The 115,343-nt window shown below is 41.0% G+C and carries 103 protein-coding genes, 1 tRNA gene, 3 pseudogenes and 1 riboswitch (1 of these 108 cut by a window edge); of the genes and pseudogenes, 44 read left to right on the top strand and 63 right to left on the bottom strand.

Annotated elements, in window-relative coordinates; all coding sequences use genetic code 11:
* The 8 genes from CKY02_RS03220 to fbaB form a co-directional block, all read left to right on the top strand.
* Nucleotides 1–238: the final stretch of an MdtA/MuxA family multidrug efflux RND transporter periplasmic adaptor subunit gene (locus CKY02_RS03220; protein ID WP_112894198.1), read on the top strand. The gene continues 968 nt to the left of window position 1, outside the view; the window shows 238 of its 1,206 coding nt (coding positions 969–1,206); its start codon lies beyond the left edge, outside the window; its stop codon occupies nucleotides 236–238.
* Nucleotides 238–3,384 (top strand): MdtB/MuxB family multidrug efflux RND transporter permease subunit, encoded by a 3,147-nt coding sequence (locus CKY02_RS03215; protein ID WP_112894197.1) that lies wholly within the window; start codon nucleotides 238–240, stop codon nucleotides 3,382–3,384. The genes CKY02_RS03220 and CKY02_RS03215 overlap by 1 nt, the downstream gene beginning before the upstream one ends.
* Nucleotides 3,381–6,467, top strand: coding sequence for a multidrug efflux RND transporter permease subunit MdtC (mdtC, locus tag CKY02_RS03210; RefSeq protein ID WP_112894196.1), 3,087 nt, complete (start codon nucleotides 3,381–3,383; stop codon nucleotides 6,465–6,467). Before CKY02_RS03215 ends, mdtC begins: the two co-directional genes overlap by 4 nt.
* Nucleotides 6,464–7,852 carry an envelope stress sensor histidine kinase BaeS gene (baeS, locus tag CKY02_RS03205; RefSeq protein WP_112894195.1) on the top strand — a complete coding sequence of 463 codons (1,389 nt, stop codon included), beginning with the start codon at nucleotides 6,464–6,466 and terminating at the stop codon, nucleotides 7,850–7,852. Before mdtC ends, baeS begins: the two co-directional genes overlap by 4 nt.
* Nucleotides 7,849–8,553, top strand: a complete 705-nt coding sequence (gene baeR, locus CKY02_RS03200; RefSeq protein ID WP_112877743.1) for an envelope stress response regulator BaeR — start codon at nucleotides 7,849–7,851, stop codon at nucleotides 8,551–8,553. Before baeS ends, baeR begins: the two co-directional genes overlap by 4 nt.
* A gap of 97 nt (nucleotides 8,554–8,650) precedes the next feature.
* The gene (locus CKY02_RS03195) at nucleotides 8,651–8,995 is read left to right on the top strand and encodes a YegP family protein (RefSeq protein WP_011146999.1); all 345 of its coding nucleotides are present in this window, start codon (nucleotides 8,651–8,653) and stop codon (nucleotides 8,993–8,995) included.
* A 193-nt stretch (nucleotides 8,996–9,188) separates the two neighbouring features.
* On the top strand, nucleotides 9,189–10,565 hold the full coding sequence (trhP, locus tag CKY02_RS03190; protein WP_112894194.1) for a prephenate-dependent tRNA uridine(34) hydroxylase TrhP: 1,377 nt from the start codon (nucleotides 9,189–9,191) through the stop codon (nucleotides 10,563–10,565).
* Nucleotides 10,566–12,280: 1,715 nt separating this feature from the next.
* Nucleotides 12,281–13,330, top strand: coding sequence for a class I fructose-bisphosphate aldolase (gene fbaB / locus CKY02_RS03180; RefSeq protein WP_112894193.1), 1,050 nt, complete (start codon nucleotides 12,281–12,283; stop codon nucleotides 13,328–13,330).
* Between the two features lie 133 nt (nucleotides 13,331–13,463).
* On the opposite strand, the gene thiD is transcribed toward fbaB, so the two are convergent.
* A complete protein-coding gene (gene thiD, locus CKY02_RS03175) occupies nucleotides 13,464–14,264 on the bottom strand; it encodes a bifunctional hydroxymethylpyrimidine kinase/phosphomethylpyrimidine kinase (protein WP_167405256.1) in 801 nt (266 codons plus the stop codon).
* Between the two features lie 165 nt (nucleotides 14,265–14,429).
* Nucleotides 14,430–14,522, bottom strand: a riboswitch (TPP riboswitch).
* Nucleotides 14,523–14,636: 114 nt separating this feature from the next.
* Nucleotides 14,637–14,846, bottom strand: coding sequence for a transcription antiterminator/RNA stability regulator CspE (gene cspE / locus CKY02_RS03170; protein WP_036781809.1), 210 nt, complete (start codon nucleotides 14,844–14,846; stop codon nucleotides 14,637–14,639).
* A gap of 600 nt (nucleotides 14,847–15,446) precedes the next feature.
* Between cspE and pagP the strand changes: the two genes are divergently transcribed.
* Entirely contained in the window at nucleotides 15,447–16,070 is a 624-nt protein-coding gene (gene pagP / locus CKY02_RS03165) for a lipid IV(A) palmitoyltransferase PagP (RefSeq protein WP_112894192.1), read from the top strand.
* 148 nt (nucleotides 16,071–16,218) lie between these two features.
* Here the strand turns inward: pagP and CKY02_RS03160 are convergent, their stop codons facing one another.
* Entirely contained in the window at nucleotides 16,219–17,598 is a 1,380-nt protein-coding gene (locus tag CKY02_RS03160; RefSeq protein WP_112894191.1) for an amino acid permease, read from the bottom strand.
* 169 nt (nucleotides 17,599–17,767) lie between these two features.
* Nucleotides 17,768–17,911, bottom strand: coding sequence for a PhoP/PhoQ regulatory lipoprotein MgrB (mgrB, locus tag CKY02_RS26860; RefSeq protein ID WP_112877748.1), 144 nt, complete (start codon nucleotides 17,909–17,911; stop codon nucleotides 17,768–17,770).
* Nucleotides 17,912–18,227: 316 nt separating this feature from the next.
* On the opposite strand from mgrB, the gene CKY02_RS03150 reads away from it, so the two are divergent.
* The gene (locus CKY02_RS03150) at nucleotides 18,228–18,611 is read left to right on the top strand and encodes a helix-turn-helix domain-containing protein (RefSeq protein ID WP_112877749.1); all 384 of its coding nucleotides are present in this window, start codon (nucleotides 18,228–18,230) and stop codon (nucleotides 18,609–18,611) included.
* 217 nt (nucleotides 18,612–18,828) lie between these two features.
* Here the strand turns inward: CKY02_RS03150 and CKY02_RS03145 are convergent.
* The 3 genes and pseudogenes from CKY02_RS03145 to CKY02_RS24280 form a co-directional block, all read right to left on the bottom strand.
* Nucleotides 18,829–19,161, bottom strand: a pseudogene (locus tag CKY02_RS03145) (EamA family transporter); the annotation flags it as partial.
* Nucleotides 19,162–19,169: 8 nt separating this feature from the next.
* Complete coding sequence (locus CKY02_RS03140) at nucleotides 19,170–19,664, bottom strand: DUF2165 family protein (protein ID WP_112894190.1); 495 nt, start codon at nucleotides 19,662–19,664, stop codon at nucleotides 19,170–19,172.
* 71 nt (nucleotides 19,665–19,735) lie between these two features.
* Nucleotides 19,736–19,876 carry a hypothetical protein gene (locus tag CKY02_RS24280; RefSeq protein ID WP_167405255.1) on the bottom strand — a complete coding sequence of 47 codons (141 nt, stop codon included), beginning with the start codon at nucleotides 19,874–19,876 and terminating at the stop codon, nucleotides 19,736–19,738.
* A 136-nt stretch (nucleotides 19,877–20,012) separates the two neighbouring features.
* On the opposite strand from CKY02_RS24280, the gene CKY02_RS03135 reads away from it, so the two are divergent.
* The gene (locus CKY02_RS03135) at nucleotides 20,013–20,441 is read left to right on the top strand and encodes a DUF805 domain-containing protein (protein ID WP_112894189.1); all 429 of its coding nucleotides are present in this window, start codon (nucleotides 20,013–20,015) and stop codon (nucleotides 20,439–20,441) included.
* 367 nt (nucleotides 20,442–20,808) lie between these two features.
* Here the strand turns inward: CKY02_RS03135 and CKY02_RS03130 are convergent, their stop codons facing one another.
* From CKY02_RS03130 to icd, 4 genes are all read right to left on the bottom strand, one after another.
* On the bottom strand, nucleotides 20,809–21,627 hold the full coding sequence (locus tag CKY02_RS03130; protein ID WP_112894229.1) for an N-acetylmuramoyl-L-alanine amidase: 819 nt from the start codon (nucleotides 21,625–21,627) through the stop codon (nucleotides 20,809–20,811).
* Nucleotides 21,628–21,878: 251 nt separating this feature from the next.
* On the bottom strand, nucleotides 21,879–23,342 hold the full coding sequence (locus tag CKY02_RS03125; RefSeq protein ID WP_112877753.1) for an alanine/glycine:cation symporter family protein: 1,464 nt from the start codon (nucleotides 23,340–23,342) through the stop codon (nucleotides 21,879–21,881).
* 2,664 nt (nucleotides 23,343–26,006) lie between these two features.
* Complete coding sequence (locus CKY02_RS03120; RefSeq protein WP_112877754.1) at nucleotides 26,007–26,402, bottom strand: hypothetical protein; 396 nt, start codon at nucleotides 26,400–26,402, stop codon at nucleotides 26,007–26,009.
* A 340-nt stretch (nucleotides 26,403–26,742) separates the two neighbouring features.
* Nucleotides 26,743–27,996: an NADP-dependent isocitrate dehydrogenase gene (icd, locus tag CKY02_RS03115; RefSeq protein ID WP_112877755.1), complete on the bottom strand. Its 1,254-nt coding sequence runs from the start codon at nucleotides 27,994–27,996 to the stop codon at nucleotides 26,743–26,745.
* A gap of 139 nt (nucleotides 27,997–28,135) precedes the next feature.
* Here icd and rluE point away from each other — a divergent pair, with 139 nt between their 5' ends.
* The 8 genes from rluE to CKY02_RS03075 all read left to right on the top strand — a co-directional run bounded on the left by rluE (nucleotide 28,136) and on the right by CKY02_RS03075 (nucleotide 36,018).
* Entirely contained in the window at nucleotides 28,136–28,765 is a 630-nt protein-coding gene (gene rluE / locus CKY02_RS03110; protein WP_112894188.1) for a 23S rRNA pseudouridine(2457) synthase RluE, read from the top strand.
* Nucleotides 28,758–29,207 carry an NUDIX hydrolase gene (locus CKY02_RS03105; protein ID WP_112894187.1) on the top strand — a complete coding sequence of 150 codons (450 nt, stop codon included), beginning with the start codon at nucleotides 28,758–28,760 and terminating at the stop codon, nucleotides 29,205–29,207. The genes rluE and CKY02_RS03105 overlap by 8 nt, the downstream gene beginning before the upstream one ends.
* Before the next feature lie 84 nt (nucleotides 29,208–29,291).
* Nucleotides 29,292–30,395 carry a tRNA 2-thiouridine(34) synthase MnmA gene (mnmA, locus tag CKY02_RS03100; RefSeq protein WP_112894186.1) on the top strand — a complete coding sequence of 368 codons (1,104 nt, stop codon included), beginning with the start codon at nucleotides 29,292–29,294 and terminating at the stop codon, nucleotides 30,393–30,395.
* 2 nt (nucleotides 30,396–30,397) lie between these two features.
* On the top strand, nucleotides 30,398–31,024 hold the full coding sequence (gene hflD / locus CKY02_RS03095; protein ID WP_112894185.1) for a high frequency lysogenization protein HflD: 627 nt from the start codon (nucleotides 30,398–30,400) through the stop codon (nucleotides 31,022–31,024).
* Nucleotides 31,025–31,047: 23 nt separating this feature from the next.
* Nucleotides 31,048–32,418: an adenylosuccinate lyase gene (gene purB, locus CKY02_RS03090; RefSeq protein WP_112894184.1), complete on the top strand. Its 1,371-nt coding sequence runs from the start codon at nucleotides 31,048–31,050 to the stop codon at nucleotides 32,416–32,418.
* 243 nt (nucleotides 32,419–32,661) lie between these two features.
* Complete coding sequence (gene phoP / locus CKY02_RS03085) at nucleotides 32,662–33,330, top strand: two-component system response regulator PhoP (protein WP_011147027.1); 669 nt, start codon at nucleotides 32,662–32,664, stop codon at nucleotides 33,328–33,330.
* Nucleotides 33,331–33,349: 19 nt separating this feature from the next.
* Entirely contained in the window at nucleotides 33,350–34,813 is a 1,464-nt protein-coding gene (gene phoQ, locus CKY02_RS03080) for a two-component system sensor histidine kinase PhoQ (RefSeq protein WP_112894228.1), read from the top strand.
* A gap of 83 nt (nucleotides 34,814–34,896) precedes the next feature.
* Entirely contained in the window at nucleotides 34,897–36,018 is a 1,122-nt protein-coding gene (locus CKY02_RS03075; protein ID WP_112894183.1) for a ribosomal protein uL16 3-hydroxylase, read from the top strand.
* A gap of 251 nt (nucleotides 36,019–36,269) precedes the next feature.
* On the opposite strand, the gene pepT is transcribed toward CKY02_RS03075, so the two are convergent.
* From pepT to lolC, 5 genes are all read right to left on the bottom strand, one after another.
* Nucleotides 36,270–37,535: a peptidase T gene (gene pepT, locus CKY02_RS03070; protein WP_112894182.1), complete on the bottom strand. Its 1,266-nt coding sequence runs from the start codon at nucleotides 37,533–37,535 to the stop codon at nucleotides 36,270–36,272.
* A 55-nt stretch (nucleotides 37,536–37,590) separates the two neighbouring features.
* A complete protein-coding gene (gene cobB, locus CKY02_RS03065; RefSeq protein WP_112894181.1) occupies nucleotides 37,591–38,442 on the bottom strand; it encodes a Sir2 family NAD+-dependent deacetylase in 852 nt (283 codons plus the stop codon).
* A 92-nt stretch (nucleotides 38,443–38,534) separates the two neighbouring features.
* Nucleotides 38,535–39,782 carry a lipoprotein-releasing ABC transporter permease subunit LolE gene (gene lolE / locus CKY02_RS03060; protein ID WP_112894180.1) on the bottom strand — a complete coding sequence of 416 codons (1,248 nt, stop codon included), beginning with the start codon at nucleotides 39,780–39,782 and terminating at the stop codon, nucleotides 38,535–38,537.
* Complete coding sequence (gene lolD / locus CKY02_RS03055; RefSeq protein WP_112894179.1) at nucleotides 39,782–40,486, bottom strand: lipoprotein-releasing ABC transporter ATP-binding protein LolD; 705 nt, start codon at nucleotides 40,484–40,486, stop codon at nucleotides 39,782–39,784. The genes lolE and lolD overlap by 1 nt, the downstream gene beginning before the upstream one ends.
* Nucleotides 40,479–41,681, bottom strand: coding sequence for a lipoprotein-releasing ABC transporter permease subunit LolC (lolC, locus tag CKY02_RS03050; RefSeq protein ID WP_112894178.1), 1,203 nt, complete (start codon nucleotides 41,679–41,681; stop codon nucleotides 40,479–40,481). Before lolC ends, lolD begins: the two co-directional genes overlap by 8 nt.
* A 197-nt stretch (nucleotides 41,682–41,878) precedes the next feature.
* Between lolC and mfd the strand changes: the two genes are divergently transcribed.
* The 4 genes from mfd to CKY02_RS03030 all read left to right on the top strand — a co-directional run bounded on the left by mfd (nucleotide 41,879) and on the right by CKY02_RS03030 (nucleotide 49,960).
* Complete coding sequence (mfd, locus tag CKY02_RS03045; protein ID WP_112894177.1) at nucleotides 41,879–45,325, top strand: transcription-repair coupling factor; 3,447 nt, start codon at nucleotides 41,879–41,881, stop codon at nucleotides 45,323–45,325.
* Between the two features lie 771 nt (nucleotides 45,326–46,096).
* Entirely contained in the window at nucleotides 46,097–47,074 is a 978-nt protein-coding gene (gene pvcA, locus CKY02_RS03040; RefSeq protein ID WP_112894176.1) for an L-tyrosine isonitrile synthase, read from the top strand.
* 12 nt (nucleotides 47,075–47,086) lie between these two features.
* Nucleotides 47,087–47,932 carry a TauD/TfdA family dioxygenase gene (locus tag CKY02_RS03035; RefSeq protein ID WP_112894175.1) on the top strand — a complete coding sequence of 282 codons (846 nt, stop codon included), beginning with the start codon at nucleotides 47,087–47,089 and terminating at the stop codon, nucleotides 47,930–47,932.
* Nucleotides 47,933–48,283: 351 nt separating this feature from the next.
* On the top strand, nucleotides 48,284–49,960 hold the full coding sequence (locus CKY02_RS03030) for a S8 family peptidase (protein ID WP_112894174.1): 1,677 nt from the start codon (nucleotides 48,284–48,286) through the stop codon (nucleotides 49,958–49,960).
* A 211-nt stretch (nucleotides 49,961–50,171) separates the two neighbouring features.
* Here the strand turns inward: CKY02_RS03030 and CKY02_RS03025 are convergent, their stop codons facing one another.
* The 18 genes from CKY02_RS03025 to yceD form a co-directional block, all read right to left on the bottom strand.
* Nucleotides 50,172–51,476, bottom strand: coding sequence for an NAD(P)/FAD-dependent oxidoreductase (locus CKY02_RS03025; protein WP_112878482.1), 1,305 nt, complete (start codon nucleotides 51,474–51,476; stop codon nucleotides 50,172–50,174).
* A gap of 414 nt (nucleotides 51,477–51,890) precedes the next feature.
* Nucleotides 51,891–52,913: a beta-N-acetylhexosaminidase gene (gene nagZ / locus CKY02_RS03020; RefSeq protein WP_112894173.1), complete on the bottom strand. Its 1,023-nt coding sequence runs from the start codon at nucleotides 52,911–52,913 to the stop codon at nucleotides 51,891–51,893.
* Between the two features lie 167 nt (nucleotides 52,914–53,080).
* A complete protein-coding gene (gene thiK / locus CKY02_RS03015) occupies nucleotides 53,081–53,944 on the bottom strand; it encodes a thiamine kinase (protein WP_112894172.1) in 864 nt (287 codons plus the stop codon).
* On the bottom strand, nucleotides 53,931–54,500 hold the full coding sequence (gene lpoB, locus CKY02_RS03010) for a penicillin-binding protein activator LpoB (RefSeq protein WP_112894171.1): 570 nt from the start codon (nucleotides 54,498–54,500) through the stop codon (nucleotides 53,931–53,933). Before lpoB ends, thiK begins: the two co-directional genes overlap by 14 nt.
* Nucleotides 54,501–54,684: 184 nt before the next feature.
* Nucleotides 54,685–55,041, bottom strand: coding sequence for a purine nucleoside phosphoramidase (gene hinT, locus CKY02_RS03005; RefSeq protein WP_112878486.1), 357 nt, complete (start codon nucleotides 55,039–55,041; stop codon nucleotides 54,685–54,687).
* A 68-nt stretch (nucleotides 55,042–55,109) separates the two neighbouring features.
* Nucleotides 55,110–55,895 (bottom strand): metal-dependent hydrolase, encoded by a 786-nt coding sequence (locus CKY02_RS03000; protein ID WP_112894170.1) that lies wholly within the window; start codon nucleotides 55,893–55,895, stop codon nucleotides 55,110–55,112.
* Between the two features lie 31 nt (nucleotides 55,896–55,926).
* Nucleotides 55,927–56,910 (bottom strand): DNA polymerase III subunit delta', encoded by a 984-nt coding sequence (holB, locus tag CKY02_RS02995; protein WP_112894169.1) that lies wholly within the window; start codon nucleotides 56,908–56,910, stop codon nucleotides 55,927–55,929.
* Nucleotides 56,911–57,549, bottom strand: coding sequence for a dTMP kinase (tmk, locus tag CKY02_RS02990; RefSeq protein WP_112894168.1), 639 nt, complete (start codon nucleotides 57,547–57,549; stop codon nucleotides 56,911–56,913).
* Nucleotides 57,546–58,571, bottom strand: coding sequence for an endolytic transglycosylase MltG (gene mltG / locus CKY02_RS02985; protein ID WP_112894167.1), 1,026 nt, complete (start codon nucleotides 58,569–58,571; stop codon nucleotides 57,546–57,548). The genes tmk and mltG overlap by 4 nt, the downstream gene beginning before the upstream one ends.
* A gap of 66 nt (nucleotides 58,572–58,637) precedes the next feature.
* Complete coding sequence (gene pabC, locus CKY02_RS02980) at nucleotides 58,638–59,462, bottom strand: aminodeoxychorismate lyase (protein ID WP_112894166.1); 825 nt, start codon at nucleotides 59,460–59,462, stop codon at nucleotides 58,638–58,640.
* 228 nt (nucleotides 59,463–59,690) lie between these two features.
* Nucleotides 59,691–60,941: a beta-ketoacyl-ACP synthase II gene (fabF, locus tag CKY02_RS02975; protein ID WP_112878492.1), complete on the bottom strand. Its 1,251-nt coding sequence runs from the start codon at nucleotides 60,939–60,941 to the stop codon at nucleotides 59,691–59,693.
* 73 nt (nucleotides 60,942–61,014) lie between these two features.
* Complete coding sequence (gene acpP, locus CKY02_RS02970) at nucleotides 61,015–61,251, bottom strand: acyl carrier protein (RefSeq protein ID WP_112894165.1); 237 nt, start codon at nucleotides 61,249–61,251, stop codon at nucleotides 61,015–61,017.
* 154 nt (nucleotides 61,252–61,405) lie between these two features.
* The gene (gene fabG / locus CKY02_RS02965; protein WP_112894164.1) at nucleotides 61,406–62,140 is read right to left on the bottom strand and encodes a 3-oxoacyl-ACP reductase FabG; all 735 of its coding nucleotides are present in this window, start codon (nucleotides 62,138–62,140) and stop codon (nucleotides 61,406–61,408) included.
* A gap of 7 nt (nucleotides 62,141–62,147) precedes the next feature.
* Nucleotides 62,148–63,080: an ACP S-malonyltransferase gene (fabD, locus tag CKY02_RS02960; protein WP_112894227.1), complete on the bottom strand. Its 933-nt coding sequence runs from the start codon at nucleotides 63,078–63,080 to the stop codon at nucleotides 62,148–62,150.
* A gap of 24 nt (nucleotides 63,081–63,104) precedes the next feature.
* Entirely contained in the window at nucleotides 63,105–64,058 is a 954-nt protein-coding gene (locus tag CKY02_RS02955; RefSeq protein ID WP_112878494.1) for a beta-ketoacyl-ACP synthase III, read from the bottom strand.
* Between the two features lie 6 nt (nucleotides 64,059–64,064).
* Entirely contained in the window at nucleotides 64,065–65,102 is a 1,038-nt protein-coding gene (gene plsX / locus CKY02_RS02950) for a phosphate acyltransferase PlsX (protein WP_112894163.1), read from the bottom strand.
* Between the two features lie 29 nt (nucleotides 65,103–65,131).
* The gene (gene rpmF, locus CKY02_RS02945) at nucleotides 65,132–65,302 is read right to left on the bottom strand and encodes a 50S ribosomal protein L32 (RefSeq protein WP_011147057.1); all 171 of its coding nucleotides are present in this window, start codon (nucleotides 65,300–65,302) and stop codon (nucleotides 65,132–65,134) included.
* Between the two features lie 12 nt (nucleotides 65,303–65,314).
* Nucleotides 65,315–65,839: a 23S rRNA accumulation protein YceD gene (yceD, locus tag CKY02_RS02940; RefSeq protein WP_036782159.1), complete on the bottom strand. Its 525-nt coding sequence runs from the start codon at nucleotides 65,837–65,839 to the stop codon at nucleotides 65,315–65,317.
* Between the two features lie 142 nt (nucleotides 65,840–65,981).
* Between yceD and CKY02_RS02935 the strand changes: the two genes are divergently transcribed.
* Nucleotides 65,982–66,572 carry a Maf family protein gene (locus tag CKY02_RS02935; RefSeq protein WP_112894162.1) on the top strand — a complete coding sequence of 197 codons (591 nt, stop codon included), beginning with the start codon at nucleotides 65,982–65,984 and terminating at the stop codon, nucleotides 66,570–66,572.
* Here CKY02_RS02935 and rluC read toward each other — a convergent pair.
* Complete coding sequence (gene rluC / locus CKY02_RS02930) at nucleotides 66,569–67,528, bottom strand: 23S rRNA pseudouridine(955/2504/2580) synthase RluC (RefSeq protein WP_112894226.1); 960 nt, start codon at nucleotides 67,526–67,528, stop codon at nucleotides 66,569–66,571. The two genes, CKY02_RS02935 and rluC, sit on opposite strands and share 4 nt — an antisense overlap.
* 559 nt (nucleotides 67,529–68,087) lie before the next feature.
* Here rluC and rne point away from each other — a divergent pair.
* Entirely contained in the window at nucleotides 68,088–71,162 is a 3,075-nt protein-coding gene (gene rne, locus CKY02_RS02925) for a ribonuclease E (RefSeq protein ID WP_112894161.1), read from the top strand.
* A gap of 182 nt (nucleotides 71,163–71,344) precedes the next feature.
* Nucleotides 71,345–71,977, top strand: a complete 633-nt coding sequence (locus CKY02_RS02920) for an SDR family oxidoreductase (RefSeq protein ID WP_112894160.1) — start codon at nucleotides 71,345–71,347, stop codon at nucleotides 71,975–71,977.
* A 44-nt stretch (nucleotides 71,978–72,021) separates the two neighbouring features.
* Here the strand turns inward: CKY02_RS02920 and tmaR are convergent, their stop codons facing one another.
* Nucleotides 72,022–72,339 (bottom strand): PTS system regulator TmaR, encoded by a 318-nt coding sequence (gene tmaR, locus CKY02_RS02915; protein ID WP_112878499.1) that lies wholly within the window; start codon nucleotides 72,337–72,339, stop codon nucleotides 72,022–72,024.
* An 806-nt stretch (nucleotides 72,340–73,145) separates the two neighbouring features.
* Here tmaR and CKY02_RS02910 point away from each other — a divergent pair.
* A complete protein-coding gene (locus CKY02_RS02910) occupies nucleotides 73,146–73,376 on the top strand; it encodes a hypothetical protein (RefSeq protein WP_040153134.1) in 231 nt (76 codons plus the stop codon).
* 933 nt (nucleotides 73,377–74,309) lie between these two features.
* Here the strand turns inward: CKY02_RS02910 and CKY02_RS02900 are convergent.
* A complete protein-coding gene (locus CKY02_RS02900; protein WP_112894158.1) occupies nucleotides 74,310–74,957 on the bottom strand; it encodes a hypothetical protein in 648 nt (215 codons plus the stop codon).
* A complete protein-coding gene (locus tag CKY02_RS02895) occupies nucleotides 74,957–75,436 on the bottom strand; it encodes an Hcp family type VI secretion system effector (RefSeq protein WP_112894157.1) in 480 nt (159 codons plus the stop codon). Before CKY02_RS02895 ends, CKY02_RS02900 begins: the two co-directional genes overlap by 1 nt.
* Nucleotides 75,437–75,666: 230 nt before the next feature.
* Between CKY02_RS02895 and CKY02_RS24275 the strand changes: the two genes are divergently transcribed.
* Both CKY02_RS24275 and sbcB read left to right on the top strand, forming a co-directional pair.
* Nucleotides 75,667–75,810, top strand: a complete 144-nt coding sequence (locus tag CKY02_RS24275) for a hypothetical protein (RefSeq protein ID WP_162119863.1) — start codon at nucleotides 75,667–75,669, stop codon at nucleotides 75,808–75,810.
* Between the two features lie 38 nt (nucleotides 75,811–75,848).
* On the top strand, nucleotides 75,849–77,279 hold the full coding sequence (sbcB, locus tag CKY02_RS02890) for an exodeoxyribonuclease I (protein ID WP_112894156.1): 1,431 nt from the start codon (nucleotides 75,849–75,851) through the stop codon (nucleotides 77,277–77,279).
* A gap of 138 nt (nucleotides 77,280–77,417) precedes the next feature.
* Here sbcB and dld read toward each other — a convergent pair whose 3' ends face one another.
* The 8 genes from dld to yieE all read right to left on the bottom strand — a co-directional run bounded on the left by dld (nucleotide 77,418) and on the right by yieE (nucleotide 89,537).
* Entirely contained in the window at nucleotides 77,418–79,133 is a 1,716-nt protein-coding gene (gene dld, locus CKY02_RS02885; protein ID WP_112894155.1) for a D-lactate dehydrogenase, read from the bottom strand.
* 195 nt (nucleotides 79,134–79,328) lie between these two features.
* Nucleotides 79,329–80,711: an APC family permease gene (locus CKY02_RS02880; protein ID WP_112894154.1), complete on the bottom strand. Its 1,383-nt coding sequence runs from the start codon at nucleotides 80,709–80,711 to the stop codon at nucleotides 79,329–79,331.
* Nucleotides 80,712–81,303: 592 nt separating this feature from the next.
* Nucleotides 81,304–83,283 (bottom strand): ligand-gated channel protein, encoded by a 1,980-nt coding sequence (locus CKY02_RS02870; protein WP_112878507.1) that lies wholly within the window; start codon nucleotides 83,281–83,283, stop codon nucleotides 81,304–81,306.
* A gap of 385 nt (nucleotides 83,284–83,668) precedes the next feature.
* A complete protein-coding gene (locus tag CKY02_RS02865) occupies nucleotides 83,669–84,469 on the bottom strand; it encodes an ABC transporter ATP-binding protein (RefSeq protein WP_112894153.1) in 801 nt (266 codons plus the stop codon).
* Nucleotides 84,466–85,551 (bottom strand): FecCD family ABC transporter permease, encoded by a 1,086-nt coding sequence (locus CKY02_RS02860; protein ID WP_112894152.1) that lies wholly within the window; start codon nucleotides 85,549–85,551, stop codon nucleotides 84,466–84,468. The genes CKY02_RS02865 and CKY02_RS02860 overlap by 4 nt, the downstream gene beginning before the upstream one ends.
* Nucleotides 85,552–85,575: 24 nt before the next feature.
* A complete protein-coding gene (locus tag CKY02_RS02855) occupies nucleotides 85,576–86,709 on the bottom strand; it encodes an ABC transporter substrate-binding protein (RefSeq protein ID WP_112894151.1) in 1,134 nt (377 codons plus the stop codon).
* A 328-nt stretch (nucleotides 86,710–87,037) separates the two neighbouring features.
* Nucleotides 87,038–88,519: an amino acid permease gene (locus CKY02_RS02850; RefSeq protein WP_112894150.1), complete on the bottom strand. Its 1,482-nt coding sequence runs from the start codon at nucleotides 88,517–88,519 to the stop codon at nucleotides 87,038–87,040.
* 154 nt (nucleotides 88,520–88,673) lie between these two features.
* Nucleotides 88,674–89,537, bottom strand: a complete 864-nt coding sequence (gene yieE / locus CKY02_RS02845; protein WP_112878512.1) for a DNA-binding transcriptional regulator YeiE — start codon at nucleotides 89,535–89,537, stop codon at nucleotides 88,674–88,676.
* 190 nt (nucleotides 89,538–89,727) lie between these two features.
* Between yieE and CKY02_RS02840 the strand changes: the two genes are divergently transcribed.
* From CKY02_RS02840 to nfo, 3 genes are read left to right on the top strand one after another with little or no spacing between them, the layout of a single operon-like run.
* Entirely contained in the window at nucleotides 89,728–90,810 is a 1,083-nt protein-coding gene (locus tag CKY02_RS02840; RefSeq protein WP_112894149.1) for a YeiH family protein, read from the top strand.
* 56 nt (nucleotides 90,811–90,866) lie between these two features.
* Nucleotides 90,867–91,001 carry a hypothetical protein gene (locus CKY02_RS26175; RefSeq protein ID WP_274382134.1) on the top strand — a complete coding sequence of 45 codons (135 nt, stop codon included), beginning with the start codon at nucleotides 90,867–90,869 and terminating at the stop codon, nucleotides 90,999–91,001.
* A 42-nt stretch (nucleotides 91,002–91,043) separates the two neighbouring features.
* Nucleotides 91,044–91,886 (top strand): deoxyribonuclease IV, encoded by an 843-nt coding sequence (nfo, locus tag CKY02_RS02835; protein ID WP_112894148.1) that lies wholly within the window; start codon nucleotides 91,044–91,046, stop codon nucleotides 91,884–91,886.
* Nucleotides 91,887–91,905: 19 nt separating this feature from the next.
* Here the strand turns inward: nfo and fruK are convergent, their stop codons facing one another.
* Both fruK and CKY02_RS24270 read right to left on the bottom strand, forming a co-directional pair.
* The gene (fruK, locus tag CKY02_RS02830; protein WP_112894147.1) at nucleotides 91,906–92,844 is read right to left on the bottom strand and encodes a 1-phosphofructokinase; all 939 of its coding nucleotides are present in this window, start codon (nucleotides 92,842–92,844) and stop codon (nucleotides 91,906–91,908) included.
* Between the two features lie 181 nt (nucleotides 92,845–93,025).
* Nucleotides 93,026–93,163, bottom strand: coding sequence for a hypothetical protein (locus CKY02_RS24270; protein WP_162119862.1), 138 nt, complete (start codon nucleotides 93,161–93,163; stop codon nucleotides 93,026–93,028).
* Between the two features lie 157 nt (nucleotides 93,164–93,320).
* On the opposite strand from CKY02_RS24270, the gene CKY02_RS02825 reads away from it, so the two are divergent.
* From CKY02_RS02825 to yeiP, 3 genes are all read left to right on the top strand, one after another.
* Complete coding sequence (locus CKY02_RS02825; RefSeq protein WP_112878516.1) at nucleotides 93,321–93,740, top strand: nucleotide triphosphate diphosphatase NUDT15; 420 nt, start codon at nucleotides 93,321–93,323, stop codon at nucleotides 93,738–93,740.
* A 115-nt stretch (nucleotides 93,741–93,855) separates the two neighbouring features.
* A complete protein-coding gene (mtr, locus tag CKY02_RS02820; RefSeq protein ID WP_112894146.1) occupies nucleotides 93,856–95,115 on the top strand; it encodes a tryptophan permease in 1,260 nt (419 codons plus the stop codon).
* A 132-nt stretch (nucleotides 95,116–95,247) separates the two neighbouring features.
* Nucleotides 95,248–95,820 (top strand): elongation factor P-like protein YeiP, encoded by a 573-nt coding sequence (gene yeiP, locus CKY02_RS02815; RefSeq protein ID WP_112878518.1) that lies wholly within the window; start codon nucleotides 95,248–95,250, stop codon nucleotides 95,818–95,820.
* A 231-nt stretch (nucleotides 95,821–96,051) separates the two neighbouring features.
* Here yeiP and CKY02_RS02810 read toward each other — a convergent pair whose 3' ends face one another.
* Nucleotides 96,052–96,396, bottom strand: a complete 345-nt coding sequence (locus CKY02_RS02810) for a hypothetical protein (protein WP_238399031.1) — start codon at nucleotides 96,394–96,396, stop codon at nucleotides 96,052–96,054.
* Nucleotides 96,397–96,796: 400 nt separating this feature from the next.
* On the opposite strand from CKY02_RS02810, the gene CKY02_RS02805 reads away from it, so the two are divergent.
* On the top strand, nucleotides 96,797–97,501 hold the full coding sequence (locus CKY02_RS02805; protein WP_112894145.1) for a phosphatase PAP2 family protein: 705 nt from the start codon (nucleotides 96,797–96,799) through the stop codon (nucleotides 97,499–97,501).
* A 348-nt stretch (nucleotides 97,502–97,849) separates the two neighbouring features.
* Nucleotides 97,850–98,440 carry a bifunctional murein DD-endopeptidase/murein LD-carboxypeptidase gene (mepS, locus tag CKY02_RS02800; protein WP_112894144.1) on the top strand — a complete coding sequence of 197 codons (591 nt, stop codon included), beginning with the start codon at nucleotides 97,850–97,852 and terminating at the stop codon, nucleotides 98,438–98,440.
* A 69-nt stretch (nucleotides 98,441–98,509) separates the two neighbouring features.
* Here the strand turns inward: mepS and CKY02_RS02795 are convergent, their stop codons facing one another.
* The 3 genes from CKY02_RS02795 to rsuA form a co-directional block, all read right to left on the bottom strand.
* On the bottom strand, nucleotides 98,510–98,854 hold the full coding sequence (locus CKY02_RS02795; RefSeq protein ID WP_112894143.1) for a YejG family protein: 345 nt from the start codon (nucleotides 98,852–98,854) through the stop codon (nucleotides 98,510–98,512).
* Between the two features lie 1,001 nt (nucleotides 98,855–99,855).
* On the bottom strand, nucleotides 99,856–101,040 hold the full coding sequence (locus tag CKY02_RS02790) for a Bcr/CflA family multidrug efflux MFS transporter (RefSeq protein WP_112894142.1): 1,185 nt from the start codon (nucleotides 101,038–101,040) through the stop codon (nucleotides 99,856–99,858).
* A 43-nt stretch (nucleotides 101,041–101,083) separates the two neighbouring features.
* Complete coding sequence (rsuA, locus tag CKY02_RS02785; protein WP_112878522.1) at nucleotides 101,084–101,785, bottom strand: 16S rRNA pseudouridine(516) synthase RsuA; 702 nt, start codon at nucleotides 101,783–101,785, stop codon at nucleotides 101,084–101,086.
* Between the two features lie 289 nt (nucleotides 101,786–102,074).
* Between rsuA and radD the strand changes: the two genes are divergently transcribed.
* The gene (radD, locus tag CKY02_RS02780; RefSeq protein WP_112894141.1) at nucleotides 102,075–103,832 is read left to right on the top strand and encodes a DNA repair helicase RadD; all 1,758 of its coding nucleotides are present in this window, start codon (nucleotides 102,075–102,077) and stop codon (nucleotides 103,830–103,832) included.
* A 202-nt stretch (nucleotides 103,833–104,034) separates the two neighbouring features.
* Nucleotides 104,035–104,319 (top strand): 50S ribosomal protein L25, encoded by a 285-nt coding sequence (gene rplY, locus CKY02_RS02775; RefSeq protein ID WP_112894140.1) that lies wholly within the window; start codon nucleotides 104,035–104,037, stop codon nucleotides 104,317–104,319.
* A gap of 72 nt (nucleotides 104,320–104,391) precedes the next feature.
* On the opposite strand, the gene yejK is transcribed toward rplY, so the two are convergent.
* Nucleotides 104,392–105,396, bottom strand: coding sequence for a nucleoid-associated protein YejK (gene yejK / locus CKY02_RS02770; protein ID WP_112894139.1), 1,005 nt, complete (start codon nucleotides 105,394–105,396; stop codon nucleotides 104,392–104,394).
* Between the two features lie 270 nt (nucleotides 105,397–105,666).
* On the opposite strand from yejK, the gene CKY02_RS02765 reads away from it, so the two are divergent.
* The 3 genes from CKY02_RS02765 (at nucleotide 105,667) to CKY02_RS02755 (ending at nucleotide 107,818) form a co-directional block, all read left to right on the top strand.
* Nucleotides 105,667–105,894, top strand: coding sequence for a YejL family protein (locus CKY02_RS02765; RefSeq protein WP_112894138.1), 228 nt, complete (start codon nucleotides 105,667–105,669; stop codon nucleotides 105,892–105,894).
* Nucleotides 105,895–105,926: 32 nt separating this feature from the next.
* Nucleotides 105,927–107,666 (top strand): LPS biosynthesis-modulating metalloenzyme YejM, encoded by a 1,740-nt coding sequence (gene yejM / locus CKY02_RS02760; RefSeq protein ID WP_112894137.1) that lies wholly within the window; start codon nucleotides 105,927–105,929, stop codon nucleotides 107,664–107,666.
* Between the two features lie 75 nt (nucleotides 107,667–107,741).
* A tRNA-Pro gene (locus CKY02_RS02755) sits at nucleotides 107,742–107,818 on the top strand.
* A gap of 139 nt (nucleotides 107,819–107,957) precedes the next feature.
* Here the strand turns inward: CKY02_RS02755 and CKY02_RS25475 are convergent.
* From CKY02_RS25475 to CKY02_RS02740, 3 genes are all read right to left on the bottom strand, one after another.
* A complete protein-coding gene (locus tag CKY02_RS25475) occupies nucleotides 107,958–108,125 on the bottom strand; it encodes a hypothetical protein (protein ID WP_240001981.1) in 168 nt (55 codons plus the stop codon).
* Nucleotides 108,126–108,139: 14 nt separating this feature from the next.
* The gene (locus CKY02_RS02745; protein ID WP_240001980.1) at nucleotides 108,140–108,421 is read right to left on the bottom strand and encodes a DUF1902 domain-containing protein; all 282 of its coding nucleotides are present in this window, start codon (nucleotides 108,419–108,421) and stop codon (nucleotides 108,140–108,142) included.
* Nucleotides 108,422–108,635: 214 nt separating this feature from the next.
* A complete protein-coding gene (locus CKY02_RS02740) occupies nucleotides 108,636–109,295 on the bottom strand; it encodes a DUF4431 domain-containing protein (RefSeq protein ID WP_112894132.1) in 660 nt (219 codons plus the stop codon).
* A gap of 100 nt (nucleotides 109,296–109,395) precedes the next feature.
* On the opposite strand from CKY02_RS02740, the pseudogene CKY02_RS02735 reads away from it, so the two are divergent.
* Nucleotides 109,396–109,746: pseudogene (locus tag CKY02_RS02735) on the top strand (DUF4277 domain-containing protein); the annotation flags it as partial.
* 366 nt (nucleotides 109,747–110,112) lie between these two features.
* Here CKY02_RS02735 and CKY02_RS02730 read toward each other — a convergent pair.
* The 6 genes and pseudogenes from CKY02_RS02730 to CKY02_RS02705 form a co-directional block, all read right to left on the bottom strand.
* On the bottom strand, nucleotides 110,113–110,394 hold the full coding sequence (locus CKY02_RS02730; protein ID WP_112894135.1) for a type II toxin-antitoxin system YafQ family toxin: 282 nt from the start codon (nucleotides 110,392–110,394) through the stop codon (nucleotides 110,113–110,115).
* Complete coding sequence (locus tag CKY02_RS02725; RefSeq protein ID WP_112894134.1) at nucleotides 110,381–110,644, bottom strand: type II toxin-antitoxin system RelB/DinJ family antitoxin; 264 nt, start codon at nucleotides 110,642–110,644, stop codon at nucleotides 110,381–110,383. The genes CKY02_RS02730 and CKY02_RS02725 overlap by 14 nt, the downstream gene beginning before the upstream one ends.
* A 402-nt stretch (nucleotides 110,645–111,046) precedes the next feature.
* A pseudogene (locus tag CKY02_RS25470) lies at nucleotides 111,047–111,391 on the bottom strand (BRO-N domain-containing protein); the annotation flags it as partial.
* 216 nt (nucleotides 111,392–111,607) lie between these two features.
* A complete protein-coding gene (locus CKY02_RS02715) occupies nucleotides 111,608–112,267 on the bottom strand; it encodes a DUF4431 domain-containing protein (protein WP_112894132.1) in 660 nt (219 codons plus the stop codon).
* A 540-nt stretch (nucleotides 112,268–112,807) separates the two neighbouring features.
* Complete coding sequence (locus tag CKY02_RS02710; protein ID WP_112878661.1) at nucleotides 112,808–113,230, bottom strand: tail fiber assembly protein; 423 nt, start codon at nucleotides 113,228–113,230, stop codon at nucleotides 112,808–112,810.
* Nucleotides 113,231–113,232: 2 nt separating this feature from the next.
* Entirely contained in the window at nucleotides 113,233–113,820 is a 588-nt protein-coding gene (locus CKY02_RS02705) for a gp53-like domain-containing protein (protein ID WP_112894131.1), read from the bottom strand.
* A 467-nt stretch (nucleotides 113,821–114,287) separates the two neighbouring features.
* Between CKY02_RS02705 and CKY02_RS24255 the strand changes: the two genes are divergently transcribed.
* Nucleotides 114,288–114,443 carry a hypothetical protein gene (locus tag CKY02_RS24255; RefSeq protein WP_162119853.1) on the top strand — a complete coding sequence of 52 codons (156 nt, stop codon included), beginning with the start codon at nucleotides 114,288–114,290 and terminating at the stop codon, nucleotides 114,441–114,443.
* A 34-nt stretch (nucleotides 114,444–114,477) separates the two neighbouring features.
* Here the strand turns inward: CKY02_RS24255 and CKY02_RS02700 are convergent, their stop codons facing one another.
* The gene (locus CKY02_RS02700) at nucleotides 114,478–115,242 is read right to left on the bottom strand and encodes a phage tail protein (protein WP_112894130.1); all 765 of its coding nucleotides are present in this window, start codon (nucleotides 115,240–115,242) and stop codon (nucleotides 114,478–114,480) included.
* Nucleotides 115,243–115,343 lie beyond the last annotated feature (101 nt).

The following is a 115,343-nucleotide window of genomic DNA, read 5'->3' as shown; positions in this document are numbered from 1 at the left end:
GGGTAATGAAGGGAATTTTGTCTGGATGTTAGGTAAAGAGAATAAAGTCAGCAAACATCTGGTCACGGTCAAATTGCAGGATACAAAACGCGTTGTTATCAGTACCGGCTTAGCAGCAGGTGATAAAGTGGTCACTGATGGTATCGATCGCCTGACAGATGGCGCTAAGGTGGATATTGTCACACCGATGGCAAATATGCCTCAGCCACAAAAACACGATAAAACGGAGAATTCCTGATGCAGGTAAGCTCCCCAATCCCAGGAGGCGGACCATCACGCCTGTTCATCTTGCGACCTGTTGCCACCACGCTGTTTATGGCAGCAATCCTACTGGCAGGTATTATCGGCTATCGCATGTTGCCCGTGTCTGCATTACCAGAAGTGGACTATCCCACCATTCAGGTGGTCACACTCTACCCCGGCGCAAGCCCCGATGTGATGACTTCGGCAGTCACCGCACCACTGGAGCGCCAACTCGGGCAGATGTCTGGCCTTAAACAGATGGCATCTCAAAGTTCCGGCGGGGCTTCCGTTATCACATTACAATTCCAGCTAACGTTGCCGTTAGATGTCGCCGAGCAGGAAGTGCAGGCGGCTATCAACGCAGCCAGTAATTTATTGCCGACTGACCTGCCTTATCCCCCTATCTACAGCAAAGTTAATCCCGCTGATCCACCGATTCTAATGCTAGCTGTCACCTCCGATGCAATGCCGATGACACAGATTCAGGATATGGTGGAAACCCGTATCGCACAGAAAATTTCACAGGTCAACGGTGTAGGATTGGTGACACTCGCCGGCGGCCAGCGACCAGCCGTCAGAGTGAAGCTAAACGCCCAAGCGATCGCTGCACAGGGATTGGATAGCGAAACGATCCGCACCGCTATCAACAATGCTAACGTTAACTCCGCCAAAGGTAGCCTTGATGGCCCGACTCGCTCTGTCACGCTTTCGGCCAACGATCAGATGAAGTCAGTAAATGATTACCGCAACTTGATCATTGCCTATAAAAACGGCTCACCGGTACGGTTACAAGATGTCGCAACCATTGAACAAGGCGCTGAAAACACCAAACTAGGTGCATGGTCAAATAACAAACAAGCCATTGTGATTAATGTTCAGCGCCAGCCAGGTGCCAATGTGATTGAAACTACAGATAACATTCGTCAGATGTTGCCGGAACTTATCAGCAGCTTGCCAAAGTTCGTCGATATGAAAATCCTGACTGACCGCACGACAACCATTCGTGCCTCAGTGAAAGATGTTCAGTTTGAGCTGTTACTGGCAATTGCACTGGTTGTTATGGTGATTTATCTGTTTTTACGTAACGGTATCGCAACACTTATCCCCAGTATCGCCGTTCCTCTTTCACTGATCGGTACATTCGCAGTGATGTATTTCTGCGGTTTCTCCGTCAATAATCTGACGCTAATGGCGCTCACCATTGCCACCGGTTTTGTCGTGGACGATGCCATTGTGGTCATTGAAAATATCTCCCGTTACATAGAACAAGGCGAGAAACCGATGACAGCAGCATTAAAAGGCGCGGGTGAAATCGGTTTTACCATTATCTCCCTGACTTTCTCTTTGATTGCGGTACTGATCCCGCTGCTTTTTATGGGCGATATCGTTGGCCGCCTGTTTCGTGAGTTTGCAATTACCTTGGCCGTGGCAATTCTGATTTCAGCCATTGTCTCACTGACATTAACCCCCATGATGTGCGCTCGAATATTGAAACCGGAATCACAGATAAAACACAATCGTTTTGAACAAGCCAGTGAACGCTTTTTTGAACAAATGATTGCCGGTTATGCTGTATGGCTAAAAAGAGCACTGAACCATCCGTGGATCACCTTTAGCATCGCCCTAAGCACATTGGTGCTAACTGCCCTGCTCTATCTGATGATTCCAAAAGGATTTTTTCCATCACAGGATAATGGGCTGATTCAGGGAACACTGGAAGCGCCGCAATCCATTTCCTTTGCTGCAATGGTGAATAAACAACAGCAGGTTTCATCCTTATTACTGCAAGACCCGACAGTAGAAAATGTCACCACTTTTGTAGGCGTTGATGGCAGTAACCCAACATTGAATAACGGGCGATTGCAAATCACGCTAAAACCACTCAATCAGCGTGATGACAGAATCGTTGACATTATTCCGCGTTTGCAGGAAAAAGTTGCCGCTATACCCGGCATAAAGCTCTATCTGCAACCGATGCAGGATTTGACGATTGACACTCAGGTTACCCGTACCCAATACCAATTCACTTTGCAGGCAACCTCTCTGGATGAACTGAGTATCTGGGTGCCAAAATTGCTGGCTGAACTAAAGCAGAGAGCAGAGCTAGTTGATATCAGCAGTGACTGGCAAGATCAGGGGCTGATCGCCTACGTTAAAGTAGACCGAGACATTGCCAGCCGATTGGGCATCTCAATGGCCGCTATAGATAACGCACTCTATAACGCATTTGGCCAGCGGCTAATTTCAACCATTTATACGCAGGCTAATCAGTATCGGATCATCTTGGAACATGATGTGACATCGACTCCAGGGCTGGCAGCATTTGATAACATCCGCCTTAACGGAACTGACGGCCATGTCGTACCTCTCAGAACTATTGCAACTATTGAACAAAGATTTGGCCCACTGGCAATCAATCATCTGGCTCAATTTCCCTCAGCAACATTTTCTTTCAACGTTGCCGAGGATGCTTCTCTCGAACAGGCGGTCAATGCTGTTCGTGATGCCGCACAATTGATCAAAATGCCCAAAGACATTTCCACACAATTCCAGGGAACAACACTGGCATTTGAAAGCGCACTGGGCAATACATTGTGGCTAATCGCGGCGGCCATTATCGCCATGTATATCGTGCTAGGCATACTGTATGAAAGCTTCATCCATCCGGTGACAATCCTCTCCACATTACCGACAGCGGGAGTGGGTGCACTATTAGCGCTGATGATGGCAGGTCATGAACTGGATGTCATTGCGATCATCGGCATTATCTTGTTGATAGGTATTGTGAAGAAAAACGCCATCATGATGATCGATTTTGCGCTGTCAGCGGAGCGTGAACAGGGATTATCGCCTTACGAAGCCATTTATCAAGCGTGCTTATTGCGCTTCCGTCCGATTCTGATGACCACAATGGCCGCATTACTTGGAGCACTCCCCTTGATGCTTAGCTCCGGTGTAGGCGCTGAATTACGCCGTCCTCTGGGTATCTGTATGGTAGGTGGATTGATTATGAGCCAGATCCTGACACTGTTTACTACGCCAGTGATCTATTTACTGTTTGACCGTCTGGCCCACTATCGCCGCAATCGCCAGCTCTCAGTTTCAAACACCTCATCTATTGATCATCAGGAGCCGCGGTGAAATTTTTTGCCTTATTTATCCAACGCCCTGTGGCCACCACGCTATTGAGTTTAGCCATAACCCTATGTGGGGTATTGGGATTTACCCTGTTGCCGGTTTCTCCTTTACCACAAGTGGATTTTCCGGTGATCTCCGTTTACGCCTCATTACCGGGCGCTTCACCGGAAACAATGGCCTCATCTGTCGCGACTCCACTGGAGCACGCCTTAGGACGAATTGCCGGAGTCAATGAAATGACGTCCAGTAGCTCCCTTGGCAATACCAATATCACGCTTGAATTTGATCTCAATCGTGATATTAACAGTGCAGCACGGGATGTACAGGCAGCGCTGAATGCCGCTCAAAGTCTGTTGCCTTCCGGTATGCCGAGCAGGCCGCATTATTACAAAGTCAACCCGTCTGATGCCCCAATCATGATCCTCACATTGACTTCCGATACCTATAATCAGGGGCAGCTTTATGATTTTGCGTCTACTCAACTGGCTCAGAAAATCGCCCAAGTTGAAGGTGTCAGTGAAGTCTCTGTTGGCGGAAGTTCATTACCCGCAGTCAGAGTTGAATTGAATCCTGGCGCCCTGTTTCATCAGGGGGTTTCGCTGGATGCGGTACGCAAAGCTATCAGCAATGCCAATGTTCGCCGCCCACAAGGATATGTGGATTCCGATCAGCAACATTGGCAAATTCAAACGAATGATGAGTTAAAAACAGCCGAAAACTATCGCCCGATCATCGTTCACTACAACAACAATTCACCAGTGCGATTGCAGGATGTAGCAAATGTAAAAGATTCTGTTCAGAATGTCAGGGCTGCCGGAATGTCTGGCGGTAAACCGGCTATTTTGTTGATTATTCGCCGTGAGGCTGGCGCGAATATTATCGCCACAGTAAACCGTATCCGTGAACAATTACCTGCATTACGTGAATCTATTCCTGCCAGTATTCAACTTAAAGTTGCTCAAGACCGCACACCAACTATTCGTGCTTCAATAGTGGAAGTAGAACGAGCATTGGTGATTGCTATCGGGCTGGTCATTCTGGTGGTATTCCTGTTCTTGCGTTCTGGTCGCGCGACATTGATCCCTGCCATTGCGGTACCTGTTTCACTCATTGGCACATTTACCGCTATGTATCTGTGCGGTTTCAGTTTGAACAATCTTTCCTTAATGGCGCTAACGGTTGCCACAGGATTTGTGGTAGATGATGCGATTGTGGTACTGGAGAATATTTCCCGCCACCTTGAAGCAGGCATAAAACCCATGCAAGCGGCCCTACAGGGTGTCCGGGAAGTGGGTTTTACGGTCCTCTCGATGAGTATTTCGCTGGTAGCAGTCTTTATCCCGCTTCTGCTCATGGATGGATTGGTTGGTCGGCTGTTCCGTGAATTTGCCATTACCCTAACCACATCAATCAGCATCTCACTATTAGTTTCTCTAACACTAACGCCAATGATGTGCGCTCATTTACTAAAATCTCAGCGCCCCAAAGCACAGAAGAAAATACGAGGATTCGGTAAAGTTCTACTGAAAATTCAGCAAGTTTACGGACGCTCCCTGATGTGGGTTCTTAATCATAGCCGTTGGGTATTGTTAATTTTGGCCGGCATCATTGCCCTAAATGTTTGGCTCTATATCAATATCCCCAAAACTTTCTTCCCAGAGCAGGATACCGGTCGGTTGCTAGGGTTTGTTCGGGCAGATCAAAGTATCTCTTTCCAATCCATGCGTGAAAAAATGAAAAATTTCATGCAGACAATCAATGCAGATCCTACGGTAGACAGCGTTATCGGTTTTACCGGTGGTGGGCGGGTAAATAATGGCTTTATGTTTATCTCTCTAAAGCCATTGAAAGAGCGTTCAGAAAACGCTGAACAGGTTATCTCACGCCTGAGAATTAAACTTGCCAATGAACCGGGAGCAAATCTATTTCTCATTCCGGTACAAGATATCAGGGCTGGCGGTCGCCAAGCTAATGCCAGCTATCAATTCACATTGCTGGCAGATGATCTGAATGATCTTCGCAAATGGGAGCCTGTTATACGTAAAGCATTAGGGCAATTGCCGCAACTGACTGACGTGAATTCAGATAAAGAGGATAAAGGGGCTGAAATGGCAATAATCTATGACCGCGATACCATGTCTCGTCTGGGCATTAATGTCAGTGAAGCCAATAATTTGCTGAATAATGCTTTTGGTCAGCGACAAATATCCACTATTTATCAACCACTTAATCAGTACAAGGTGGTAATGGAAGTTGCACCAGAATATACACAGGATGTCAGCGCACTGGAAAAAATGTTTGTGATTAACAATCAAGGAAAAGCCATTCCTCTCTCCTATTTTGCTCACTGGCAACCGGCTAACGCGCCACTCAGTGTAAATCATCAGGGGCTTTCCGCTGCTTCAACCATTGCTTTCAATATATCCGAAGGCTATACCCTCTCTGATGCTATCAATACGATTGAAAGAACCATAACCGAACTTGGTGTACCTTCAACGGTTCGTGGCACTTTTGCAGGCACCGCCCAGATTTTCCAGGAAACCCTGAAATCACAATTATTCTTGATTCTGGCTGCCATTATTACCGTCTATCTGGTGCTAGGGATCCTGTATGAAAGTTATATCCATCCATTGACTATTCTCTCTACCCTGCCTTCCGCCGGTATTGGTGCCCTGCTGGCATTGGAACTGTTTGACACACCATTCAGCCTGATAGCATTAATAGGCATCATGTTATTGATTGGTATCGTGAAAAAGAACGCCATTATTATGGTGGACTTTGCTATTGAAGCCCAACGTAACGATAATATTCGCGCCCGTGATGCGATATTCCAAGCCAGCCTGTTACGTTTCCGTCCGATTCTGATGACCACACTGGCCGCCTTGTTTGGTGCCCTGCCACTGGTTTTGAGTAGTGGCGACGGTACGGAATTACGCCAACCCTTAGGAATAACCATTGTGGGTGGTTTGGTTATGAGCCAGCTTTTAACACTGTATACCACACCGGTTGTTTATCTCTGTTTTGATCGACTAAGGGAAAAATGGCAACAACGGCGTACCACCAGACAAATTATGGAGCAATCATGAAACTCAGCATCAGTGGTAAACTGTTTATGGCCATTTTCGCCACTTGCATGCTAGTACTCATCACCATGCACTGGGGCGTAAGAAGCAGCTTCCAGTATGGTTTTATTGGTTATATAAAACAAAATATCCAGTTACGTACTGCCATGTTAGCCGAAGCACTGGCCGAACAATATCAACAATATGGCAGTTGGAAATTCTTAAAAAGGAATGACCGGGTAATTTTTCAAATCATCCGCTCCATTGAACAAACCAGTGAAAGCCATCAAGGTCCACCACCCCGCGGTTGGCGAACTCAATTTTGGGTGGTGGACAGTGACATGAAACCGCTGGTCGGTCACGAAGGTAAAATCCCGTCAGAGACTTATCGCAAACCGATCATCTATCATCATCAAGTCGTTGGCTGGGTCATTGTTAGCACATCAGATAAAATTACCCGTCAAGCGGATATCAGTTTTGATCGCCAACAACAACTGACAAGCTGGGTAATTGCCGGTTTATCTACCTTGCTAGCAATGATAGCCACGCTATTATTATCCCGCGGTATGTTAAAACCCGTTAAACGTTTGGTTGAAGGGACGCATAAACTGGCGGCCGGTGATTTCAGTGCCCGAGTCACACCATCAAGTAAAGATGAAATTGGTCAGCTTGCCCACAATTTTAACCAGCTCGCCAGTACCTTGGAAAAAAACGAGCAGATGCGTCGCGAGTATATGGCGGATATTTCTCATGAACTGCGCACTCCCCTTTCTATATTGCGTGGTGAATTGGAAGCGTTACAGGATGGTGTTCACAAACCAACGCCAGAAACACTCAATTCGTTATTGGCTGAAATTACCACATTGACCAAACTGGTTGATGATCTACACCAGCTATCTCTATCCGATCGCGGGGCGCTGGCATACCGGAAAGAATTTATCAACATCAGTGAGTTAATTCAGGTTGCTATCGCATCTTATCATGGACGTTTCCTTGATAAACAAATCCAAGTGGATGTTAAACTTCCTGAAATTATTATGGTGTTTGCTGACCCAAGCAGATTGACTCAGCTATTTCATAATTTACTGGAAAATAGTCTTCGCTATACCGCTGATAATGGAAAATTGATCATCAAAGGTTGTTCTGACGATAACCACTTCATTCTGAATTGGGAGGACAGCAAGCCCGGCTTGTCACCAGAGCAATGCCAACAGGTTTTTGAACGATTCTACCGCAGTGAATCCTCACGAAACCGTGCCAGTGGTGGATCAGGACTTGGGTTAGCCATTTGCAATAACATCGTTGAAGCACATAACGGTACGATCCATGCCGAACCCTCACCTTTAGGCGGCCTGAGAATTATCGTAGAATTGCCGCTAACTGAATCCCTCGACGACGAAACGTTATGAGTACAGAATTTGGGCATTATACTGTTTTGATTGTTGAAGATGAGCCAAAGCTTGGGCAATTGCTGGTTGATTACTTGCGGGCGGCTGATTACGAAACCCAATGGCTACTGCGAGGTGATGAAGCGGTCTCCCATGTACAGCAACACAATCCAGATATTATTTTGCTGGATTTAATGCTTCCAGGTTGTGATGGCATCTCTATTTGTCGGGAAATTCGCCGCTTCTCTGACGTACCAATTATTATGGTCACCGCCAAGACGGAAGAAATTGACCGTTTACTTGGATTGGAAATCGGGGCAGATGATTATATTTGTAAACCTTACAGCCCGCGTGAAATTGTCGCGCGAGTTAAAACAATTCTTCGTCGTTGTTACCGACCACAAGATATTGTCAAGCAAAGCGATCTACAAATTGACGAAGCCTGTTTCCAAGCACGTTACCGCGATAAAATACTGGATTTGACCCCGGTTGAATTCCGGTTATTAAAAACGATGGCAAGTCGCCCTGGGCAAGTATTTTCCCGCGATAAACTATTGAATAATCTATATGACGATCACCGAATCGTGACAGACCGTACCATTGATAGCCACATTAAAAATTTACGCCGTAAACTGGAACAATTGGATAACAGTAAAACATTCATTCGTTCTATTTATGGACTTGGTTACCGATGGGAAGCGGATATATGCCGTTTGTTATAACTGTCACACTTTAACTGAATTAAATTTCTTTCAACCTTTCACCGGTCAGAAATTCAGCTATATTAAAAATACTTACCTTTAATTGGAGGAATTTCTTATGGCTGTAGGTCATTATGATCTTAAGAGAACAAAAAACAAGCAGTATTACTTCAATTTAAAAGCATCAAACGGTGAAGTTATCCTTACCAGTGAAATGTATACTACCAAGGCAGCAGCGAATAAAGGAATTCGTTCTGTCCAAGCAAATTCACCAGCAGAAAAAAACTTCGAAATCAGAGAAAACAAATCTGGCAAGTCCTATTTCGTGCTGAAAGCGAGAAACTATCAAGTTATCGGCATCAGCGAATCTTACGATAACGAAGTGGCAGTCAAAAAAGGCATTCAATCTGCAATTAAACATGGCTCTAGCGTCAATGTTCGAGATCTGACAAAGTCAGAATAATATTTTTTCATGATAAACCGCACCTTATCAGTTGAAAGCTATCGTCAATTGATAAGGCGCTATTCATCGATCAACAGAACGTTTCGTGCTAATAAATTTGTATCCCCAACAAATTAAGCGTTAGAATCCCCAGCCTTATCCTTACTTTTTATAGTGAAAACTCATCTCAACTCAAACCGAGAATTTTTTAACCATGTTTACTCCAGAATTACTTTCCCCTGCCGGTTCGCTGAAAAATATGCGCTATGCTTTTGCCTATGGCGCAGATGCCGTATATGCTGGTCAACCACGTTACAGCCTGCGTGTCCGCAATAATGAATTTAATCACGAAAATCTGGCACTCGGCATTAAAGAAGCTCATGAACTTGGTAAGCGCTTTTACGTTGTGGTCAATATTGCTCCTCACAATGCCAAATTGAAAACTTTTATCCGTGATCTAAAGCCTGTCATTGATATGGGACCTGATGCTCTCATTATGTCTGATCCCGGACTGATTATGATGGTTCGTGAAGCTTTTCCTGAAATGGAAATTCATCTTTCCGTTCAAGCTAACGCGGTTAACTGGGCGACAGTAAAATTCTGGCAACAAATGGGACTAACACGGGTCATTCTTTCCCGTGAACTTTCACTGGATGAAATTAACGAGATTCGCCAGCAGGTTCCCGATATGGAACTGGAAGTTTTCGTACATGGCGCGTTGTGTATGGCTTATTCCGGTCGTTGCCTATTATCCGGCTATATTAATAAACGAGATCCCAATCAGGGAACCTGCACTAATGCCTGCCGTTGGGAATATCATGTCCAAGAAGGCAAAGAAGATGATATCGGTAATATTGTGCATATGCATGAACCGATACCGACAAAAAGTATCGAGCCAACATTGGGAAAAGGCACTCCAACAGATAAAGTATTTACGTTCGAAGAAGCAAAACGCCCTGGTGAATATATGTCAGCTTTCGAAGATGAACATGGTACTTACATCATGAATTCCAAAGATTTACGTGCAGTTGAACATGTTGAGCGATTAACTAAAATGGGTGTTCACTCTCTGAAAATCGAAGGACGAACAAAATCCTTCTATTACTGCGCTCGCACAGCACAAGTTTACCGCCGAGCCATTGATGATGCCGTTGCAGGGAAACCTTTTGATCCAACGCTGCTAACAACGTTAGAAGGACTTGCTCATCGCGGCTATACCGAAGGATTTTTGCGCCGTCATACCCATGATGCCTATCAGACTTATGAATACGGTTACTCGATATCCGATACCCAACAATTTGTTGGTGAATTTACAGGTGAGCGAGTCAACGGATTGGCTGAAGTTGCTGTCAAGAATAAATTCATGATCGGAGACCGTCTCGAATTAATGACACCATCAGGCAATATCCAGTTTACACTGGAAGCAATGCAGGATAAAAAAGGCCAACCAATGGAAGTTGCGCTTGGGGATGGGTATATTGCCTATTTACCAATTCCTAAACAAATTGATATTAATTACGCCTTATTAATACGTAATCTAAATGGTATTAATTCTCAATATCCTCAAACGAACCGAGACTCAGACAAATAATCATCAATATCCCCTCTTCACGATGATATATTTCTTTTTTTAGAAACAGATCACATCAATACTATTTTATTTACCGTAGTATTGTTGGTGAAAAATAAAAAATTAAAAAAGTTTTACAGTAAGACTAGGAACCACCTCCTTGGCCGGCTCAATCTCCCTTGAGCTGGCCTTTTCTTTTTCGCTCCGGGAAATAAAATCAACAAGTTACAGAATTCATTCACACGATTAATTAAATAGATAAATTTAACTATTAAATCGATGAATGTTTATATTCATGTGTTTCTGATACCCTGAATATTAATAAGAAAATATTTCTACTTATTGAAATATCACACTATCTAAAGAAATGTAATTAAAATTTTCCACTGTTTAATAATTCAGGAAATCCATCATATTTAGACCAAATATTATACAATTTGATAGAATTAATCAGGTAAAGATTATGAAAACAGATAATTACAATTTACTTATTGTTAAAACTATTAGTTCAACATTTACCTGACTATATCGACTTAATAACCCAAAACGGCTTTTGTTTCATATATCCACAACATAAATAAGGGTAAAATAGCCAAATCACCCCAAAGCTGATAAACGACAGCGCAGTACCTGTTACCCCCTCATAGAAATGAAGTTTAATCCCACAATAGGAGCTGCTTAGTAAACCAAAAGACAATAGAAACGCATTTTTACACCGGATCAGCATGAAAAATATCATCTAACAATAACATCAAGAAAAATCAGCTTACATCAACAGGTCCAATGACTTTATAAAAAATCGTTTGCAAGCAAGTTACTAAAGAGAAAACGTAATAATAAATTACTTTTGGTAAATGGAAGAAAACCAAAATATCACCATTCGCAATAGAAACATGAGAAATTTTTCATCCGTGAAAAAATCAAACTATATTGATGTATTTCTCAATCAGCTAATTGATTGATGAATACAATCAAAACTAAAAATTTAGTATAATTATTATTTTGTATTATTATCACTTTTACGAAAGAATAAATAACTATATTGACTGTTGCTTACAGGATTATATAGATTTAAAAATATTGACGTCAAAAATGGCTATTTACCATATAATGGTGCAACATAGTTATAAATAAATTGACAAAATAAAAAATTATTCACACAAATAATTAAAATCAATAAAATTTATATCTAATAGCGTTCAAAAAATATGAATACTCAACCTTATAAAACTTATTTAAATGATATAAAAACATATTAAATCTTTACAAAAAACTCATATAATAAAATAATCAGTTTAACGATAGAAAGAGAAAGCTATAAATAACACTCTTATTTATCGGTTAATTAAGTTATAGAAATAATATTATAACTCAATATTAATCAATAGGTTATTTATTACAAATAATAACCGTTACGTATATGAATTTAAAGTAATTCAGACAATCTGATCATAATTGAAAGAAAAATATCCATATATATACCCTATGGATTTCAAGATGCATCACGACGGCAAGGGAGTGAATCCCCGGGAGCATAGCTAATTATTTCACACCCATATCAATCATCTAAAGAATGGTCATGTCACTCTTACACTAAATAGCCACTTTCCTGGTAATAAAATTCTCTTTAAAATCCTACCTGAAGCGATCCACTACCACTTCCCTCCCAATATAACTTGTTATCCTAAAAAGGATAAATGACAATCGATAGCATCTTTTCATAACTGGAGTAAGACATGACTGATATCGCTAAGTTGTTAGGCAAAGATGCGGACAGTTTATTGCAACATCGTTGCAATACCATTCCGAGTGAAAATCTTTATCTGCCAGGCGCCGATTTTGTTGACCGCGTAATGATCGACAATAACCGACCCAATACGGTTCTGCGCTCCATGCAAACATTGTTAAATCATGGTCGCCTTGCAGGTACGGGTTATTTGTCTATTTTGCCGGTGGATCAAGGTGTAGAACATTCTGCTGCCGCTTCTTTTTCAGCAAACCCGCTCTATTTCGATCCAAAAAATATCGTTGAACTGGCTATTGAAGCCGGCTGTAACTGTGTTGCCTCTACTTATGGCGTGTTATCCGCTGTTTCTCGTCGTTATGCTCATAAGATCCCATTTCTGGTTAAACTGAACCACAATGAAACACTGAGCTATCCCGCTCAATATGATCAAACTTTATATGCTAGTGTTGAACAAGCATTCGATATGGGTGCTGTTGCCGTTGGAGCAACAATTTACTTTGGCTCTATTGAATCACGGCGTCAAATTGAGGAAATTTCAGCCGCCTTTAAACGGGCTCATGAATTGGGCATGGTAACGGTATTGTGGGCCTACCTACGTAATTCCGCCTTCAAAAAAGAGGGGGTAGATTATCACTCCAGTGCAGACCTCACAGGTCAGGCTAACCATTTAGCAGCCACGATCGGTGCCGATATCGTTAAACAAAAAATGGCCGAAAATAACGGCGGCTATACGGCGATTGGCTTTGGTCATACCGATAAACGTGTTTACACTAATTTGACTACCGATCATCCTATCGATCTGGTCCGTTATCAGATAGCTAACTGCTACATGGGTCGCGCCGGTATGATTAACTCGGGTGGTGCATCCGGTAATAATGATTTAAGTGACTCCGTTCGTACCGCCGTCATTAATAAACGCGCAGGCGGCATGGGGTTAATCCTCGGCCGTAAAGCTTTCAAAAAATCCATGAAAGAGGGTATTGAGCTGATTAATGCGGTTCAAGATGTCTATCTGGATAAGCAAGTGACTATCGCGTAAATAAAGCTTGTCGCCGGTGATAATGAATAGATCGTAAGTCGCTACCAACGTTGAGTTATCCTGTTCTCACAGCATAAACACCTAATTCATTATCACTTTCTCACCAAATCCCGAAAACACCAATCAGCTACTCTCACCACCACTGATGAAAATGGTGCACAGGCCCGATTCCTTTTCCTACATCTAACGAGTCCGCCTGTTCTAACGCCGCCTGGAGGTATGCTTTGGCAACAGGCAGTGTTGTCTGCCAATTCGAATAACGCGGACGCAAAGCAGCCAGTGCAGCGGAGAGCGTACATCCTGTTCCATGAGTATGACGAGTATTGATTCTGGGCGCAGTAAAACGCCATTCTCCCTCAACAGTAAATAGCCAATCAGGGCTTTCATGTTCTGTAAGGTGCCCGCCTTTCAGTAAAACGGCTTCGCATCCTAGCGATAATAGTTCACGCCCTTGTTTTTGCATGTCCATTTCGGTTTTTGCTACAGAGCATTTCAATATCGCTGCGGCTTCCGGCAAATTTGGGGTAATCAACGAAACCTTCGGTAATAATCGTTCAACAACCTCGGAAACCGCTTCCGGCGCCAACAACGGATCGCCACTTTTCGCAATCATTACCGTATCCAATACAACATAAGGAACGGCATAACGGCTTATTGTGTCGGCAACGACGGCAACATTGGCCGCATTGGATAACATGCCTATCTTAGCGCTATCAATTCTGATATCTGACAACACAGATTCAAGCTGTGCCGCAACAAAAGTAGGATCGATATCATAAACAGATTGCACACCACAGGTGTTTTGCGCAACAAGCGCGGTCATTACTGTTGTGCCATAAGCACCAAGTGCGGAGAAAGTTTTTAAGTCGGCTTGAATGCCAGCACCGCCACTAGGATCAGTGCCGGCAATTGTCAGTGAATTGATTCTCATCATAGGTACCCCTTCCAACCAGCAAAAGAAAAGCAAGTATATCCGTTATCTTTCAAGTTGCCTCTTTGTTGGCTGCACTCGCTCACCCCGGTCACATAGTTCGCTATGCTCCCGGGGATTCGCTCCCTTGCCGTCGCGATCCATCTTGAAATCCATAGGGTATATCAGGAAAAGACACCTCGACTTCCCTACGCTGGCATTATCCAGATCAGGTATTACGGGTTCATCTCAGCTCTGTGAAGAGCACCCCGAGTCAAAACAAAAACACCCTATCAGATAACTAACAGGGTGATATCGGTATATCATTGTTGCCAATAAAAAATCAAACAGACAACAAATTTACTTCGTCAATCCAAAATGATTGACAAAAAGAAGTTATGCTGTAGTAACGTTTGCCGCAGAAGGACCTTTCTGACCGTCCTGAATTTCAAACTCAACTTTTTGACCTTCGGCTAGAGTCTTGAAACCCTCGCTCTGAATAGCGCTAAAATGTACAAACACATCTTTGCTACCATCAGCCGGAGTAATAAAACCAAAACCTTTAGATTCGTTGAACCACTTTACAGTACCAGTGATTTTTGCCATTTTAAGAATTTCCTTCGGATCACTTAATTCTAATTCGCCGTTCGGCGCAACATAAAAACTAGAGCAAGTTGCTGCTATTAACAGAGCTGTATAACAGAACCATACCTCGTTTACCCGAACGATTTATCACATATTCTTAATATGATGGCAAGCCATTTTTTATCAGCTATGGAGCTAACGCACATATTTAAAATTCTTAACAACAATTATTGTTTAACATAGCTGCAAAAATTTGAAAAACCAAGGTTATCCTAATTAGCTTACAGTTTATCCACTCAACAAAACCCCAGATAACATAAATAATCCTAATTTATTTTGCCTGTCTTATTATTAGATTTTTTATATCTATAGTACGGTCATAGAGACCAATCTCTACTGTTTGAGTGAAAGAAAAAATCAACACATTCCCAATATTAGTTAACTAAAACATTAGTATTAAATATACCCAGTTAATACCTATTACATCTTAATATTAATTTTTCGTTTAACTTTTATTGAAAATAGCAAGAGTAGAATTCCTGAATTTAGACGTTTGTCATATTTTACGTGATACAAAGGATCTTCCCAATTTATGTTGTCGGGAAATTGGAGCAATAAATAATGAAATTTGATTTAACCGCAGCCTTTACCCTATCAGCCACTCTTTTAGTCTCATCAGGGACAGTGTTTGCAACAACGGCAGATACTGCTAACAAATCATTAGCAACCACTGAATCTCACACTCCGATCAGTTATGGCAACAATTCGAGCAGTTTATGGGAAAAATTCAACAATAATGTCGCTCTCACCTGGGATGCACCCAACAATGAACTTTATCTGCCGGTAATTACTTGGCATAACAGACATACCTACGATAAAGAGAAAACCGATAAATATAATGAGCGGCCCTGGGGTTTCGGCTATGGTAAATATCGTTACGACGAAGACAACGATTGGCATTCCCTTTATGCAATGGCTTTTATGGATTCTCATAACCGTTTGGAACCCATCGTTGGCTATGGATTTCAGAAGATGTGGATACCCGGTGATTTAGATGGTTTCCGAATGGGAATTGGTTTCACTCTGAGCGTTACAGCTCGTCATGATTATTATTATGTCCCTATTCCACTCCCATTACCGTTATTCTCCATAGAATATGATCGGTTATCGTTTCAAGGAACGTATATTCCCGGCACATATAACAACGGTAATGTACTCTTCGCCTGGTTACGTTGGCAGTGGTAACCGGATAAAAAATACCAGGCTGCGTGACATCACGCCTGGTATTTTTATAGTGATAATCCAAGTATACCCGTTATCTTTCAAGTTGCCTCTTTGTTGGCTGCACTCCCTTGCCGTCGCGATGCATCTTGAAATCCATAGGGTATGGATATTATCCCTGAGCTTCTGTTTTCATTTTATTACGGCGAGAATGGGACATTAAAAACCCGATCCATAACACCCCCACCCAGAATGGCATCAGGATAACTGAAATACGGATGCTATCCATCATCAAAATAATGACAAGTATAAAAGCAAGGAAAACCAGACACAGATAATTGCCGAATGGATACCAAAACGCCTTAAATGACGGCTCTATCCCCTGTTTAACTTTTTCTGCCCGGAATTTTAAATGCGCCATACAGATCATGACCCAATTAATCACCAACGTTGTTACCACTAACGCCATTAATAACTCAAATGCTTTGCCCGGCATCACATAATTAATCAATACGCCAATGGACGTTGCCAAAGCAGACATGACAATGGCTCTGATAGGAACACCACTTTCATTAACTTTTGTCAACATTCCAGGAGCATTGCCTTGTTTTGCTAAACCGTACAGCATCCGACTGTTGCAATACACACCGCTGTTATAAACAGACAATGCGGCTGTTAGGACAACAATATTCAGAATGTTAGCCACCCAGAAACTATCCAGGTTATGAAAAATCATAACAAACGGGCTTTCACCTTCAACGACATTGCCCCACGGGTAAAGCGACAATAACACAGTCAGAGAACCAATATAGAAAATCAATATTCTGTATACCACCTGATTGGTGGCCTTAGGAATGCTGATACGTGGATTTTCCGCTTCTGCTGCGGTAATACCCACCAGTTCCAATCCACCAAAAGAGAACATGATGACAGCCATTGCCATAATAAGGCTGAAGATCCCATTAGGCATAAAGCCACCATGCTGCCAAAGGTTAGTAATGCTGGCCTGAGGCCCACCATTTCCGCTGACTAACAGGTAAGAACCAAAAACAATCATACAGATAATTGCGGTCACTTTAATGATGGAAAACCAAAATTCTGTTTCACCATATAACCGGACATTAATTAAATTTACCGTATTGATTAAAACAAAGAAGACGGTTGCAGAAACCCAGGTTGGAATATCAGGCCACCAATAGTGGATGTACATTCCCACAGCCGTTAATTCAGCCATTCCGACCAGAGTAAACATCGCCCAATAATTCCAGCCTGATAAAAACCCGGGAAAATCGCCCCAATATTTATACGCAAAATGACTAAACGACCCCGCTACTGGCTCCTCGACTACCATCTCTCCTAGCTGACGCATAATCAGAAATGCAATAAAGCCTGCGATAGCGTATCCTAAAATTACGGAGGGGCCAGCCATTTTTATAGTTTGTGCAATACCGAGAAACAACCCAGTCCCGACAGACCCCCCCAAAGCAATAAGTTGAATATGCCGGTTTTTTAAACCGCGTTTAAGTGTTGACCGCTGCGATTGTCCTGCCATCTTGTCCTCTTGATACAACTTCTATCTTGTTATTAGTGGGAAAACAACCGCTTCCCCTTATCTGCTTTATTCAAAGCAAACAAAACACTAGCTTTAAAGGGTGGATATCGAAGATATATGTTAGCACAGATATATGATGGGAAAATGGCTGATGAGTATCAGCAACTAATCAGAAAGGCAGATATCGAGTCACAGAACAAATACCTGAATCAAACTGTTCCCCCTGATCACAATAGCTATCCAAAGCTAACAGGTACAAGAACAGACATATTCCAAGTAATACTAAGATTGCAATGGTTTTTTTTATGTCCAATTCTATTTCCTTCAAGTTCGGTCAGAACGCAATACGTTAAGAATAAAGTTGAAAAATGATATTTTACAACAATGAAACAAGAAAAATATTCATCCTGTGCTTTCATTGTGAAAAAATCGAACCGGCAACAGTATGCATGCTAACAATGTAATCAGAACGCATTTAAACAAATACTAACCATGTGGATTCTATTCACTATAACAAAAAAATCAATTGTCACATTCAGTTACAATTTAAATCGTTATGTCAAGGCTTTGTCATCTTTAGAAAAAGTTGTGTATACTTCCTTTCACTTTCAACCAGAACAAAATTGTTAATGCCACAGGATAATCACTTAGCACTTGTATGTGCTCTCAGCAAATGGATTGAGAATCACCTTGGCCGGGTAATCCACCTGGAAGAACTGGCAACTTACTCCGGTTACTCGCTTTGGCACATGCAGAAAATATTCAAGGAAGTCACCGGAATTTCTCTTGGTAAATATATCCGCCAGCGACGCCTGGCCGGCGCTGTTCATCTTTTAAGAAACAGCGCTTTGCCTATTTTTGATATCGCCTTAGATTTCGGCTTTGGCTCTCAGTCTCATTTCACTTATATGTTCCGCAAAGAGTATGGCATAACTCCCTATGATTTCCGGCAGAATCCAGAGATTGAGCTCGAAGTTAAATTACCTCTGCATTTCACGACTAACTGTTCGTGACACGGTAACCAGAGAACAACATTGAAACGGGCAATTACCCAACAAATGCAACTGTGCTTTCCGGCGAAAGACAAAGAGCTTCAACCTTTGTGTTCTGACCTTTTATTTGATGCCAGACACAATTTATTTGATGCCAGACACAATACTTCCCTTAACAAGGCTCTCTGAGTTTCATGGTTAGATGGACAGAGAGCTCTGTCGAATTTTTTAACGGCCCCGGCCATAGGTAGTTAACCATACCCAACTCAATTGCTTGAGCACGATTATTGGCAAAGCCTAATGTAAGTGATAAACAGATTTCATAACTGACAAATAACAGACTACCAAGCCACAAATAGACTCTGGGAAAAGCGCTGATTTTTGGGAAGCCTATTAGCAGAATCAGAAAAATTGACCCAACAGTATAAATCAGTGCCGCGCCACCTACAGGCCCAAAATCCTCACTCACATTTCTTATCAACCCAACGATTGTACTCCACAATACAATCGCCAATATTCCGTACAGGGTCGCTTTGTGTTGTTCTATCCTTGTTTTCACATCTATCCCCATATTTATTCTTATTCTTGTTCTTTGTCATACTGAATTAAATAAATCAGTACCAGAATGATAGTGATAAAAAAATGGAAAGCACTAGATACACCGTCCCATTGTTTGGACATCCACATCCCAAACCATTCGCCACCAATTGTCATAAATGCCACCTGCCAAGTCAAGAATCCCAAGGTCAGACCAGCTATCGCAATAGATTTCTTTTTATTAAAGACAGCAGCGTTAGATTTTAAATTCGCCAGTAAATGAATACCGCCAATCCAACATAACACTGCCGTTAAAGTTTCTAAAGAAATAATGACAATATAACCAATGTGGTGTAGCAACGGTGAATGAATTGCACGATAGGTAATAGTTGTATCTGGGAAAATAGTATCCATCATTAATACATGCTGTACAAATGCGAAATTAGTCGCATAGTCTGTAATATTGCCAAAAGCCGCTAATGTCGCAAACAAAGCTATTGCAAAAATCATCAAAGTCTTAGATAAGCGAATAATCATTTGTCAAGTCCTCAAAGAATGGTTTTAGCGCCGAAAAGATCATAAAGAACACAAACTATACCCTATGGATTTCAAGGTGCATCGCGACGGCAAGGGAGCGAATTCCCGGGAGCATAGATAACTATGTGACCAGAGTGACCGGGATAAGTGAGTGCAGCCAACAAAGAGGCAACTTGAAAGATAACGGGTATATCATATAATCTAACAATCATCACCCTATTTCCACATATTTAATCATAGAATTACGTTTAAAATATTTTCATCTAAAATCTGACTGATATTTTTCTGTTCATACTATCATTAGATCAGTTATTATCTGATCCATTATTATTTACCTGACTATTATTTATGAACGATTCTCTAGCTGGTTCAATAAAAAGCTATTTCAGCCAAAAATTGAGTAGAAAAGATTATATTATTAGTTTTATTAAAATAGCGATTATTTTCGGAATATTAATCTTTCTCTCTGGTTACCTAGCAGAAAACAATTATGCCGCCCACATGAAATATGAGTTATCAGTGTGGTTGTATATGATCTCTATTGGCCTATGGGCAATGTGCTCCTTCGCTACGGTTTACTATTTAATCATGAAAACAGCTTACAGATTCAATGACGTGGGGTTATATGGCTGGCTAATCTCTATTTTTATTTACCTGTGCAGTGTGTTACCAAACTATTTTCCCGACAAAATAATAATGTATTCACCCTTTATCAGCCTAATTGGGATTATTCTTGCATTTATTCTGCCAGGAGGAAAAAATCATAATAAAGAGTAATATTTTCTCCATATCGCAAAAATTTAATTTAATCTGACTATTACTTAAAATAGTAATAGTCATTATAAAATAAATCGACGATTATTTATATACATTGGATATTTTATTACTTAGCCATCACCTTACTTCTATTGCTATTTCTCACCACAATCTACTATATCGAAAGCAATCGTGCGTTAAAATAGCGACAGTTGGAAAGATGTGATCAACAACTGCCGAGGTAAGGCTGTTACTACAGTTAAAACAAAGTGAAGAAAAGTTCGAAGAATAGATCATGAAAATTTATAGAGTTTATGAGAAAAACCATGCCATAAAAGTCACTCCAATAAAGTTCTTTCCATGGCACGATCTCACAAGATAGTGAAAACTATTTTTTATATTTCTCAACCAGAGCCAGAGCTATTGATTCAGTTTGTGCATCAGGATTACCACTGATGTCATCTGGCCTGAAATGCATCTGGAATGCACTGATGGTCTTACGGGTATCTTCATCAAGCACACCCGTTTGTGGAATGGTGTAGCCATATTTAGCCAATGTCTTCTGGATTAACTCAACAGAAGCACCATCATGCCATTTTCTACCAGCCATATATTTTTCAACGGTTGCATCTTCAGGCCAAGCACCAATACCCTGCTCCGCCAAATTCTTCCAAGGGAAAAGTTTGCCTGGATCATACTTTCTCAAAGGCGCAATATCACTGTGACCAACGACATTAATAGGTTCAATGCCATAACGCTGAATAATATCTTTCGCCAAACGCGTTAATAGATCGATCTGTTGCTCATTAAAAGGATACCACTCTTTCTCAAGTAACATTTCCGTAAATCCCTTATTAACAATTTCAATGCCAATCGAAGTGTCATTCAAGTCTTTCCGACCATTCCATCCACTAACACCAGCATGCCACGCCCTCTTATTTTCAGGAACCAGTTGTAGAATAACAGGCTTTCCTCTCACATAATTCGGTAACGATGGGATCAAATAATGAGCACTAACACCACCCTGAGTGAGTATACGTAAAGAATCTTTATCATCAACAGCGGTATAGTGGAACACCAAAAACCTTACTCTGTCATTTTGACCTTGCGAAGGAAAAGAGCTATCAACTTTATAAGCGCCCCGATCTTCCAGGTTGGAACACCCCGCCAATAGCATAAATAAGCCAACCAATATGATTTTCTTCATCATTTCCCTGTCCCACCTATTAATTGAAAGCAAGATAATAACACAAAGAAATCAAATGAATACAAAATAAAATTTATGTTTTACATGATTTTTTCATAAAACTATAGGTTTTGTTCTTGACATAAAGCACAAATGAAGATGCCTTATTCCCATAACTTAGATGGAAATAAGGCAAAAATAACAAATGAAACGTGAAAGGCTGTCAGCCGCTAGGTTGTTAAATCGTACTAACCATACTTTGTTCTAGCATTTTACTTGTGACCAGCCGCTTGGTTCGATTTAGCAAGATTTGCCGTTTCTTCCCAAATACCGACTTCGACCTTTTTCTGAATTTCAGGATACTGATTAATATCAAATGTCGGTAACTTACCGACACGTCTCTGTTGGTTGTAATCTTTCGCGAGTTTAAATGCGACGCCAGAAAGCAACAAGATAGCGGTCAGATTGGTAATTGCCATCAATGCCATAGACAAATCAGCCATTTTCCAAACTAAAGGCAATTCAGCCAACGCACCAAACATCACCATACCCAACGCCGCCAGACGTAAGATCATCAAGCCCGCAGTATGATTACGTTCAAGGAATACGATATTGCTTTCAGCATAAGCATAATTCGCAATGATTGATGTGAATGCGAAAAAGAAGATAGCCAGTGCAATAAATTCAGATCCCCAATCACCGACAGCGGAAGACAATGCCCGCTGAGTCAATTCTATTCCACTTATTCCTGAAATATTGCCATCAAGCACACCCGATGACAGGATGATAACAGCAGTAGCGCTACAGATAACCAGAGTATCCATAAAAACACCTAGCATTTGCACATAACCCTGAGATGCTGGATGAGGAGGATATGGAGAAGCAGAAGCAGCAGCATTGGGTGCTGACCCCATCCCGGCTTCATTTGAAAACAACCCGCGTTGAACACCTTGTGTCATCGCCTGAGCAACACCATAACCAACGGTTCCTGCAACTGCTTCCTGCAAACCGAATGCGCTTTTGAAAATCAATGCAAACACTTCCGGCATTCGTTCAAAGTTATGCCCGACGACCCAGAACGCCAAAATCAGATAAGCTATCGCCATAAAAGGGACAACTAATTCTGCAACCCGAGCAATAGAACGCAAGCCACCAAAAATAATGGCCCCGCTAAGAATCACCAAACCGATGCCGACATACAAAGGATCAAAATTAAATGCAAAAGCAGCAGCCTGAACAATGGAATTTGCCTGAACAGCATTAAATACCAGACCAAAAGCAATAATAAGAAATATGGAGAACATAACGCCCATCCAGCGTACTCCAAGCCCCTTTTCCATATAGTAGGCCGGACCACCGCGGTAATTCCCCTTATCGTCTTTTGTCTTGTACAGCTGGGCAAGTGTACTCTCAATAAAAGAGGTTGCCATTCCAATCAGAGCAACCATCCACATCCAAAAAATGGCGCCAGGCCCACCAGCCGTTAAGGCGATTGCCACACCAGTAAGGTTACCGGTACCAACCCGTGCAGCCAAGCTGGTACACAGAGCCTGGAATGATGAAATACCCGCACTGTCAGATTTTTTACTGTTTTTCAATACTGAAAACATGTGCCCAAAATGACGAATCTGTATAAAACCTGTGCGTATAGTGAAGTAAATACCAGCCCCAAGAAGAAGATAAATCAATACGGAGCCCCAAAGGATACTGTTAAAAAAGCTAATTAGTTCCGTCAAGATATTTTTCCCCTTAAATTAGTAAACCCAGTCTGACCATAAAATCGTATCCGGCAGAATTCATTGCGCTTAATATGCCTTTATAATTAACAAGTAACACAATGCTGTATAAAAAAACACAGAGATACTGGTCAGAAAAACGCTATGAATGTAACACAAGTTTGAAATTAATGTGTAATGTTTACTGACCTTTTTACATTATCCATCAGATTAAATGAATGTTTGGTGTACTGTTTTTGACTGATAGTTAATAGATATGTCATTCAATCGACTATTGCCCGTCAGTCACTTCATACACTTTTGGCTATGCCTCCTATCAGTGATTCACAACAAGCTGTGACTCACAACAACTGCATATATGAAATCCGTTACTCTAAATAAGATTCCAAAATAGTGCTACATCTTATACTACCCATAATTCTATGTATAACAATGAGTTGAAAACGGCCATGTGTAGCAGAATTATGAAACGTTATTTAGCCCTCATACAAGTAAAAGAAGTTCTACCAATGAACCGTTTGTTAATTAAGTCAACAACCCATTAATATCAAGAAAAAAAATTCAAAAATCAGATATTGTGATTAATTTTGTGAGCAGATTATCAGCTTTAACAAAAAAACCCTCATTAATTTAGAAAATTTCGCATAGTGACATTTATCACATAAAACATTAAAAATCAAAAAGATAAAAAAACTCTCTTATCGGATCACAATGAAATACCAACACGTATACTCAATGTAGAAAATATCATCCCAATAAATAACATAACATGCAAAAAACGAATAAACATCTCAACCTATATCTGACATTTATCTGCAGGCTTCCTCAGTCACAAGAACAAATGATATTTTTCTCTTAGCTATTTGTGTTAAGTTATCATTAACATTAAAAAGTTTTTAACGAATGTTCACTACTTCTTTATTTGATTATAACGAATACATTTCTGCTTATTTATCTATTCTCTGAATATATTCAAATATATATCTAATGGTTCTCATTATTTTATTCTCTATAAGATGATTGTCTAATATTTCCACAAACGGATTAAAATAAAACAACAATAAAACCGAGATAATAAGATCCTTTTTTATAAAAGATCGAGCAGTACTTTGATTACCTGCCAGATAGGCCAAACCTTTAACAAAATTTGTAGAAAATTTGCTGAATGAGCAACAGAATTCTAAGTAAAATCGGGTACACTGCAAACCAAAATCATTACAATGATATTACCACTTTAAATTTCCCTAAGACCGGATACTACAAGCACAGATGTCTTGGATAAATCACAAAAACGCAAGGCTTAACTTTGACAATTTACCGTGATGGTCAGTTAGAGACAGTTTAACCCAAATCACGCCTATCATTTTGTTACAATAACTCGTTGAATACCTATATACCCCATGGATTTCAAGATGCATCGCGACGGCAAGGGAGTAAATCCCCGGGAGCATAGCGAACTATGTGACCGGAGTGAGCGAGTGCAACCAACAAAGAGGCAACTTGAAAGATAACGGGTATAAACATCAAAATCCTCTCAACACAGTTACATGATCAATCGCCATCTCATTAGACTATAAAAACAACAGGCTTAACCCAACTATACATAGTTAAAACCAACTTTTACTTTACATTATATTAACATTATGTTTTAATTCCATTAAAATATTATTTCATATTAAAACTATATTGCGAAAAATATGAAAAAACTTCTCTCATATGCAACATAAAACTGGATCTTTTATTATCTACTGCTAATATTTTCATTTGTTATCTTTTACAAAAAAAATATGTTTATGAAGTTAATATTGTATAAATATCTCACTTTTATTCTAAATGCATAATTTAAACAATATACGTTGAGGTTATGAATGATGTTAAGAAGAAAAAGGAAGAATCCCACTGATAACAATTTACCTATAAGAGTCTATCGTGGGAGATCTAAATATGAATATCACCCTCCATCAGGAGGTTCAATATCCATTTGTTGTTTAAGTTCACCATTATCTGTCGTTTGGGAGGAATATGAAAAAATTCTTAATAAGGAAAAACAATAACTAAATAATAATATTTCAAATATTATACAGTAAGTACTTTATTTACAGTTATAAAACCAGCGGGAGAACAAACTCCCGTTAGCGGTTTTGCCTAAATACACCAATAATAAAGATTTTTACACGCTATTAAATTAACTATCCAGTTTTAACTTCTCATATCTACTTATCGTTCATCAAACCAAGCTAATCATCCAACTCCTTCTCAAGATAGAAATTTTAAGTCTCCTACTTTGGTTGGCATGAAAACTCTCATCGGATTATTGGAAAAAAATGGCCAAATATTTGCCATAAGTTCGCAATTCTCTACAAATTTAGAAGATTGCGAATTGCACTCGATGAGAACTAGCACGAGCAGCATTTAGCCAATGAGAAGTAGGATTCAATACGGATCCATGATATGCCTCCACGCTGCCTTATATTCAAGCTTTAAACGAGCTTTCGCGCGGTTCTGCACTGCCCCAAAAGTTGATCATCCGAGCAAAGAAATTCAACACAGCTCAGACCATTTCAGTATGAGCTGGAAAACACCGTAGCAAAAGGCAATGAAAAAGGGAGGAAATAATGGATAGAAGAATGAGTTAGCAGTAACTTGCTTGCAAGAGGTTGCAAGTTACTGGATAACAGCCACCGCCTTAAAAATATATTCTTTGAATAGCAACGCCAGCGCCGCAGCAACAATAAACCATTGAAGTCGATCAAATTTACCTTCAAGTTTATCAAAACGCTTATCTATGGATTCAAAACGCTTATCCATAACATCAAAACGTTTATCAATAGATTCGAAGCGTCTATCTATTAATTCGAATCGCTTATCAATAGATTCAAAACGTTTATCAATAGATTCAAAGCGTTTATCAAGTGATGCAAAGTTAACCTCGGTCTCACGGCGCAGATTATCCACACTTTCCTGAGTTGCAAGATGTTGCATATTCTGCCCGCGATGTAAGAGAGCATTCAGTACATCACTCGTACTAAACTCTATTTTTTTATCATCTGAGCTACTCATCTTTTACCCCCTCTCCCTATCAGACAGAACGAATATTAACCTCAGTATACACTCTGCCATACATGACTTGCAAAATTTTACGCTTAATAAAACAACAATATATACCTTTAAGTACTTGAGATTTTCCAATTAAGGCTATAAAGCATAAAAAGGTAAAAACGACAGATAACCACCTGAAAACAGAATAAAAAACCAGCTAAAGCTTTATTTAGGAAGAAAATACATAAAATTGCCTTTATGGCAGTTATCCAAAAAGCTCCGTCAGTGAAGTGATCCTCTATAGCAGTTAGAAAACCTCACGGAAGCATTAACTACCGTGAAGTTTTCGCAAGATGGCAGATTACATATGCTGAATAATCGCGTCACCAAATTCACTGCATTTCAGCAGCTTAGCACCTTCCATCAGACGTTCGAAATCATAAGTCACGGTCTTCGCAGCAATCGCGCCTTCCATACCTTTAACGATCAGATCCGCGGCTTCTGTCCACCCCATGTGACGCAGCATCATTTCAGCGGAAAGAATCACAGAACCTGGATTCACCTTATCCTGACCGGCATATTTAGGTGCTGTACCATGAGTCGCTTCAAACAGAGCACATTCATCACCGATGTTTGCTCCCGGAGCGATACCAATACCACCAACCTGAGCAGCTAGTGCATCAGAAATATAGTCACCATTCAGGTTCATACAGGCGATAACATCATACTCGGCAGGGCGCAACAGAATCTGTTGTAGAAACGCATCTGCGATGACATCTTTGACAATGATCTCTTTACCGTTTTTCGGATTTTTAATTTTCACCCAAGGACCGCCATCCAACAGTTCACCGCCGAACTCTTCACGAGCAAGCTGATAACCCCAGTCTTTGAAAGCACCTTCGGTGAACTTCATAATGTTGCCTTTGTGAACCAGAGTGACAGATTCACGGTCATTATCAATTGCGTATTCGATGGCAGCACGAACTAAGCGTTTAGTGCCCTCTTCAGAACAGGGTTTCACACCGATACCACATTGCTGTGGGAAACGGATTTTATTGACGCCCATCTCTTCTTGCAGGAATTTAATCACTTTATCCGCTTCGGCAGACCCCGCTTTCCATTCAATACCGGCGTAAATATCTTCCGCGTTTTCACGGAAAATAACCATATCGGTCAATTCAGGTTGTTTGACCGGGCTTGGCGTTCCCTGGTAATAACGAATAGGACGAAGGCAAACATACAGATCTAATTGCTGGCGCAATGCTACGTTCAGAGAACGAATACCGCCACCAACCGGCGTCGTCAGAGGACCTTTAATGGCGACGCGATATTCACGGATCAGATCCAACGTTTCATCCGGCAACCAAACATCTTTACCGTATACATGAGTCGATTTTTCACCGGTGTAGATTTCCATCCAGGAAATTTTACGCTCACCCTGATAAGCTTTCTGAACCGCTGCATCAACAACTTTCAACATTGCAGGGGTAACATCGACACCAATCCCATCCCCTTCGATATAAGGGATGACCGGGTTATTCGGAACAATCAGTTTACCTTTAGCGTCGACTGTTATTTTTTTACCTTCCGCCGGAATAACTACTTTGCTTTCCATTAACCTCTCCTTTCAAGTAAGCGTAATACCTTGTTAATTTTTTGTAAGGGACGTGTCAATACTACTTGAATATTCTGCGAACGCCAATTGATAGCAGACTAATGTATAATACCCCTTCCATTTTATTCAGTGATCTATGATGACAAATTTCGCTATTAAAAAACACAAACTTAACCGATTCAGCCAAAGAAAAATATCGCATTCTGTCAAAAAACCAACAGTACCTCGTCGAGTGTTGATATTTAACAAACCCTATGATGTTTTACCCCAATTCACTGATGAAATGGGCAGAACAACGTTAAAAGATTTTATCCCGTTCCCTAATGTGTATGCTGCCGGGCGTTTAGATCGTGACAGTGAAGGATTATTAATTCTGACGAATGACGGTAAACTTCAAGCACAGCTAACCCAACCGAATAAAAAAACAGCCAAAGTTTATTATGTGCAAGTTGAAGGCGTTCCAGATGAAATCTCTCTCAATAAGTTACGCAATGGCATCATATTAAAAGATGGGCCTACCCTACCCGCAGGTGTCGAGTTAGTTCATGAACCGACATGGCTCTGGAATCGCCATCCACCGATTCGTGAACGTAAAAATATTCCGGTAAGCTGGTTAAAAATAACACTTTATGAAGGCCGAAATCGTCAAGTGCGCAGAATGACAGCACATATCGGTTTTCCTACACTTCGGCTGATTCGTTTTAGTATGGGAAACTTACAATTAGGCAAGATGGAACCCGGTGAATGGAAGGAGATCAATTTTGTTTAGCCCCCACATCACAGTTGCCTGTGTTGTCCATGCCCAGAATAAATTCCTGGTAGTTGAAGAGACAATTAATGGCAAAGCAGTATGGAATCAACCCGCTGGTCATCTTGAGGCTGGTGAAACATTGTTACAAGCGGCGGAACGCGAATTATGGGAAGAAACCGGTATTCAGGCTAAGCCGCAAGCACTGCTGAAAGTTCATCAGTGGGTTGCACCAGACGGCACCCCCTTTATCCGTTTTCTGTTTCTGGTTGAAATGGAACAACAAACAGTAACCCATCCACAAGACCATGATATTGACTGTTGCCATTGGGTTACAGCAGAGCAAATATTCAGTAGCCATTATCTTCGTTCTCCACTCGTCGCAGAAAGTATTCGCTGTTACCTTCAAAACAAAAAGCATCCTCTCACCCTACTGGATAGTTATGTTTCTCCGTTTATTTAATAACAAAACAGTGATACGTTTGATGCACCCCGATTTGCAACGTGTTAAAGTACGGCGCTTGTTTTTTTCTCCAGTGAGATTCCCATGTCAGATAACAGCCAGAAAAAAGTCATTGTCGGCATGTCCGGCGGTGTAGATTCTTCCGTTTCCGCCTATTTGCTACAACAGCAAGGTTATCAAGTGGCTGGCTTGTTCATGAAGAATTGGGAAGAAGATGATGATGAAGAGTACTGTTCAGCCGCGACTGATCTGGCTGATGCCCAATCCGTTTGTGATAAGTTAGGCATCGAACTTCATACCGTCAATTTTGCCGCCGAATATTGGGATAATGTTTTCGAACATTTTCTCTCTGAATATAGAGCAGGCAGAACACCTAACCCAGATATTCTATGCAACAAAGAAATTAAGTTTAAAGCATTTCTGGAATTTGCTGCTGAGGATTTAGGCGCGGATTACATCGCAACAGGTCATTATGTTCGCCGCAGAGATATTAACGGTAAAAGCCAATTATTACGGGGGCTGGATAATAATAAAGACCAAAGCTACTTCTTATACACGTTGAGCCACCAGCAAATTGCTCAAAGCCTATTTCCGGTCGGTGAACTGGAAAAACCGGAGGTCCGTCGTATCGCTGAAAAAATTGGTCTGGTGACGGCAAAGAAAAAAGATTCCACCGGTATCTGTTTTATTGGCGAGCGCAAATTCCGTGACTTCCTTGGCCGTTATTTACCAGCCAAACCTGGCCCGATTATGACAGTAGATGGAGAATCCCTTGGTGAACATCAGGGGCTGATGTACCACACACTGGGTCAACGTAAAGGTCTGGGAATCGGTGGAACGAAAGAAGGCAGCGAAGAGCCGTGGTATGTCATAGATAAAGACGTTCAGAACAATATCCTGATCGTGGCACAAGGGCATGAACACCCTCGTTTAATGTCTACCGGCCTTATTGCTCAGCAACTTCACTGGGTTGACAGACAGACATTAACTGAAGAAATCCATTGCGTCGTCAAAACACGTTATCGTCAGCAAGATATTCCTTGCACTGTCACCCCCATAAACGAAGATAAAATAGAAGTCCGTTTTGCTAACCCTGTCGCCGCAGTCACCCCCGGCCAATCAGCCGTCTTTTATCAGGGTGAAGTTTGTCTTGGCGGTGGAGTGATCGAACAACGTTTGCAGGAGTAATTGTGGCAAAGAATTATTACAACATTACACTAGCGCTGGCGGGAATTTGCCAGTCAGGTCGCTTGGTACAACAACTTTCTCATGAAAACCAGTGTGATACTGATGCTGTCGCCACTATGGTTAATAGCATTTTAAACACCAACCCGGCATCTGTTTTAGATGTGTTCGGCAATCATGAACGCAATCTGAAAATTGGGCTGAACGCAATGCTAGGGATGTTTAATAGTTCTAACAATGGTATTTCTGCCGATCTTACCCGCTATATCTTGAGTCTGATAGCATTGGAGCGCCGGCTAATTAAAAATCAGGCAGCTTCCGATGCATTGGGTAACCGTATCAGTTTACTAGAACGTCAACAGGCATATTTCGAACCCATGTCAGAAGGGATGTTCAACGCGTTGGCCGGTATTTATGTCGATGTTATCAGCCCATTAGGTCCACGTATCCAAGTGACTGGTTCCCCTGATATTCTGCGCAATCCACTTGTACAAGCGAAAGTCCGGGCTATTCTACTGGCTGGCGTCCGTTGCGCGGTCTTATGGCAACAAGTTGGCGGTGGTCGCTTGCAATTAATGTTTTCTCGTCAACGCCTGATCCAACAGGCGAAAGATATTCTTTCTCATTGTTAAATAAAATCCGGGAGTTGCTACCAATGGAATTATCCTCACTGACTGCTGTTTCTCCAATCGATGGCCGTTACGGCGATAAAGTCAGCGCATTACGTACCATTTTTAGTGAGTTTGGCTTACTGAAATTCCGCGTGCAGGTTGAAGTACGTTGGCTGCAAAAACTGGCAGAATGTGCTGAAATTAAAGAAGTTCCCGCTTTTGATACAGACGCAAACGCTTACCTGAATGAAATCATCGCAAATTTCAATGAACAGGATGCAATGCGTATTAAAACTATCGAACGCGCCACTAACCACGATGTCAAAGCAGTGGAATATTTTCTGAAAGAGAAAGTTGCGCATATTCCTGCACTACATCAAGTTTCTGAGTTTATTCACTTTGCCTGTACTTCTGAAGATATTAACAATCTAGCTTATGCGCTGATGCTACAAACAGCCCGTGAAGAAGTACTTTTACCTCAATGGCGCCAGATGATTGATACCATCAAAAAAATGGCGAGTGAATATCGAGACTTACCCCTGTTATCTCGCACTCACGGCCAACCAGCCACACCTTCCACGGTTGGTAAAGAGTTTGCCAATGTTGCTCACCGAATGGAACGCCAGTATCGTCAACTGGAACAAGCCGAAATACTCGGCAAAATTAATGGCGCCGTGGGTAACTATAATGCCCATATAGCCGCTTACCCACAGGTTGATTGGCATCAGTTTAGTGAAACTTTTGTGACTTCACTCGGCATCACATGGAATCCATACACGACCCAAATCGAACCCCATGATTATATTGCTGAATTGTTCGATACCATCGCCCGTTTCAACACGATTCTGATCGATTTCGACCGTGACATTTGGGGTTACATCGCACTTAACCATTTCAAACAGAAAACAGTTGCCGGTGAAATCGGTTCTTCCACTATGCCACACAAAGTCAATCCAATTGATTTTGAAAACTCTGAAGGCAATTTGGGGCTGGCAAATGCGGTATTTGGTCATCTGGCAAGCAAGTTACCGATTTCCCGTTGGCAACGAGATCTGACTGATTCAACCGTATTACGTAACCTTGGTGTTGGCCTGGGATATGCTCTGATCGCTTATCAAGCTACGATGAAAGGCTTAAATAAGTTGGAAGTCAATGAGCAGCACTTACTGGATGAGCTAGATCAAAACTGGGAAGTGCTTGCTGAACCTATCCAGACAGTAATGCGTCGCTATGGTATCGAAAAGCCTTATGAAAAACTCAAAGAACTTACCCGTGGCAAACGCGTCAATAGTGAAGGAATGAAAACCTTTATCGATGGGCTGGATTTACCGGAAGAAGAGAAAATACGACTGAAAACCATGACGCCGGCAAATTATATTGGCCGTGCAATTACACTGGTTGATGAATTGAAGTAGTTGATATTCAACAGACGGATAAAACATCCGTCTGTTGCTACTCTTATATAAACCAATCCCAAACATACTTTAAAGTTATATTCTCTATTTCCACTTAACGTCTTGCTGTTACAGATCCATGTATCTAACATATTCAGCCAGAACCATGACATTGAATTTTTTACCGGCAGTTTTGTCTATATAACAGTCCGAATGAATTGATTATTACAATAACTGCCTGCTGGAGTTGAGAAGGATTATTCCATGCGGATATTGATCGTTGAAGACAACATGTTACTGCGTCACCATTTAACGGTACAGCTTCGCGACACCGGTCATCTAGTTGATGCCGCTGCAAACGCCAAAGAAGCCGATTACTATCTGGTCGAGAGCGAACCCGATATTGCCATTGTTGATCTTGGTTTGCCCGGAGAAGATGGTTTGAGTTTGATTCGTCGCTGGCGCCAAAAAGATGAAAAACTCCCCATTCTTGTTTTGACCGCCCGCGAAAGCTGGCAAGAAAAAGTCACGGTTCTTGATGCAGGAGCAGATGATTATGTTACCAAACCCTTTCATCTTGAGGAAATTATTGCCCGTATGCAGGCACTCCTACGCCGTAATAATGGGCTGGTTTCTCAGATTATTGAATTTCCACCTTTCAAAATTGATCTGTCACGCAAGGAATTTACAGTTTACGGGGAGAGCGTCAAACTAACGGCGTTTGAATACCGAATCATTGAAATACTGATGTGTAATAGTGACAAAGTTGTCACTAAAGAGTCATTAATGCGCCAATTATATCCCGATGCTGAATTACGCGAAGGTCACTCCATCGATGTCTTAATTGGCCGACTAAGAAAAAAAATATTAGATATTTGGCCTTATGAAGCTATCGTGACTGTCCGGGGCCAAGGCTATCGCTTTGATGTGTAAAACTTTCATGGGTAAAAAAGTGCTTAAGCACAAAAAGCAGCCTTTCTCACTCCGTACCCGGTTTTTAATGGCAACGGCTGCTGTTATTCTTGCTCTTACCATGTCTTACGGTATTGTTGCCATTGTCGGTTACCTGGTCAGTTTTGATAAAACCGCTTATACACTGCTACGCAGTCAGAGTAATCTATTTTTCAGCCTTGCTCAGTGGAATAACAATCAGCTGGATATTTCAGTACCCCCCAATTTCACATTGAATAACCCATCATTGGTTCTGATTTATAACAACAAAGGTACCATCCTCTGGCGTCAACACCATATCCCAAAAGTCGAAAACTCTATTCCTAGTGAATGGTTAAAAGAAGACGGTTTATATGAACTGGATACTGATCTAAAAAGCAGCCGGGATTTGCTAAAAAACTCGGCTAACACACAAGGACAATTAGGTAAACTTAATTCACTTGACGAAAATGAAGATAATGAGCTAACTCACTCCGTTTCTGTCAACAGATATAGTGCGACAGCTCATTTGCCAGCGTTAACGATTGTAGTCATCGATACCATTCCACAGGATTTACAAAAATCGGTTCTGGTGTGGGAATGGTTCGGTTATGTATTAATTGCCAATCTTATTCTGGTTATCCCATTAATCTGGCTGGCAGCACACTGGAGTTTACGGCCAATTAAATCGCTTATTCATCAGATCAGTTCATTAGAAAAAGGTGAACGGGAAAAACTGGATGAAAACCCACCGACAGAGCTGCGGGGGCTAGTTCGTAACCTTAATGTGTTGCTCAATAATGAACGCAATCGCTATACAAAATACCGAACAACACTGGCTGATCTGACACACAGCTTGAAAACGCCACTGGCTGTTTTACAATCAACTCTCCGTTCTTTGCGTGACAGCAAACAAATGACTATTCAACAGGCAGAACCCATCATGCTTGAGCAAATTGGCCGTATTTCTCAGCAGATAGGCTATTATCTGCATCGTGCCAGTATGCGCAGTGAACACAGCACTATTATGCGGAAAATCTCTTCTGTCCCTGCTTTACTAGATAGCCTGTGCAGCGCTTTAACAAAAGTCTATCAGCGTAAAGGTGTCAGTCTCACGTTAGATGTCTCACCGGAGATCACTTGGCTTGGTGAGAAAAATGATTTTATGGAAGTCATGGGTAATGTGTTGGAAAACGCCTGTAAGTACTGCCTTAAATTTGTTGAGATCTCTGTGACGATTGATCACGATTCGGTAATGATTATTGTCGATGACGATGGTCCAGGGGTGCCAATTGAAAAATGGGACATGATTTTCCAGCGAGGTCAACGTGTTGATACTTTGAAGCCTGGTCAAGGGCTTGGATTGTCAATTGCTTCTGAAATTATCGAACAATATAAAGGCGATATCAGTATCAGTGACAGTCCACTTGGTGGTGCCAGAATTTGCGTTATGTTCCGATGCCAGCAAATTAATGACGATGATTAGTTAAATATGCCAGTGTAGTCTGATACTGAGTTTAACTATTCGTTATAATACCTTGAAATTCACTTCACACTCAGGATGTCACTATGGACTATCAGTTGAATCTGGACTGGCAGGCATTTTTGCATAATCATTGGCAAAAACGGCCTTTACTGATTAAACAAGGCTTCCGTCAATTCATTGATCCCCTCACTCCCGATGAACTCGCGGGGCTGGCTATGGAAAATGAAGTTGACTGCCGTCTGGTCAGCCAGAAAAATGGCCGTTGGGATGTCTCTCATGGTCCATTCGAAAGTTACGATCATTTAGGTGAAAAAGAGTGGTCACTGCTGGTACAAGCGGTTAATCACTGGCACCATCCTTCCGCCGCATTAATGCAACCATTCCGCGTATTATCTGACTGGCGGATAGATGATCTGATGGTCTCCTTCTCCGTTCCCGGTGGTGGTGTTGGTCCGCATCTAGATCAATACGATGTGTTTATCATTCAAGGAATGGGCCGCCGTCGCTGGCGCGTTGGGGAAAAGCTACCAATGGAACAACGCTGCCCTCACCCCGATCTATTACAGGTCGATCCCTTTAATGCCGTTATTGACGAAGAGATGGAACCAGGTGATATTCTCTATATCCCACCAGGATTTCCTCATGAAGGTTATTCCATCGAAGATTCACTAAATTATTCAGTTGGTTTCCGCGCCCCCAATTCCCGTGAACTGTTCAGTAGCTTCGCCGATTATGTGCTGGCTAGTGATTTAGGCAGCTATCGTTATAGCGATCCCGATCTGACTTTCCGCGAAAATCCGGCGCTGGTCCAACCGCATGAACTATCAGCGCTACACACCATGATGAACGAGTTATTAGCACAGCCTGACACTTTCCAGCAATGGTTTGGTGAATTCATCTCTCAGTCACGGCATGAACTTGATATTGCTCCACCAGAGCCACCTTATGAAAGTGATGAAATTTATGAATTAATGAAACAAGGTGAAAATCTCCACCGCCTTAACGGATTACGGGTTATCCGGGTTGGTGATCAGTGCTTTGTTAACGGTGAATTAATAGATACACCTCATATTAAAGCGGCTGATGTTCTTTGCCGCCATTATGAAATTAATGCAGAAATGCTTGGTGAAGCGATAGATGATGTTCGTTTTATCAGACTGCTCACCGCATTGGTCAATAGTGGTTACTGGTACTTTAATGATTGATACCTCACCTCAAGAGGTTAATTTCAATAAGGTTGATTTCAATATAGTTATCAAAGGCCATTAATTTGTTCAACGTCTAAACTCGTTATTAACTCACGGCCTGGTGACTAACTCTCCCCACTAAATCACAAGTGATTATAGTGGGGGCTTCTTAAGTTCGCTTCGCTCTCAATTAGCATTCAGGAAGGAGAATTCCGCACAGTTTGTTAAGAACTTGTAGTGCCCGGATTTGCCGTTAATATCCGATCAAATTAACTAGTGCTGCAAAACGCCTGACTCATTTCCGACTTTTTAGACAACAGTGCGGTTAATTCAGCAATACGTATGACAACACTTACAGCCTGCTCCATTCCTTCCAACGAAACAAATTCATGTTTGCCATGATAATTATACCCCCCCATGAATATATTCGGGCAAGGTAAACCACGAAACGACAATTGTGCGCCATTAGTACCACCACGAATCGGTTTAATAACGGGTTCAATATTACAATCCAGCATTGCTTGTTTGGCAATCTCAATAACATGCGGATATTTGATAACTTCATCATGCATATTGTAATAATTGTCATCGATAGTCAGTTCGATATAACAACCCGGATGCAGCCCCTCACCGGCTTTTTCAGCAATTTTAATCATCTTCTTTTTACGTTTTTCGAAGTTATTCCGATCAAAATCACGAATGATATAGTGCATTTCAGCACACTCAACCGTGCCTTTAATACGTTGCAAATGATAGAAACCTTCATATCCATCGGTATGTTCCGGTGTCTCTTCCGATGGCAATGCTTGATGGATATGGATCGCCAGTGATAAAGCATTGATCATCACATTTTTAGCACTACCAGAGTGAACATTATTACCAACAATCTTAACGGTTACTACCGCTGCATTGAAATTTTCAAATGCCAGTTCACCTACACCACCACCATCTACGGTGTATGCCCACTCAGCATCAAATGAATTAATATCAAAATAGCGTGCTCCCTTACCTATCTCCTCATCAGGTGTAAACGCAATTCGAATATCACCATGTAAGATATTGCTATTTTTCAGACGAACCATTGCAGTAATGATTTCTGCAATACCCGCTTTATCATCGGCACCAAGCAGCGTTTTACCATCGGTGGTAATCAAGGTTTTCCCCAACATATTATGCAAGATAGGAAACATAACCGGCGATAACACTTCATTACCCGCACCCAGAGCAATTTCACCACCTCGATAATTTTCCAACATTTGTGGACTTATATTTTTCCCAGAAAAATCAGGTGAAGTATCAAGGTGAGCAATAAAACCGATAGCAGGTACAGGCCAAGATGTATTGGCAGGTAATGTTGCCATAACACAGCCATGAGCATCCTGTACCACATTAGAAAAACCTAATTCGATCAACTCCTGTTTCAGCGCTTTGGCGAGTTCGAGCTGCCCATGACTACTGGGAATCGTCTTTGCTGACGGCTTTGACTGAGTATCAAAAGATATGTATTTAAAAAAACGTTCTAGTAATCTGTCCATTATTCTCTTCCCCCAGGGATTTAGCTACCCATTATGAGGAAGAGAAACACAATAATTATTGCGTTAAATCAGCTTTAAATTCTTTAATACTCTCAATTAACCTTCGAGCATACTCATCTACTATCTTACTGGCTGGTCCATAATGCTTTTCATCAAATAAACTTTCTACTTGACTCGGTTCCAGGTTCAGCTCTACCGTGTGTGCCCCTGCCAGTTTAGCTTCATGTACAAATCCAGCCGCAGGATAAACATGACCAGAGGTGCCGATAGCGATAAAAATATCTGCCTGAGCCAGTGCAGAATAGATCCGTTCCATCTCCAAAGGCATTTCACCAAACCAAACAACATGTGGACGCAATGGCGAGGGGAACTGACAACAATGGCAACGTTCATCTGTCGTCAAATCGTCTGTCCACTCAAACACTTGCCCAGATTGGCAACAACGAATTTTGAACAACTCACCATGCATATGCACCGTGCGATAGCTGCCTGCCCGCTCATGAAGATTATCGATATTCTGAGTAATCAACAAAAAATTATCGCCAAGCTCATGCTCCAGCGCGGCTAAAGCATAATGCGCTGCGTTCGGTTTTATTTCTGATTGCTGAAGTTGATGACGCCGGGCATTATAAAATGCCTGCACCAATTCAGGATCCTTCTGAAATCCCTCAGGTGTAGCAACATCTTCCACCCGATGTTCTTCCCACAACCCATCAGAGGAGCGGAAAGTCCGAATACCCGATTCGGCCGAAATACCGGCTCCTGTCAATACCACAATGTAAGGTTTTTTCATATTAATCGCCAAACGATTATCCCTATAAAAAATCCGGCTACGAAATCTCTGCTGTCTCAAACGCTTAACCTTACGAAGCCGACCAAGCCGACTAAGCCGACGACAAACTCGCATACTGATTTCCTTCAAGATTTCTTAAATATTGCTTAGGTTTGTATTTTTTATACCATAACGTTTTTGATTAGCCCATGCCAATAATAGATTAATTATTTTCCACTTAAAATTCGTGCCGGATCAAGTCTACTTGCTCGTCTCGCCGGATACCAACTGGCTAATAAACTCAGAATCAGAGCCGTCGCCAGAACATACAGAACATCCATGCCATGTAACTCAGATGGCAGGAAATCAATGAAGTAAACATCACCGGAAAGAAATTGATGCCCGATCAGCTTTTCCAGCCCATGAATAAGCGCCGTCAGATTCAGTGATGCCAACACGCCAGCTATAGCACCGGCAATACTGCCCGTCATCCCCGTCAGTAACCCATACCAGAGAAAAACCGCTCTAATTTGCCTATCCTTAGCGCCGAGGGTTCGCAGGATAGCAATATCACCGCTTTTATCTTTTACCGCCATAATCAGGGTAGAAACGATATTAAAACACGCCACGCCAATCACCAGAATCATCGCCAGATACATAATGCTACGTACCATCTGAATATCATGATACATATAGCCATAATTTCTTATCCAACTGCTGATATAGACATATTCCTGTGATGCTTCCCCGGCAAGCCTTACTCGTTGATCAGCGGCAAACACATCATCAACCTTGATCGCAATGCCAGTGATCCCTTGCCCATAATCCAAATATTGTTGAGCATCGGCCAAAGGGACCAAAGCCAAACTATGATCAAGCAAACCACTCAATCGAAAAATTCCGCTAACTTGTAAACGAATCCGTTTTGGTTGCAACAATTTCATTTCGGGATCATTGTTCGGGATCATAACAGTCAGCCAGTCACCCTGTTTAACCTTCAAGGCATTAGCGACTCCCTGCCCCAGAATGACCTGTTGATGACCCGCCTGAAAATTTTGCCAAGCATTATCTTGTACAAATTGTGGTAATGAGCTGACCTGAGCCTCAGTGGTTAAATCAACCCCTTTCACCTGAACCGCATGCAAGCTGGCACCTTTTTCCATCAATCCAGTGAAAGTAATATAAGGTGAAGCAGCAACCACACCGATAGTGTTTTTTACCCGTTCCAATGCAGGCTGCCACTGTTCAAAAGGCTGATGAACCGTATAAATTTCACCATGAGGAACAACAGAAAGGATGCGGTTTCTCAATTCTCGTTCAAAACCATTCATGGCACTTAGACCAATAATGAGAACAGCGACACCAAGCATAATCCCTAGCGTAGAAATCACAGAAATCAGAGAGACCATACCGCCCCGGCGGCGCCCGCGACTAAATCGCAAGGCAGTGACCAAAGAGAGAGGCAAATTCGCCATTACAACACTCCCGTCACGGTCAATTCATCCTGTAAATAACCATCACGCATCTCCACCTGACGATTTAATCTGCCAGCGAGATTCAAATCATGGGTGACAACCAGAAATGCCGTGCCTTGCTGCCGGTTAAGCTCACCCAGTAATGCAAAGATGCTATCTGCATTACGTAAATCGAGGTTACCGGTAGGTTCATCCGCTAAAACTAAAGAAGGTTCATTAACCAACGCTCTGGCAATTGCCACACGCTGGCGTTCTCCCCCTGACAATTCTGATGGACGGTGATGAGCGCGCTTCTCCAAACCAACAGCCGCCAGCATTTCGAATGCTTTCTTCCGTGCCTGACCGCGATTTTTACCGCCGATCAACAGTGGCATAGCGACATTCTCGATCGCATTAAAATCTGGCAACAGATGGTGAAACTGATAAATAAAGCCCAATTCATGATTTCGCAGTTCTGCTCTGGCTCCAGAGGACATTTTATTCAAAGAGTGCCCTTTAAAAAGGACTTCACCAGAAGTCGGTGTATCCAACCCACCAAGCAAATGCAGAAGCGTACTCTTACCTGAGCCGGAACTTCCCACAATCGCCATCATTTCACTCTGATTGATAGCAAAAGTGACATTTTTCAGCACTTCGGTCAGTACTTGACCTTCCTGGTATTTTTTACACAGATTATTACACAACAATAGTGGTTGATTATTCATAACGCAAAGCCTCAGCAGGTTGGATGGCAGCAGCACGCCAGGAAGGATATAACGTAGACAATAGGGCAATCGCCATCGCTGAAATTGCGATTGTAGCAACCTGTAGCGGCTCAATGGCAACAGGCAGCTCAACACCTGAGGTCAATAAGCCAATAAGTGGCATTAAGTTATTAAGCTGACTGGAAAGCAGAACACCAAGCCCAGTTCCCAGTAAAGTGCCGATGATCCCGGCTCCCGCTCCCTGGATCATAAAAATCGCCATAACCTGACGACGTACCAGTCCCTGTGTCTGCAAAATCGCCACTTCTCCCTGTTTTTCCATTACCAGTAAACCAAGCGAAGTGATGATATTGAATGCAGCCACGGCAATAATCAGGCTTAACAATAAGCCCATCATATTTTTTTCCATCCTGACCGCTTGGAAAAATTCACCTTTACGTTCGCGCCAATCCTTCCATAACAACCCTTCTGGTAGGGTTTGTAAGCTCAAACTATCTACAGCCAATGGTTCTGAGAGATAGAGACGCCAGCCAGTAATGTGACCTGGCGGATAGCGCATCAGACGAGCAGCATCTTGCTGATTAACCAGAATCTGTGTGCCATCGACTTCGCTATTAGACGCAAAAGTGCCAATAACAGTAAATAGACGCTGACTGGGAATACGCCCCATTGGTGTCAACTGACTTGCACCAGGTACCATCAGGCGAATGCGATCACCGCGTTTTACTCCAAGCTCCCCGGCCACTCTTTCGCCCAAAATAGCATTGTAGCTACCGGGTGCAAGTTGATGACGATAAGCGCCGGTTAAATATTCAGTCAGCGGTTCATATTCATCAAAAGCGATACCCAACATTACACCAACACCGACATTCCGGGCGCTTTGCAATACCACATCACCCATCACCAATGGCGTAATCCTGTTAACCTGCTTTAGATCCGCAAGTTCACTGGCAGGATGCGCTTTTGGGTCTAGCGAGCCATTTACCGACGTCACAACCGCCTGTGGCATAAAACCAAGAATACTGGTTTCCAATGAACGCTCAAAACCATTCATCACGGACAATACTGTAATTAATGCGGCAACACCGAGAGTAATGCCAATTGCTGACAGCCAAGAAACAAACCGACCAAATTTATCAGCCGCCCGACCACGCATATACCGCAAACCTATAAATAATGAGACAGATTGAAACATGAAATCTGTTACGCCCCTGTTGCCAAAGCAAAGTGTTCGGGGATAATAAAGGGTAGTTATATTTTATGGAACCACCAACATCCAGATTCTGTGGTTTTTTTATTTTCTCTCAACCAGCCAGCGTGTTTACTCGAAGACCACTATGTGTCGAAAGCCTGTTGGGAATGGACTGAATCATAGAGAACACATTTACGCCTATGTCCTCAAAATATCGTTATAAACTTCCCGAACGTCGCGGTGATAACCGTCAATTAGGCCAACTTACTGGCGCAGCTTGCGCTGTAGAGTGTGCTGAAATTGTCGAACGCCATCCAGGCCCTGTCGTACTGATAACCAAGGATATGCAAAACGCCTTACGTCTGCATGATGAAATCCATCAGTTTACCGACTGCTCTGTTGATCTCCTTTCCGATTGGGAAACACTGCCCTATGACAGCTTCTCTCCTCATCAGGAAATCATTTCCAACCGTCTGTCTACACTTTACCGTCTGCCGACGATGACCAAAGGTGTTTTAATCCTGCCGATAAATACCTTAATGCAACGGGTTTGCCCTCATGAGTACCTTAACGGGCATGCACTAGTTATGCATAAAGATCAGAGGCTCTCACGAGATAAACTCCGTACTGAATTAGAACAAGCTGGCTATCGTAGTGTCGAACAAGTTCTTGAACACGGCGAATTCGCTACTCGTGGCGCACTACTTGATATTTTCCCAATGGGAAGTGAGCATCCCTATCGTATTGATTTTTTCGATGATGAAATCGATAGCTTACGCATTTTCGATGTTGACAGCCAACGCACGCTGACTGAGGTTAAACAAATCAACCTACTGCCTGCTCATGAATTCCCAACAGATAAAGAGACTATTGAACTGTTTCGCAGCCAGTGGCGGGAACGTTTTGAAGTCCGTCGTGACAATGAGCATATTTATCAGCAAGTCAGTAAAGGTACGTTACCGGCCGGGATAGAATACTGGCAACCGTTGTTTTTTAGCCAACCCTTGCCTTCATTGTTTGATTATCTACCCGACAACACCTTGCTTATCAGTCAAGAGATAAACCATTCCGCTGAACGTTTTTGGCAAGACATTCAACAACGCTTTGAGAGCCGTAAAATTGACCCAATGCGCCCTCTCTTACCCCCAGAAGAGCTTTGGCTTCCGGTTGATAATTTATTCTCAGCGCTAAAAAACTGGCCCCGCATTCAACTTAAAGCAGAAGAATTGAGCAAAAAAGCGAGTCACGTAAATCTTGATTATCAACTGCTGCCCGATCTCTCCGTTGTTGCGCAAAATAAGGCACCTCTGGATAAGCTTCGCCGTTTCCTTGAACAATTCAGTGGCCGCGTTATTTTCTCTGTTGAGAGTGAAGGACGGAAAGAAACGTTACAGGAATTATTGTCACGAATAAAGATTAAACCCATTAAAATCAGCAAATTGTATCAAGCACAACAGCCAGGTCACTTTTTGATGATTGGTGCCGCTGAACATGGTTTTATCGATACAAAGAATGAACTGGTTCTAATCTGTGAAAGCGACATGCTTGGTGAACGTGTTGTTCGCCGCCGTCAAGATACCCGACGCACGATTAACACCGATACCCTGATCCGTAACCTTGCAGAATTACGCCCCAGCCAGCCAGTGGTCCATTTGGAACATGGCGTTGGCCGTTACCAAGGGCTAACTACGCTAGAAGCAGGTGGTATCAAAGCTGAATATCTGATCTTAAGCTATGCTGGTAACGACAAACTTTATGTTCCGGTCTCTTCCCTGCATTTGATCAGTCGCTACGCAGGTGGTGCTGATGAAAATGCCCCATTACATAAATTGGGCGGAGAGGCATGGAACAAAGCCCGCCAGAAAGCTGCCGAAAAAGTACGCGATGTGGCTGCGGAGTTGCTTGACATTTATGCTCACCGCGCCGTAAAACCAGGATTTGCGTTTAAACATGATTGGGAACAATACCAATTATTCTGTCAAAGCTTTCCATTTGAAACAACTCCAGATCAGGAACAGGCAATTAACGCAGTTCTGAATGATATGTGTCAGCCAGTCGCTATGGATCGCTTAATTTGCGGTGATGTAGGCTTTGGCAAAACCGAAGTTGCAATGCGCTCCGCATTTCTGGCAGTCCATAATGACAAGCAGGTGGCGGTCCTGGTTCCGACAACCCTGCTGGCTCAGCAACATTTTGATAATTTCCGCGACCGTTTTGCTAATTGGCCTGTACGTATTGAGATGATATCCCGTTTCCGCAGCGCCAAGGAACAGCAACAAGTCGTTGAAATGGCAGCCGAAGGTAAAGTCGATATTATTATTGGCACACATAAACTGCTACAAAGCGACTTGCGTTGGAAAGACCTTGGTTTGCTAATTGTCGATGAAGAGCACCGGTTTGGTGTTCGCCACAAAGAGCGGATCAAAGCCATGCGTGCCGATGTCGATATTCTGACCCTCACCGCAACCCCAATTCCACGAACGCTCAATATGGCAATGAGTAGTATGCGGGATCTCTCAATTATTTCGACCCCCCCCGCTCGCCGTCTGGCCGTCAAAACTTTCGTGCGCGAGTATGACAGTTTGGTGGTACGAGAAGCCATACTGCGTGAAGTTTTGCGCGGTGGTCAAGTCTACTACCTCTATAATGATGTTGAAAATATTGAGAAAGCGAAGCTGCGTCTTGAAGAATTAGTACCAGAAGCACGGATCGCCATTGGTCATGGGCAGATGCGTGAACGGGATTTGGAACGGGTGATGACCGATTTCCATCATCAACGATTTAATGTTCTGATTTGTACCACCATTATTGAGACAGGCATCGATATTCCAAGCGCCAATACCATCATTATTGAACGTGCTGACCATTTTGGCCTAGCCCAACTACATCAATTGCGGGGGCGTGTCGGACGTTCTCACCATCAGGCTTATGCTTACCTGCTGACACCACATCCGAAAGCAATGACAGCCGATGCACACAAACGTCTGGAAGCTATCGCCTCCCTTGAAGATTTAGGTGCGGGTTTTGCACTGGCAACTCACGATCTTGAAATCCGTGGAGCCGGCGAACTCCTAGGTGAAGAACAAAGTGGTCAGATGACAACAATTGGCTTCACTCTCTACATGGAGCTGTTAGAAAGCGCTATCGATGCATTAAAAGCAGGCCGAAAACCTTCACTTGAAGACTTAACCAATAGTCAAACTGACGTTGAATTGCGGATGCCTATTTTGTTACCTGATGATTATATTCCTGATGTCAATATGCGTTTGTCTTTTTATAAACGTATTGCCAGCGCCAAAAACGCATCAGAATTAGCAGAATTGAAGGTTGAATTGATAGACCGGTTCGGCACATTACCTGATCCGGGGCGCCACTTATTACAATCAGCAGCCATTCGCCTGTTAGCTCGGAAATTAGGTATTAAACGAATAGAAGCCCATGAAAAAGGAGGGTTCATTGAGTTTAGTGAGGAAAATAAAGTTGATCCAACTTATCTTATCGGCCTGTTACAAAAACAACCTGAAATTTATCGCTTGGACGGCCCCGCTAAACTGAAATTCATCACTGATCTGAACGAAAGAATGACACGTCTGGAATTTATTCAGCAATTACTTGATACGTTTGAACATCATCAAATCCATTCTTAAACCACTGTTAACTTCCCCTATGATTGATTACCAGTCTGTGGGGAAGTACTGCAATTTAACTCACATTGCATAACTGCTTTTTTCTACGTCACCCCGCCAAAATCGAGACCAATATTCATTTGTACTATTGAATAATTATGCTGTGATTTATTCATCAATATTTATTCTAAGATAACATTCATATGATATGAATATGAAATGAAGATTACTAATTTGATTGGATTATAGGACAATTTTATTTACGAAAGATAATAACTAGATATAGTCATAATAATGGTCTTTATGATCAACCTCATGCAGTAATTTACTGCAATGATATCTTCCCCCATTAAATTCATAATTTTTACTTATACAAAAATCACATCATATAATTATTAACAATATATTAATAGAGAAAAAATGCCTTATTTACCTTATTCAGAATCAATTTCAGAAAAAAATGACCAATATAAAATTAACCTCAATCTCATTTCACATCGCTCATTTAACTTTAACTAGTGCCTAATTGCAGTGATCGTACCAGTTAACGAATGTTTTAATAACCCTATTAAACGGTGCCTTAATGTAACAATCAATCAAATATATTGACTAATTATATAAATCATATTCAAACATATTGTTTATTATTAAATAAATTATTAGATATTCTTAAATATTATATTATCTTTTAATTGCATTATCTTACACTTCGCCTATACCAATTAGTTGAACCGCTATTTATCTATTTTGAAAATAGATATACTTGCAACAAATATATGAGAAATCGTAATTATGCAAATTACCACCGCTAATAATATTACTTCCGGGAATGTTTCCACTAATAATATTTCTATGCAGATTCTGCGTGAGTTGTTGCAATATCGCAGACGCCTTACTGACTCAGGGAGGGATTCGGCTAAAGAAGAAGAGATTGTTAAAACTGTACAATTGCCCAGAATTGAACAATTTATCAAGAACAAAAAACCTATAGAATTTATTTTACCAGCATTCCCAACAAAATCACCAAACAGAAATAAAGTGCTTGGTACTGCTCCAGATATGGCAGAACGTCTATCTTTAATTTTTCTTAATTCTCTTTGCCAGCGTATCCAGCTTTATTATCCGCCTGGTGCCCGCATTATTATTTGCTCTGATGGGCACGTTTTCGGTGATCTGATTCACGTCAGTGATACAGTTATCAGCCAATATCATGAAGATATTAAGCAATTACTTCATGAAGTCGGTGCTATCAATTTAAGTACATTCAACCTTAATGACGATAAGGAACTTTGCGAACATAGTGATGATTTCAATTTACAGAGACATCTGTTAGTCAAACATTATGCCCGTTCAGAAGAATCTATCAAAGATGAACTATTGCAAAATAGTGATGGATTACAATTATATCGTGCGGTCACCCGCTTCTTATATGAAGACAGCTTATTACCCGGCTATACCGGATCAAACAATGCCCTACAAAAAGATGCCAAACAAAGAGCCATCGGTGTTATTCAACGAAGTTGGGCGTGGGGAAGTTTATTAGATACTCATTTTCCAAAAGCCATACGTCTGTCTATTCATCCTCAGCCAGCAGACAGTATTAAATTTGGTATTCATATGATGCCAACCCGGGATGATTGGTTAACCCCTTGGCATGGTGTCGCAGCCAATGTAAATGGGCAATTTATACTTATGAAACACAAAGAAGTTCAGATGATGGGCGGAAAATTAGTAAATATTCATGGAAAACCCAGTCACTATGTAATTTGAAGGAAAATAGCGATGACAGAATTAAATAGCTTTCAGACAGAAGAAATAACCCCTTTTGGTTTAAAAATTACGCCTCAATCTTCCGATCAACATATTGATACGTTATCAGTGGAACAACTGAAAGAACTGGCTAGAAAACACCATCTGCTTATATTACGTGGTTTTAAATCTGATTTATCTGATCACGAAAAATATGAAGAATATGCCCGTAATTGGGGAGAAATAATGATGTGGCCGTTTGGTGCTATTTTAGATGTTCGTGAATATCAAGATGCTACCGATCACGTTTTTGATAACAGCTATATGCCGTTGCACTGGGATGGCATGTATAAACCAACAATTCCCGAGTTTATTATGTTCCATTGCGCCCACGCACCTGAAAGCGACCAAGGGGGCAGGACAACCTTTGTCAATACTCGTCGTGTTGTTGCTAATGCTACTCAACAGCAATTAGAACAGTGGAAGAATATATCGATTACTTACCGCATTAATAAAGTCACTCATTATGGTGGGGAAGTTCACTCTCCTTTAGTGGAAGAACATCCGGACAGAAACGGATTCGTTATCAGATATAACGAACCGGCAGTAGATGGAGAAAAATTCCTAAATAAACATGCTATTGAATATCATAATATCAGCCCTGATCAAGTAGCAGAATTTCAACAAGATTTTATCAATATATTATATGATAAGCGCCATTTATATGCTCATGCATGGAAAAAAGGTGATCTGGTGATTGTGGATAATTTCTCTCTGCTACATGGACGTGAAGGATTTACTTCCAAATCAGAACGGCATTTACAGAGAATCCATATTCAATCTAATCCGGTATTTAATAATCAGGCGTTAAGATCATAGTATTCTTATATAAACGAAAAATTGGAAAGATTATTTGACTCTCACTGTACTTTATTGGGAGTCAAATGTTCTACTCTTATGAAAAATTTCACTTATTATGTAAATCTATCCTACACTATTAATGAGGTCATTCAGACTTAGCCATCTTAACAAAAACCTACTTTTTATTTTAAGAAAAATAACTTCCTCACCAAAGAAATTATAAATTAATTTTAAAATCACACTCAGTAATAATTAGTATAGATAATCCAGTTACTCTCTAACAGAACAATGGACTAAGAAATAATAATAATTTAAAATACTCAACTATAGTTATACTGAGGAGGAAATTAACTAAAGAGGAGAATGAAAATGTCCATATCCCTTGAGTATTTTCAATCTGCAAAATTTGACGGTAATTTATATCTTAAATGTCACGGTGAAATTAGTAACGATACAGAAATAAAATACACCGTAACCAATTCAAACACAAAAGAGATATATGAACGTTATAGTGAAGATAACCAACTCATCTGTTTGACTTCACTTAAACCCGCAAATTATACAATAGAAACCACCATTAAAAAAGATGGTAAAACAATTGCTGCGCTTACACCAGAAAATATAGAAATAAAAGAATCAGACTTTCTGTTTGATATCGATAAAAAAATCGATGAGATAAATAAAGACAAAACTGATAATATCAACATTAACCATATACCATCGAAACAGATACCTTCCAAAGGAAATACTGTTTCTTTAAAAGGAAATAATGATATCCCAAATAAGAATTTGAAATATAACCTTGAGATTATGTTTTCCCCTGATGGATTAAAAAAATTTGAAATAGAAAAAGATAATTTATTACCTGCTTTTAATTCATCTCAACATTCAATAGAGATAAAACCTGCTTTTAATCAAGAAGATTTAGATAAGAAAACCTGGAAAACACCAGAATTCAGTAAATTAATTCATCTTTACAAGATAGATGCTGATATTAATCATGCTGATTTAGTCAAGTTAGCCAATGAACTGGAGAAACTGGATTATGTCGAATTTTGCTCTCTTACGCCAATTTTGAAAGAGCTGCCGCCACCGCCTTTGCTTCTATCCGAAGAGGAAACGATAATTCCTGAATTTGATACTACTCATATCGTTACACCTGATTTTTCACATCTACAAGGATATTTAGACGAACACAGCGGTATGAATATCAGAAAAGCCTGGGATGAAGGTTATAAAGGCAAAGGTGTCACTGTACACCATCTTGATTTTGGCGTTTATAGAAACCATGAAGATTTAGTTGGTAATATTACGGTTATCAACAGCCGCCCAGAAACACAAGATTGTAATCACGGCACAGCCGCCACCGGCTGTATTGCTGCAAAAGATAATACATTCGGTGTGACGGGTATTGCTCACGAATGTCAATTCCGTTTTTATGACGTCGATGACTTTGATAGAATAATATATAGCTTTTTACCAGGAGATATTATTAGTTTAAATATTCAAACTGTAGCCAATAATAGATATTATCCTTTTACCTATCTCAAATCTAATTGGCAAAGAATAAAAAGTTGTGCTGATGCAGGGGCAATAATTATTTTCGCTTCTGGTAATAGCGGTATTAATTTAGCCTATGACTTCACTTTCCCTAATTATGGCGATCCTGGCGGTATTATGATTGGTGCCTGTACATCAATTAATGGACACAGGTTAGGCTTTTCCAATCATAATCTTCACACCAGTTTAAATTCCTGGGGTGAGAACGTCACAACTACTGGGTATACAAACTTACAGTACCTACCAGGAAATAATAGAAATTATACTCGTAGTTATAATGGAACATCCAGTGCGACACCTTTAGTCGCAGGTGCATTAGCGCTTATTCAGTCCTATATAAAATTAAAATATCATAAATATCTTAATTGCACTCAAATAGCAACACTGGTTAGAAGTAGCGGTTTTATAATAGGAGAACCACAAGGAATCGGCACGAGACCAAATGTCGCAAATGCTTTCAAATTAGTTGATCGTCTGTTTTCTTAATTAAAGTAAATGATTTAAGATTAAAGTCGTAATGCTTTATCAGGGCCACCCGTTATTCTACGGGTGGCCTTATATCAATTAAATATACCCTATGGATTTCAAGATGCATCGCGACGGCAAGGGAGTGAATCCCCGGGAGCATAGGTAACTATGTGACCGGGGTGAGCGAGTGCAGCCAACAAAGAGGCAACTTGAAAGATAACGGGTATAATTAATGCAGTTTTAATCGTGGACGGATAACACGGTTAATGCCGCCAACAAGCATCATCAAGCCAGTTTTAATATAACCATGTAAAGCCACCTGATGCATACGATATAAAGAGATATAGACAGCACGAGCTATACGCCCTTCGATCATCATTGAACCACGCATCAAATTGCCCATCAAACTACCCACCGTACTAAATTTAGACAATGATACCAATGAGCCATAATCTTTGTAGGTATACTCTTTTAACGGTTTATCATGCAACAAGGCAATAATATTACTGTAACAGCGGCTAGCCATTTGATGAGCCGCCTGTGCCCTTGGTGGAACAAAACCACCTTCCTTCTTCGAGCATGATGCACAATCACCAATGGCAAAAATATGATCATCAAGTGTCGTTTGCAGCGTTGGCTTTACCACTAGCTGATTAATTCGGTTGGTTTCAAGACCGGCAATATCTTTCATAAAATCAGGTGCTTTGATACCAGCAGCCCATACCATGAGATCAGCTTTAATCAGCTCACCTTCTTTAGTATTCAACCCACGTTCATCAGCGCTGGTCACCATAGTTTTGGTTAATACATGAACGCCAAGTTTTGTGAGTTCTTGATGTGCCGCAGCAGAAATACGTGCCGGCAATGCAGGCAAAATTCGCTCCCCTGCTTCGACTAGTGTCACGTTCAATGCTTCTGAACTCAGCCCTTCAAAACCATAACTGTTAAGCTGTTTTACCGCATTGTGCAATTCCGCTGATAACTCAACACCTGTCGCACCACCGCCAACGATAGCAATATTAACCTTATCTTGCTGACCACAGTTTGCAGAATATTTAAGAAACAGATTCAACATTTCATTATGGAAACGGTGAGCCTGTTGTGGGTTATCCAGGAAGATACAGTGCTCTTTCACACCTTGTGTATTAAAATCATTGGATGTACTTCCCAAGGCCATAACTAGAATGTCATAGCTCAATTCACGTTCAGGAACCAATACTTCGTTATATTCATCCCTGATCTCAGTCAAAGTAATTTTTTTGCTATCACGGTGAATATCAGTTAACGTCCCTAATTGGTAACTGAAATAGTGGTTACGGGCATGAGCCAGATAACTCAACGCATCAACCCCATCGTCAAGGGAGCCTGTTGCCACTTCATGTAATAACGGCTTCCATAAATGGCTTTGGTTACGATCCACCAGCACAATTTCTGCTTTCTTCTTACGACCCAACTTATGCCCCAGACTGGTTGCCAGTTCCAAACCACCGGCACCTCCACCAATGATAACAATTCTCTTCTTTGGTGTTGTCATGACTACTCCACTAAAATGTAAACCAAATGTTATTTAAGGACAGTAAAATAATACCTTTAAATAACATTTAGTTTTATACAAATAACTGATGTGATAATTACAGAATATCATGACTGGTTAGTGGGTCATACCAAAATTGAACAACATCAAATTCTTTTGAATAAATAAACATCAATCACAAAATTTGTCAATTTATTTTCAGTTGGTTGGATTCAGCTCTTATTTATTTCATTTTCTTATTTACATAGGAAATAAAATATGCTTCAAAAAAGATGCCTTAAAGAACCTGATATCAATGAAATTTTAGGAATGTGACCATGCTATGTATACAAAAAGCGGGATATTTTCCCGCACAATTAACATTAAAAGTCATTTATTTAGTAATAGAACAAACATAAGATACGACTTTACAAATTACCGCATACAACCCTGCCATTGCTCATGTAAAACCGTTAGTGCTTTATTAGCCTGTTGCCAACGTTTTGAATTCTTTAACTCATTCAGACTGTATTGACCACCTCGATGATACAATTCTGATAATTTCTCCACTTTGGTCAAAGGCAGATTATCAAGCACGCTAACTGCTCCATCACGGTTATTACATATCAAAATTATGTCACAACCTGCATTGAGAGCAGTCTGTCCGCGCTCAACATAACTTCCCATCATTGCCGCCCCTTCCATAGAGAGATCATCGGAAAATACCACGCCATTAAAACCCAATTGCTGACGCAGCACTGATTTTAACCAATATGACGACCCGCTGGCGGGATGTTCATCTACCTGAGAATAGATCACATGAGCCGGCATAATCGCATCCAATAAATTACGCTGGATAAAATCACGGAAAATAGACATGTCATGATGACAAATCGCTTCTAACGGGCGATCATCACAGGGAGTTTCTTTATGAGAATCAGCATCGACAGCACCATGCCCCGGAAAATGTTTACCCGTCGATTTCATTCCGGCAGAATGCATACCTTTAATAAAGTGCTCCGCCATCATCTTGGCCTGTTCAGGATCTTCATGGAATGAACGTTCACCAATAGCCACACACTGGTGACCTAAATCCAATACCGGTGCAAAGCTGATATCGATATCCATAGCAATCATTTCAGACGCCATCAACCAGCCCGCCTCTTCCGCCAATTGAGTGCCATTGAGATTGTCACTCAATCCAGCAAAAGATTGAGCCGCCGGTAAACAAGTGAAACCTTCTCGGAAACGCTGAACTCTGCCGCCTTCTTGATCAACAGCAATCACAAGACGATGACGAGAAGCCTCACGAATCTGACGGACTAATTCTCGTAATTGCTCAACATCATAAAAATTGCGGGTAAACAGAATTAATCCGCCCACTAATGGATGTTGCAAAATTTCCTTTTCTTCATTATCCAATTCATAACCAACAACATCTAACATAACCGGACCCATGACATTCCTCGCTTATACCCGTTATCTTTCAAGTTGCCTCTTTGTTGGCTGCGCTCGTTCACCCCGGTCACATAGTTATCTATGCTCCCGGGGATTCTCTCCCTTGCCGTCGCGATCCATCTTGAAATCCATTGGGTATATATTCATATTACTGCAATCAATGCAGCTTAAAACGTTAGACCAAAAGAGAGACGCAACGGTTGTGCTAGTTCTAAAAAGTGTGGATCACCACTCTGTTTCCAGCGCACTTCAAACCACATTAAAATCATGTAATCAACCCAAGGTAGCCAACGTTTAATTTGGCGTTCTAATAGTGTCCGGTTTGAATATCCTGATGACTGGCTACAATAGTAATTCAAAAAATCCTGCTGCTGCGACTCATCCCAATGATTAGTGCGAAACAGTGCCGCTAACGCAAATCCAATATCAGTATCAGTTGCATATTCCCAATCAATGAGTTTCAGCCCTTGAGAGGTATTAAGCAAATTACCGTAATGTACATCCATATGAGCGGGTGATAATTTTAGTATTGAAGGCATCGGAGACGACATAAAACGTTTATGCAGCCGCAACCAACAGGGAGTAAGACGCGCTTTATCAATTTGCAACCAATGGCTTTCTAGCTGATTCCTCAGTTGAAGCCGGTAACCAAACAGAGGCTGGTGATGCAAAATAGCCAATAATGCCGCCAGTTTTTGCAAAAAATCAGGCTGAGAAAACTCATTTTGCCCAATAATATGACCAGGCAACCACTCCAACAATAGCCAGTGAGGAACCATTGCTATGACTTGCGGAGCAATTTTTACCTGGCTGAGATGGCGCAAAATGGCGCTTTCACGCTGACGATTAACGCCAAGCTGTTTCCCCTGCTGCCCCTGCCTGCGGCCGACAATATGATATTCACCATTGGTGGCATAATAACTCTCATTCGTCAGCCCACTTAACGGTCTTATCTTCCAATCGTTTACCGCGGTATGCGGCCATTGTTTGCGCAATGCCTGCAATAAACAATTATGATTATTTAACGTCACCGTGCCCTGACCAAAGAATCTCGCCCGTCTTTACCAGCATCAGTTGCATGACGATATCACGCTTATCACTGTTACCTGAAACTATGGAATAGAGAACATAATCCGCATTCAAATAACGCGCCAGACCAATCGCTTTACTACGCAATCCCAAACTATCTTCTTCAGATAAGCCCAGAGATTGACGGGCATTTTGCACCTGATTTTGTGGTATTAATTCAAAAACATGCTCGCTACTGAGAGCCTGACGCAAAGTATCGGTTGCTTGCATGGTTTGTAATGCGCCGTTAGTATTATTTTTCACTGTATCAACTAATAGTAACTTCGCGTTTTCCAACCCATGAGCCTTAACGAGTTGCTCTACTAATGGTTGCACTGTACTTTCCCAGTCAACCGCGCTCATTTTAGGAGGCTCTGGTACCTTTTCAGATGGTGGTGTCGGTTTTTCCGATGGGGTCACTGGTACAACCGGCGTCGGAGGTTCAGGCCGCTCCGGTGGCAAGGATGGACATCCCGCCAAAAACATAACCGATAGTGCTACAAAAAGAATTCTTTTCATCAACCTATTCCAATTACAGAGTTTTAAAAAACAGATAAGTTTTTGCTGTGACACCAGCAACAAATTATCAGTTCAACTCCAATGATAAATTTGCAGCATTTATTTAAAAAATCGAAATATTCAGGGGCCAGCTTAAAATAAACATCCCCCCGAATATCTGCCTATGCCCATGAATTTCAGTACTTCACATCGACTTCATCAACAATGGCCCTAAATGGCGACCACCAACCAAATGCATATGAATATGATAAACCTCCTGCCCCGCATGGCGATTACAGTTCATAATCAAACGATATCCATCTTCAGCAATGCCTTCTTGTTCAGCAATTTTTGCCGCAACCGTCATCATTCGACCTAATGCTGCTTCATGCTCCGGTTTAACATCGTTCACTGTTGGGATCAGGTCATTTGGAATAATCAAAATATGAGTCGGGGCCTGTGGAGAAATATCGCGGAACGCAGTGACCAGATCGTCCTGATAAACAATATCAGAAGGTATTTCACGGCGAATAATTTTACTGAAAATAGTTTCTTCTGCCATCACATTTTCCTTTTATAAAAAACAACAGATATATGAGCGCTTACAAACCAAAGATTCAAGTTGATAAATCAAATTTTGTCTACATCAATATGAAATAAATCGCAAAAATTCTGTGTGGTCACTTCTGCCAATGCCTCAATATTCACCCCCTTGAGTACAGCCACATATTCCGCAACATCACGCACATAAGCAGGCTGGTTTTCTTTACCACGATGAGGCACAGGTGCAAGATAAGGAGAATCGGTTTCAATTAGAATACGATCCAATGGTACATATCTTGCTGCTTCACGGATCTGCTCCGCATTACGGAAAGTAACAATACCAGAGAATGAAATATAGAAGCCTAAATCCAGTAATTCTCTAGCCGTATCTTTATCTTCGGTAAAACAGTGCAAAACACCACCACATTCTCGTGCCTGTTCTTCACGTAATACCCTCAAAGTATCATCACGGGCACTACGGGTATGAACGATAACAGGCTTGTTGAGTTTGCGTCCGATACGGATATGTTCACGAAATGAAGTTCGCTGTAATTCAGCATTATCCTGTTGATAATAGTAATCCAGCCCAGTTTCACCTAGTGCAACAACTTCATTCCCAGCAGCTAAACGCGCTAACTCATCAAAATTATAACCTTCATCCAAGTTAAGTGGATGAATACCACAGGAAAATACGATATTTTCCCGTTCACCAATTAGGGTTTTCATTTGCTGGAAACCGGGTAGCGTCGTCGCTACTGCCAGCATAAATTTAACTTCCCGATCTGCCGCTTTCGCAACAACATCATCTACATTTTTATGTAGGTTTTCATAATCGAGACAATCGAGATGACAATGCGAATCAACTAACAACATATTTAAACTCGTATACAAAAAGATTTCAGGGTTATGAAGTAAACTGTTTTTCCCAATTGAGCAACTGTTCTGCCAGTAACAATTCCCAATTTACGCCCACGACTGAAAGCAACTGATGACGACAAGACATCCAATCATCAACGCTTTGCAGTAAAACAGCCATAGTATGCATGGAACTCAATTGATAAATCAGCGTTTGTTGATCCTGATTGATACAATAACGCTGTAACTGCTGTTGCCACTTCACCGCATCAAATAACAAACTGATAAGCCAATGAAGGCGTTGCGGCGCATTTTCATGATTCAGTTGGGGTAAAAGTGACAAAGCATCACGTTTATCCAAAGCCTGTTTAACAGCCTGGCAAAACTGTTCCCGTATCTGCCATTGCTCCGGTTGCAACAATTGTTCTGCGGCTACAGGTGCTCCCTGAGACAGTTTCAAGGCTGTCATTGCATCGACCGAAGAAATTAAAGGCAACTGTTTTTGCAACCAATAAAGGCTACTTTCCGTCTCGGGTACCGGCAGAAAATAGTAAAAACAGCGGCTGCGTAAAGTAGCCAAAAGACTGGACGGCTGCCGACATTTCAGAAGAAAATAGGTATGTTCCGGCGGCTCTTCCAACGTTTTCAATAATGCATTGGCAGCAGCATCTGTCAGACATTCGGTCAAAGGTAACCAGACAATTTTTACCCCACCTTGCTGAGAACGGCTATAGAGCTTTTCCGTAATTTGCCGTACCGCTTCCACACCAACACTGGTTTTACCCTTCTCCGGTGACATAATATGCCAATCAGGATGAGTTTCTGCCATCATCAGGTGACAACTATGACACTTTCCACAACTTTTTATCCCCTGTCTATTCCGACACATTAACCATCGGCTTAATCCATAGATCAACACATCGGCCCCAGTACCTGCATTAGCATGAACCAATAAAGCATGATGGCCTCGTCCTTGCTGATGAGATTCCACCAACTGACGATATGCCTGATTAAGCCACGGATACCAATTCATTTAGCCATTTTCCCGCCGCTTCAGCCATTGCCCAAACACCTGGCAAATATCGGCTTGTACTTGCTCTATTGGTTGAGCCGCATCAACGGTCACAATACGCTTATCCTGTGCTGCAAACTCCAGGTAACGACTGCGCGTGCGATCAAAAAAATCTATCGACTCTTTTTCAATTCGGTCTAACTCTCCACGCTCGCGGGCACGCAGTAAACCAATTTGAGGAGGAAGATCGAGATAAATAGTCAGGTCAGGACGAAAATCACCCAGCACAGTATCACGTAGCGAAGTCATCAAGTTTTTATCAATACCACGTCCTCCCCCTTGATATGCCTGGGAAGAGAGGTCATGACGATCACCCACAACCCATGTGCCACGGGCCAAAGCAGGTTTAATCACATTTTCGACTAATTGAACTCTGGCTGCATATAACATTAACACCTCTGCTTTATCCGTCAGAGGTTCACCTTCAACACCTTGTTTAATTAACCCACGTAATTTTTCTGCCAGAGGTGTTCCACCCGGTTCACGGGTAAAAATTAAATTCTGAATACCGTGCTGCTGCAATATTTCAACGACTGTTTTCATCGCTGACGTTTTTCCTGCACCTTCCAGCCCTTCAATAACAATAAATTTGCCGTTCATTTGTCCTGTTTTAACCTCTGACGGTAAATATTTACCGCCTTGTTATGCGCAGCCAGATTAGTTGTAAAAGTATGACCACCTTCGCCATTCGCCACAAAATAGAGAAATTCGGTTTTTGCCGGGTGTGCAGCCGCTTTTATAGAAGCAAGGCCAGGCATTGCAATCGGTGTAGGGGGCAGACCATTAATCATATAAGTATTGTAGGGCGTCAATGTCGTTAAATCTTTACGAAAAATAGTGCCTGTATATTTTTCACCTAAACCATAAATCACTGTCGGATCAGTTTGAAGTCGCATATTCAACCGTAAACGATTAATAAACACAGAAGCAACTTTTGTCCGCTCAGCCTCAACACCGGTCTCTTTTTCAATAATCGACGCCATAATCAACATTTCATAAGCATTATTATAGGGCAGATTTTTGTCGCGACCTTCCCATTCCTCTTCCAGCGTCATTTTCATCTGTCGATATGCTCGTTTCAGCAATGTTACATCGCTTGTGCCTGCCGTATAGTGATAGGTATCAGGATAAAGCCACCCTTCCAGAGTATCTGTATCTTTAATATCGAGTATTTCAGCCAATTCCTGAGCATCTTTATTATCCAATTCATGTTTAAGATATTCAGATTGCTGTAGTATTTTCCACCAGTCAGATAAACGGCTACCTTCAACAAAACGGACCGTAAATTGCGCTTCTTTACCACTAGAGAATAATTGCAACATTTCCCGTAAAGTCATTTCTCGCGTTAATGGGTAAGTTCCCGCCTTGAACTCGGCAAGTTTTGGCTCCAACCTTAATAACCAAGGGAAAATATGACTATCTTCAATCAGGTTATCCCGAACCAGTAACGCTTCCAAACCATGACGACCAATACCTGCTGGTAGGGTAAATATTCGATCCTGTTTAATTGTTAGTGTTTGATCCGCAAATTTTTCAACTTTTTCATAGCCAGCATAGAGTAATATCGCTGCCGTAATGACAATCAAAGCCAATAGGGCAAAAAGGCGTTTTTTCCATTTCATCAATTAATCTAATCACTTAAACACATTGTTCACTTAAACACACGGTTCACTTAAATACGTCGTGAATTACAACTTCAGACATTCAGGAAGCAAATATTCATATAGTTCCCTTGACTGATATTTCCATCCGGGTTGATTTTCATGAGCTTGAATTTTTTTGACAGATATCACTGGCATTAAAGAATTACAAACTATCACTTCATCTGCATCAGCCAATGTTTCGGGATAACAGCTTACACAAGAAAAGTGATAATCGCTTTCCGATAATAACGCGATTATTCTTTCCCGCATCACACCTTCGATACCACAACCTCGTAAATCAGGAGTATACACATCTTTTCCTTTACGCCAGAAAATGTTTGCAGTACAACATTCAACCAGAAAACCATCAGTATCAAGTACCAGAGCTTCATCAGCATTTGATTTTTCGATAAATGTTTTAATCAATATCTGTTCTAATCGATTAAGGTGTTTAATTCCGGCAAGATAGGGGTTTATTCCCATCGGTACCGGACTGAGCACCATAGATAAACCTTCCTGACGCTGTTTCAAATACTTATCGGGATAAGGACTCAGAGACAAGATCTGATTAGATTGCGTAAACCCCTGAGCACTATAGCCACGCCCTCCGGTTCCACGGGAAATAATAACTTTAAGTACACCTTGTTCAGTCGTGGAGACAATCTGTCTTATATGACTTTCAAGCTGTTGCCAATCGGGTTGTGGAAGATATAACCTTTCAACGCCTTTTTGTAATCTTTGGATATGTAGTGACAACAAAGCGGCCTGCCCCTGTTCTATTCTTGCTGTTGTGAAGCAACCATCACCGAATTGAACTGAACGATCATTGACCGGTAAATAGTCGCACTGCTCTCCATTAATCCAATACATATAATTTTATTCTTAATTATTCAAAAAAGGCATTTCAATGCAATTTATCAACAAACGGTATCATAGTATATCGCTGATACGAGTGCAAAATGTCCATGATTCTTGCCACAAAAAAAGCTCCAATAATTATTAACTATTGGAGCTCTCTATACTATCGCCTTAAAGTATTTACAAAATCATACTGAGCGGAACTCAACCGTATTTTTCTGTAATATCAGGCGCTACCTGTTAATCAGGTTTAATCTTACGAAAAATCAGTGAGCCGTTAGTGCCACCGAAACCGAAAGAATTACACAATGCATATTCCATCCCCTCTACCTTACGGGACTCATTTGGCACGAAATCCAGACGGCAGTTCTCATCCTGATTTTCCAGGTTGATAGTCGGCGGAACAACTTGATCACGTAATGCCAGGATAGTGAAAATAGATTCAACCGCCCCCGCAGCACCCAATAAATGACCCGTCATTGATTTGGTGGAACTCACTAAAACATCAGTGCCTTCACCAAACACGGACTCAACCGCATGGGCTTCCGCTAAGTCGCCAGCAGATGTTGAAGTACCGTGAGCATTAATATATCCCACTTGCTTGGTAGTGATACCGGCATCTTTCAGAGCATTTTCCATCGCCAACGCAGCACCTGCACCATTTTCTGGTGGTGACGTCATATGATAAGCATCGCTGCTCATGCCAAAGCCAACGATTTCTGCGTAAATTTTCGCACCACGCCTCTTCGCATGCCCATACTCTTCCAGTACCAAGATACCTGCACCATCCCCCAGAACAAAACCATCACGGCCTTTATCCCACGGACGACTTGCACCTTGTGGATTATCGTTACGGGTAGATAAAGCACGGGCAGCACCAAAACCACCAACCCCCAGAGGAGTACTGGCTTTTTCTGCACCACCGGCCAGCATAATGTCAGCATCATTATAAGCAATAATACGGGCAGCATGACCAATATTATGTACACCTGACGTACATGCCGTGGCGATAGAAATACTTGGGCCACGCAAACCGTAAATAATACTCAGATGACCTGCTACCATATTTACGATCGTAGAAGGTACGAAGAACGGGCTGATCTTACGAGGACCACTCGCCACCAACGCCCCGTGATTTTCTTCAATCAGACCCAAACCACCAATACCAGAACCAATAGCAGCACCAAAACGACTAGCATTGGCTTCTGTTACTTCAATTCCAGAATCTTCAATGGCTTGCACACCTGCTGCAATACCATATTGAATGAAATCATCCATTTTTCGTGCATCCTTGCGCGAAATATTGAAATCTTCATGATTAAAATCTTTAACCAGACCAGCAAACTTAGTTGCATGGTGACTGGTGTCAAAATGGTCAATAAGGCTGATACCACTCTGTCCGGCACAAACAGCTTTCCAAGAAGATTCAGCTGTATTACCGACAGGAGATAACATGCCTAGTCCGGTCACAACTACTCGACGCTTAGACACGCTTATCCTCCAAGGAGGGAAATTATTTAGGGCAGAAACATAGGCGGTCGAATGACCGCCTAGGTGTGTTCACTTATTCGCTTTGGTTCTGGACGTAATCAATAGCTGCCTGAACTGTAGTGATCTTTTCTGCTTCTTCATCTGGAATTTCGATATCGAACTCTTCTTCCAGAGCCATTACCAGTTCAACTGTGTCAAGAGAATCAGCGCCCAAGTCATCTACAAAAGAAGCTGAATTAATAACTTCTTCCTCTTTAACACCAAGTTGTTCAACGATGATTTTTTTAACGCGTTCTTCAATAGTGCTCATGCTATTAAATTTCCTATCAAAATTCGCTTTCGCGATGGTTTTCGTAGTTTATAAAATACAGGAAAAGATGCAACCCAATCCCGGCTGGTCGAACCACAAACTTGCTCTATTTTGCGTTATTTGACACAAAAAATGCAACTGGTTCGCTCATTTTTTAGTTCATATACATGCCGCCATTGACATGTAATGTTTCGCCTGTGATGTAAGCCGCTTCATCAGAAGCGAAGAAAGCCACAGCACTAGCAATTTCTTTTGCATCCCCAAGCCGCTTAGCGGGGATATCATTCGAAAAGTTCGCCAACTGCTCTTCTGGCAATGCTTTTAGCATATCAGTTTCAATCAGCCCTGGCGCAACAACGTTAACAGTAATACCACGGGAAATCACTTCCCGAGCCAATGTCTTGCTGAAACCAACAAGCCCTGCTTTCGCCGCTGCATAGCTTGCCTGCCCAACATTCCCCATCGATCCAACAACAGAACCAACAGAGATGATACGACCGTAACGTTTTTTTATCATAAAGCGCATCGCCGCTTTTGACATACGGAAAACGGATGAAAGATTAGTGTCAATAATATGCTGCCACTCATCATCCTTTATACGCATCACCAGATTATCACCGGTGATACCCGCATTGTTCACTAAAATGTCAAGCCCGCCACACTCTGTTCGGATGGCAGACATAAGCTGTTCAATCGATTCCGGATCAGTGACATCCAGTACAAAACCTTTACCTTTTTCACCAAGGTAAGTACTGATGACTTCAGCGCCTTTATCGCTTGTTGCTGTACCAATGACATAGGCTCCGCGCTCTGCTAATAGCTCAGCAGTTGCACGGCCGATCCCACGGCTAGCACCTGTTACTAATGCAATCTTTCCATCTAATCTCATATTACCCTCAATTATTTTCCAATGCAGTTATTAGTGTAGCTGTGTCATTAACTGCTGCTGCGCTTAAGGTATTGACAATTCGTTTAGTTAAACCTGTCAAAACTCTACCTGGCCCTATTTCTAATAGCTGTCCAACACCCTGTCCAGCAATAAATTCAACTGCTTCTCTCCAACGGACAGGATTATAGAGTTGTCGTACCAATGCATCACGGATAGCTTCAGCAGATTGTTCTATTTTCACATCAACATTATTTACCACCGGGAACTGAGGATGGCTAAATTCAATTCCTTCCAAAACAACTGCCAGCTTATCTGCGGCGGGTTTCATCAGTGCACAATGCGACGGTACACTGACTGCCAAAGGCAGCGCACGTTTCGCACCTGCGGCTTTACATGCATCACCAGCACGCTCTACCGCCTCTTTCTCACCCGCAATAACAACCTGGCCAGGTGAGTTAAAGTTAACAGGAGAAACAATTTGCCCCTGAGCGACTTCTTTACAGGCACGATCAATGGATTCATTATCTAAACCAATAATAACATACATTGCACCAGTACCTTCAGGTACAGCTTCTTGCATCAATTTGCCACGCAGTTCAACAAGTCTAATTGCTTGTTTGAAATCAATGACACCTGCACAAACCAGTGCAGAATATTCACCAAGACTATGTCCAGCCATCAGTGATGGTGCTTTTCCACCTTTTTCCTGCCAAACCCGCCAGATAGCAACCGATGCGGCCAACAACGCGGGTTGAGTTTGCCATGTTTTATTCAGTTCTTCTTCTGGCCCCTGTTGAACCAGAGCCCAGAGATCATATCCCAGCACATCAGACGCTTCAGCGAAAGTTTGCTCGACAACCGGGAACGCTGTAGCCAAATCGGCCAACATACCAAGGTCTTGTGAACCCTGACCAGGAAATACCATTGCAAATTCAGACATAGACATGTTCATCTTCCTGTCAAATTAAAAACGTATCAGTGCTGAACCCCAAGTAAGGCCACCACCAAAAGCCTCAATTAAGATTAACTGACCGCGCTTAATCCGGCCATCACGTACTGCTTCATCAAATGCTGTGGGTACCGATGCCGCAGAAGTATTACCATAACGATCCAGCGTTACTACTACTTTATCCATTGTCATATTTAATTTTTTAGCTGTCGCTGCGATAATACGCAAATTAGCCTGATGAGGTACCAGCCAATCCAACTCACTATATGGTAAGTTATTTGCTTCTAAAGTCTCATCAACTATGTTAGCCAATTCACGGACTGCAATCTTAAATACTTCATTACCGATCATACTAGCATACGCTGGTTCTTTTAGATTCTGACGCTCCTGATAAGGCAATACCAACAATTCACCATAGCTACCATTCGCATGAAGGTGAGTTGAAAGAATTCCTGGCTCATTAGAAGCCCCTACCACCATAGCACCTGCACCATCGCCAAACAGGACAAGTGTTCCGCGATCTTCTGGATCAAGTGTTCTGGTAATAGAATCAGAACCAATAACCAATGCATGTTTTGCCGCACCGGTTTTAATAAACTTATCAGCAATACTCAGTGCATAAACAAAACCAGAACAAGCAGCAGAAATATCAAAAGCCGCTGAATTTTGGGTACCCAACATGTGCTGAATTTGGCACGCAGAACTGGGGAAAGCATGGGTGGATGAAGCTGTTGCAACAATGATTAAATCAATCTGCTCTTTATCAATGCCAGACATTTCAATTGCTTTCTTTGCAGCCCGGAACCCCATAACCGCAACAGTTTCATCATCAGTAGCAATACGACGTTCGCGGACACCTGTACGGGTAATAATCCACTCATCAGAAGTATCCACCATTTTTTCTAAATCAGCATTAGTACGCACTTGCGCAGGTAGATAACTACCTGTACCTAAAATTTTTGTATACATGTATGTTCAGTCACTCTTGGGTAATGCTGTTTCCAGGCGTGCAGCAATTCTATCAGGAACCTGCCTTTCAACGGCCTGAACAGCCTGTTCGATTGCGGCTTTAAACGCATGCTCATTAGCCGCCCCATGGCTTTTGATTACAATTCCATATAATCCTAACAGACATGCGCCATTATACTGGTCAGGGTTCAGGTGACCGAAGCGTTTTGTCATCCGTTTTTGCAGCCACTTCTTGACTATTCTCAACAACCAGGAAAATTTTTTCTTTTGTCCATCCGATGATTTAAGCAGGGATAAGATAACTCTGATCGCCCCTTCCATCGTTTTTAACGTCACGTTACCTGCGAAGCCGTCACATACCAATACATCGCTCTTACCTGTCAGTAATTCGTCACCTTCCAGATAACCAATGTAATTTATCGTTGGAATGCGCTTTAAAATAGTGGCGGCTTCGCGGATATTATCCAGCCCTTTACTCTCTTCCGTACCAATGTTAAGCAATGCTACCGCGGGATTAACCACCCCCACGACTTCCTCGGCCATTACTGAACCCATAATGGCGAATTGCACCAGCATGCGGCTATCGCAATTAACATTGGCACCTAAATCCAATACGACAGTTTGCCGCTGTTTCAGGTTTGGCAACACGGTCATCAAAGCAGGTCTTTCAATGCCTTCTATCGATTTTAGCATCAATTTAGATAACCCCATCAATACTCCGGTGTTTCCTGCACTGATACACGCCTGCGCTTCACCTGATTTCACTAAATCCAGGGCAATACGCATTGACGTTCCTCGGCTGTTACGAATCGCTTGCGACGGTTTCGCATCATTAGCCACAACCCGTTCAGCCGGAACCACGTGTAAACGACTGAGCAACTCAGCATCACTATTTACAAGCATCGGAGAAATGATATCGGGGATTCCGACCAGCAATAATTTAAGTCTAGGGTTAGACGCCAGTGCCTGCAATGCAGCAGGCACCGTAACGCGAGGACCAAAGTCCCCGCTCATGGCATCTAACGCTAAAGTCAGATTAGTCAAGGTATCAACTTGCTAATGACTGGCGGAGATTATTTGTTGATGACTTTGCGGCCACGGTAGTAGCCATCAGCAGTCACATGGTGACGCAGGTGAGTTTCACCAGAAGTTTTATCTACAGATAGTAATGGTGCGGTCAGTGCATCATGAGAACGACGCATACCACGTTTAGAACGAGTTGGTTTATTCTGTTGTACGGCCATTGACCTTACTCCTTAAGTACTTTTCTTTAAGCTGGCTAATACGGCAAATGGGTTTGGTTTTTCAGCCTCTAGAGGTAATTCACCAAACACCATGTCCGCTTCGGACACTTCACAGTGTTCAGAATCATGTACCGGAACTACCGGCAGAGAAAGAATTATTTCATCTTCAATCATTGCCAGCAAATCTATTTCGCCAAATTCGTTAACGTCAATTGGCTCATACTCTTCCGGTAATGCTTCAGCCTGTTCATCATTGACGACCGGGCTAAAACAATATGTTATGTGAACGTGATGGCTGAAATTACCGCCACAACGCTGACATTCAAGCGTAACATCCACATCGGAATGCCCACGCACAACCGCCAGACGTTGGTTATCTATCTGAAACGATAAAACGCTGTCTACATCATTGTCCACGCTAACCACAGATTCCGCGATACGCAAAACTTGCTCAGGTGAATAACTACCTGCGTAGTCTAATCGTTTCTGAGCTGCGCGAAGCGCATCAATGGTCAGGGGTAATTTTACCTTTTGCATAAGGCGCGCATATTATCTTTGTAATGAGGTATAGTCAAAGAAAAAGGCCACACATCTGCACCTTTCCGCCAAATATTCGCTTATTAAGCTGTGCCTAGTTTAAAATGCCTGCAATTATTTCGCCATGTCTTTTGGAAAAATTATGACACAAATCATTTTAGCTTCCACATCAGCTTATCGCCGCATGTTACTGGAAAAACTTCGTTTACCCTTTATATGCGCAGCTCCTAATACTGATGAAACACCTCGAATGAATGAAAATGCAGAGCAGCTCGTTATGCGTTTGGCGCAAGCCAAGGCACAGGCATTACAAACAAAATATTCTCAGCATTTGATTATTGGTTCTGATCAAGTTTGTGTTATTAACGGCGAAATCACCGGCAAGCCCCACAGTCTTGAAAATGCATTTAAACAATTACGGCAAGCCAGTGGTCATTGCGTCACCTTTTATACCGGCATTTCTCTCTTTAACAGCAAAACAGGAATAACCGATACCCGTTGTGAATTATTCAATGTCTATTTTAGAGAGCTGGCTGATGATGAAATCTGGGCTTATTTAACTGCGGAAACCCCCCTTAATTGTGCCGGAAGCTTTAAAAGCGAAGGGTTAGGAATCACTTTATTTGAACGACTTGAAGGGAAAGATCCGAATACGCTGATAGGTTTACCATTAATTACATTGACTGAATTATTAATCCGCCAGGGGGTAAACCCACTGACGGCGATAGGTTAATTGCTGTGATTCTGACGTAGCGTTTTTATACAATAGCGCAATTGCTCATCCATCGGTGCTTCAAGACATAATGTCTCCCCCGTCGAGGGATGAGTAAATTTTATCGCACCGGCATGCAAGAATAGGCGGTTAAGACCCGTAGCTGACAGTTGCGAATCAAAAACTCTATCCCCATAGCGATCATCAAAAGCGATCGGATGCCCAGCATATTGAGTATGAACACGGATTTGATGAGTCCGACCCGTTACCGGACTGGCTTTCACTAACGTTGCATTGGCAAAACGCTCTTCTACTTTAAAACGCGTTTCAGAAAGCTTACCTTCACTGTTTACTTTAACAATCCGCTCACCACTTTGCAGGATGTTTTTCAGCAATGGAGCCTGAACAACCTTACAATGTGATTGCCATTGTCCTCGTACTAAAGCCAGATAATCTTTCTGCATCTGTTTAAGGCGTAATTGCTCATGCAAGGCCCGTAAAGCTGAGCGTTTTTTAGCAATTAACAAAATTCCAGAGGTATCACGATCTAAACGATGCACTAATTCGAGGAATTTTGCTTCCGGACGCAAAACCCGTAATCCTTCAATAACACCAAAACTTAAACCACTACCGCCATGAACGGCCGTACCAGAAGGTTTATTGAGCACCAGAATATAGTCATCTTCGTATAAGATACAATCGTCTAATGCAGCGACTTTATCCAGTTTAGCTGAAACTGGCGCTTCTTGCCGTTCTGCAACCCGGACCGGTGGAATTCTGACAACATCCCCCGCGGACAATTTATACTCAGGTTTTATCCTGCCTTTATTTACCCGCACTTCCCCCTTACGCACAATCCGGTAAATCATGCTCTTAGGAACACCCTTCAAACGCGCTAATAAAAAATTATCAACTCGCTGTCCAGCTTCATCGTCATCAATAGTGACAAATTGTACAACTTGATTATTCGTTTTCATGATAGCAATTTTAATTATCACTCAAGCAGAGTGCTACTCATTTTTAAATATGTGTAAAAATCACGCATACTTTCCGGTTGTTACCTTCCCTACTTTAAGATAAAGATTAAATATTAACTATTTCTTCCTATTTCATCAGAAAAACCGCTTAAAGACATAAAGTCACCTTGCTATCACCCCAACAGCAATGGAATAATACGTAGCCATCATCAGTTTTTTAAACCTGAATGGCGAAGTTAAACGTTTGTTCTTCATTTGATTGCACAAAAACGCAGCAATGGCGTAAGACGTACTGGGAAATCAAATAATTAGCGGGCTACGGGTAGCAGATTACTGGAATTGGATCAAATCAGCTTCATTTATATTTGCAGATTATTCCTAGAAAAGGGTACTGTTTTCTAAGTGAAAATTCAGACCTGCCGAAAATATGCGTCTCTATACAAACGACAACCGGGAGGTTGGCGGATTTGTAAAAGACACGAGACCATCGGTTACCAGTCGCTCATCTATATTTGCCCGTAGCTCTATAACTAATGTAAAAAATAATGAGTAAGTTACAATGAAAAGAATGCTAATCAACGCAACTCAGCAAGAAGAGTTGCGTGTTGCTCTGGTTGACGGGCAACGCCTTTATGATTTGGATATCGAAAGCCCAGGACACGAGCAAAAAAAAGCAAATATCTACAAAGGTAAAATCACCCGAATTGAACCTAGTCTGGAAGCTGCTTTTGTTGACTACGGCGCTGAACGGCATGGTTTCCTTCCTATTAAAGAAATAGCCCGCGAATATTTTCCCAATAACTACCATCCTCATGGTCGCCCTAATATCAAAGATGTTTTAAGGGAGGGCCAGGAAGTTATCGTTCAAGTCGATAAAGAAGAACGTGGTAATAAAGGGGCCGCCTTAACCACTTTTATCAGTCTGGCGGGCAGTTATCTGGTACTAATGCCTAATAACCCTCGTGCGGGCGGTATTTCCCGCCGTATCGAAGGAGATGACCGCACAGAACTGAAAGAAGCCTTGGCATCGTTAGAAGTGCCAGAAGGAATGGGACTGATCGTCCGCACCGCGGGTGTCGGTAAGTCCGCAGAAGCACTACAGTGGGATTTATCATTCCGCCTTAAACACTGGGAAGCGATCAAAAAAGCCGCCGAAAACCGCTCCGCTCCCTTCTTAATCCATCAAGAAAGTAATGTTATCGTCCGTGCTTTCCGCGACTATTTGCGCCCAGACATCGGTGAAATCCTAATCGACAATCCCAAGGTTCTCGATCTGGCACGGCAACATATCACCGCACTTGGCCGCCCGGATTTCACCAGTAAAATTAAGCTGTATAGTGGTGAGGTTCCCCTGTTCAGCCATTATCAAATTGAATCACAGATTGAATCTGCATTTCAGCGTGAAGTTCGTCTGCCATCAGGCGGTGCTGTGGTTATCGATACCACAGAAGCATTAACTGCGATCGATATTAACTCTTCCCGTGCAACACGCGGAGGAGATATCGAAGAGACGGCTTTTAATACCAACCTTGAAGCAGCGGATGAAATTGCCCGTCAATTACGCCTGCGTGACCTTGGTGGTTTGATTGTTATCGATTTTATCGATATGACACCAGTACGTCATCAACGTGAAGTGGAAAACCGCCTACGTGATGCTGTTCGCCAGGATCGTGCTCGTATTCAAATTGGCCGTATTTCCCGTTTTGGTCTACTGGAAATGTCCCGTCAGCGCCTGAGCCCATCACTAGGTGAATCCAGCCACCACGTTTGCCCACGCTGTAGCGGCACAGGAACTATTCGTGATAATGAATCCCTATCGCTATCCATTTTGCGTCTGATTGAAGAAGAGGCACTGAAAGAGAACACGCATCAAGTCCATGCTATTGTTCCAGTACAAATCGCCTCATATCTACTAAACGAAAAGCGCCAGGCAGTCAGTGCAATTGAACGCCGTCAGGGAGATGTTGGCGTAGTTATCGTGCCTAACGATCAAATGCAGACTCCTCACTTCTCTGTTCTACGCGTGCGTAAGGGTGAGGAAATTTCTGCCCTGAGCTATCTGCTTCCTCAATTTTATGAAGCAGGAACGATAAATCCTCAAGAAGATGTCCAACCTGAACGTAAGCGTCCTGAGCAGCCCGCTATTTCTGCTTTTGCTTTGCCAGCCGATACGCCAGCACAGCAACCATCACATAAAACAAAAGAGAAAAAGCCAAACCACACTGCTCAGACTATAGCGGAACAACCTGGTCTCTTAAGCCGCTTCTTGGCTGCTTTGAAAAAAATGTTCAGTACAGAAGCAGAAGAAGAAAAACCGGCACAGAAAAAAGAGAATAAATTATCTGGTCATGATAACCGTCGCTCTTCTGAACGACGCAATCAACGCCGCCAAAATTCACGTAAAGATCGTGATGATAATAATCTGCGTGATGAACAACGTAATAACCGTGATCGTGACGAACAACGGAAAAATCGTAATACTCAACAGAAAAATGGCACTCAAGATAACAATGTGACGATAGATACTGCTGCTCGTGAAACCGAAACCCAACAGCAGCAACGTCGCGAGCAACGTGCAGAACGTCAACGCCGTCGTCAGGAAGAAAAACGCCAGCGGCAACTTGAAACCCAGAAGCCAGAAGTCGTTGAAAATGAGGTTGAAGAACGTCTACCGGTTATACCACGTCGCCAACGTCGTCAGCTTGAGCAAAAAATTCGCATCATAGATGAAGTGAAAGAAGTTACAACTGCCGCCTCGCTGCCCGTACCTGTTGTTACAGAAGGGCAATTACCAGTACCTGTTGAAATACCGGTAGAAACAGCTCAGCCGCAACAATTGACTGAAAATAAAGAGCAACAAGATAATGTTATGCCACGCCGCTCTCGTCGCTCACCTCGTCATTTGCGCGTTAGTGGTCAGCGCCGCCGCCGTTACCGCGATGAAAGAAATCTACTTCAATCACCGGTACCATTATCCATGGCTGTTGCATCACCAGAAATGGCTTCCGGTAAAGTTTGGGTTCGCTATCCGGTGGTTCCGATTTCCATGGAAATGCCTGAGGAAATTTCCATGATCGAACAGCAAGAACAGCAAAATGAGGTATTGTCGGCAATAGCAACAGAAATAGTACCCGCAATCATCATTGTTGCAGAATCTGAACAAACCATCATTGAATCTCCGAAGGTAGCAGAGACGCTAGAAACTCACCAAAACGGAATCAAATCTGAAACAGGCATTACAGAACAAAATGACATTGTTCTACAGCAAACTGAATCAGCACAGGAAGAACGGTCAGTTATTGAACTGGTCGCAATAACACCAACTATTCCTAAATTTGAGCAGCAATCTGAAGCAGAAGATGACATCGTTGTTTCTAAAGAAATTGCAGCAGTGATGATTATTGAAGAGAGTAAAGATGAAATGGTTAAACAACCTGTTGCTATTATAGCCAAAGTTCATCATTCTTACGCGCCGATGACCAAAGCACCAGCCCCTGAGATGATTGAAAAACCTATTGTTATCAGAGAATGGCAACGACCTTTTTCTCATTTTGAAGGGAAAGGGGGAGCTGGAGGCCATTCAGCCACTAATGCGGCTACTTCACCAATGGCTAAACCGCAATTCTTTGAATAAACAACATTGTTTAATATCAGCAGAATGGCTCTTTTTAGGAGCCATTTTTTTGCTACTAACCCCACAAAAATACTCACCGTTAATTTTATTCTATCCACATAAGGGTTAGTTTGAGCAGTCATTACCGTGACCCTGTTCAATTAATTATCATTCGATTTCTTATTTAACCAGGAGAATAACCTATGAAACCGTGGCTTATTTTTGGTGCGGGTAGTGGCATTGGACGTCATCTCGTGACTGTCGCACTGCAACAAAAACGTCCCGTCATTGCGCTTATCCGCAATTTTCAACAGGCTACTGAACTGAGTGCTTTAGGTGTCAAAGTGATACAAGGTGATGCCTGTAATGCTGAAGATGTTGAAAAAACGGTACAACATGTAAGTTCAGAAGCAATCGTCTTTTCTACTATTGGTGGAATTGATTCAGATCTCTTTGGCAATATGACTATCATTGATACTATTGAGAAAACTGAAATAACACGTATGTTACTCGTTACCTCAATAGGTTGTGGCGAAGACTGGAAAACCCTGTCACCCAGAGTTAAATCATTGTTTGGCCAATCTGTCAGGCGTAAATCAATGGCAGAAAGCTACCTTCAGACAAGTTCCTTGAATTACACAATTATTCGCCCGGGAGGATTAACAGATAAACCAGGAACAGGCCATTGTCAAAGATATCAGCATGAAATTCATGGTTCAGTTAGTCGCCAAGATGTTGCACATCAACTAGCAACTATGGCAGAAGAAGAATCTTCATATCAGCAGATTTATACCTTAGTTGATCCAGAACTTAAACCTGATTGGGCTGTTGCGTAGTCGGTAAGAATAACCACGCATTCATGCGTGGTTATTTAATGATGCTATTTGAGTTCACCCATTGTTTTAAGCTTTTTAGACAATTCACGACGCTCTTTAGAAAGATCCGCATTTTTAATTATATGATCATCTATACGGTCTTCATAATCACTTCTCATATTCATAATGATGCTCTGAATATCCTCAATTGACATACCGGGCTTGATGTATTCGCTCAAGTTATCAAGCAATAAAACACGCTTCTGGTTATCGCGTATTTTCTTTTCATTGTCTGCAATTTCGCGCTGTAACTTATTCTTACGACGAAACATATGTACAAACTCCAACACATTGTGGAATGACGGCTTATTTACGTTGTCCATTTTCATACCTTATCTTCAATCTAAACGTACAAATTATCCAATCTGACTACACAATAAGACTAAAACCATTAATAGACAAGTCAGTTTCCGTTATTTATTGATTTTCATTAATTACATAAACCAGTTAACTTCTTGCTAAAGGTTCAGCATATTGACTCAATCGAAAACAATCGGCCAATGCGAATGAATAATAAACCGCCAATTTTCCACTGGCAGAAGCACAGTTTTTCCCTATAGCTCATATTCCATCTGTTACTCTACAAATTTTTCAGATTTCAAGTGCACGATTATCAATCACTATTATCTCATACAAAATGAATAAAAAACTATAAAGTTAATTCTATTTATAAATTAAATAATTAAGTTAGATATTAATAAACAAACCAAATAAAGACAATTAATTATATAGAATAAAATAAAAACTTGAATAAATGTTACCCCCCCAATATTCCATATATTTTTAACTGTCTTAACACTTTCACTTTTCAATTTCTTGTGAAATAGGATTTTTAGTAAATTATTTTTAAGATAATTTATATTAAATAGAAAAACATTAGTTTATTAGTTTATTAGTTTATTAGTTTATTAGTTTATTAGTTTATTAGTTTATTAGTTTATTAGTTTATTAGTTTATTAGTTTATTAGTTTATTAGTTTATTAGTTTATTAGTTTATTAGTTTATTATTTAAATACATGCTCAAACTGACTATGTTTGTGATACCCATCTTAATAATAAAATAAAAATTTCCTTATTGCTGAAACATAATTAAAATTGACGAAAAATATAACGATAATTAGGTTAGGTGATGAAAAAAATTCCTTTTGATTTGAATGGTTACGAAATCTCTTTTGGCCATGCACGTAGAACAAGAATTCCAATTATAAAAATAACTCATCCTAAAAATGGGGTTTCTATTAAACCATTTTATAGTGTCAATAGAATAAATTTACTTGAAAGAATCCAATATGAAACTGGTTTAAGTGATCAGTATATTGAATCTATTAATGAGCATTTTCAAGAAATTAATTATCCTTAATAAAGATAAATATATTCTAATTATTATAAATAAGATTCCAAAATAGTGCTACATCTTATGCCACCCATAATTCTATGTATAACAATGGGTTGAATAAGGCTATGTGTAGCAGAATTATGAAACGTTATTTATACCCTGTTTGCTGGTAAAATTGCCTAAACAATTCATCAGCAAACTAGTAAAAGGTATTTATAGACTTCCTGTGATAATACCATTGATAATAAAAAATCCCTGCTGAAAAATGTATTTATTAGTCGAATCCACCCTGGTAAAGAATAATTTTCACGCTTACTAATTGTAACCTATTGGAGTAATATACATTTTTCTTTTATTTTTTCCGTTATATAGTAAAAAAATGCATAAAGCGCCAAGCATATACCTGAAACTATCGCATACTGATATCGGTTTTCTAATGTTGACATTAAGGTAAAATAAACTAATCCAATAACTGAAAATACACTCACCCCACCAATTATCCCTTGAGTTATGTGCATCACGATTTTCATCAATATACTTACTATCTTCATTGATCTAGCCCTACAGAGAATTCATCAAATATTTCATTAAATAAATCTCGATTTTCATCATACGCTTCCAATGCTCTGACATATGGCTCCATTTTACTTTCAACTAAAAAATAGAGTAAATCCAAGTTACCTTCTCGCAGTAAATGTTAAAGATCCCCTAAGCTTAGTGAACCATTTTTCATAATCTAATGGAATAACCCACATTTTTCTTTTATTTTTTCTGTGATGTAGTAAAAAAAAACAGAAAATGCCAAGCATATACCTGCAACTATCGCATACTGATATCGATTTTCTAATGTTGACATTAAAGTAAAGTAGACTAAACTTATGACTGAAAATACACATATAGTACCCATTACTGCCTGTACTATATGCACCACTGTATTCATCAATATGCTTACTATTTTCATTGATCTAGCCCTACAGAGAATTCATCAAATATTTCATTAAATAAATCTCGATTTTCATCATACACTTCTAATGCTCTGACATATGGCTCCATTTTACTCTTAACTAAAAAATAGAGTAAATCTAAGTTACCTTCTCTCCTTAATAACATATATAAGTTCGGGTTTGTTTGAGCTAATTCCCTAGAAGTGTAGATAGCCCTGGATACTGACGCCCCAATCCCCAAGGTCGCAGTAAATGCAACAGATCCTCCAAGTTTAGTGAACCATTTTGTACCAAAAAAAGCACCAAGACTCCCTCTGAATATGGCATATTTCGAAATCATACCCCCAAATATTTTCCCAGCTTTCGTTTCGATTAATCGTTGCTTTTGTTCTTCACTCAGCTTACCTAAGTAATCTTCAAAAATAATCTGAACCACCCTTTCAAGATTATTAAGCGTAATTGCTTCTGATTTTACCAATCCAACAAAACGATATTTGTCATTTTCATTATCCCATCGATGATCAGTATCAAGATAATCATAACCAAGATAATAAAAATCCACCGGAATATCTAATATTCCCTCAGCAAACCCAGTAAGCCAGCTACTGTCATCGTTAATAGCCGAAACCATTTTTTCAGCAATTTCTTTAGCTCCATCCATTAAAAAACCCTTTCATCCAAAATGCTATACGTACTCGTTGAACACGCCACATTATTCCAGGTAATATTGGCATATACTATTGAAAGAATTTCCTGTGGCATCATATGATTACTGGTTAATGAATGCGGGTGGTCTGATTTTAAACTAACAATATACGCTTGCCCAAGACGAATTGTATAGTAAAGCTCAAGTCCACCGTTTTCGCTGGTACGGTAAGATTCAAGAAAACACTCTAACCTTTCGTTATCATCCAAGCTTTTTGCTAATAAAGGAGAAGCTTTATCAATAGGTTTAGTGATAATTACCGGATGATGTGAAACATTTTGTTTGCGAGTCATAAGATGTTGCAGACTATAGACGAAGATCTTATCTTCGTGCCCATTTTGCGCTTTGATACCTATTGAGTCTCTTCTGCCACAACCAGCAGAAATTAACCCTTGGTTTTGACCTTTAACTGTTAAATAAATTAAATTTGACATATTCACCTCGTTTATTTTTTCAATACTTCGATGCATGCTGTGGTAGGCAGGTCAATATTGTCAAGGGTAAATGGTCTTAAAATAGACAATTTTTTATTCCAAGTACCCAAAATGTTAATAATCGGCCTCCAATCGCAAAACAAAAAGCAGGAAAACATGTATATACCCTATGGATTTCAAGATGCATCGCGGCGGCAAGGGAGCGAATCCCCGGGAGCATAGATAACGATGTGACCGGGGTGAGTGAGTACAGCCAACAAAGAGGCAACTTGAAAGATAACGGGTATACAATATTGATTGCAATTACCAGATTCTCTAAGATAGTAAACAACCATTGTCTCTATTTTATGGCAAAAATGTCGTCCATTCTTTGAAAAAACAAACAATTAACATCATTGGACATTGAACAACAGTGAAAAATAACAGCGAACAACCCACTTTCTACATCCACGACTACGAAACTTTTGGTCAACATCCGGCCTTAGACAGACCGGCTCAATTTGCTGGTGTTCGTACTGATATGGATTTCAATATTATTGAAGAGCCATTAGTTATTTACTGTTCACCTGCTGATGATTATTTGCCACAACCAGAAGCTGTCATGATTACAGGTATTACTCCGCAAATTGCATTAGAAAAAGGGGTCAATGAAGCGGAATTTGCCCGCCAGATTCATAATGTATTCAGTGTACCGAACAGTTGTATCCTCGGTTATAACAATATTCGATTTGATGATGAAGTCAGCCGTAATATTTTTTACCGTAATTTTTATGATCCATACGCTTATAGTTGGCAAAAAGGTAATTCCCGTTGGGATTTACTTGATGTATTACGTGCCTGTTATGCCTTGCGTCCCGAAGGTATTGTCTGGCCCGAGAATGAAGAGGGTCTGCCCAGCTTTAAACTAGAACATCTGACCAAGGCAAATGGCGTTGAACATTCACATGCTCACGATGCTATGTCCGATGTCTACGCCACAATTGCAATGGCAAAATTACTCAAAGAAGTACAGCCAAGGATGTTCAATTATTTCTTTCAGTTAAGAAATAAGCAGAAAATTAACACTCTCATCGATATCCCCCAAATGAAACCACTGGTTCATGTTTCCGGGATGTTTGGCGCTGCTCGCAGCAACCTCAGTTTGGTTGCACCTCTTGCCTGGCATCCAGTCAATCAGAATGCGGTTATTATGTGCGATTTAGCCGGAGATATTTCACCATTACTGGAATTGGATGCAGATACATTGCGTGAACGTCTATATACCCGCCATGATGAATTACAGCCAGATCAACCACCAGTCCCGATAAAACTGGTTCATATTAATAAGTGTCCAATAGTCGCCCCCGATAATACTTTGCGGACAGAAGACGCTGAACGTATCGGATTAGATCGTGATCATTGTGAAAGAAATCTGGCTATTCTGCGAAATAATCCACAAATTAGAGAAAAAGTTGTAGAACTATTTGCAGAGGCTGAACCTTTCCCTAAATCCGATAATGTTGACGCTAAGCTGTATGATGGCTTTTTTAGCAGTGCCGATAAAGCAGCAATGAATATTATCCGTGAGACACTGCCTCAGAATTTACCTGCACTCGATCTGACTTTTCAGGACCCACGTATTAAAACGCTGTTATTCCGCTATAGAGCCAGAAACTACCCTGCTACTCTAACTTACGATGAACAACAACACTGGTTACGTCATCGTCAAGATGTATTCACTCAAGATAAGCTGAGTGAATATTTCTTCATAATTGAACAACTCTTCACTGAATATCAAGGCAACGAAGAAAAATGCCGTCAACTTAAAGCACTCATGGAGTATGCGGCAAAACTGGTCGGATAATTAAACAGACAATAGGTAAATATAAAACGGCGAGTCATATATACTCGCCTTTCTGACAGGATAACTCTCTCATCAATCTTTACAGATTTAAACTTTCCTAGTGCCAACATGACGTTGTAACTACTGAGAATATTGACATTAAGATCTTTCACCCCAATTTTTCAACTTGGATGTTTTCCCAATTCCGGGATTGAGAGTGTTAGTGGGATCAGTCATCCGATAAAAAGCCTTAAGTTGAAGTTTAGCCTGATATAGATGACCCACATTATGCTCTGCGGGATATTCCGCTCCTCGTTTATCAAGCAGCTCTATCATTCTTTCTTTCAATGCCTGTATGTCCACCCCTTTTTTCACAATGTAATCCTGATGAAACACGTAGCACATAAAATGCCCGCAATAAAGTTTGTGTACCAATACATCATCAAACTCTGGGGGTAATTGTTCAAACCATTCACGATCATTGCGACGCAGAGCGATATCAAGTGACAAGATATTCTCTACTTCGTTACTATGCACCGCTTGATAACGGATCGCTGAACCACCAGCGGAAAAACGATGCAAGAACGCTTTAGCACCCTCCTCCGGCGTACAAGCAAAGAAATCCCCTTCCACCCGGCTAAAATATTCTTCCAACCAGCTTCTGGCCTCTTCAATCCCATCACCTGACATTTTTAATATCAAATGGTGCTCAAAACGATTACGATATTCTTTCAAACGCTTAGGCAAGTGGGAGGGAAGTAAACGACTTAACCCCTGCATAATGCGATCGATAAGATTGACAGGTAAAAATGGAATTCGGTTGAAAATAGCGTCCATTCTCCCTTTCAAAGTAAAATAAGCCGGCATCTTATCCGTGCCAAGCTTATCAATCATGATGAAAGTATCTTTACCGTAAGTTTCCGCAATATCGAAAATATCCCGGTGCATATATTCACCCGCCACCGGTAAATTATGAAAATTTGCTAATATATGACGACGCAATTCCGTCAATACGCCAGTTTGGTTGGTACCGATATAAAATACTTGAGACAAAGGTTCTGCCGGAAAAGTATCGAGCCGGACAGCAAACACAACCAACTTACCCGCACAACCTGAAGCTTCAAATAAACGGCGCTCGTCAGAATTAAAACGAGATGGAGTATCAGCATCTACGTCACGTACTCGTTGGGCATATTCATGATCAGATGCTTTACGCTGACCCTGTTCTACATCCTGATCACTGTAACGCTGTTCTTCCAGACAAGAGAGAATCTCTTCTGGTGTTTCTCCCAAATAGATACCCAGATGATTAATTAATTCTGGCTTACCACACTCATTAACACGTCCATACAATGCCATTTCGGTATAAGCCGGCCCACGATGAACTAAAGAACCTCCTGAGTTATTACAGATGCCCCCAATCACGGAAGCGCCAATACAGGAAGAACCGATAACTGAATGTGGTTCACGTCCCAACGGCTTGAGCGCCCGTTCAAGTTGCCATAATGTACTGCCAGGTAATGCAACTACCTGATTACACTGTTTTAAAATCTGAATTTTATTCATGCGCAGCGTGCTAATAATGACTATGTCACGATCGTAATCCTTACCATTCGGGGTAGAACCTTCAGTTATACCCGTGTTGGCCGCCTGCATTAAAATGATTTTATCTGCTTCAACGCAGACCTTAAACACACGCCACTGTTCCACCAGCGAGCCGGGAAATACAACGGCTAAAGCATCTCCCTGGCCGGAGCGAAAGCCTTTACGATAACGTTCAGTTTTATGGGGAGCAGTCAGGATATGAGATTTACCGACAATATTGGTCAGGGTAGTAATGAGTTGCTGATTTTGAGAGGTCTTTGCATCATTCATAGTCTCTTCCTTAATATACAATTACCTCTCAGAGCATAGATTGTTTTTCTTCGTTTACCGTTGAAATTTTTCTTATCTGTAAGCGACCTCGCTGTTTTTTTTCTTAAGCTCCTTTTCCTTAACTATTACGGTAAAATTAGCAACATAGTAAAAATAATGGCACCAAATTCGGTGCCATTATTCTTTTACTAAAGATTAAACCATTTCAGAGCATTGAGGCATCGGCTGACGGAAGCGACGGGTCAGGAATACCATATAAACCAGACCAATTGCTCCCCAAGTTAGCCCCAATTCCATAGAACTTTGCTCCAGATTCATCCATAGTACGCTAACAGTACAAGCACCTATCACAGGTAATATCAAGAAATTAATGGTATCTTTTAATGTACGGTTACGACGTTCACGGATATAGAATTGAGAAATGACTGATAAGTTTACAAAGGTGAACGCTATCAACGCACCAAAGTTAATCAGAGCTGTTGCAGTAACCAGATCAAAGGTAATCGCAGATAACCCTATGGTGCCTACCAACAATACGTTGATTATCGGAGTCCGCCATTTTGGATGAACATAGCCAAATATTTTCTCAGGAAATACACCATCGCGCCCCATAACATAGAGCAAACGGGAAACCCCCGCGTGAGCCGCCATACCAGAAGCCAAAACAGTGACACAAGAGAACACCAAAATAATGGATTGGAACAGGGTACCTGCTACATACAGCATAATTTCTGGCTGAGATTCATCCGGGTTCTTGAACCGAGAAATATCCGGAAAATAGAGCTGCAAGAAATAAGAAACCGCAATGAAGATAACACCACCGATTAATACTGTCAGGAAAATCGCTTTCGGAATCACCTTACCAGCATTCGGAGTCTCTTCGGACAACGAACTAATGCCATCAAACCCTAGAAATGAGAAGCACAAAATCGTCGCCCCAGTAATCATTGGGATCAAATGGGCATCTTCAGAAACGAATGGTTTCGCATTCCATAAAGTTCCTACTCCTTCCCCGTTGTACACACCGTGGATCAGTAAACCCACAAATACGGCCATAATGGCCACCTGAACAATAACAATAGCCGTGTTGAGATTAGCAACAACGTTAATGCCACGCAGGTTAAAGGCTGTCATCAGTAATGCAAAACCCACAACGAAGATCCACGGATCTACGCTAGGAAAAATGGCCTGAAGATAAATTTTCGCTAACAATATATTAATCATCGGCATGAACATATAGTCCAATAGCGATGACCAACCCACCATAAAACCAACATGCGGACTAATGGATTTTTGTGCATAAGTATATGCAGATCCAGCAGATGGGAAACGTTTTACCAACTTCCCGTAGCTCACGGCGGTAAATAGAATTGCGATCAAAGCAATAGCGTAGGATGTCGCTACGTGACCGTCAGTCAAACCAGAAACAATACCGAAAGTATCAAAGATAGTCATGGGTTGCAGATAAGCAAGACCCATCATCACTACCTGAACCAAGGTCAGTGTTTTTCTGAGCTGAACACGATTGTTAGCACCAGTCTGGTTAGTGCCTAGTGTGATTACAGTATTATGAGTCATGAGCAAAACCTCCCATAACTCCGATTCGTGTTATGACACTACTTAATCGATAGTTACTGGGAAGACTTCGCTTCTGCCTATAGGCAGTAGAATTAGAGGCTGGATTATATGCAGAGCTCAATGCTCCATAGTCATCGATGCAGCAGCATGTGCCAATTGGCACAAGTGCGAAAGGAAATAATTGCTCCATATTAGCGTTCCTCATTACGGCAACCGATTCTCATTGCGGTTGATCGTGGGCCAATTATCTATCCGGCTCAGAGTCCGGCCTCTGGTATAGTAAAAAATAAGTCAAAGCAAAAAAAATAACCGACGCATATAAACGCATCAGTTATTCTCTAGTGGGCGAATTCTGCACTTGAAGACCTGAAATAGCAATACTCACCACACTAAAAGTTCATTATTTTTTACCACACTCATTGATGACGCTATGGAATTTGACGGTGTCATATACATTTCTTTGATATGGCTAAGTTTTAACACAACACAAAACGGATTTCTATTCAGTTTTACCGGTATAAGCAAAAAACAAAAATCCTCCTTGTCAGCGACAAACAAGGAGGATTATAAAACAGTTAGTTAGAACGCATTATCAAAAGTCGTAATTAATACCAATGTTATAACGACGGCCATCCAATACTATATCATGGGTGTCTTCAGTCACTTGTTTTTCAAACACGTTATATACCCCCCCTACCAAGCGTAAACCTTCAGCCAGATAATAGCTGACACCGATATCCACAAAGGTATAAGACGGTGTTCCTGTCCCCATAGAGGTACGTGATAAATAATTCGACGTTTTGCCACGGTAGTTAACACGCGCCCAAGTTTGCATTTCTGGTAAAACCTGCCAGTTTAAGGTTGCATTCACCATATGTTTAGGCATCTTATTCAAAGGCTTCCCTTTGAAGTTACCGCTCTTTTGCTCAGAATCAGTATACGTATAGTTTGCAGCCAATACCCAGTTATCAACAATATCCCAGTTCATCGTCGCTTCTACACCACGCATATTGGCTTTATCAATGTTCACACGGTCACTGATAAATTTATAAGCAGTGCCATCAATAACACATTTACCCTGAGATTTACCACTTGGATCGGTACAACGACGTAATTCAGTAATTTTATCTTTAAATTCAGTGTTGAATATTGTTAAACCGACATTAAAGTTATCCCGATTGTTCCAGATAACACCAATTTCCTGATTGAAGCTCTTCTCCGGTTTCAAATCCGGATTACCGACGATAATCGCTGGATCACCACCGCCACCCGTAATCTGCCCCCAATTAGATGCTGCCTGACGTAATTCTGGTGAACGATATCCTGTAGAAACGCCTCCTTTAATCGTCCATTGCTCATCAACATGCCATACACCGTACAAACGTGGAGTCCAATGGTCACCGAAGTTTTCGTCTTTATCCATGCGGATACCACCGGTCAGAGCAAAGTCATTGGTCATTTGCCATTCATCTTCAGCAAATAACGCCCAACTCCAACGGTTCAGCTTATTGATATTTTTAGCAGAAGCTAATTGATTCCCTTCATCGCGTAAATCTTCATAACGATACTGACCACCTATACTCAATGAATGATCATCCAACATAAACACTGTATGAGTATTGAACAGATTATCGTAATATTTCATATCACGACCAGGATTACGTGATTCATCACGCTGGAAGTACGTTGTCGACGTTCCAAAATCGTAAACGCCATTATGGGTGATAGAGTAATTATTTCTTTTATATCGACTTTCACTATTACCTGGAGATCGCCAACTACTTGTCTTTGTTTTCCCTACAGTAGAATCACGATCTTGCTCATAACGTCCCGCCTCAAAATCAAAAGTATTCTGCTCATCGGGAGTGAAAGAGAAAGTGGCTGAACCATTACGCATTTCCTGTTTGTTAAACCCACCGATAAATTTATCTTCATTACGGTGAGAATACAGGCCGCTCACTTTCAGCCCTAATAATCCATCAATAATTGGACCTGACGTATACACACTACTCTGATGACTATTACCTGATTTAGAACGCTCCTGCAAAGTGCCATCAGCGCGGAAGCTGGTTTTCCACTCTTTCTGTGCCTTACGGGTAATGATGTTAATCACCCCTCCCATCGCATCAGAACCATAAAGAGAAGACATAGGACCACGAACAACCTCGATACGTTCTATCGCGGCCAATGGCGGCAACCACCCCTGTTCAATCCCCGAATTATCACGGTTTGGACGAGTACCACGGGTATCAACACGCTTACCATCAACCAGAATCATTGTATATTGAGACGCCATACCGCGAATACTGATGTCACTGCTGCTAGCACCACCTGTAACAACGACACCTGGCACATCTTTCAGTGCATCAGTCACATCACGATAAGCCTTAGTTTCCAATTGTTCACGGCTCACCACAGAAATAGACGCTGGCGCATCTTCAATTTTCTGTTGAAAACCAGCTGCCGTAGTGACAAGAATAGTGTCATTACTGCTACTAGCCGCAAAAACTGAGCCAGATGAGATTGCAGCAATAATACCTAACGCGATTTTTCTTTGATTAAAAACACCCATTCCCGATTCTCCAAGAGATATAATTACACTTTATTTATCTATAAAAATGGATAATCAACATGTGCTCAAATAACGAGGATAAAATATTTACCTCTGTGTAGTTTTATTATTTTGCTTATATCTTATTGCTATAAGACATAAGACAATATTTTTTATTAATTACAACAATCCATCTTATTAACTTATTCCATTTACTATTCTTCGCAGTAAAGAATGAATCTCAGCATTAACCAGACAAAAACTGTAGCTTTCAAATATGGCTTAGCTTTTAAATACACAGTAATACAAGGTAAATAAACCACTCCTCATATACGACAATGCACATTCTGATTTTTGTGCGCATTCTGCGCCTACGCTTTATTAAAAATATAGCTTAAATAATAAGTTAAAATGAACTCTCACTCACTAGCTTTGAAACCAATCCATCAACTAATACCTGAGGAATACCCTGAGAACAACGTTCAATTCTGCCTTTGACACCATAAACCTGTGCCAGACTATCTGGCGTAATAACCTGCTCAGGAGTTCCCTCGGCAATTAAATGCCCTTTTTGCAACATTAATACATGGTCACCATGACGCAAAGCGATATTAATATCATGCACAACAACCACAGTAATAATATTCCGCTGATAAGTTTCTCGTGCCACCAACGCCATTACGTGATATTGATAATTTAAATCCAGCGCACTAAGTGGTTCATCTAATAATAATAATGCTGGTTTACGAATTAACGATTGTGCCAATCCGACTAATTGTTTTTGACCGCCAGATAACTGATCTAAATAACATAACGCCAGGTGCTCAATCCCCAACTGACGTAACAGCAACATCACTTCTTCTTCGCTGGTTTCAGAATGACGCCCTCCGGATGCCCGTTGCGCAACGATAATCGACTCCAGTACATGCAAATGAACACCAGCAGGTAAGCTTTGTGGTAAATAAACCACATTTTCCGATCGCTGGACAAAACTCATCTTCATCAAATCTTGATCATCAAGCCAAAGCTGGCCTCTTGCACGATTTAAACCAGCCAAAGAACGCAAAAGTGTTGATTTACCGCTACCATTTGGCCCCAACAATACTGTAATTTTCCCACGAGGCAACGGAGCAACATTCAGATTTTCAATAACCGAATGTTTCGGATAACCTGCAAAAAAATTGTTAATGGTTAATCCCGGATTCATATATTCGCCCTATTACGTAAGATTATGCTAAGGAAGAATGGAACCCCAACTAACGCAGTAACGATCCCAACCGGAATAACAACACCCGGGATCAAGTTTTTCGAGGCGATGGACGCCATAGACAGCACCAGTGCACCAATCAAGGCACTGGCTGGCAAATAGAAACGATGATCTTCACCAAACATCATGCGGGCAATATGTGGCGCAATTAAACCGATAAAGGCAATTGGCCCAACAAATGCAACTGCTAAAGCGGCAAGAATACTGATACGCAATAATGTCCCCAGGCGCAGACGACGAACATCAATACCAAAACTGATTGCACGATCTTCACCTAAGCGCAGCGCTGTCAGCTTCCAAGAATTCATCATTGAAATAGGAAAAACGGCGGAAAACACCAATAACATAACACCCAGTTTTATCCAGGTTGCTCTGGCAAGGCTACCCATTGTCCAAAGTACCAGCCCCTGAAGGGTATCTTCCGTTGCAATAAACTGCATCATGGAAACCAATGCTTCAAAGGTAAAGACTAATGCAATGCCAAATAATACGACCCCAGACGTAGCAACTCGTGTCCAACGAGTAATCGTATCCAGCACCAATGCGGCCAACAAGGCGAAAATGAAAGCATTCGCAGAAATGAACCATTGATCAGGCACGCCTGGAATACCAATACCAGATACAATCGCCAACGCAGCACCAAATGCAGCCGCTTGGGCAACCCCTAAAGTAGAGGGACTGGCTAATGGGTTATTTAAGATCGTCTGCATTTCCGCGCCAGCCAGCCCGAGGGACAGGCCAATCACTACCGCCATCAGGGCATAGGGTAAACGGATATCCCAAACAATTACCCGTGTACCCGCATCCACACTCTCTGGCGATACTAAAGTCTGCCAGAGAGATGACAAAGATAAACCTGATGGACCTATCGTAAAATCTAATACCAGTGAAACACCAATAATCAGCACGATGAAGACCATCATCACAATACGGCGGCGTAAAATATATTGGTAATGGGCTTTTACACTGCTGTCATCTAATTGTTGTTTCACCATTGGCATCGGCTCGGTAGTGGCACTCATTATTCCCGTTACCTGACTTACTGATTATTTTTCACTGATCCAATAAACCCCTGATGGATCAACTGCCAGGAATTTACTGTGTAATTCATTCAGTGTCTTCTGCGGATCTAAATCTGTAAATTTCTCAGGATAGAACCATTTAGCGAATACCTGAGTCGCTACCACATTATATGGAGAGTTGTAGTAGTTATGCCAAATCGCATAGTCTCTGCCCTCTTTGACCGCAGTCAACGAGCTAATACCTTTACGTTCAGTCATTTGTTTCAGACTAGCTTTTGCTAGTTCAGGCGTAGATTGCGCTCCCAGTTTTACACCAGGCTCATTACTGTCTGGCGCTTTTGCCCCACTAGCAATGTAAATATAAGGGTCAACCGCAATAATTTTTTCGAGGTTCATATTACCAAGTGCGCCTGGCAGAACACCTTTAGCAATGTTTTTACCACCAGCCAAATCGATAAAGTTACCCATATTGCCATCACCGGCAGTCGCACAGCAATCTTCAAAAGCACCCGCTCTCAAATCGATAAATACTGTTGGTTTTTTCTTTTCCGGGATTTTATTGGTGATATCAGTCACCAGTTTTACATTTTTCTCGTAAAAATCGGCATATTCTGCCGCTTGTTTTTCACGATTTAGTACTTTACCTAGCATACGAATGCTCGGCAGCGTATTCTTTAACGGCTCAGTACGAAAATCAACAAATACAACCGGAATACCTGCCTTTTCAAGTTGGGCGACCAATTCGCTGTTTTTACCAGGACCATGACCAGACAAGCCAAAAATTGCGATATCCGGATTGAGGGTTAACACTTTTTCAGAGCTGACACTATCAGCACTGGTGTTACCAATCAAAGGAACCTTATCAATCTCAGGGAATTTAGCTTTATAGACGGCGTAAGACTGTGGGTCCAGTTTGCGGAAATCACCTTGCCAACCCGCAATACGGGCCAGTGGTTTATCACCTTCAAGTAAAGCGATAGCGTGGAACAAACGGCCTTCGCCCAACAAAATACGATTTACATTCTCAGGAACTTCAACAGTACGACCAACTATATCGGTGACCGTTTCAGCCCATGATGCGAAGCTTGCCATGACTGCCGAACCCGCTAACAGACCGACACTGATACTCTTTGCTATGGATCGCGACATAAATTTCATTTTGTTAGCCCTTTCATATTAATAATTATGGTACTAACAATAGGACAAATGAGAATACTTATCAATATGATCTACACAAATTTTGGTAAATTACGTGATTAATTGTATGAATTAACGCTATGAAAAATAAAAAATACCTATTTGATCACAAAATGAGTGTATTCTTTTAATTTCTTATCAAAAACGGCTTATCTACTCAAATAAATAAAACATTAAGATAATAATAAATTAATCGTGAATCGAATTAAAAAAATCATAAAACCAAGCCGGTAGGAATTTTTTCAAAGATTCCTACCGGCCTGTTAATCACGATTTAACGTATTTACATTCACTGATTCGCGATATCAGGAAATTTCATCTCGCTATATTTGATAAAATGAGTTTTCCTAACTAATTTGTAACCAAACCAAATCAACAGGAATAATGGAATACCAATATAAGTTGCAGTTACACCATACCAGTCAATTTTATCTTGTAGAAATGCCTGATAATTCTGTCCTAATGTGATGGTTAGACACAAAACAAACGCAAAGATTGGGCCAACCGGGAAAAATCCTGAACGATAAGGTAATTTACTTAAATCCAACCCCTGAGCTACATAACCACGGCGGAAACGATAATGGCTAATAGCAATCCCCAACCATGCAATAAAACCGGTCATCCCAGAAGTATTCAACAACCACAGATAGACGGTCTGGTTACCGTACATTGAACTGAGGAAACACAACGCAGCAACCACCGTCGTTGCATACAAGGCATTACGCGGTACACCACCTTTGGATAATTTGCCAAAAATCCTCGGTGCTTTACCCTCTTTTGCCAATGTGAACAACATACGAGTCGATGCATACATACCTGAATTACCCGCAGACAACACCGCCGTCAAAATAACCGCATTCATCATAGCTGCGGCGGATAACAAACCAGCGTTTTCAAATACCAACGTAAACGGACTAACACTAATATCACCGACCTCATTACGCAGTAGGCTTGGATCAGTATAAGGAACAATCAAACTGATAATCAGGATCGCAAAAATATAGAATAGCAGAATACGCCAAAATACCTTACGTACAGCACTGGGAACATTTTTTGCCGGATCTTTTGACTCACCCGCCGCAATGCCAATTAACTCAGTTCCCTGGAAAGAAAACCCAACTATCATTGCCACGCCAATCATGGCAGAGAAACCACCGGCAAAAGGCGCATCACCAATAGTCCAGTTATGCCATCCAGCACCTTCCGCCCCTTTCATGATGCCGGCTATCATCAGTAATCCGACCACAATAAAAACAATAACCGTGCTGACTTTAATTAAAGAGAACCAGTATTCAGCTTCACCAAATCCTTTCACTGAAATAAAATTCAGTAGGAAAATCAGCGCGAGGAACAACGCACTCCAGATCCAACCCGGCATATCCGGCAGCCAATAACCCATGACCAATTGGGCAGCAACCAAATCCACCGCGATAGTCACCGCCCAGTTGTACCAGTAGTTCCAACCCAGAGCGAAACCAAACCCTTCTTCAACATATTTGGAACCGTAAGTTGAGAAAGAACCGGAAACGGGCATATAAGCGGCCAGTTCACCCAAACTGGTCATCAGGAAATAAACCATCAAACCAATTAATGCATAGGAAAGTAATGCTCCGCCAGGCCCTGCTTGTGAAACTGTCGCACCTGAAGCCACGAATAACCCGGTGCCTATTGATCCGCCAACGGCAATCATCGCCAGATGCCGAGCTTTCAATTCACGTCGCAAATGTTGCGTTGCTGGTTTCCGGGAAACACTTTTTTGTTGTTGAGACATTCTGTTCCTGTTAGCTGCAAATAAATCTGATGGCGGATTGTAACAAATCCTCACTATCAAAATAGCGAGGAAGCACTGTTATAAGATACCTTCATAATTTAGAGAAAATTATAAGTAACACAGCTAATTTTGGATTTTAAACAAAACGTAAAATTTACCGGCAGTAACTGAGTAATTTTTGCAGTGCGATAGACATATGCTTTTGCCGATGATGAATCAGGTACAATGTTCTGAAAAGTCTTAATTCTGGCACTCTTAACTCCAGTAAAGTACGATTTTGCAATTGCTCTGCAACGACTCGTCTGGACAAACAACTGATGCCCATACCAAATTTGACCGCATGTTTTATCGCTTCAGAATTTCCCAATTCCATCAAAATCTTGAACCCAGGTAAATGGACAAACAACAGATGATCCAGCACTTCTCTTGTACCCGACCCCCTCTCCCTTAATATCCATGATGCCTTAACTAAATCATCCAATTTTAGATCCTGTTTAGCTAGCGGATTTTCAGGAGAAGAAAAAATAACCAACTCATCCTCCATCCATAGTTGAGTTATCAACTCAGGACTATGACAGGAACCTTCTATCAAACCAAGATCAACACGGAATTCCAGCACAGAATTGATGACATCCTGCGTATTACTGATATTTAACTCTAGCGGCGTATCAGGAAAATCCTGACGATAATTTGCCAGCATTTCCGGCAACATATAATTACCAATGGTGCTACTGGCAGCGATACGTAACGCTCCTAACTCCTGTTTGAATAACTGCTGAATTTCCCCTGCTTGCTCTAGCAATGCCAACGCCTTGGGATAGAGTAGACGACCATGTTCATTCGTCACCAATCGCTTTCCTACCCGATCAAAAAGCTGTACGCCAAGTTGGCTTTCCAGATCCGTTAATGAGGCACTCACCGCGGACTGAGATAGCGCCAATTGCTGAGAGGCTTGCGTCGTTGAACCGCTTTTCAATACCTCAGTAAAAACTTCCAACTGCCTCAATGTGATGTGCATATTGCCTCGCAAAATATGGTGTCAGTCAAAGTTAGCTTGCTTTAATTTTATACGGCAATAGACAACTTAACAAAAATCCACTTTCTTACCAATTTTTTAGATTACATATAAATAAATTATCAATTTTAATGATAAATCAGTCTGCTATATGCTTATGTTTAAAAACATATAAGCAAAGTGAAAAACATCTATGTCTGACATTCGTGCCAAAAAATTCAGCAAACAATCATCTATTCCCGGTATGAAATTAATACTTGGGTTAATATTAGCGGCAATACTTACTGCAATTTCAATATATGCCGGAAATATTCCGTGGTTTATTAATATGGGACTGGGCACATTAACACTGGCGATCCTTGCAGGGATCATTGCCGGTAATACTGTCTATCCTTTACTCAAACCTTATTGTGATGAAGGTATTCATTTCTCAAAACATTATCTTCTGCGGGCAGGTATTATTCTTTATGGCTTCCGTTTGACATTTCAACAAATTGCCGATGTTGGCATTACCGGCCTTCTGATTGATGCTGCTATGTTGTCTTCCACTTTCTTTATTGCAATGTGGCTAGGCAAATCACTCTTTGGATTAGACCAACAAACGGTAATACTGATTGGTGCCGGCAGCAGTATCTGCGGCGCAGCAGCTATTATGGCAACAGAACCAGTAGTGAATGCCCCTGCCAGTAAAGTTGCTGTTGCGGTATCGACAATTGTCATCTTTGGCACTATCGCTATTTTCATTTATCCGTGGTTTTATCAACTCAATGAGCATTATCAGTGGTTACCACTTACTCAGGAAACTTTCGGCATCTTTACTGGTTCCACCCTTCACGAAGTTGCTCAAGTTGTTGCTGTTGGGCATGCTATTAGCGATCAAACGGAAAACGCAGCCGTTATCAGTAAAATGATCAGGGTCATGATGTTGGCGCCATTCCTGTTGTTATTATCCCGTTACATTAGCCGTGCCCACACTAAAAATGGCAGAAACCATCAGGAGAAAACACCAATGACTATCCCCTGGTTTGCGGTGATGTTTATTGCAATAGCGGGTTTTAATTCTTTCAATTTACTCCCTGCTGCAATAGTTAATTCTCTGATTAATATTGATACTATTATGCTTACTATGGCAATGGGGGCACTGGGTTTAACTACTCATGTGAGTGCCATCCGTCAGGCCGGATTTAAACCCATTTTATTAGCTCTAATTTTGTTTGTATGGCTGATGGCGGGTGGTCTTTTGATCAATCTTGGCATTCAACATCTGTTTGGCTGATCAGAATCCCCTCGGAGAAATTTTATTTCAGCAACATATACCTTATGGATTTCAAGATGCATCACGACGGCAAGGGAGAGAATCCCCGGGGGTATAGCGAACTATGTGACCGGAGTGAGTGCAGCCAACAAAGAGGCAATTTGAAAGATAACGGGTATATAACCTTTCCGTTCTTAAGGTTCATTGAGTGATTGAACAATGCCATAATGACGTAAAGTAAGAAGGAGAAAAATATGAAATTTGTTGGAGCACATGTCAGCGCTGCCGGTGGAGTTGATCAAGCGGTTATCCGGGCGCACGAACTAAAAGCGACCGCCTTTGCCCTATTTACAAAAAATCAGCGCCAGTGGCATGCTCCACCTTTAGCCGCTGACGTTATCGATAAATTTAAAGAAAATTGTGAACGTTATGGATATGGTAGCCGACAAATTCTCCCTCACGACAGTTATCTGATTAATCTTGGTCACCCAGAAATTGAAGCACTGGAAAAATCCCGACTGGCTTTTATTGATGAGATGCAACGTTGCGAACAATTAGGGATCGATTTATTGAATTTCCATCCTGGCAGCCATCTCAATAAAATAGATGTGGATAAATGCCTGGCGCGTATTGCGGAATCTATCAATATTGCTCTTAATCAAACCCAGGGAGTCATTGCTGTTATTGAAAATACGGCAGGTCAAGGCACTAATCTGGGTTTCAAATTTGAACATCTGGCAGCAATTATTGATGGAGTTGAAGATAAAAACCGAGTGGGTGTCTGTATTGATACCTGTCACGCCTTTGCTGCTGGCTACGATTTACGTACAAACGATGCTTGTAAACAAACTTTTCAACAGTTTGAAAAAATTGTTGGCTTTCAATATTTATGCGGAATGCATTTAAATGATGCCAAAAGTGAATTTGCCAGCCGTGTTGACCGACATCATAGCCTTGGAGAAGGAAATATTGGTAAAACACCTTTCAGTTATATTATGAAAGATGCTCGTTTTGATGGTATTCCACTCATCCTTGAAACAATAAACCCAGATATTTGGCCACAAGAAATTGCCTGGCTGAAATTACAACAAAATTAATTATTCTTTAATTAAAGCATTATCTAACGGGTATCAGTTCAACTTTAGCCATCATGGCAGCTAATTCAGGACGATTGCTGATACCTACATTAGGCTGGCTAACGGCAAGCGCAGATACAGCGGTCGCCAATCGCAACGTATGTTCACTGGATTCCCGCATCAGCAAACCATAAACCAAGCCACCAACCATTGAATCACCAGCCCCAACAGTGCTGACGACTTTACAATGTGGTGGTTTCGCCAACCATGCTCCAGACGCATTAACCCATAATGCTCCCTGCTCACCCAATGATATGACAACATGAGCAATTCCCTGATCCCTAAGTTGATGTGCCGCTATGATGATATCGGATAACTCAGGTAACAGACGCCCCGTCCATACTTCAAGCTCATGGCGATTCGGCTTCACTAACCAAGGGGATGCTTTTAACCCTGCAACCAATGCTTCACGGCTGCTGTCAAAAATAATACAAGGACAAAGCTGACGTAGACAGGCCATCCAGTCGGTAAACGATTCAGCAGAGACACCAGCCGGTAAGCTACCACTGACAACAACCATATCAAACTGTCCAAGCCATGAAAGCGAATCATTAACAAATCCCGACCATTCAGCTTCACCGACATAAAAACCAGTGAAGTTAAAATCTGTCACTTCACCGCTTCCTTCTGTTAATTTGACATTAATCCGTGTTCTGCCTGGTACTAAATGAAAACGATTTACCATACCATTTTCATTGAAGAATTGTTGAAATCCTTCCTGATTTTCCTTACCCAAAAAACCACTCACCGTGACATCAATACCTAAGTCACGCAAAACTTTAGCAACATTATTGCCTTTCCCAGCAGCATGTAGTCCAGCGGCTTGCACTCGGTTGATCGCCCCTTTGACGATTTCCGGGCACAATCCCACCAAATCATAAGCAGGGTTTAGGGTGATAGTGGCAACTCTACGGCTCATATTTACCCGATGTCTCCTAAATAGATATACCCGTTATCTTTCAAGTTGCCTCTTTGTTGGCTTCGCTCACTCACCCCAGTCACATAGTTAGCTATGCTCCCGGGGATTCACTCCCTTGCCGTCGCGATGCATCTTGAAATCCATAGGGTATAGTCATCATCATTACTACGCATTTTCAGTTCTATTTATACCCGTCATCTTTCAAGTTGCCTCTTTGTTGGCTGCACTCACTCACCCCGGTCACATAGTTATCTATGCTCCCGGGGATTCGCTCCCTTGCCGCCGCGATGCATCTTGAAATCCATAGGGTATATATCATTTTATATCACTAAAATTGAATCGTTTCAGTTAAATTCCGTACTTTATTGATCGTTATTGATCGTTGTCTTAAATTGATTTCCGGATAAGAATAGCATTGAATTTTTCTCAAAAAGAATTGCTAATTTATTGAAATTTAGATGAAAGGAATAAACCAAATGTCTGTCATTGTGGGTGTTGGCGTAGTTATTGTGAACGAATATGGTCAAGTCTTACTCGGAAAACGTAGCAGTAAACATGCTCCATACTGGTCAATCTTTGGTGGTCATGTTGATGACGGAGAAACTTTTGAGCAATGTGCAATCCGTGAAATTGAAGAAGAAACGGGTCTGACGATTCAATCACCAAAAGTCTACGGTATTTGTAATAACCTTCAAACTTACCAACAGGAAGGAAAACATACTATTTCAGTATGTTTACTGGCAAAACATCCAGGTGGTGAACCAAAATTGATGGAACCAGAAAAATGTGAACAGTTTATGTGGTGCGATCCCGATAATCTTCCTGAACCTCATTTTGAAGCTAGCCGGAATGCAATAAAAATGTGGCAAGAAAATAAATTTTATTTTACCGAATGAACTAACTTATGTTAGTTCAATTTCAAATAATCCTTTATGACATCTATTTACACTCTATAGACAAAAATGTATCTTTGAGCTAGTACAAAGAAACAATATACCAGCAGGAGTTAATATGTCCATTGAGACACCCCAGAGTTTAAAGCGCCCTCCCATACTGGGTGGTGCAATGATAATTGCCGGAACTGCTGTCGGTGCAGGAATGTTCTCTACTCCTGTGGCAACTTCCGGTGTCTGGTTTACTGGCTCAATTATTCTGCTGGTTTACACATGGGTGTGTATGTATTTTTCCGGCTTGATGATACTAGAAACCAACCTGAACTACCCATCAGGTGCAAGCTTCCATACCATGACTAAAGATTTACTCGGTAAAGGATGGAATGCAATCAATGGCATCTCTATTGCATTCGTACTTTATATATTAACCTACGCCTACATTTCAGCGGGTGGCTCAATTATTGCCCACAATTTTAAAAATATTATTTCGATATCACAGGCAAATGCTGGCTTTATTTTCGCTTTTATCGTTGCATTTATTGTCTGGTTATCGACTCAAGCTGTCGATCGTTTGAGCACAATTTTGATCGGCGGTATGGTTATTACTTTTTTTATGTCGGTTGGCGGCATGTTTACCGAAGTGAAATATGTCATTCTGTTTAATCAGACGGATGCTATATCAAACGACACGACAACAAGTTATATATCTTACGCTTTAGCCGCTCTGCCCTATTTACTGGTTTCATTCGGATATCACGGTAACATCCCAAGTTTAGTAAAATATTATCATAAAGATAGAAAAGCCGTTATTCGCAGCCTATTATTAGGCACATTAATCGCATTAGCTATTTATATCCTGTGGCAATATGTCATTCAGGGAAATATTCCTCGCGAAGCATTCAAACAGATTATTGCTGATGGCGGGAATATCGGTGATTTATTAAAACACATGGATAATACAACAAACAGCAAAACTGTTCACCAGCTTCTAAATGCCTTCTCTTATATGGCATTAGCAAGTTCATTCCTGGGTGTCTCCTTAGGGTTATTTGATTACATAGCCGATTTTTTCGGTTTTAAAGATAACAACTCCGGCCGGTTAAAATCTGCATTAGTGACATTTATTCCACCAACAGCGCTAGCTTTACTGTTCCCCAATGGCTTTCTATATGCCATTGGTTTTGCTGGATTCGCTGCAACCATCTGGGCTGTCATTATTCCAGCACTCATGGCTCGGGCAAGTCGCCAGCGCTTTCCTGAAGCCAGTTACCGAGCGCCAGGAGGGAAATTCCTCATTGGGTTCGTCATTCTGTTTGGTTTGATAAATGCTATAGCTCATATTTTGTCCTCTCTTGATTTATTACCTGTGTATCGTTGATATATAAGACATTCTTACTACAACCCCAATGTAAAAAAACAGTGGGGTTTTTTAATCCCTACTTGCCTAATGTCTTGACTGCGAGTAATTTTGTCGCCGATTATTCTCTTGTGGTTTTATGGAAGGTTACATATGGCTAAAGCCAATGAAATTAAACGCGGTAGCGCCGTCAGTTATAATGGTAAGTTACTGCTGGTTAAAGATATTGATATTCAAGCACCAAGCGCCCGGGGAGCTAGCACATTATATAAAATGCGCTTTACTGATATCCGCACTGGTCAAAAAGTGGAAGAACGCTTCAAAGGCGATGATATCCTTGATACGATCAACCTAACTCGTCGTAGCGTTAACTTTTCCTACATTGATGGCGATGAATATGTTTTCATGGATGATGAAGATTTCACACCTTATCACTTTAAAAAGGAACAAATCGAAGAAGAGTTGTTATTTATTCCTGAAGGTGGCCTGCCTGGTATGCAAGTTCTGACAATAGAGGGGCAAGTCATTGCCCTTGAACTACCACAAACAGTCGATATGGTTATTGAAGAAACAGCCCCTGGAATTAAAGGCGCTTCAGCCAGTGCACGAACAAAACCAGCCAAAATGAGCACCGGACTCACCGTGCAAGTACCTGAATATATCAGTAGCGGGGAAAAAATCCGTATTCATATTGCAGAACGCCGCTATATGGGGCGTTGCGATTAATAATATTAGCTAATTCTGAGTTACCCGGTATAAAACAGGGTAACTCACTTTTTATTTTATTCCATTCATTAAATCAGTCAGCTACTTTCCATTAGCATTTTGGCATAATTTAAATTCCCAAATAAAATATAATATAAATCTGCCACTCATTCATTTTAGCAATGACAGATAAAATCTCGACTCTTCTTCAATTAAACATTGAATAAATAACATATAAAATTTTTCTTAACATCAATTATAGAAAATTGTAACAACGCCAACTTTATCTTTTCCTTTTATCCATTTAATCTCTGTTACCCCCATTTGGTGTGGTAAATAAAAATAAATATCATTTTGCAAATCGAGCTTTTGTCGTTGGGTAATCTTATGTCCTTTTCGCCAACAAGTGGTGTCAGCCCAGTTATCACGCCAATCAAAACGACACGGTGATTCAACGATCGCACCAGAAAAGCGAATAACCCCTGTATTTGATGTTGTTTCTGGCTCACTATTGACAAGACCAGAAATCATCAGAAAAAAACAACCCATTATAACCCGAAACATAGACATAAAGCCCCCACCATAAAACAGCATCATTCGCTGCGATTTCCAAAAATGAAATCAATCTAGAAATCGGAAAAATTTATGAGCCTATGTATTGGTAACGGCTATTTTCATTGTTTATTTATGATTTTTAGCGATTAAAACTGATTAAGATATTTATATCTTACAATATTAGAATTATCAGAAGTAATTCTCAATAAATTAAGAATTTACAACCTTAAACACCCCAAGATCACTCAATAAAATCCATAGAATTGAACAGGAATACCAAAGTAAATAAAAAAATGCAGGAAAAAGCACAACAAAGTAGATAACAACAACAAATTAACTTATGATTAAGAACTGTGACATTATTACTCAATATTTGTTATATTAACCTACATAATTGTAAGTTTAGTTACCACTTATCTTATTTTTAACAAATAGGTCTCCCATGACACGCAGTCACCCATTTGCCATATTTATACTGAACCTGTTAGGTATCACTTTATTTCTCTCCTGGTATTTACCAGAGCATCATGGTTTCTGGCTCAAGATCGACTCTGCAATCTTCTACTTCTTTAATGAGAAATTAACATCAGGCTCAACATTCACAGAATTTGTAGCATTTGTGAATATCAGGGCCTTCGATGTCATTTCACTTTTATGTATGGGATTGCTGTATTACAACACTTTTCGTAAACAGAATTACGATGGCAAACGCAGATTATTCATGATTGGCTTGGTCATGATAATAAGCGCAGTTATACTTAACCAAATCGGTCATCTACTCCCTGTTGTCCGTCCAAGCCCAACATTAACCTTCGATCATATCAATCGTATTAGCGAAATGACCAATCTGGTAACAAAAGATGCATCAGGTGATAGCTTTCCAGGTGATCACGGATTAATGCTCCTGATTTTCAGCTGCTTTATTCTTCGATATATCTCAGGCAGGGCATTCTGTATTGCATTACTCATTATGGTAATATTTGCGTTACCTCGCATCATGGCAGGAGCTCACTGGTTTACTGATATTGCAGTCGGTTCTTTATCTCTGGTGCTAATCGGAACAAGTTGGCTACTATTAACACCATTAAGTGACATAATGATTAACTGGTTGGATAAAAATCTACCGCAAATTGGCCGCCCAATTTAAGATCTTTCCCATAAACTCTTTTTACTGAATCATATCGGGAAGGTATTTAACCTTCCTAATAGTTCATAAAACCCACATAAATTAGCAACACTCCTGATCTCTCCCATTTAGAAATCTAATTTTTTGTAAATTATGTCATTAAATACTCGCCTTTTCCTGATTGTTTCTGTACTCTCGATCTGAATAACATTTATTGTAAATATCGTTATAAAACGTGGCATCGGACGCGTTTTTTCGCCAAGCGCGTTGTTTACTCATTGTTTTTTCTAACACCAGGCTTTGAAGCGTTTGATATTTTTCAATAATAGCGACCAACTAAGGTAAGGATAGCAAGGGAAAACAAAAATAATGGTCAAGTCTCAACCGGCACTGAGATACATTACGCGGCTGATACCCGCGCTGTTCGTAGCGATCACCTTATCCGCGTGCAGCTCACCAGATTCATCAAGGTTTCGTAACACACAAACTGATACGCATGCAGTAAATGGTAAGAACGGCTTCTTACTTCAAGCGTCTCAGGATGAATTCGAAGCACTCGTTCGCAATCTGGACATAAAATCCAAAATTCTTAGCCAATACAATGGCTGGAAAGGGGTTGCCTATCGACTCGGTGGCGATACTAAACGCGGTATAGATTGTTCTGCCTTTGTTCAACGTACTTTCCGTGACCAGTTTGGCATGGAACTACCACGTTCAACATTTGAACAACAAAATATTGGCAAAAAAATCGACCGTTCAAGATTACGCCCTGGCGATTTAGTTTTATTTAAGACAGGTGCCCGTACCAGGCATATTGGCATCTATGTTGGCAATGACCAATTTGTTCATGCCTCTACTAGCAATGGTGTAATCGTTTCCAGGTTAAGCAGTACATACTGGAGCAAACGTTATTATGGTGGTCGCCGGGTCATCAGCAATAGTATGGTACCTAACGGCTAAAAATTTTTCCCTTGCCCCCTTGCCCGCAAAAAAGCGCTCCCATTAAAGGAAGCGCTTTTCGCGTATATATCAAAATGGATAAAGCGCTGTTATCTTTTCAGCAATGGCAGCGCCAAGTGTCTTCAAACGACACATAACCGCACTTTCGTCTTCACTATTAATAAATAAGCACGGCTGACCTTCCAACTCAATCACAGTGCTTCCAATTTGCATATCAGCAAGTGATTGCTGTAATTTTTGCATAACATTCCACGCAGCCTCGTCTTCGTGGCTGAGTAACTTCAACCCCATCAGGCTGCTTTCTGCATTCACTTCATCAACCGGAAGCGGCTCAACTTTGATACCCACAAAACCGGGTGACCACTTGTAACTTTGCGGCAGCCGATGTACTACCGAAAGCTGAATATTATTCACGAATCATTCCTACCTGAAAGAACATAGATACAAAAGTTAAAGTTAGCGGCTATCTTCAGGTGTTCTACTCGCCAAAACCGAATAACTAACCCCCAAAAAAGGTAAACGAAAAGTTAAATTTGTGTTTATAGTATTACATTAATTCCAAATTTCACCTTAGAAAAAGTGAGATCAATCTCTCATTTCTCATATATTTATACTTTTTTTAAAGAAAACTCAACTAATTTTTATGCAAAAACCCAACTTTATGTTTAATGATTGTTTACATATTTTATTTTTTCAACTCAACACTTTAACATAAAAATCAAATAAGAACTGTAAAAACAAATAGATAACAATGTGTTTTATAAGGTATAATTAATGACAACCTAATGATAACGTCGTTTAATTTTTGTTAATTTAACAAAAATACAACAATGACTTATAATCACTATCAATGCATCAATAACAATTTATTCACACAGCAAAACATTTCGGAATTTCCTTATAGTAAAAAGTTAGCTTCTCAGCTCAACAGGAATATAAAAATCAACAAATACGCAACAGCAATAATAAAAAAATAAACTCCCCTTGCCGTCGCGATGCATCTTGAAATCCATAGGGTATATTATGCATAACCAATTTTTCAATTTTCCTGAATATTCAGGAAAAACATTCTCTTTACTGACATTATCGTTTTTAATGATAATGTTAGTAATACAGAAAATGCAGCTAATACTACAAAGCTATTACAACCTCGTTACTTAATGGCAAATCTTAGAATAACAAAAAATAGCATAATTTTCTGTTCTAATTGGTTATCTTTAATAAATAAGATTAAATCTTACCCCTGTCAATCAAGAATATATCAACGAAAGTAGACATATATTTTAGAATAAAAAAATTTCTCAACAATCTCACATAAAATTATAACCAGACAACATCATCAAAAATATTTTTCGCTTACCCTAATTTTCTTTTGAAGGAAAAGGCTGCGCATGAAAACAGCCTTCTGTTTTTATTTATCGCCGCTTTTTTGCGTATATAATAAGCAACACAGCCAAAGTAACAGATAAAACCATAGAACCAACCATTGGCCAGGCATTACGTGCAGGTAACATAGCAAGTAATATACCAACCAAAGCACTAATACCAAAACGAACTGTACCTGCCAATGAAGACACCGTTCCGGCCATATGTGGATAATCATCTAAAACCACTGCCATGACATTGGATGTAATCATTGCAATACCACATACATAAGCTGCAACACCGATGACCAGAGCAATAAAGCCAAAATCGAGCGCGGTAGACAGTAACAACCAGACCCCCATCATAAACTGCACACTCAAACCAAAATACATCATCTTCAACGCACCAAAACGCCGGACATAGCGACTATTTATTGTCGTCATCACAAACAGAAATACGATGTTAAGCGCAAAGTAATAACCAAAGTTCTGGGGCGAAACACCATTCAACTCAATATAAACAAATGGCCCTGCACTGAGAAAAGAGAACATTCCCGCAAATGAAAAACCGCTGGCAAGCATGTAGCAAAATACACGACGCTGGCGAAATAACATAATAAACTGGCTTACGGTTGTACGAAGATGAAATTTTTGTCTTTTTTCTTTTGGCAAAGTCTCTTTTATAAAGAAAGCGACAAGGAATACAGCAATAACAGAAGCCACCGCAATACTCCAGAAAATCGCATGCCAAGTGAACCAAATCATTATCATGCCACCAAGAATTGGAGCAATTAATGGGGCAATGGTCATTACCAATATCACAAAAGACATGCTACGCGAGAATTCGTCTTTGGTGAACAGATCTCGCATTAGCGCATTAATGACAACACCCGCTGCTGCGGCGGAGAATCCATGCAAAAAGCGCATATAAATAAAATCATCGATATTCTGAACCATTGCACACGCAGATGAAGCTAGAGCAAATACAGTAACCCCACCCAGAATAACCGGCTTACGCCCCAAACTGTCAGCCATTGGACCATATACCATCTGACCGATGGCAAAACCAAGAATATAACTGCTCAGCGTCATCTGAACCTGTCCGTTACCTACACCGAAATCCTCGGCAACAGTCGGCAAACTCGGCAAATACATATCAATGGCAAGGGGCATTAACATAGAAAGTAGCCCAAGGATTAAAATCAGTCCCAAATAGGATGATCGTTGTTGTTGCACGTATATTGCTCCAATAATTTAAAATAATTAACTAAAACCAGAATTAAAGAAGAGTGACACTGGCAATTTCTTGCTCAGTTAATGATCGGTACTCTCCTGGCTCCAGTTCAGGAGCTAAGATGATTTCACCGATTCGCTCACGATGAAGCGAGGTTACCCGATTACCTACCGCTGCAAACATACGTTTTACCTGATGATAACGCCCTTCACTAATCGTCAGACGGGCTACTTGAGGCTCCAGAATTTCCAGCTGGGCGGGTTTTGTCACTGTTTTTTCACCATTAAGTTGCACACCTGCAAGAAATTTATCTGCCGTCTCTGCTGCAACTGGACATTCAAGTGTGACTAGATATGTTTTTTTACAATGATGTTTCGGGGAAGTAATACGGTGAGACCATTGGCCATCATCAGTTAGCAAAACCAGACCCGTAGTATCCATATCCAACCTACCCGCGGTATGTAATTTATGCGCTACCGGCTCATCAATAAAATAGAGCACCGTTGGATTTATCGGATCATCGGTGGAACAGACATACCCCTGTGGTTTATTTAGCATAAAATAACGAGGTCCTTGCTGCTGTTCCAATAATGAACCATCAAACATAACCTGTTGCTCTGGAGTTAATTTATAAGCTCCCGTTTTTACAATCTCATCATCAACAGTGATACGCCCCGCACGCAACTCACGCCCTACGTCATTCCGACTGATACCAAGCTGTTGTGACAAAAATTTATCCAATCGCATGGATGAAGACACCTATATTAATTAATTTAAAAATGAACGTGATCCTCTACTATTTTGGCACTACCTCGGCACTACAACACAGAGCCACCAAAAAAGAAGATATGAAATGAACCCAAAAGATTTCAAAGCTAATCATAACTATGTTTACTATAAACAACAATTATCTATTTATTATAACCAGTCATAGTTTCACTCAATCAGATAATTATCTTACTTTGACTTCTGTCCACAGAAAATTGATAAGGAAAATGTTACTCTTTTGCGAATATTTTTCGGTTGCGAAACAATTATGACTTTTACTTTACGTCCCTATCAGCAAGAAGCCGTGGATGCCACCGTCAATCATTTCCGGCACCATCATGAGCCCGCGGTCATTGTGTTACCAACTGGAGCAGGTAAAAGCCTGGTTATTGCTGAACTGGCAAAATTAGCTCGCGGGAGAGTATTAGTATTGGCTCATGTAAAAGAATTAGTTGTACAGAATTACAGCAAATACTGCGCATACGGTTTACCAGCAGATATTTTTTCCGCGGGATTGCAGCAGAAGCAAAGCACAGGCAAGGTGGTGTTTGGCAGTGTACAATCTGTTGCCCGTAATCTTGAATATTTTGACAATCAATTCTCTTTGCTGATAATTGATGAATGCCACCGTATTAGTGATGATGAAAACAGCCAATATCAGCAAATTATTCATCACCTTCGGCAAAATAATCCACAACTACGTATTCTTGGCTTAACGGCGACACCTTACAGACTGGCTATCGGCTGGATATATCAATATCACTATCACGGCATGATCCGTGGTGATGAAAGTCGTTTTTTTCGTGATTGCATCTATGAATTGCCCCTGCGTTATATGATTAAACACGGTTTCCTAGTCCCGCCAAAACGGCTAGATATGCCCGTTATGCAATATGATTTCAGCCAAGTTCGCTCTAGTCAGCAAGGCATCTTCAATGAAACTGATTTAAATCACGAAATCAAACGACAAAAACGCATCACCCCCCATATTATCAGACAGGTTATTGAATATTCCGCTGATCGCAAAGGTGTTATGCTTTTTGCCGCAACTGTCGAACATGCCAAAGAGATTTTTCAATTACTCCCTTCCGGCCAAGCTGCATTAGTCAGTTCTGATACATCAACCGCTGATCGTGATCTGTTTATCGAAGCCTTTAAAACTCAGCAATTGCGCTATATGGTTAACGTCGCCGTATTGACAACTGGATTTGACGCTCCCCATGTTGATCTGATAGCTATTTTACGCCCTACTGAATCCGTCAGTTTATATCAGCAAATTATCGGTCGGGGTTTACGATTATTTCCCGGCAAAAAAGATTGCCTAATTCTCGATTATGCAGGAAATCCTCACGATCTCTACACACCAGAAGTTGGCAGCAATAAACCGGATAAACAGAGCCAACCGGTTCAAGTATTCTGCCCTATCTGTAACTTCGCTAATCTATTTTGGGGAAAATGCACCTCCGACGGTGAAATTATTGAACACTTCGGCCGCCGCTGTCAGGGTTGGGAAAAGGATCAATGCGGCAAACGCCATCAATGTGAGTTCCGCTTTCGTTTTAAACTCTGCCCTCATTGCAATGCAGAAAATGATATTGCAGCGCGGCGTTGCCACAGTTGCCAGGAAGTGCTGGTTGATCCCGACGATATGTTGAAAGCCGCATTGAAGCTCAAAGATGCACTGGTACTGCGTTGTGGTGGCATGCAACTCATCTCTGAAACTGACAGTAAAGGCGAATGTCTGAAAATCATCTATTACGATGAAGATGGTGCTGATGTTTCGGAACGCTTTCGGCTGACAACCCCTGCCCAACGACTAGCCTTTGAGCACCAATTTCTCCGTCAGCATCAACGTGCCCCGGCAATACCTTTTGACTGGAAAACCGCCTCAGATATCGTTCGCCGGCAATCTTTATTACGCCATCCAGATTTTGTTGTCGCCCGTAAAAAAGGCCGATTCTGGCAAATTCGTGAAAAGATCTTTAATTACCAAGGGCGTTTTCGACGAGCAGATGAATTGTATTAAAATGAATTGTATTAAAATGAATTGTATTAATAGGTTCAGATTGACCTATTCCATTTGCTGTAACTGCCATTTTTCGCTAGAATGCCGCCCGCTTAACACGGTGTTACTATGTTAGTTACTATGTTAAATGTTAAGCCAAATCTCGAACCTGCCGCTGGGTCGCCTGTAGCAGGATTTATTTTCTTCTTGAAGAGAAAAAATAATGTTTACTATTAATGCAGAAGTACGTAAAGAGCAGGGCAAAGGTGCGAGCCGCCGCCTGCGCAGAACTAACAAGTTCCCAGCTATCGTATACGGTGGCAACCAAGAACCAGTTTCTATTGAACTGAATCATGATCTGGTTATCAATATGGAACACCAAGCTGAATTTTATAGCGAAGTTCTGACCTTGGTTATCGACGGTAAAGAAACTAAAGTTAAAGTGCAGGCTGTACAGCGCCATCCGTTTAAGCCAAAACTGACGCACATTGACTTCCTGCGTGCTTAATTAGCCACAGCCGAGCTTTTCGGGACGCCGAGTAAATAACGCCGCATTTGCGGCGTTATTTATTTCTTAGCATCAATGACCACCACGATGACGCTGTAACTGATCTCGTAAATTTGGCGGCGTGCCTTTAATAGTTAAAGTATCCGTTGCCGGATCCCAAAAAATTCTTTCACCAAATAACATTGCATCAAAATTGATTGTTAATCCGCCACCACTACCGGCAAATTTAGTCAACTGGCGTAACGTACTGCGATCAGCCGGAAAACTCTCTTCCAGCTCATATCCTTGTTCCTGAGAAAACTGCTGAAAATTCTGTTCTCCAAACGAGGGTAATGCCTGAGACAACGCCTTAATTTCTATTTCCTCTCCCGCCTGCAATTGTTCATTACAATAGCTGTATACTTGCTGACGATAGGCTTGACGCTCATTCTTATCAAGCTCACCAGATTCACAATAATCATCAACTGCTTGTAACAGACCTTTATTCTGAACTTTAGCATTCATACCTTCACTAGCAGCGAGAAAATCCATAAAGAAATCTGAAACTTTACGCCCTACCCGGCCTTTCAGGAATGTTAAATAACGGCTTGATTCAGGATTAGCCTCCCACTCCGTCAAATCTATGCGAGCAACAATATCTGCATGAGGAATATCCAGATAATGCGTAGTATTTAAATCCAGATTATCGTTAACAGACATACTGTTACAGCTATTAAGTACGGCAATCAATAAATACTCTACCGCCAGATAGCGATACTGACAAAACAGGACCGTCCCTCCCTCGGCAAACGGATATTTTGCCAGTTCATCCCTCAAACGTGCCGTTGCTGCACGACTGAACCCAAGAAAATCTTCATCACCTTTACGCTGATGTCTGAGTGCTTCCGCCAATTCACTATCTTCATTAAATAAGCCGTAAGCTTTACTTTTTGCGCTGTATACTCGGTGTAATTCAGCCATCATATCTTCCACCACTTGATCGGTGGCGAGCAAAGAATCACGCAGCACGACATCTAATGTCTGTTCATCACGCTTGATTAATTGATGCAAGGCAATCTGGTCTATTTGCAGACTCATTCTTTCTACTCCTTTCGGCTGACTTCACGCATTTTTAAACACGCATTCAAACACCGATAACAAACGACTGCAATAAAAAACCCCCAAAAAAAATAACATTTCATCATCTGCCACCAACTATAATTTGCTGACAGATATCAAAAAATTGCTAAAAGTAGGCTATTACTGCAACATAATCTTAACCGTAAATTAATTTGCCACAAAAGAGCAGAAAATCACGCATCTATACGGTAAGATAATGTGCTTTGTTAGTTCAGGAAGTTTAAATCTATGCCACAGTCATCTCGTTACAGTGACGAACACGTTGAACGTTTATTAACAGAACTCGTCAGTGTTCTGGAAAGAAACCGTACCCCGACAGACCTTTCTCTAATGGTGCTGGGCAATATGGTGACAAATTTAATCAATACGAGTATATCTCCTGCACAGCGCGGACATATTGCTGACTCGTTTGCACACGCGCTTAAATCTTCCGTAAACGAAGATAAAGCCCATTAATTTTTAACTAAAGACCACAACGTAAACAAAATATGGTGACTAGCCGTCAGCGTTATCGTGAAAAAGTTTCCCAGATGATTAGCTGGGGGCACTGGTTTGCCCTGTTTAACATCCTGCTCAGCCTTGGACTGGGTAGTCGTTATCTATTTGTTTCTGACTGGCCGGGTTCACTATTCGGTCGGGTTTATGCTCTGGCTAGTTGGCTGGGGCACTTTAGTTTTATTGTTTTTGCTGCTTATTTGCTGGTTCTGTTTCCACTGACATTTATTTCCATGTCGCAGCGCCTGCTCAGGTTTCTTTCAGCCATTTTCGCTACTGCCGGACTGACACTGTTAATATTCGATATTGCCATATACAACCGTTTCCACCTTCACCTTACACCTTTAGTTTGGGATTTAGTCATCAATCCTGATCAAGGGGAACTGGCGCGAGAATGGCAGCTAATGTTCATCTGTATCCCGGTCATTTTTCTGATACAGATGTTATTTGGCACCTGGAGTTGGCAGAAACTACGCAGCCTGAATCGGCAACGATTTGGTAAGCCACTGGCTGCCGTCCTTATTTTGGCCTTTGTCGCTTCCCATCTGATGTATATCTGGGCTGACGCTAATTTTTATCGTCCGATCACCATGCAACGTTCCAACCTACCGCTCTCCTATCCAATGACAGCGCGTAAATTTCTTGAAAAACATGGTTTGCTGGATCAACAAGAATATCAGCGCCGCCTTATGCAACAGGGTGATCCTGCTGCGCTGACAGTGGAATATCCACTTAATGATCTGACTTATCTGAATAAAGGAAGCGGATACAACCTGTTAATACTGGTAGCTGATAAGCTGGATAATGAAGATATTACCGAGAATATGCCTGTGCTCTCTCATTTCAGAGAAACCAACATTCAGTTTAATCAACATTTCAGCACCGGGATTCAAAATGATACTGCCTTATTCGGGTTGTTTTATGGCATTTCTTCTGGTTATCTGGATGGAATACTGGCTGGACGTAAATCATCAGCGCTGATTAATGCCCTGACTCATCAGGGATATCAATTTGGCCTATTCTCTTCCGTGGGATTTGACACTCCGCTTTATCGTCATGCATTACTTTCCGACTATTCATTACCTATTGAGGTCAACCAAAGCAACCAACTCACCGTCGAACAATGGCAGCAATGGCTGAATTTACCCAATACTAACGCTCCTTGGTTCTCCTTCTTGAGGCTAAGTGGCTTGGATAAAGCAGATGCAGTAGGAAATACCGCAGCTTTTGATGGTCAGATTAATACTGTACTAGAGACACTAAAAAACAAAAATGTACTGAACAATACGGTCATTGTTATTACCGCTGAACACAGTGAACTTGCCGCGACACATCCACCTAAGTGGATAAATAATGGCAGATTCAATCGTGCTCAAATGCATGTTCCACTGCTGATTCATTGGCCAGGAACACCATCACAGACAATTAGTAAACTGACAAGCCATCAGGACATCATGACAACATTAATGCAACGTTTGTTGCACGTCAGCAATTCTCCTGATGATTATTCTCAAGGCGAAGATCTATTTGCAGCACAGCGTGATAACCCGTGGATAATTACCGGTGATGATGGTTCCTTGATCATTACAACCAGTGAAAACACCTTGTTCTTGGATAAAAATGGTGACTATCACCTATATGACCTGGAAGGCAACGAAATCAAAGATGCTAAACCCAATCTGGCACAACTGTTACAGATACTAACCGAGGTTAAACATTTTATAGCCAACTAAATGCTTAAAAATCAATCGGTCACAAAATTCAGTGCTTGCTTTTAGATAAAAAATCAGTACTATAATAGGGATTATCGGCATGTAGCGCAGCTTGGTAGCGCACCGTCATGGGGTGTCGGGGGTCGTAGGTTCAAATCCTATCATGCCGACCAAATTTCCCTAGAAAAACCAACCTGTTAGGGTTGGTTTTTTTATGGCTGTAATTTGACTCTGGTAAAACTCCGATTCCATATCTGGTATTTACCTATGCGACTAAACAGTTGGAATATCACCTTCCGATGAAACAATAACTCACGGAAACCCGGTTACATCACATTGCAAGCAGTCTAACTCTCCAGGATGAGTTGTAACTTTAAACTCATGAGAAGTCCCCTTTTTAGGCTTCATCTCAAAACCAAGAGCAGTAAGTCCTTGAATGACTTCGGCGTATTTCAACGGCATTAATTTATTAAAAAACATAGCGTTGCCCTACATCAAGTGGGTTCGCACTGCTCATTAAAAACTTTAGCCATACCACAATCTTTTCTGTTCATAAAAATTCGAAAGGCAACTCGCCAATATTTAAACCACATAGATAGTGGCGCTTTTCGGTTTAACATTTGTTTGGCGTACTGAGGTTCTGATTTCACCTCATTGAGATAATCTTCAATCTGGACTTCGAGTTTATTTACTGCTTCATCTATATTGTCACCCTGAGCGGTCAAAGAAAGCTCCAAACAGGCAGCTATATACACCCTATCTTGACGATAAGCCATGCAACGTAATCTCATTTTTCTTCCCCTCTTCTATGCATCAGGGTAGTTAGATCTATACAGACCGTATAGAGATGAGTGTAATACATTTAGTATTGACCAAGTAAACCTTGCTGAAGTTTACCTTGATAACCAATCCAATTCTTTATTACCCGATGGACGATAGAGCCACTTCTTAGCTATTGTCCAGCAAAATACCTGCGTGATTACTTCCAAACTATTTAGCGGCTTCAATTCGTTGGGTTTCAAGCATTATCGGTGTATGGTGATGTCCAGTAACCGCGTACATAATGGTTCCGGTTACGCGCACGCGGTGTCCGATAAGGCTTCGATACACGGTATAAAACTCATCCTCAACCACCAGTTGCATAAGACTACGATCCCCAAATTCTGGTGCCCCTGTAGCGCATTTTATCGCCTTATCCGGTTGCAATACCCAATAAGTTTCAGGGCTATCCCCGTTTTCCACGCTTTCGTAATTTGGTGGGCCGGGATAGGTAATCCTTAACAAGGTGCCATCAAGCGTGATTTTTTGCCTTTCTTTATAGCAGTTCTCTGTTGCTTTATCTGCGGCAATCTTTCTGTACATTTCAGATGACCGATGATACCAGTCTTGAAGACATTCAACTGCCACGCATTTTTCGCGAAGTTCCCAATTCTGTTTTACCAGAGCCTTAAAGTCCGCATCGTTGTTGGTGGCCAGTTTGGCCTGAAGGTAATTAATATATAGGTTGTCGTCAGCTTGGGATAATGCAGGGGTCGAACAGATTAACTTTTCAGCCTTACTGGTGGCTTTTGCGCAATCAAAGCTCGCACCGAATGATAGGAATGACACACCACACAGTATTAATACCCAAAAACCTATTAGTGTTCTCATACACTACTCCTATTGGTGATTTTTCAGCATTATTCTAAATCCGTCATTCCGCACCGTATTTCTGATTTAAAAATAGTGTGATCTTACACAGGTTTTTTGTATTGATGCCATTATCCCAAAATATTCATCGCATACCGTCTCTCACGGCGACGCTTTTCTGGCGATGCTCCTTAACGAGCTGGGGTTTCACAGCCGGACATTGCACATGTTTTCCGGCTTTTTTCAACATAAGCCGATTGCGCGTTTAATTGGCGCTGACATTGAAGCTGAACACCTTAATGATGATGTGATCGGCCGTACACTGGATGCCTTATATGAAGCGGGGGTGTCGGAAGTTTATCAGGTGCTTGCTGAGCAAGTGGTTGATAAGTTGGGGCTAAAGCCCGATTCCGTTCATTTGGATATCACGAGTTTTCATGTGAATGGTGACTATGACAGTATGTTGGGGGATGATACAAAACTTCCACAAGCAGGACATTCAATATTTGATTCATCTCCAATAAATTCTATCATACCATTATTCCTATCAACATTTCATAACTAAATATAACTGATATTAATAAATTTTTGACAAAAAAGTATACTGTTAATAAAACCATTAAGTGTATAAAAACACAGTACAGTAAGCACTGAAATATATAAAGCAGTTTTTCCCTGTTAAATGATCTATTTTGATAGATAATTACTATTATTTTCTATTTAATATATTAATTAATAGAAATTATAATGAATCGTTATAACCAATTTCCCGACCTGCAAATTTTTTGTAGGTACATACAAAAGCCCCATATGAACTACCCCTACCAAAGAAGATGATCTATAAACCAAGTTCTGAGTGGGAACCAAGGCGGACAAGGCGCAATGTATCCGCATCGGGTTTCTGATAAATCAGTATCAAGTCAGGCTTAATATGACAATCTCGAAAATCCTTCCAATCACCAGAAAGAGCATGATCGCAATATTTCAGCTCCAACAAGCTATCAGAAGCCAATAATTCAACCACTTGCATCAGTGCATCATCAAGAATTTCACGATGCCGACCTTTCTTTTCTCTCTTGTAATCTCGCTTGAACTGGCTTGCGTAATCAATCGTCCTCATTGAGATCGGCCATTAAATCTTTCACTGTGGAGAATGATTTACCGCGACCTTTGCGAGCTTCTTTCATTGCGGCTATTGTTGTCTCGTTGGGTATCAAAGGCTCAAAAGGTAACACTTTTTCTCTTGCTACTCGCGTTAACATCATGCGAACGGCATCTGATACAGTCAGCCCCATAGCAGCCAGAACCGCAGCCGCCTCTGCTTTGATCTCCCCATCAATACGGGTTTGTACTAATTGGTTTGTAGCCATGTTAAGAACTCTCATTGAATTACATTGTAATGCAATTGTAATGCAATGAATGTCTATAATCAACTAACGAGCAAAAAACAAACCTGCTACGATGGCGGGGTTTCGTTAATTAGCAAGCGATCCATACATTTCTTTCCAACTTTTATATGTCGCATACGGGTATATTTTAAATTTTCCATCCCTAGCTTGGAGTTAGTACTTCCAACTGTTTTTCATGTTCAACAGATTTTCTTTATGAATGATGAGATAACCGGCTTTTTGGGCTAACTCCATGAATGTATCAAGAGTTAACACTTCCTCATCAGAATGTAATATCTTTTGACTGGCTACGGTTCCATTTTCTACTGTCATTAAGATTCGTCCATTAAATGATAAACCAGAAATCATCGAACTGTGATCACTTCCCGCCTTACGAATTGCCGGTAATACTTCACCAGTTACCCATTTGCGGAACTGATGAGGAACAGATCCTTGCTTAATTGCATCACGACAACGAAGTACTAAAGTATACATTCCTGATTCGCTGACAACATTAATATCATCCTGATGCCCTATATTAAACACAGACCGCTCATCATCATCTAATCTTTCAATAGCTTGCGTGATATTTTGAATTTCCAAAGCAGAGCAAACATCGTGAGCAACAAACCACGGCTCACCATCTTTATTGATCATACGGATTTCATGAGACCCGAATTTGAATGTAGTGAGATTACTCTCAGAATTAATTTTAGCTAATGTGCTCATGTAGTCACCTCGCTAGAGTCTTGATATTTTCAGTCACAAGAATTTGCTCACAAATGCTCTTTGAACCATTACCTTTGACAACAACTATAATTTTACGTTCAAGTAAATCTTGCTGAAGTTTATCTTGATAACCAATCCAATTCTTTATTACCCGATGGACGATAGAGCCACTTCTTAGCTATTGTCCAGCAAAATACCTGCGTGATTACTTCCAAACTATTTAGCGGCTTCAATTCGTTGGGTTTCAAGCATTATCGGTGTATGGTGATGTCCAGTAACCGCGTACATAATGGTTCCGGTTACGCGTACGCGGTGTCCGATAAGGCTTCGATACACGGTATAAAACTCATCCTCAACCACCAGTTGCATAAGACTACGATCCCCAAATTCTGGTGCCCCTGTAGCGCATTTTATCGCCTTATCCGGTTGCAATACCCAATAAGTCTCAGGGCTATCCCCGTTTTCCACGCTTTCGTAATTTGGTGGGCCGGGATAGGTAATCCTTAACAAGGTGCCATCAAGCGTGATTTTTTGCCTTTCTTTATAGCAGTTCTCTGTTGCTTTATCTGCGGCAATCTTTCTGTACATTTCAGATGACCGATGATACCAGTCTTGAAGACATTCAACTGCCACGCATTTTTCGCGAAGTTCCCAATTCTGTTTTACCAGAGCCTTAAAGTCCGCATCGTTGTTGGTGGCCAGTTTGGCCTGAAGGTAATTAATATATAGGTTGTCGTCAGCTTGGGATAATGCAGGGGTCGAACAGATTAACTTTTCAGCCTTACTGGTGGCTTTTGCGCAATCAAAGCTCGCACCGAATGATAGGAATGACACACCACACAGTATTAATACCCAAAAACCTATTAGTGTTCTCATACACTACTCCTATTGGTGATTTTTCAGCATTATTCTAAATACATTAAAGTTAAAATTACAACCTGAATTTTTTCTAACTTGCAATTCCCTCATCAGGAGACTAATTATGTTTTCAACTCTTGATTTCCTCGAAGTCATCAGGGAATATTCAGCCCAATGCTACACAACTGTGAATAATCTGAGCACATCTATTTAGCCTCGCGCTGCGGAATTAGATAAGTTCTTCAAGCATCGCTAATTCGATATTGAGATTAAAAAATCCGAGTCCTGTTAAATACAGAACTCAGACTTTAATAGCAGCTTGACTTAAAACATCCCGTTTTTGGTATCAATTAGAAGATAAGAAGTGTTTACTTTTGCACTGTTCAATATCCTGTTGCAAACCAAAACGAAAAGATTTTTATCGAGTATATTCAATAATAAAATCCTGTTACAAACAATTATCTTGCAACAATATTATGTGCTAATTTCAAGTCAGATTTATTACTCAATGTTAACAAAACCATTATAAGAATAATCTGTTTATTCAGGTCAATGTCATTATTTTGGCTGTTCCGGCCATTCAATATCGGCAGCCTGTGAAGTATCAATCCTGTTCAGCATTACTCTATACTTTTTCCATACCAACAGAGCCGCTTCCTCTTCTTTAGTCGCAATTCCTAAATCAACAGCATCTTGTAATGGTGCTATCTGCTGGCTAGCTTCCACAATAAATTGTTGTTTTTTACTTTCAATATATTGCTGCAATTCCTCTTTTGTTGGTGGAGGAATATCGGCCCATTCCGGTAAACCATTTTGACCTGCTATACGATATTTTCCTTCTGGTACATTATTCGCAGCGTATTCTTGATAAATATCAATACTAACTTCCATAATATCATCAGGCAATGAACCAGAAGCAATATAATTTTGTTTCAATTCTATTGGGTAGAACGCATTTGTCTTTGCACTATAAAAATACATAATTAATATCCTATCGCCAAATATCTCACTAAATTATTTGATAGTTCATGTATAGAATTTCTGCACGTCACAATAAATTGACTTGCAGAAATAGGCATAGCAGCAACCCCAGATCCATAATTACCAAAATCAGGATATGTTGCAACAATCTGAAAACAAGCATTAGGAAATGGGATGGTGAAATTTCTGTAATCATTTATATCCATAGAGCCGCTTGCTTGCCCCCACTGAATAATTATTCCAGTATCACCACATTTCCACCAACCGTTCACAACCTTATTAGCAGTATTCACATTAAGATTACAACATTTCGCAATTTTTTGTTCTAACACGTTTTTTAATTGTGCGGTAATTTTGGTTACATTGCCATCATCCACAACATCAGTGCCAGATTCTGTCGCAATAAAATCAGCTACAGCAGATGATATGGTTGATGCTTGACGTAATATCTTATTTAATACGTGATTAGGAATATACTGATTGTCTGGAAACCCAACCAGCAAATCCGAATATGCTTCATAAAGTTGTTGACTGAATACATTTGCTTTATCGCTAATAGCAAAAGCTTTAAAATCATTTTTGGCACTCATACACATCTCCTCAAATTAAATAACATGATTTCACAATAAACATATTGAACTATCACTAAAGATAATTTCTCACAATTCACATCAATAACAGTCTAGTTTAGAAAAACAATAATGAAATATTTTTATAACTAAAATGAGTAACTATTTTTATATAATTGGCAACAATAAACAACCAATGTATTGCAATCAAAAACATCCCCAAAATCATTATATTCAATATTGGAAATTATTATTTCCCATATCTTTATTTTTCCTTCGATTCTTTTTTCTTTAAGTCGCGAATATAACCATTACAATATTTTAATTATAACATCAACAAAATGGCCTGAATAAACAGCCCATTTATTCAGGCCCGTTAACAGCGATTTTTCCTTGTCATTTTCTATGTTATTCATATATATACCCTATGGATTTCAAGATGCATCGCGGCGGCAAGGGAGCGAATCCCCGGGAGCATAGATAACTATGTGACCGGGGTGAGTGAGTGCAGCCAACAAAGAGGCAACTTGAAGGATGACAGGTATAGTCAAAATCCATATTTAAATTCTGGCTATATTCTTAGAGCATTCACTGAAAGATTACTACCTGAATTAGTATCAGACGAGGAAATAAATAGGTGTTAGCCTAATATCCTCAAAATAATAATTTATCACTATCTTATACACCTAAATAAATTACCGGTATCATACTGACATTTAATGGGCGGTTTTCGTCTGCCGTTGGTACTACCTTTGATGCATCAAAAGTAGCATATGCTGAATATCCATGATCACTATTAGCCCCCGTTCCCGCAGCAACGATTGTTGCGGTACTTCTAACACCATAAAATGCGCCACTGGTACGAGTAAAAAGCCCATGCCCCTGCCATCCCACATTACCTGTAATATTTCTAATCGCATCTCTCTGTATTACACCAGGCTGCAAGCCTGCTCGCACAAATATCCCTCGCCCATCAACAAACAGATTAGGGAGATTGATTTTATCTCCATTCTGTTTGATTCCCCATGCTGCTTTATATGCATTGGATAAATTATTCAATGCCTGACCAACAGTTGAATTGATCGCATAAACATCACCATTCGCAATATACTCTCCTTTAGCTAAATCTGATGCTGGATGTGCAGATAAATAGATATCACCCGGTCGTTTAGCACCGGCATAAAAAATTTTGCTTAATTGTGCAGTGAGTTTAGCTATATCACCATCATCCAAAACATCCTCGCCAGATTGTTCCTCAATAAAATTAGCCACAACAGATGCCATTATTGACGTTTGGCGCAATACCTTATTTAACACATGAGTGGGAACAGTATATGATGTAAATCCAGTCTGCAAGCTTGGATCTGATTCATAACCTTGTTGACTCACTACATTAGCATTATTACTAACAGCAAAAGCTTTAAAATCATTTTTGGTACTCATATACATCTCCTTAAATTAAATAACATTGTTTCATAATAAACAGATTGAATTATCAATAATAACGAAATATTTTTATCACTAAAAGGGATAACTGTTTTCAT

The sequence above is a fragment of the Photorhabdus bodei genome, from assembly GCF_003287735.1.
GTDB classification, from domain to species: Bacteria; Pseudomonadota; Gammaproteobacteria; order Enterobacterales; family Enterobacteriaceae; genus Photorhabdus; species Photorhabdus kayaii.
Note: the sequence above shows the minus strand (reverse complement) of the source record. Positions and strands in the feature narration are given on the sequence as shown.

Bases quoted from the DNA above. Each gene is read 5' to 3' on its own strand.
- CKY02_RS26175 (WP_274382134.1), top strand. From the start codon at position 90,867: ATGCATCACGACGGCAAGGGAGAGAATCCCCGGGGGTATAGCGAACTA.
- CKY02_RS24270 (WP_162119862.1), bottom strand. From the start codon at position 93,163: ATGATATATACCCTATGGATTTCAAGATGCATCGCGGCGGCAAGGGAG.
- CKY02_RS02765 (WP_112894138.1), top strand. From the start codon at position 105,667: ATGCCACAGTCATCTCGTTACAGTGACGAACACGTTGAACGTTTATTA.
- nagZ (WP_112894173.1), bottom strand. From the start codon at position 52,913: ATGGGTCCGGTTATGTTAGATGTTGTTGGTTATGAATTGGATAATGAA.
- purB (WP_112894184.1), top strand. From the start codon at position 31,048: ATGGAATTATCCTCACTGACTGCTGTTTCTCCAATCGATGGCCGTTAC.
- CKY02_RS03000 (WP_112894170.1), bottom strand. From the start codon at position 55,895: ATGTTGTTAGTTGATTCGCATTGTCATCTCGATTGTCTCGATTATGAA.
- lolC (WP_112894178.1), bottom strand. From the start codon at position 41,681: ATGTTTCAATCTGTCTCATTATTTATAGGTTTGCGGTATATGCGTGGT.
- pabC (WP_112894166.1), bottom strand. From the start codon at position 59,462: ATGTATTGGATTAATGGAGAGCAGTGCGACTATTTACCGGTCAATGAT.
- CKY02_RS03150 (WP_112877749.1), top strand. From the start codon at position 18,228: ATGCCACAGGATAATCACTTAGCACTTGTATGTGCTCTCAGCAAATGG.
- rluC (WP_112894226.1), bottom strand. From the start codon at position 67,528: ATGAAAACGAATAATCAAGTTGTACAATTTGTCACTATTGATGACGAT.
- CKY02_RS02895 (WP_112894157.1), bottom strand. From the start codon at position 75,436: ATGTCAAATTTAATTTATTTAACAGTTAAAGGTCAAAACCAAGGGTTA.
- yieE (WP_112878512.1), bottom strand. From the start codon at position 89,537: ATGCACATCACATTGAGGCAGTTGGAAGTTTTTACTGAGGTATTGAAA.
- yejK (WP_112894139.1), bottom strand. From the start codon at position 105,396: ATGAGTCTGCAAATAGACCAGATTGCCTTGCATCAATTAATCAAGCGT.
- lolD (WP_112894179.1), bottom strand. From the start codon at position 40,486: ATGAATAATCAACCACTATTGTTGTGTAATAATCTGTGTAAAAAATAC.
- yeiP (WP_112878518.1), top strand. From the start codon at position 95,248: ATGGCTAAAGCCAATGAAATTAAACGCGGTAGCGCCGTCAGTTATAAT.
- CKY02_RS25475 (WP_240001981.1), bottom strand. From the start codon at position 108,125: ATGTTTTTTAATAAATTAATGCCGTTGAAATACGCCGAAGTCATTCAA.
- CKY02_RS02850 (WP_112894150.1), bottom strand. From the start codon at position 88,519: ATGTCTCAACAACAAAAAAGTGTTTCCCGGAAACCAGCAACGCAACAT.
- mepS (WP_112894144.1), top strand. From the start codon at position 97,850: ATGGTCAAGTCTCAACCGGCACTGAGATACATTACGCGGCTGATACCC.
- pepT (WP_112894182.1), bottom strand. From the start codon at position 37,535: ATGGACAGATTACTAGAACGTTTTTTTAAATACATATCTTTTGATACT.
- lolE (WP_112894180.1), bottom strand. From the start codon at position 39,782: ATGGCGAATTTGCCTCTCTCTTTGGTCACTGCCTTGCGATTTAGTCGC.
- CKY02_RS03195 (WP_011146999.1), top strand. From the start codon at position 8,651: ATGGCTGTAGGTCATTATGATCTTAAGAGAACAAAAAACAAGCAGTAT.
- rplY (WP_112894140.1), top strand. From the start codon at position 104,035: ATGTTTACTATTAATGCAGAAGTACGTAAAGAGCAGGGCAAAGGTGCG.
- acpP (WP_112894165.1), bottom strand. From the start codon at position 61,251: ATGAGCACTATTGAAGAACGCGTTAAAAAAATCATCGTTGAACAACTT.
- holB (WP_112894169.1), bottom strand. From the start codon at position 56,910: ATGAATTGGTATCCGTGGCTTAATCAGGCATATCGTCAGTTGGTGGAA.
- CKY02_RS03130 (WP_112894229.1), bottom strand. From the start codon at position 21,627: ATGAAGAAAATCATATTGGTTGGCTTATTTATGCTATTGGCGGGGTGT.
- CKY02_RS02810 (WP_238399031.1), bottom strand. From the start codon at position 96,396: ATGATGCTGTTTTATGGTGGGGGCTTTATGTCTATGTTTCGGGTTATA.
- CKY02_RS03160 (WP_112894191.1), bottom strand. From the start codon at position 17,598: ATGGCAGGACAATCGCAGCGGTCAACACTTAAACGCGGTTTAAAAAAC.
- CKY02_RS02700 (WP_112894130.1), bottom strand. From the start codon at position 115,242: ATGAGTACCAAAAATGATTTTAAAGCTTTTGCTGTTAGTAATAATGCT.
- nfo (WP_112894148.1), top strand. From the start codon at position 91,044: ATGAAATTTGTTGGAGCACATGTCAGCGCTGCCGGTGGAGTTGATCAA.
- pagP (WP_112894192.1), top strand. From the start codon at position 15,447: ATGAAATTTGATTTAACCGCAGCCTTTACCCTATCAGCCACTCTTTTA.
- lpoB (WP_112894171.1), bottom strand. From the start codon at position 54,500: ATGAAAAGAATTCTTTTTGTAGCACTATCGGTTATGTTTTTGGCGGGA.
- CKY02_RS03135 (WP_112894189.1), top strand. From the start codon at position 20,013: ATGAACGATTCTCTAGCTGGTTCAATAAAAAGCTATTTCAGCCAAAAA.
- tmk (WP_112894168.1), bottom strand. From the start codon at position 57,549: ATGAACGGCAAATTTATTGTTATTGAAGGGCTGGAAGGTGCAGGAAAA.
- icd (WP_112877755.1), bottom strand. From the start codon at position 27,996: ATGGAAAGCAAAGTAGTTATTCCGGCGGAAGGTAAAAAAATAACAGTC.
- yejM (WP_112894137.1), top strand. From the start codon at position 105,927: ATGGTGACTAGCCGTCAGCGTTATCGTGAAAAAGTTTCCCAGATGATT.
- pvcA (WP_112894176.1), top strand. From the start codon at position 46,097: ATGCAAATTACCACCGCTAATAATATTACTTCCGGGAATGTTTCCACT.
- CKY02_RS02705 (WP_112894131.1), bottom strand. From the start codon at position 113,820: ATGAGTGCCAAAAATGATTTTAAAGCTTTTGCTATTAGCGATAAAGCA.
- CKY02_RS02865 (WP_112894153.1), bottom strand. From the start codon at position 84,469: ATGAATCCGGGATTAACCATTAACAATTTTTTTGCAGGTTATCCGAAA.
- CKY02_RS02730 (WP_112894135.1), bottom strand. From the start codon at position 110,394: ATGAGGACGATTGATTACGCAAGCCAGTTCAAGCGAGATTACAAGAGA.
- trhP (WP_112894194.1), top strand. From the start codon at position 9,189: ATGTTTACTCCAGAATTACTTTCCCCTGCCGGTTCGCTGAAAAATATG.
- baeR (WP_112877743.1), top strand. From the start codon at position 7,849: ATGAGTACAGAATTTGGGCATTATACTGTTTTGATTGTTGAAGATGAG.
- cobB (WP_112894181.1), bottom strand. From the start codon at position 38,442: ATGCGAGTTTGTCGTCGGCTTAGTCGGCTTGGTCGGCTTCGTAAGGTT.
- dld (WP_112894155.1), bottom strand. From the start codon at position 79,133: ATGAATGATGCAAAGACCTCTCAAAATCAGCAACTCATTACTACCCTG.
- tmaR (WP_112878499.1), bottom strand. From the start codon at position 72,339: ATGGACAACGTAAATAAGCCGTCATTCCACAATGTGTTGGAGTTTGTA.
- fabD (WP_112894227.1), bottom strand. From the start codon at position 63,080: ATGTCTGAATTTGCAATGGTATTTCCTGGTCAGGGTTCACAAGACCTT.
- CKY02_RS03035 (WP_112894175.1), top strand. From the start codon at position 47,087: ATGACAGAATTAAATAGCTTTCAGACAGAAGAAATAACCCCTTTTGGT.
- CKY02_RS02870 (WP_112878507.1), bottom strand. From the start codon at position 83,283: ATGGGTGTTTTTAATCAAAGAAAAATCGCGTTAGGTATTATTGCTGCA.
- CKY02_RS03120 (WP_112877754.1), bottom strand. From the start codon at position 26,402: ATGAGTAGCTCAGATGATAAAAAAATAGAGTTTAGTACGAGTGATGTA.
- CKY02_RS02855 (WP_112894151.1), bottom strand. From the start codon at position 86,709: ATGAAATTTATGTCGCGATCCATAGCAAAGAGTATCAGTGTCGGTCTG.
- fabG (WP_112894164.1), bottom strand. From the start codon at position 62,140: ATGAGATTAGATGGAAAGATTGCATTAGTAACAGGTGCTAGCCGTGGG.
- CKY02_RS02825 (WP_112878516.1), top strand. From the start codon at position 93,321: ATGTCTGTCATTGTGGGTGTTGGCGTAGTTATTGTGAACGAATATGGT.
- CKY02_RS03140 (WP_112894190.1), bottom strand. From the start codon at position 19,664: ATGATTATTCGCTTATCTAAGACTTTGATGATTTTTGCAATAGCTTTG.
- CKY02_RS02880 (WP_112894154.1), bottom strand. From the start codon at position 80,711: ATGACTCATAATACTGTAATCACACTAGGCACTAACCAGACTGGTGCT.
- CKY02_RS02805 (WP_112894145.1), top strand. From the start codon at position 96,797: ATGACACGCAGTCACCCATTTGCCATATTTATACTGAACCTGTTAGGT.
- CKY02_RS02935 (WP_112894162.1), top strand. From the start codon at position 65,982: ATGACACAAATCATTTTAGCTTCCACATCAGCTTATCGCCGCATGTTA.
- thiD (WP_167405256.1), bottom strand. From the start codon at position 14,264: ATGATGAGAATCAATTCACTGACAATTGCCGGCACTGATCCTAGTGGC.
- fbaB (WP_112894193.1), top strand. From the start codon at position 12,281: ATGACTGATATCGCTAAGTTGTTAGGCAAAGATGCGGACAGTTTATTG.
- CKY02_RS03075 (WP_112894183.1), top strand. From the start codon at position 34,897: ATGGACTATCAGTTGAATCTGGACTGGCAGGCATTTTTGCATAATCAT.
- fruK (WP_112894147.1), bottom strand. From the start codon at position 92,844: ATGAGCCGTAGAGTTGCCACTATCACCCTAAACCCTGCTTATGATTTG.
- mtr (WP_112894146.1), top strand. From the start codon at position 93,856: ATGTCCATTGAGACACCCCAGAGTTTAAAGCGCCCTCCCATACTGGGT.
- CKY02_RS03025 (WP_112878482.1), bottom strand. From the start codon at position 51,476: ATGACAACACCAAAGAAGAGAATTGTTATCATTGGTGGAGGTGCCGGT.
- mfd (WP_112894177.1), top strand. From the start codon at position 41,879: ATGTCCTCAAAATATCGTTATAAACTTCCCGAACGTCGCGGTGATAAC.
- hinT (WP_112878486.1), bottom strand. From the start codon at position 55,041: ATGGCAGAAGAAACTATTTTCAGTAAAATTATTCGCCGTGAAATACCT.
- CKY02_RS02860 (WP_112894152.1), bottom strand. From the start codon at position 85,551: ATGAGTGCCACTACCGAGCCGATGCCAATGGTGAAACAACAATTAGAT.
- CKY02_RS02745 (WP_240001980.1), bottom strand. From the start codon at position 108,421: ATGGCTTATCGTCAAGATAGGGTGTATATAGCTGCCTGTTTGGAGCTT.
- CKY02_RS24280 (WP_167405255.1), bottom strand. From the start codon at position 19,876: ATGATTGTTAGATTATATGATATACCCGTTATCTTTCAAGTTGCCTCT.
- radD (WP_112894141.1), top strand. From the start codon at position 102,075: ATGACTTTTACTTTACGTCCCTATCAGCAAGAAGCCGTGGATGCCACC.
- CKY02_RS02900 (WP_112894158.1), bottom strand. From the start codon at position 74,957: ATGGATGGAGCTAAAGAAATTGCTGAAAAAATGGTTTCGGCTATTAAC.
- rpmF (WP_011147057.1), bottom strand. From the start codon at position 65,302: ATGGCCGTACAACAGAATAAACCAACTCGTTCTAAACGTGGTATGCGT.
- rne (WP_112894161.1), top strand. From the start codon at position 68,088: ATGAAAAGAATGCTAATCAACGCAACTCAGCAAGAAGAGTTGCGTGTT.
- cspE (WP_036781809.1), bottom strand. From the start codon at position 14,846: ATGGCAAAAATCACTGGTACTGTAAAGTGGTTCAACGAATCTAAAGGT.
- rluE (WP_112894188.1), top strand. From the start codon at position 28,136: ATGACAAATTTCGCTATTAAAAAACACAAACTTAACCGATTCAGCCAA.
- CKY02_RS02740 (WP_112894132.1), bottom strand. From the start codon at position 109,295: ATGAGAACACTAATAGGTTTTTGGGTATTAATACTGTGTGGTGTGTCA.
- CKY02_RS03030 (WP_112894174.1), top strand. From the start codon at position 48,284: ATGTCCATATCCCTTGAGTATTTTCAATCTGCAAAATTTGACGGTAAT.
- rsuA (WP_112878522.1), bottom strand. From the start codon at position 101,785: ATGCGATTGGATAAATTTTTGTCACAACAGCTTGGTATCAGTCGGAAT.
- mltG (WP_112894167.1), bottom strand. From the start codon at position 58,571: ATGAAATGGAAAAAACGCCTTTTTGCCCTATTGGCTTTGATTGTCATT.
- CKY02_RS02710 (WP_112878661.1), bottom strand. From the start codon at position 113,230: ATGTATTTTTATAGTGCAAAGACAAATGCGTTCTACCCAATAGAATTG.
- CKY02_RS02920 (WP_112894160.1), top strand. From the start codon at position 71,345: ATGAAACCGTGGCTTATTTTTGGTGCGGGTAGTGGCATTGGACGTCAT.
- yceD (WP_036782159.1), bottom strand. From the start codon at position 65,839: ATGCAAAAGGTAAAATTACCCCTGACCATTGATGCGCTTCGCGCAGCT.
- baeS (WP_112894195.1), top strand. From the start codon at position 6,464: ATGAAACTCAGCATCAGTGGTAAACTGTTTATGGCCATTTTCGCCACT.
- phoP (WP_011147027.1), top strand. From the start codon at position 32,662: ATGCGGATATTGATCGTTGAAGACAACATGTTACTGCGTCACCATTTA.
- CKY02_RS03215 (WP_112894197.1), top strand. From the start codon at position 238: ATGCAGGTAAGCTCCCCAATCCCAGGAGGCGGACCATCACGCCTGTTC.
- CKY02_RS02955 (WP_112878494.1), bottom strand. From the start codon at position 64,058: ATGTATACAAAAATTTTAGGTACAGGTAGTTATCTACCTGCGCAAGTG.
- CKY02_RS02715 (WP_112894132.1), bottom strand. From the start codon at position 112,267: ATGAGAACACTAATAGGTTTTTGGGTATTAATACTGTGTGGTGTGTCA.
- mnmA (WP_112894186.1), top strand. From the start codon at position 29,292: ATGTCAGATAACAGCCAGAAAAAAGTCATTGTCGGCATGTCCGGCGGT.
- CKY02_RS02910 (WP_040153134.1), top strand. From the start codon at position 73,146: ATGAAAAAAATTCCTTTTGATTTGAATGGTTACGAAATCTCTTTTGGC.
- CKY02_RS02840 (WP_112894149.1), top strand. From the start codon at position 89,728: ATGTCTGACATTCGTGCCAAAAAATTCAGCAAACAATCATCTATTCCC.
- CKY02_RS02725 (WP_112894134.1), bottom strand. From the start codon at position 110,644: ATGGCTACAAACCAATTAGTACAAACCCGTATTGATGGGGAGATCAAA.